95 protein-coding genes and 1 riboswitch are annotated in these 90,557 nt (G+C 43.1%); of the genes, 54 read left to right on the forward strand and 41 right to left on the reverse strand.

What is annotated here, in order from left to right:
- Positions 1-193 precede the first annotated feature (193 nt).
- Positions 194-718, reverse strand: coding sequence for a hypothetical protein (locus tag ACVA53_RS13325; protein ID WP_446505351.1), 525 nt, complete (start codon positions 716-718; stop codon positions 194-196).
- Positions 719-1,006: 288 nt separating this feature from the next.
- Between ACVA53_RS13325 and ACVA53_RS13330 the strand changes: the two genes are divergently transcribed.
- A complete protein-coding gene (locus ACVA53_RS13330; RefSeq protein WP_446505352.1) occupies positions 1,007-1,954 on the forward strand; it encodes a hypothetical protein in 948 nt (315 codons plus the stop codon).
- Positions 1,955-2,124: 170 nt separating this feature from the next.
- Here ACVA53_RS13330 and ACVA53_RS13335 read toward each other — a convergent pair whose 3' ends face one another.
- Both ACVA53_RS13335 and ACVA53_RS13340 read right to left on the reverse strand, forming a co-directional pair.
- The gene (locus ACVA53_RS13335; protein ID WP_446505353.1) at positions 2,125-2,814 is read right to left on the reverse strand and encodes an RraA family protein; all 690 of its coding nucleotides are present in this window, start codon (positions 2,812-2,814) and stop codon (positions 2,125-2,127) included.
- 214 nt (positions 2,815-3,028) lie between these two features.
- Positions 3,029-3,280: a hypothetical protein gene (locus tag ACVA53_RS13340; protein WP_446505354.1), complete on the reverse strand. Its 252-nt coding sequence runs from the start codon at positions 3,278-3,280 to the stop codon at positions 3,029-3,031.
- A gap of 937 nt (positions 3,281-4,217) precedes the next feature.
- Between ACVA53_RS13340 and ACVA53_RS13345 the strand changes: the two genes are divergently transcribed.
- Positions 4,218-5,681, forward strand: a complete 1,464-nt coding sequence (locus ACVA53_RS13345) for a cobyric acid synthase (RefSeq protein WP_255042929.1) — start codon at positions 4,218-4,220, stop codon at positions 5,679-5,681.
- 62 nt (positions 5,682-5,743) lie between these two features.
- A complete protein-coding gene (locus ACVA53_RS13350; protein ID WP_255042907.1) occupies positions 5,744-6,283 on the forward strand; it encodes a GNAT family N-acetyltransferase in 540 nt (179 codons plus the stop codon).
- 79 nt (positions 6,284-6,362) lie between these two features.
- Here the strand turns inward: ACVA53_RS13350 and ACVA53_RS13355 are convergent, their stop codons facing one another.
- From ACVA53_RS13355 to ACVA53_RS13370, 4 genes are all read right to left on the reverse strand, one after another.
- Positions 6,363-7,256, reverse strand: a complete 894-nt coding sequence (locus ACVA53_RS13355) for an amino acid ABC transporter permease (protein WP_255042928.1) — start codon at positions 7,254-7,256, stop codon at positions 6,363-6,365.
- A 27-nt stretch (positions 7,257-7,283) separates the two neighbouring features.
- Complete coding sequence (locus ACVA53_RS13360; RefSeq protein ID WP_373689562.1) at positions 7,284-8,060, reverse strand: transporter substrate-binding domain-containing protein; 777 nt, start codon at positions 8,058-8,060, stop codon at positions 7,284-7,286.
- A gap of 118 nt (positions 8,061-8,178) precedes the next feature.
- Positions 8,179-9,009, reverse strand: a complete 831-nt coding sequence (locus ACVA53_RS13365; RefSeq protein ID WP_446505355.1) for an amino acid ABC transporter permease — start codon at positions 9,007-9,009, stop codon at positions 8,179-8,181.
- Between the two features lie 10 nt (positions 9,010-9,019).
- Complete coding sequence (locus ACVA53_RS13370; RefSeq protein WP_255042904.1) at positions 9,020-9,757, reverse strand: amino acid ABC transporter ATP-binding protein; 738 nt, start codon at positions 9,755-9,757, stop codon at positions 9,020-9,022.
- A gap of 288 nt (positions 9,758-10,045) precedes the next feature.
- Between ACVA53_RS13370 and aroG the strand changes: the two genes are divergently transcribed.
- Complete coding sequence (aroG, locus tag ACVA53_RS13375) at positions 10,046-11,098, forward strand: 3-deoxy-7-phosphoheptulonate synthase AroG (protein ID WP_255042903.1); 1,053 nt, start codon at positions 10,046-10,048, stop codon at positions 11,096-11,098.
- A gap of 57 nt (positions 11,099-11,155) precedes the next feature.
- Here the strand turns inward: aroG and ACVA53_RS13380 are convergent, their stop codons facing one another.
- The 15 genes from ACVA53_RS13380 to ACVA53_RS13450 all read right to left on the reverse strand — a co-directional run bounded on the left by ACVA53_RS13380 (position 11,156) and on the right by ACVA53_RS13450 (position 24,582).
- Positions 11,156-12,247, reverse strand: a complete 1,092-nt coding sequence (locus ACVA53_RS13380; protein WP_255042902.1) for a tetratricopeptide repeat protein — start codon at positions 12,245-12,247, stop codon at positions 11,156-11,158.
- Between the two features lie 22 nt (positions 12,248-12,269).
- Positions 12,270-13,235, reverse strand: coding sequence for a type II secretion system F family protein (locus ACVA53_RS13385; protein WP_446505356.1), 966 nt, complete (start codon positions 13,233-13,235; stop codon positions 12,270-12,272).
- Position 13,236: 1 nt separating this feature from the next.
- Entirely contained in the window at positions 13,237-14,208 is a 972-nt protein-coding gene (locus ACVA53_RS13390) for a type II secretion system F family protein (protein ID WP_255042900.1), read from the reverse strand.
- Complete coding sequence (locus ACVA53_RS13395; protein WP_255042899.1) at positions 14,208-15,584, reverse strand: CpaF family protein; 1,377 nt, start codon at positions 15,582-15,584, stop codon at positions 14,208-14,210. Before ACVA53_RS13395 ends, ACVA53_RS13390 begins: the two co-directional genes overlap by 1 nt.
- Positions 15,585-15,586: 2 nt before the next feature.
- Positions 15,587-16,822 (reverse strand): AAA family ATPase, encoded by a 1,236-nt coding sequence (locus ACVA53_RS13400; RefSeq protein WP_446505357.1) that lies wholly within the window; start codon positions 16,820-16,822, stop codon positions 15,587-15,589.
- Positions 16,823-16,830: 8 nt separating this feature from the next.
- A complete protein-coding gene (locus ACVA53_RS13405) occupies positions 16,831-17,316 on the reverse strand; it encodes a TadE/TadG family type IV pilus assembly protein (protein WP_446505358.1) in 486 nt (161 codons plus the stop codon).
- Positions 17,316-17,762, reverse strand: a complete 447-nt coding sequence (locus ACVA53_RS13410; protein WP_255042896.1) for a TadE/TadG family type IV pilus assembly protein — start codon at positions 17,760-17,762, stop codon at positions 17,316-17,318. Before ACVA53_RS13410 ends, ACVA53_RS13405 begins: the two co-directional genes overlap by 1 nt.
- Positions 17,762-19,057: a pilus assembly protein TadG-related protein gene (locus ACVA53_RS13415; protein WP_446505359.1), complete on the reverse strand. Its 1,296-nt coding sequence runs from the start codon at positions 19,055-19,057 to the stop codon at positions 17,762-17,764. Before ACVA53_RS13415 ends, ACVA53_RS13410 begins: the two co-directional genes overlap by 1 nt.
- A 32-nt stretch (positions 19,058-19,089) precedes the next feature.
- Positions 19,090-19,344 carry a hypothetical protein gene (locus ACVA53_RS13420; protein WP_255042894.1) on the reverse strand — a complete coding sequence of 85 codons (255 nt, stop codon included), beginning with the start codon at positions 19,342-19,344 and terminating at the stop codon, positions 19,090-19,092.
- A gap of 9 nt (positions 19,345-19,353) precedes the next feature.
- Positions 19,354-20,823: a type II and III secretion system protein family protein gene (locus ACVA53_RS13425; RefSeq protein ID WP_446505360.1), complete on the reverse strand. Its 1,470-nt coding sequence runs from the start codon at positions 20,821-20,823 to the stop codon at positions 19,354-19,356.
- Positions 20,824-20,847: 24 nt separating this feature from the next.
- Positions 20,848-21,627, reverse strand: coding sequence for a Flp pilus assembly protein CpaB (gene cpaB / locus ACVA53_RS13430; protein WP_255042892.1), 780 nt, complete (start codon positions 21,625-21,627; stop codon positions 20,848-20,850).
- Positions 21,620-22,948 carry an AAA family ATPase gene (locus ACVA53_RS13435; protein WP_255042891.1) on the reverse strand — a complete coding sequence of 443 codons (1,329 nt, stop codon included), beginning with the start codon at positions 22,946-22,948 and terminating at the stop codon, positions 21,620-21,622. Before ACVA53_RS13435 ends, cpaB begins: the two co-directional genes overlap by 8 nt.
- An 18-nt stretch (positions 22,949-22,966) precedes the next feature.
- Complete coding sequence (locus ACVA53_RS13440) at positions 22,967-23,473, reverse strand: A24 family peptidase (protein ID WP_446505361.1); 507 nt, start codon at positions 23,471-23,473, stop codon at positions 22,967-22,969.
- Positions 23,474-23,533: 60 nt separating this feature from the next.
- Positions 23,534-23,773, reverse strand: a complete 240-nt coding sequence (locus ACVA53_RS13445) for a Flp family type IVb pilin (RefSeq protein ID WP_446505362.1) — start codon at positions 23,771-23,773, stop codon at positions 23,534-23,536.
- Positions 23,774-24,063: 290 nt separating this feature from the next.
- Complete coding sequence (locus tag ACVA53_RS13450) at positions 24,064-24,582, reverse strand: DUF4136 domain-containing protein (RefSeq protein ID WP_446505363.1); 519 nt, start codon at positions 24,580-24,582, stop codon at positions 24,064-24,066.
- Positions 24,583-25,096: 514 nt separating this feature from the next.
- Between ACVA53_RS13450 and ACVA53_RS13455 the strand changes: the two genes are divergently transcribed.
- The 4 genes from ACVA53_RS13455 to ACVA53_RS13470 all read left to right on the forward strand — a co-directional run bounded on the left by ACVA53_RS13455 (position 25,097) and on the right by ACVA53_RS13470 (position 27,426).
- Complete coding sequence (locus tag ACVA53_RS13455; RefSeq protein ID WP_255042887.1) at positions 25,097-25,600, forward strand: hypothetical protein; 504 nt, start codon at positions 25,097-25,099, stop codon at positions 25,598-25,600.
- A gap of 65 nt (positions 25,601-25,665) precedes the next feature.
- The gene (locus ACVA53_RS13460; RefSeq protein ID WP_255042886.1) at positions 25,666-26,472 is read left to right on the forward strand and encodes a crotonase/enoyl-CoA hydratase family protein; all 807 of its coding nucleotides are present in this window, start codon (positions 25,666-25,668) and stop codon (positions 26,470-26,472) included.
- 40 nt (positions 26,473-26,512) lie between these two features.
- Complete coding sequence (locus ACVA53_RS13465; RefSeq protein WP_446505364.1) at positions 26,513-27,088, forward strand: rhomboid family intramembrane serine protease; 576 nt, start codon at positions 26,513-26,515, stop codon at positions 27,086-27,088.
- Positions 27,082-27,426, forward strand: coding sequence for a DUF1840 domain-containing protein (locus ACVA53_RS13470; RefSeq protein WP_446505365.1), 345 nt, complete (start codon positions 27,082-27,084; stop codon positions 27,424-27,426). The genes ACVA53_RS13465 and ACVA53_RS13470 overlap by 7 nt, the downstream gene beginning before the upstream one ends.
- A 9-nt stretch (positions 27,427-27,435) precedes the next feature.
- Here ACVA53_RS13470 and ACVA53_RS13475 read toward each other — a convergent pair whose 3' ends face one another.
- The 3 genes from ACVA53_RS13475 to ACVA53_RS13485 form a co-directional block, all read right to left on the reverse strand.
- A complete protein-coding gene (locus ACVA53_RS13475; RefSeq protein WP_446505366.1) occupies positions 27,436-28,077 on the reverse strand; it encodes a DJ-1/PfpI family protein in 642 nt (213 codons plus the stop codon).
- 284 nt (positions 28,078-28,361) lie between these two features.
- Positions 28,362-29,486: an endonuclease/exonuclease/phosphatase family protein gene (locus ACVA53_RS13480; protein ID WP_255042882.1), complete on the reverse strand. Its 1,125-nt coding sequence runs from the start codon at positions 29,484-29,486 to the stop codon at positions 28,362-28,364.
- Positions 29,487-29,576: 90 nt separating this feature from the next.
- Positions 29,577-30,845 carry an O-acetylhomoserine aminocarboxypropyltransferase/cysteine synthase family protein gene (locus tag ACVA53_RS13485; protein ID WP_446505367.1) on the reverse strand — a complete coding sequence of 423 codons (1,269 nt, stop codon included), beginning with the start codon at positions 30,843-30,845 and terminating at the stop codon, positions 29,577-29,579.
- A gap of 256 nt (positions 30,846-31,101) precedes the next feature.
- Here ACVA53_RS13485 and ACVA53_RS13490 point away from each other — a divergent pair, with 256 nt between their 5' ends.
- Entirely contained in the window at positions 31,102-32,307 is a 1,206-nt protein-coding gene (locus ACVA53_RS13490; RefSeq protein WP_255042880.1) for an anaerobic sulfatase maturase, read from the forward strand.
- Between the two features lie 14 nt (positions 32,308-32,321).
- A complete protein-coding gene (locus ACVA53_RS13495; protein WP_255042879.1) occupies positions 32,322-33,818 on the forward strand; it encodes a sulfatase family protein in 1,497 nt (498 codons plus the stop codon).
- 58 nt (positions 33,819-33,876) lie between these two features.
- Here the strand turns inward: ACVA53_RS13495 and ACVA53_RS13500 are convergent, their stop codons facing one another.
- From ACVA53_RS13500 to ACVA53_RS13510, 3 genes are all read right to left on the reverse strand, one after another.
- Entirely contained in the window at positions 33,877-34,548 is a 672-nt protein-coding gene (locus ACVA53_RS13500) for a Crp/Fnr family transcriptional regulator (RefSeq protein WP_255042878.1), read from the reverse strand.
- Positions 34,549-34,858: 310 nt separating this feature from the next.
- Entirely contained in the window at positions 34,859-35,941 is a 1,083-nt protein-coding gene (gene rodA / locus ACVA53_RS13505) for a rod shape-determining protein RodA (RefSeq protein ID WP_255042877.1), read from the reverse strand.
- A gap of 82 nt (positions 35,942-36,023) precedes the next feature.
- Positions 36,024-36,488 (reverse strand): hypothetical protein, encoded by a 465-nt coding sequence (locus ACVA53_RS13510; RefSeq protein WP_446505368.1) that lies wholly within the window; start codon positions 36,486-36,488, stop codon positions 36,024-36,026.
- Positions 36,489-36,721: 233 nt separating this feature from the next.
- Between ACVA53_RS13510 and ACVA53_RS13515 the strand changes: the two genes are divergently transcribed.
- On the forward strand, positions 36,722-37,195 hold the full coding sequence (locus ACVA53_RS13515) for a glycine zipper 2TM domain-containing protein (protein ID WP_255042875.1): 474 nt from the start codon (positions 36,722-36,724) through the stop codon (positions 37,193-37,195).
- 94 nt (positions 37,196-37,289) lie between these two features.
- Complete coding sequence (locus ACVA53_RS13520; protein ID WP_255042874.1) at positions 37,290-37,952, forward strand: alpha/beta hydrolase; 663 nt, start codon at positions 37,290-37,292, stop codon at positions 37,950-37,952.
- Positions 37,953-38,035: 83 nt separating this feature from the next.
- On the opposite strand, the gene ACVA53_RS13525 is transcribed toward ACVA53_RS13520, so the two are convergent.
- The 4 genes from ACVA53_RS13525 to ACVA53_RS13540 all read right to left on the reverse strand — a co-directional run bounded on the left by ACVA53_RS13525 (position 38,036) and on the right by ACVA53_RS13540 (position 39,970).
- A complete protein-coding gene (locus ACVA53_RS13525) occupies positions 38,036-38,662 on the reverse strand; it encodes a 3'-5' exonuclease (protein ID WP_255042873.1) in 627 nt (208 codons plus the stop codon).
- A gap of 51 nt (positions 38,663-38,713) precedes the next feature.
- The gene (locus tag ACVA53_RS13530; protein ID WP_255042872.1) at positions 38,714-39,136 is read right to left on the reverse strand and encodes a DUF3859 domain-containing protein; all 423 of its coding nucleotides are present in this window, start codon (positions 39,134-39,136) and stop codon (positions 38,714-38,716) included.
- A 129-nt stretch (positions 39,137-39,265) separates the two neighbouring features.
- Positions 39,266-39,688: an Hsp20/alpha crystallin family protein gene (locus tag ACVA53_RS13535; RefSeq protein WP_255042871.1), complete on the reverse strand. Its 423-nt coding sequence runs from the start codon at positions 39,686-39,688 to the stop codon at positions 39,266-39,268.
- Between the two features lie 105 nt (positions 39,689-39,793).
- Positions 39,794-39,970 (reverse strand): hypothetical protein, encoded by a 177-nt coding sequence (locus tag ACVA53_RS13540; RefSeq protein ID WP_255042870.1) that lies wholly within the window; start codon positions 39,968-39,970, stop codon positions 39,794-39,796.
- Between the two features lie 76 nt (positions 39,971-40,046).
- Between ACVA53_RS13540 and ACVA53_RS13545 the strand changes: the two genes are divergently transcribed.
- Together ACVA53_RS13545 and ACVA53_RS13550 are read left to right on the forward strand one after the other, a co-directional pair.
- Positions 40,047-40,496 carry an AraC family transcriptional regulator gene (locus tag ACVA53_RS13545; RefSeq protein WP_255042869.1) on the forward strand — a complete coding sequence of 150 codons (450 nt, stop codon included), beginning with the start codon at positions 40,047-40,049 and terminating at the stop codon, positions 40,494-40,496.
- Positions 40,497-40,946: 450 nt separating this feature from the next.
- Complete coding sequence (locus tag ACVA53_RS13550) at positions 40,947-42,113, forward strand: sodium:proton antiporter (RefSeq protein WP_255042868.1); 1,167 nt, start codon at positions 40,947-40,949, stop codon at positions 42,111-42,113.
- Positions 42,114-42,246: 133 nt separating this feature from the next.
- On the opposite strand, the gene ACVA53_RS13555 is transcribed toward ACVA53_RS13550, so the two are convergent.
- Positions 42,247-43,632 carry an MATE family efflux transporter gene (locus ACVA53_RS13555; RefSeq protein WP_255042867.1) on the reverse strand — a complete coding sequence of 462 codons (1,386 nt, stop codon included), beginning with the start codon at positions 43,630-43,632 and terminating at the stop codon, positions 42,247-42,249.
- Positions 43,633-43,715: 83 nt separating this feature from the next.
- On the opposite strand from ACVA53_RS13555, the gene ACVA53_RS13560 reads away from it, so the two are divergent.
- Positions 43,716-44,618, forward strand: a complete 903-nt coding sequence (locus ACVA53_RS13560; protein WP_255042866.1) for an AraC family transcriptional regulator — start codon at positions 43,716-43,718, stop codon at positions 44,616-44,618.
- A 91-nt stretch (positions 44,619-44,709) separates the two neighbouring features.
- Here ACVA53_RS13560 and ACVA53_RS13565 read toward each other — a convergent pair whose 3' ends face one another.
- Positions 44,710-45,060, reverse strand: a complete 351-nt coding sequence (locus tag ACVA53_RS13565) for a hypothetical protein (RefSeq protein WP_255042865.1) — start codon at positions 45,058-45,060, stop codon at positions 44,710-44,712.
- A gap of 409 nt (positions 45,061-45,469) precedes the next feature.
- Here ACVA53_RS13565 and ACVA53_RS13570 point away from each other — a divergent pair, with 409 nt between their 5' ends.
- From ACVA53_RS13570 to ACVA53_RS13630, 13 genes are all read left to right on the forward strand, one after another.
- Positions 45,470-47,530 carry an alpha-amylase family glycosyl hydrolase gene (locus tag ACVA53_RS13570; protein WP_373689561.1) on the forward strand — a complete coding sequence of 687 codons (2,061 nt, stop codon included), beginning with the start codon at positions 45,470-45,472 and terminating at the stop codon, positions 47,528-47,530.
- Between the two features lie 107 nt (positions 47,531-47,637).
- Positions 47,638-47,958, forward strand: coding sequence for a divalent-cation tolerance protein CutA (gene cutA, locus ACVA53_RS13575; protein WP_255042863.1), 321 nt, complete (start codon positions 47,638-47,640; stop codon positions 47,956-47,958).
- A gap of 105 nt (positions 47,959-48,063) precedes the next feature.
- Entirely contained in the window at positions 48,064-49,011 is a 948-nt protein-coding gene (locus tag ACVA53_RS13580) for a YbgA family protein (protein WP_255042862.1), read from the forward strand.
- On the forward strand, positions 49,001-49,822 hold the full coding sequence (locus ACVA53_RS13585; protein WP_255042861.1) for a MerR family transcriptional regulator: 822 nt from the start codon (positions 49,001-49,003) through the stop codon (positions 49,820-49,822). Before ACVA53_RS13580 ends, ACVA53_RS13585 begins: the two co-directional genes overlap by 11 nt.
- Positions 49,809-51,251 (forward strand): deoxyribodipyrimidine photo-lyase, encoded by a 1,443-nt coding sequence (gene phrB / locus ACVA53_RS13590; protein ID WP_446505369.1) that lies wholly within the window; start codon positions 49,809-49,811, stop codon positions 51,249-51,251. Before ACVA53_RS13585 ends, phrB begins: the two co-directional genes overlap by 14 nt.
- 46 nt (positions 51,252-51,297) lie before the next feature.
- Positions 51,298-51,729: a nuclear transport factor 2 family protein gene (locus tag ACVA53_RS13595; protein ID WP_255044315.1), complete on the forward strand. Its 432-nt coding sequence runs from the start codon at positions 51,298-51,300 to the stop codon at positions 51,727-51,729.
- 8 nt (positions 51,730-51,737) lie between these two features.
- Positions 51,738-52,472: an SDR family NAD(P)-dependent oxidoreductase gene (locus tag ACVA53_RS13600; RefSeq protein ID WP_255044318.1), complete on the forward strand. Its 735-nt coding sequence runs from the start codon at positions 51,738-51,740 to the stop codon at positions 52,470-52,472.
- Positions 52,469-53,803: an NAD(P)/FAD-dependent oxidoreductase gene (locus ACVA53_RS13605; protein ID WP_255044314.1), complete on the forward strand. Its 1,335-nt coding sequence runs from the start codon at positions 52,469-52,471 to the stop codon at positions 53,801-53,803. The genes ACVA53_RS13600 and ACVA53_RS13605 overlap by 4 nt, the downstream gene beginning before the upstream one ends.
- 2 nt (positions 53,804-53,805) lie before the next feature.
- A complete protein-coding gene (locus ACVA53_RS13610) occupies positions 53,806-54,654 on the forward strand; it encodes a DUF1365 domain-containing protein (protein ID WP_255044317.1) in 849 nt (282 codons plus the stop codon).
- Between the two features lie 7 nt (positions 54,655-54,661).
- Positions 54,662-55,900, forward strand: coding sequence for a class I SAM-dependent methyltransferase (locus ACVA53_RS13615; protein ID WP_446505370.1), 1,239 nt, complete (start codon positions 54,662-54,664; stop codon positions 55,898-55,900).
- Positions 55,901-55,952: 52 nt separating this feature from the next.
- Positions 55,953-56,447, forward strand: a complete 495-nt coding sequence (locus ACVA53_RS13620; RefSeq protein WP_446505371.1) for a DUF2878 domain-containing protein — start codon at positions 55,953-55,955, stop codon at positions 56,445-56,447.
- An 89-nt stretch (positions 56,448-56,536) separates the two neighbouring features.
- The gene (locus ACVA53_RS13625; RefSeq protein ID WP_446505372.1) at positions 56,537-57,058 is read left to right on the forward strand and encodes a chalcone isomerase family protein; all 522 of its coding nucleotides are present in this window, start codon (positions 56,537-56,539) and stop codon (positions 57,056-57,058) included.
- Positions 57,059-57,070: 12 nt separating this feature from the next.
- Positions 57,071-57,613: a DUF3833 domain-containing protein gene (locus ACVA53_RS13630; protein WP_446505373.1), complete on the forward strand. Its 543-nt coding sequence runs from the start codon at positions 57,071-57,073 to the stop codon at positions 57,611-57,613.
- A gap of 51 nt (positions 57,614-57,664) precedes the next feature.
- Here ACVA53_RS13630 and ACVA53_RS13635 read toward each other — a convergent pair whose 3' ends face one another.
- Positions 57,665-59,344, reverse strand: coding sequence for an ATP-dependent endonuclease (locus ACVA53_RS13635; RefSeq protein ID WP_446505374.1), 1,680 nt, complete (start codon positions 59,342-59,344; stop codon positions 57,665-57,667).
- A 226-nt stretch (positions 59,345-59,570) separates the two neighbouring features.
- Here ACVA53_RS13635 and ACVA53_RS13640 point away from each other — a divergent pair, with 226 nt between their 5' ends.
- Entirely contained in the window at positions 59,571-59,963 is a 393-nt protein-coding gene (locus ACVA53_RS13640) for a VOC family protein (RefSeq protein ID WP_446505375.1), read from the forward strand.
- Positions 59,964-60,045: 82 nt separating this feature from the next.
- Here the strand turns inward: ACVA53_RS13640 and ACVA53_RS13645 are convergent, their stop codons facing one another.
- Positions 60,046-60,198 (reverse strand): hypothetical protein, encoded by a 153-nt coding sequence (locus ACVA53_RS13645; protein ID WP_255044307.1) that lies wholly within the window; start codon positions 60,196-60,198, stop codon positions 60,046-60,048.
- A 333-nt stretch (positions 60,199-60,531) separates the two neighbouring features.
- Here ACVA53_RS13645 and ACVA53_RS13650 point away from each other — a divergent pair, with 333 nt between their 5' ends.
- Positions 60,532-62,295: a bifunctional metallophosphatase/5'-nucleotidase gene (locus tag ACVA53_RS13650; protein WP_255044306.1), complete on the forward strand. Its 1,764-nt coding sequence runs from the start codon at positions 60,532-60,534 to the stop codon at positions 62,293-62,295.
- A gap of 160 nt (positions 62,296-62,455) precedes the next feature.
- Here the strand turns inward: ACVA53_RS13650 and ribB are convergent, their stop codons facing one another.
- Together ribB and ACVA53_RS13660 are read right to left on the reverse strand one after the other, a co-directional pair.
- Positions 62,456-63,133 (reverse strand): 3,4-dihydroxy-2-butanone-4-phosphate synthase, encoded by a 678-nt coding sequence (ribB, locus tag ACVA53_RS13655; protein WP_255044305.1) that lies wholly within the window; start codon positions 63,131-63,133, stop codon positions 62,456-62,458.
- 158 nt (positions 63,134-63,291) lie between these two features.
- Positions 63,292-63,464: riboswitch (FMN riboswitch) on the reverse strand.
- A gap of 93 nt (positions 63,465-63,557) precedes the next feature.
- Positions 63,558-64,502, reverse strand: a complete 945-nt coding sequence (locus tag ACVA53_RS13660) for a hypothetical protein (RefSeq protein WP_446505376.1) — start codon at positions 64,500-64,502, stop codon at positions 63,558-63,560.
- Between the two features lie 269 nt (positions 64,503-64,771).
- On the opposite strand from ACVA53_RS13660, the gene ACVA53_RS13665 reads away from it, so the two are divergent.
- The 10 genes from ACVA53_RS13665 (at position 64,772) to ACVA53_RS13710 (ending at position 74,411) form a co-directional block, all read left to right on the forward strand.
- A complete protein-coding gene (locus tag ACVA53_RS13665) occupies positions 64,772-64,963 on the forward strand; it encodes a hypothetical protein (RefSeq protein WP_255044303.1) in 192 nt (63 codons plus the stop codon).
- A 312-nt stretch (positions 64,964-65,275) separates the two neighbouring features.
- Positions 65,276-65,557, forward strand: coding sequence for an HlyU family transcriptional regulator (locus tag ACVA53_RS13670; protein WP_255044302.1), 282 nt, complete (start codon positions 65,276-65,278; stop codon positions 65,555-65,557).
- Between the two features lie 443 nt (positions 65,558-66,000).
- The gene (pntA, locus tag ACVA53_RS13675; protein ID WP_255044301.1) at positions 66,001-67,557 is read left to right on the forward strand and encodes a Re/Si-specific NAD(P)(+) transhydrogenase subunit alpha; all 1,557 of its coding nucleotides are present in this window, start codon (positions 66,001-66,003) and stop codon (positions 67,555-67,557) included.
- 10 nt (positions 67,558-67,567) lie between these two features.
- Positions 67,568-68,944 (forward strand): Re/Si-specific NAD(P)(+) transhydrogenase subunit beta, encoded by a 1,377-nt coding sequence (gene pntB, locus ACVA53_RS13680; RefSeq protein ID WP_255044300.1) that lies wholly within the window; start codon positions 67,568-67,570, stop codon positions 68,942-68,944.
- Positions 68,945-69,180: 236 nt separating this feature from the next.
- Positions 69,181-70,620, forward strand: a complete 1,440-nt coding sequence (gene vxrA / locus ACVA53_RS13685) for a sensor histidine kinase VxrA (protein ID WP_255044299.1) — start codon at positions 69,181-69,183, stop codon at positions 70,618-70,620.
- Positions 70,595-71,257, forward strand: coding sequence for a response regulator transcription factor (locus ACVA53_RS13690; RefSeq protein WP_255044298.1), 663 nt, complete (start codon positions 70,595-70,597; stop codon positions 71,255-71,257). Before vxrA ends, ACVA53_RS13690 begins: the two co-directional genes overlap by 26 nt.
- Before the next feature lie 5 nt (positions 71,258-71,262).
- Complete coding sequence (locus ACVA53_RS13695; protein WP_255044297.1) at positions 71,263-72,126, forward strand: DUF2861 family protein; 864 nt, start codon at positions 71,263-71,265, stop codon at positions 72,124-72,126.
- A gap of 102 nt (positions 72,127-72,228) precedes the next feature.
- Positions 72,229-73,458 carry an NnrS family protein gene (locus ACVA53_RS13700; RefSeq protein ID WP_255044296.1) on the forward strand — a complete coding sequence of 410 codons (1,230 nt, stop codon included), beginning with the start codon at positions 72,229-72,231 and terminating at the stop codon, positions 73,456-73,458.
- Positions 73,459-73,524: 66 nt separating this feature from the next.
- On the forward strand, positions 73,525-73,695 hold the full coding sequence (locus ACVA53_RS13705; RefSeq protein WP_255044295.1) for a YoaH family protein: 171 nt from the start codon (positions 73,525-73,527) through the stop codon (positions 73,693-73,695).
- 200 nt (positions 73,696-73,895) lie between these two features.
- The gene (locus ACVA53_RS13710; protein WP_255044294.1) at positions 73,896-74,411 is read left to right on the forward strand and encodes a phosphohydrolase; all 516 of its coding nucleotides are present in this window, start codon (positions 73,896-73,898) and stop codon (positions 74,409-74,411) included.
- A 61-nt stretch (positions 74,412-74,472) separates the two neighbouring features.
- Here the strand turns inward: ACVA53_RS13710 and nadE are convergent, their stop codons facing one another.
- Positions 74,473-75,309, reverse strand: a complete 837-nt coding sequence (gene nadE, locus ACVA53_RS13715; protein ID WP_255044293.1) for an ammonia-dependent NAD(+) synthetase — start codon at positions 75,307-75,309, stop codon at positions 74,473-74,475.
- Between the two features lie 182 nt (positions 75,310-75,491).
- Between nadE and ACVA53_RS13720 the strand changes: the two genes are divergently transcribed.
- Both ACVA53_RS13720 and ACVA53_RS13725 read left to right on the forward strand, forming a co-directional pair.
- Complete coding sequence (locus tag ACVA53_RS13720; RefSeq protein WP_255044292.1) at positions 75,492-76,013, forward strand: nicotinate-nicotinamide nucleotide adenylyltransferase; 522 nt, start codon at positions 75,492-75,494, stop codon at positions 76,011-76,013.
- Positions 76,014-76,062: 49 nt separating this feature from the next.
- Entirely contained in the window at positions 76,063-76,524 is a 462-nt protein-coding gene (locus tag ACVA53_RS13725; protein WP_446505377.1) for a hypothetical protein, read from the forward strand.
- A gap of 13 nt (positions 76,525-76,537) precedes the next feature.
- Here the strand turns inward: ACVA53_RS13725 and ACVA53_RS13730 are convergent, their stop codons facing one another.
- Positions 76,538-77,170: a hypothetical protein gene (locus ACVA53_RS13730; RefSeq protein ID WP_255044290.1), complete on the reverse strand. Its 633-nt coding sequence runs from the start codon at positions 77,168-77,170 to the stop codon at positions 76,538-76,540.
- Between the two features lie 296 nt (positions 77,171-77,466).
- On the opposite strand from ACVA53_RS13730, the gene ACVA53_RS13735 reads away from it, so the two are divergent.
- On the forward strand, positions 77,467-77,706 hold the full coding sequence (locus ACVA53_RS13735; protein ID WP_446505379.1) for a histidine kinase sensor domain-containing protein: 240 nt from the start codon (positions 77,467-77,469) through the stop codon (positions 77,704-77,706).
- On the opposite strand, the gene ACVA53_RS13740 is transcribed toward ACVA53_RS13735, so the two are convergent.
- Positions 77,678-78,118, reverse strand: a complete 441-nt coding sequence (locus tag ACVA53_RS13740; protein ID WP_255044415.1) for a hypothetical protein — start codon at positions 78,116-78,118, stop codon at positions 77,678-77,680. The two genes, ACVA53_RS13735 and ACVA53_RS13740, sit on opposite strands and share 29 nt — an antisense overlap.
- Before the next feature lie 593 nt (positions 78,119-78,711).
- Between ACVA53_RS13740 and ACVA53_RS13745 the strand changes: the two genes are divergently transcribed.
- The 11 genes from ACVA53_RS13745 to ACVA53_RS13795 all read left to right on the forward strand — a co-directional run bounded on the left by ACVA53_RS13745 (position 78,712) and on the right by ACVA53_RS13795 (position 90,426).
- Positions 78,712-79,473 carry a DUF3450 domain-containing protein gene (locus tag ACVA53_RS13745; protein ID WP_255044416.1) on the forward strand — a complete coding sequence of 254 codons (762 nt, stop codon included), beginning with the start codon at positions 78,712-78,714 and terminating at the stop codon, positions 79,471-79,473.
- Between the two features lies 1 nt (position 79,474).
- Positions 79,475-80,806 carry a MotA/TolQ/ExbB proton channel family protein gene (locus tag ACVA53_RS13750; protein WP_255044417.1) on the forward strand — a complete coding sequence of 444 codons (1,332 nt, stop codon included), beginning with the start codon at positions 79,475-79,477 and terminating at the stop codon, positions 80,804-80,806.
- Complete coding sequence (locus tag ACVA53_RS13755; protein ID WP_255044418.1) at positions 80,806-81,366, forward strand: MotA/TolQ/ExbB proton channel family protein; 561 nt, start codon at positions 80,806-80,808, stop codon at positions 81,364-81,366. Before ACVA53_RS13750 ends, ACVA53_RS13755 begins: the two co-directional genes overlap by 1 nt.
- The gene (locus ACVA53_RS13760; protein ID WP_107296501.1) at positions 81,366-81,770 is read left to right on the forward strand and encodes an ExbD/TolR family protein; all 405 of its coding nucleotides are present in this window, start codon (positions 81,366-81,368) and stop codon (positions 81,768-81,770) included. Before ACVA53_RS13755 ends, ACVA53_RS13760 begins: the two co-directional genes overlap by 1 nt.
- Positions 81,770-82,387 (forward strand): energy transducer TonB, encoded by a 618-nt coding sequence (locus ACVA53_RS13765; RefSeq protein WP_255044419.1) that lies wholly within the window; start codon positions 81,770-81,772, stop codon positions 82,385-82,387. Before ACVA53_RS13760 ends, ACVA53_RS13765 begins: the two co-directional genes overlap by 1 nt.
- Positions 82,384-83,562, forward strand: a complete 1,179-nt coding sequence (locus tag ACVA53_RS13770) for a tetratricopeptide repeat protein (RefSeq protein WP_255044420.1) — start codon at positions 82,384-82,386, stop codon at positions 83,560-83,562. The genes ACVA53_RS13765 and ACVA53_RS13770 overlap by 4 nt, the downstream gene beginning before the upstream one ends.
- A gap of 325 nt (positions 83,563-83,887) precedes the next feature.
- Positions 83,888-85,912 carry an elongation factor G gene (gene fusA, locus ACVA53_RS13775; protein ID WP_446505378.1) on the forward strand — a complete coding sequence of 675 codons (2,025 nt, stop codon included), beginning with the start codon at positions 83,888-83,890 and terminating at the stop codon, positions 85,910-85,912.
- A gap of 285 nt (positions 85,913-86,197) precedes the next feature.
- Positions 86,198-86,383 (forward strand): hypothetical protein, encoded by a 186-nt coding sequence (locus tag ACVA53_RS13780; protein ID WP_255044422.1) that lies wholly within the window; start codon positions 86,198-86,200, stop codon positions 86,381-86,383.
- A 293-nt stretch (positions 86,384-86,676) separates the two neighbouring features.
- Positions 86,677-86,892: a hypothetical protein gene (locus tag ACVA53_RS13785; protein WP_255044423.1), complete on the forward strand. Its 216-nt coding sequence runs from the start codon at positions 86,677-86,679 to the stop codon at positions 86,890-86,892.
- Entirely contained in the window at positions 86,885-88,648 is a 1,764-nt protein-coding gene (locus ACVA53_RS13790; protein ID WP_255044424.1) for an ABC transporter ATP-binding protein, read from the forward strand. Before ACVA53_RS13785 ends, ACVA53_RS13790 begins: the two co-directional genes overlap by 8 nt.
- Complete coding sequence (locus ACVA53_RS13795) at positions 88,642-90,426, forward strand: ABC transporter ATP-binding protein (RefSeq protein ID WP_255044425.1); 1,785 nt, start codon at positions 88,642-88,644, stop codon at positions 90,424-90,426. Before ACVA53_RS13790 ends, ACVA53_RS13795 begins: the two co-directional genes overlap by 7 nt.
- Positions 90,427-90,557 lie beyond the last annotated feature (131 nt).

Here is a 90,557-nt window from a genome sequence, read left to right on the forward strand (position 1 = left end):
TTGTTGGCTTGCTAACTTTTTGAAGTCGATATTATTGAGGCTATCCATAGCGATGTGACTGTCTGAAAGAGTAACCTCAATTAGATCATATTTTTACTTAGATTGGTATAACCTGTGCATAAAATTTGCTGAAGAAAACCTTGTCTTTTTCGCTGAACAGATTGAGCAAGATATCACTGAGACCTGTATTAACTTAGACTGCCATCTGCCGAGGGCCATAAACACGAGTCAAATTAAGTTGACCACTACAGTCTCCCTTGGTGTACGTTTTTACCTCCACTTCTTGGTCTGACTTATCCCGTTTCTTTGATAGTGCCTTGAGTACTTGAGCGGCATCATCCACAGTTAAAAAAAAGCCTCTTATTATTTTCTCAAAGATGGCGAACCGCGAGCCAACTTGAGCACCAGCACGAGCAGCAGCATTAAGTCCTACCAGACCGAATATGGCATCCATGTAGACAGATAACCATAGGGCAAAGATAATCAGCACAATATCCAATTTTAAATGCCACAGCACAGCACCAAACCTCTTTATCCCATAGTAGGAAGAGGATCTGCTAATTGATATCCATTCCAATAAACCATGCACGGCTACAACAATCACAAGCCAAAACATAGAGATGGTCATGCTCAAAACAATGGCAGAACTAACGTAGAGTAGCGTAAAGAGCCATTTATCATCATGGTCATTGACCCATTCTATAATGTTGTGTTTCAAAGAACTCTCCTTGTTATCTTTGAATATATGAAATGACGTTATCCGGAAACATCTTTGCAGGTCAAATATAGTGACATGGAAAGTGAGGTTAATCATTCCTGTCTGTCGAATTGAATAACCACCGACTTGATAGACACGCCAGAGTTGGATTCACTACTTCACGGTGAGTAGTCATCTTAACGCTCACAGAAAGAGTGCATTAACAGTGTGGTTATTCCCTTGAGTGCAACTAGTATTATATATGGTGTCTATTCGTTCTACTGCAACTGATCATGGAGGTCATTTAGTATGAAACACACAGATGAAATTGAATTCTTTGACTCAGATGACATTGAAGTACTCAATGCGAAACATATTAACGCGTTGTCACCTGACGAAAAATCTGCTTTGATTAGTGCCGAAGCAAGGCTGAAAAGCAGTCATATCGAAAAGCAACGTCTCATGAGTATGTATACTGATGAGATTAAGCAATCTGGAAAAACACTGGGCTTTAAGCATCAAAAAGCCTCAACGTCGAAAAAAGAGTTCATAGAGAAATCTCAGGATCCTAACTACTTCAAACACTTGGCTGGGATTAAAGAATATTTCGAGTCTAATGAGAACCTAATCGCTTTCAAAAACACTGGCGGTCTTTTTAACGCGGGTGTGTGCTGGTGGCATTCGCGCTTGCAGCGCGCTGCGTTATACCTTACCACATACAGGCCAAATGAACCGAAATGCTCCAAGAAAGAAGCAAAAAAGATCATCCGCAACCTAATAAAAGGCAAAGAGGTCTCAGAGATTAGCGGGTTCAATAACTTTGCTGAGTTTTCAATCGAATTCAAAGAGGAAATTCAGAAGTATTTAAATCTATGGCAGCTTTTTGATGGTGTCCTGCTTTGGCAGTGGATCAATGGACTTTCTGGTAGTTATGAGACAACACCTGAAAAGCTAAAAAAGTACATGGATGAGATCTATGAAGAGGTAGCGGTTAGAAAAAGAGTAGCTTACGTAAAATTGCAAATAAAAGGGATCGATTCTCATGCATTATTAATCACTGAAATTGAAAAAAACTCCAATGGTCAGGGGTACATCTTTAATTTCATTGATAGCAACAGTCCTGATTCAGCTTTTACTACTAACTATACCTACGGACAAACTTACCTACACCTATACAATAAATCCGTACCGTATCTGCAAAGAGAGGATGATATCGATAAGTTTCTAAGTGCAATCGATGAGTACAGCACTAGCTGATGATCCTGGCCAGCCACATATAGGATGGCTGGATTAGAAAGCGGGGAGCAGGTCATGACCTTGTGATCAATGCTGACCTAGAGCTGCTGATGGTTTGCTTAAAATCATCTCACTGATAAAAGGCAAACGCAAAATCGATAAGCACTGCGCTTGCCTCTTTACAATACTAATTACATAATCCCGAACTTTTGGAAAGCCTCGACAGTTGTCATACCTTGTTCCAGAGCTTGAAGCACTTCATTTTCACCCTCAGCCTTCTCAAATGCTCCCTGAAAGGCTTCGGTTGCCGCTTCTTGTGGGATAACCAGGACACCATCTCGGTCTCCAAAAATAATGTCGCCATTTTTGACTGATACACCATCAACTTCAATAGGTACTCGCCAGTCAATAACCTTTCCTCGCACGCCTTGATCTTGGGCATAACTCCCAAAGGAGGCAACAGGAAAATTAAGACGTTCAATCTCGTTGGTGTCCCGATGAAAGCCATGCACAACTGCGCCTGCAGCACCACATTGTAAAGCACGGGTTGACATTAGCCCTCCCCACAATGCATAACGGTGTGAGCTGCCTGAACAGATATACACCTCGTTCTCTTTCAGGTCATCGAGGGCTTCAAACATACGACCAAATGGTTGTTGAGTGATTTCAGAGTGACCGGGGTGATCGCCGTAAAAATCTGCTTCGAGTACCGGCATGGCACGGCCAATGATCACCATATCATTCCGTATCGGTTTCAATTGAGGTGATAGAAATTGATGGTGGTATCCCATTTTATCTAAAATATCACCGACCCAAGCGACAAATAACTTCTCTTTGGCCAACTTGAATAACTCAGTATCATTGTTCCATTTCATAGACATTTATTCTCCTTAAATTGTTCTTTCTTCTTTTAATTGCATCAAAACTTCTTCCGGGTCGAAATCCTCCCATCTGGTAGATAGGCTCACAATCACACCACAGAGAATTGCCATGACTAATGCCGGTACAGCAGGGTTCACTTAGATGCACAATAATAGTTCGAAGTTGCAGTCTTCAACCTGTTTTCAGTTGTCTATTGGTTAACGCTACTGATCACTAATATTGTTTAACATGCCTAACTGGTGCCACGTACCGACTCCCCTCGGGCAGTTTACAACCGTTGATGAAGACAACTACGTCATTAAGGCTATACCGCTTAAGGTTTCCGACCTGGTAAGTAGGGCAGAAGAACACCCCAGTGTTAACTAGTTTATCAAACATTTCTTCAGTTATATCGAGCATGCGAGCAATGGTTTCTCCTGAAACGAGCATGATTTCTTCTACTGTTTGGTACTTTGTATTCTCCATGTGTTTCGCCTCGCTGGTTGTGTTTACTTCACTATATCTCTTGCTCGATATGTTTGAAGGATGAGATGTCGGGGTAAATATGAATGGAGTATGAGCGGACAACTCATTAGTTAATTTAGGGGTGGATATATAGAACGCCGCACCATTTAACTGGATTATATAGCCTCCTTAGTTAGGAAAGTTCAAAGCGATTTTCAGTCTGAATTTCCTAAAATCTATCCGAATATTTTTGTCCTACTTCATAAGTGATTGATTTTAAAGTACTGGTACACGTCCGACCGGGCATCATCTAAAGTAAAAGCTTACAAGTTCACTTGTATTAAAAAATTTGTTTTAAGCAAAGCCAAGTTTTTCACTTAGTGTTATGTGTTGATATCTAATTTCGGATTGTTTGTGAGTGGCCCTAGGCTGTTTTCGCTTAGGCAGAAGGGCATGTTATTTTTACAAACAGATTCCTTTATTTGACTTCACCGTCATTGATATACGCTGCACATCAACAATGCGATAGTGATAGCGGTTAACAATTTTGTAGGCAGGTAAGTCAAAAGTATCACGCTGAATCCAAACATAAAGTGTGAGCATGTAAGAGGGGGGGAGTTAACGTTTGAATATTTCCATTGATGTTTGTTCCTGTTGCGTAGGAAATTATATGCCTATGAGTGCCTATGAGTGCCTATGAGTGCCTATGAGTGCCTATGAGTGCCTATGAGTGCCTATGAGTGCCTATGTGGGTGGTAAAGTTATAGTCTAATCCATTATGGTATGATGCAATTTCTAATAATGAGCAACAATTTGTACCAAATCTTCTGTGTACCAAAAAGTGTACCAAATAATCTACAGTCAGAAATTTTGGATTGAATTCAATGTGATTGATTAGATGCTCATATTTTTTTTCCTCTTATGGTCTGGAGTTAAATTGTTGAATAATAAGTGCTTAATGGTTCAGGGAACCACCTCTGACGCAGGTAAAAGTGTGCTGGTGGCAGGGCTGTGCCGTGTATTAGCACGTAAGAATATTAAAGTCGCCCCATTTAAGTCACAAAATATGGCACTAAACAGTGCGGTAACCAAAGATGGTGGAGAGATCGGCCGTGCACAAGCGGTACAGGCGCAGGCGGCAAAGATTGAGCCGACAGTACACATGAACCCGGTATTATTAAAACCGAATACCGATATTGGTGCGCAGGTTATCGTTCAGGGCAAGGCTTTGGCTGATATGGATGCAGTGGGCTATCACAACTATAAAAAAGTGGTGTTAGGCCCGATCATGGAGTCTTTCGGTATTCTTCAGCAAGAATACCAAACCGTTATTATCGAAGGGGCGGGCAGTCCAGCCGAGATTAACTTGCGTGAAAATGATGTTGCCAACATGGGATTTGCCGAAGAGGCTGATGTACCGGTGATCATTGTGGCAGATATCGACCGTGGCGGCGTGTTTGCGCATCTTTATGGCACACTAGCCTTACTGTCGGAAAGCGAGCAAGCACGGGTAAAAGGTTTTGTGATCAACCGGTTCCGCGGTGATATCAAATTGCTGGAGGGGGGACTGGAATGGCTGGAGCAAAAAACCGGTAAGCCAGTGTTGGGGGTTCTACCTTATCTGCATGGCCTGATGCTGGAGGCTGAGGATGCGATTGATGTTCAGCAGGTAGATGCAGACGGTGATCAATTAAGGGTGTCGGTACCAGTGCTAACCCGTGTCAGTAATCATACTGACTTTGACCCTTTGCGCATGCACCCGCAAGTAAATATGCAATTTATCGGTAAAGGTCAGCAAATTCCGCCATCTGATCTTATTATTATTCCAGGGACTAAAAGTGTTCGCAGTGATTTGGACTACCTTAGGGAGCAAGGTTGGGACCAACAAATTGCCCGTCATCTTCGCTTAGGCGGTAAGGTGATGGGTATTTGTGGTGGTTACCAGATGCTGGGTGAATCTATTGCGGACCTCGATGGTATTGAAGGTGAGCCGGGTACAAGCTGGGGTCTTGGATACTTATCAGTTTCGACAGTATTGGCCCCTCATAAACAGCTGAAGCAAGTAACAGGCAGCCTGACAATACCAGATCAGGATAGTGTTCCTGTCAGAGGCTATGAAATCCATGCTGGCGTGACAGAAGGTGTAGATCAAGATGCGCCAATTTGTCTAGCTGGCAACAAAGACGGCAAGTTTGGTATTGATAACCAGGTGTTTGGTACTTACTTGCACGGTATTTTTGAGCAACAAGAAGCCTGTGATGCTATTTTAAAATGGGCTGGTCTAACTTCAACGTGTTCGCCGGATTTTAATTTGATCCGTGAACAGGGCATCGACCGAGTTGCTGATATGCTCGAGGAGTATATGGATTTTGCAACGCTATGGCCGGGATGGTCAGAACAATTTGGCAAAAAGGAGAGCTAACCCCTCCTTTTGTTAATCACTGAGCCTAGGCCGAGATATGAGCTAGGCTCTGAGAAAGAGGGATGAATATGATTTTAGATGTGTCGCCGAGTATTAAAACTCAACGCCTTTATATCAGACCCTGGGATGAAGACGATATTGCTGGCTTATACCGGATAATGTCCAATCAATCAGTTCATACCTTTACGGAAGAAAAACCTTGGTCTGAAGAAAGGGCGAGGCATGAGTTACAGAAACTCCATGTTGATCTATCAATGGGTAATGGTCGCCGCGGTTACTTTAACTGCCCGCTAATTTTATCTGACTGCGATACCTTGATTGGCCGAGTGGGATTGCATCCCTATGGCGATAATGAATCCACCGCTGAAATTGAATGGGTGATTTGTGAGGATCATTGGCATCAAGGTTATGCAACTGAAATCGGTCGGGCGATATTAGAATACGGCTTTCGCGAGGCCGGCTTTCACAGCATTATCGGCTTTACCTGCATTCGCAATATGTCAGCACGTCAGGTAATGAAAAAAATAGGGATGGAACACATTGGAGACAGAGAGTTACATCACAGAAAGCTCAGTGTATTTCAAATAAAAAGGGAGCCATAAGTTGGCTCCCTTTTGTTTTTCAGTTATTCGCTTCAGTGCGTTTTTACACAACCCATGCTAACTGCTGCCTGATATGTATTTATCGTATCGGGTGATGCTTTTGAGAGTGTTTTTCAAGATAACTGAATAGTACTGAGAGACCAAAGCACAGGATGAGATAACCTGCACCAACCAACAGCCAAATTTCGAATATCAGACCCGATGAATTGGCAATTTCACTGCCAACAAAGGTTAGCTCCTGAATGGAAATCAGCGAGATAATGGATGAATCTTTAACTAAGGAAATGAACTGGCCTGCCAGTGGCGGTACGATACCACTTAAAGCCTGTGGAAAAATGATAAACCTGAATCTGTCTAATCGTGATAGGCCGAGCGAATCAGCGGCTTCCCACTGTCCCTTGGCAATAGCATCGATCCCAGAGCGAACGATTTCAGCGATATAAGCTGCTGCAATGAGCCCCACACATAGGATCCCTGAGAATAAGTTTTCCCACAGTTTGGCTGGACCAAATAAGAAGGACTGCCAAGAGCTGATATCAGTTGGGGTATTTCTCAATACGCTTTCTAAACCCAGGGCTGGAACCAACTGGCTAGAAATGAAAAAGTAGAAGATAAATACAAACACCAGTGGTGGGATATTTCTCACCAGCTGAATATAGGCCTGTGCTGGTAACCTCAAGAAGAACCATGATGAACGGCGGGCTAAACCTAACATTAAGCCGAGTAAACCAGCAAAAACCATACCCCATAGGCTAAGGCGTAATGTTGCCAATAGTCCTTGAAAGAAGTATGGAAGTTCACCGTTGCGACCAGGTGTCATTACGAGAGTAAAAGCTTTATCCCAGTTCCATTGATAATGTATTCCAGCGGATGAACGGTACCAAAGCCAACCAACAGCCGCGACAATTAGCAGGATTAGCACTGCATCCAATTTGCTTAGTTTTAGTCGTGCCGGGAAATTGATTCCCGGCATGACTTGGGTCTTTGTTTGCGACAACACTTATTGTCCTTGTGCGATCTGGTCTTCCCAATCTAAGGTAGTGAACCAGTAATCATGGCGCTCTTTCAACCAGCCGTCTTCGGTACGGAGTAAAATCCAGTTGTTGAAGAAATTAAGCAAGTCAAACTCACCGTGCCGGATAGCAAAAGCTTCAGAACCACGGCTCAAACGCTCATCAAAAGGGATATACAGCTTGTTACTGTACTGAATTGCCATGTGCTCAGGTTTCGGCGATGAGGCGAGGGCAGCGTGGGCATTGCCATTCAATACTTCTTGGAAGGCCTGTGCTTCATCATCAAACTGGCGTAGTTTTGCTTTTGGGAAGTACTTTTTCGCTGTTTGTACGGTAAAAGCACCGCGGCGTACGGCTAGGGTAACACTACGTTTGTTGTAGTCTTCAAAACTTGATTTATCTGCGGCAAGATCTTTGTGGGCGGCAAGCTGAACACCTGAGTGTGCGTATGGGCTGGTAAAAAGCACGCTCATGTTGCGTTCTGGTGTAATAGATAAGCCACCGATAATAACGTCGAATTTACCCGCTAGCAACGCAGGGATAATGCCATCCCAAGCTGTTGGGATAAACTCCAGTTTGAGTCCAGCATCTTTTGCCAAACGGCGGGCAACATCGACTTCAAAACCAACGAGTTCGCCTTGCTTGTCTCTCATCGCCCATGGGACGAATGTCGACAGCCCCACCCGAAGTGTTCCGCGTTCTTTAATTTCAATAAGCGCACTTTTATCAGCGGCTGTCGAGACGGTGGCCATTGTCAGCGCCATAACAGCAATAAATGCTGATAGTAATCGTTTCATGCTTCCTTTCTCCTTGTACGAATGTTTTGTTGATGATTGCTTTGTGAGTGTTGTTTTACTTGTATTTTATTGGTTAATCATTGGCTTAGTGTGATGGTGTGTTGAGCCGATGAGCAAGCCAAGCTGCTAGGCCCGATAGTGTCAGGGTGACCACAAGGTATATACCTGCAACAGTAAACCAAACTTCGAAAGGCATAGCGGTATCCGCGACAATATTTCGCCCTTCGGTTGTAAGGTCGAATATGGCCATCACACTGACTATCGACGAATTTTTGACAAGAGAAACCGCTTCATTGGTTAGCGGTGGCAATATGCGCTTAATCACTTGCGGTAAAATAACAAAACGATAGCTATCTATAGTGGATAAACCTAGGCTATTACTCGATTCGAACTGTCCTTTATCAATATTTGTTAATCCGGCTCGAAAAATCTCTGCTGTATAAGCGCCTTGGAAAAGAGATAGTGCCAATACCGCTGTTGTAAACCTCTCAAGCCCAAGGACTGGGCCGAAAACGAAATACAACAAGTAGATTTGAACCAATAAGGGAGTGTTTCGAATCAGTTCGATATAACATTTAGCAATGCCTCGGCCCACAATGGAATCAGATAGACGAAGTAATGCGACCACCAAACCAATGGCTAACGTAAAAAATAAACTAACAGCAGAGATGTTCAAAGTGACCTTTAGTCCTTCTAATAACTCTGCAGGGAACCATTGCCCGTCTTCAAAAAACCAGAGGTATTGCGGAATGCGATACCATTGCCAGCGGTAGTTCATCGCATCCGCCCCGGTATCGAGTAACCACATCAAGAAGAAAGCCACTAGGCCAACTTGCAATAACCCCGAAAAGAAAGGTTTGGAAATACGGCCCATAACGTGAAACCACCGTGATGAACCAACAACATTCTGAACCATAGTTAAGCCCTTAATAACTTAAGATCTGTTCAAGGAAAAGTTGAGTTCTCGGATGTTTAGGCGCATCAAATAATTGTGCTGGTGGGGCAACCTCTACAATTTCGCCTTCGTCCATGAAGACCACTCGATCAGCAACTTTTCGCGCAAAACCCATTTCGTGGGTCACACAGATCATGGTCATACCTTCCTCGGCCAGTTCGGTCATGACATCCAATACTTCGCGGATCATCTCTGGGTCGAGTGCAGATGTTGGTTCATCAAACAGAAGGATATCAGGTTTCATGCACAGTGAACGGGCGATAGCCACACGCTGTTGTTGGCCGCCGGAGAGCTGTGCAGGATATTTATCTGCCTGATGAGCAATGTGCACACGTTCCAGGTACTCCATCGCTAATTGATCAGCATCTTGCTTATTCATCTTCCGGGTACGTCGGGGGGCAAGGGTGAGGTTTTCGCGTACCGTCATATGGGGAAATAAATTGAAATGCTGAAAAACCATACCCACCTGGCCTCGAATACGCTTGAGATGTTGTGCATTGAGGCTGTGACCGGCGACCTCAAGTTGCCCTTCACTGAATTGCTCAAGACCGTTGATACACCTTATCAAAGTTGACTTCCCAGAGCCTGAAGGGCCACATATAACCAGCTTTTCCCCGCGGGTAATGGTCAAATTGATGTTCTTTAGTGCCTGGAAATCTCCATACCACTTATTGATGTTCTGAAACGAAATAACAGTTTCTTTGGTCATCCAGACCGCTCCAAAGAGAAGGTTTTATGAGCCTATGTTATTGCTTTGTAATGTGGAATTCAAAGAGATGAACCGATTATAGGCATATAATTGTGAAATCAAGCCTATTACGCATCATGTTGATTAAATAGCCACCGTTTTGAAAAAAAATCACCAAATTGGCTAATTAGCGTTTGCACTGCACATAAAAGACAGATAAGTTAAAGTCAATTGGATTTGGAATATACTGTCAACGAAACTTGTAATTTTAAGTTTACAGTTGATGGGTGCGTAAATTAGGAAGTAACAATGCATAAAACCGATGATGTTCGTATTCGCGAAATTAAAGAACTTCTCCCTCCAGTTGCAGTACTGGAACGTTTCCCTGCAACTGAAAATGCGTCTGAAACGGTATATCAAGCTCGCCAATCGATTCATAAAATCCTCAATGACGAAGATGACCGTCTGTTGGTCATTGTCGGCCCTTGTTCTATTCATGATACAAAAGCGGCATTGGAGTATGGCCAGAAGCTAAGAGCGCTTCGTGAAGAGCTGAAGGGTGAACTTGAAGTTGTTATGCGTGTTTACTTTGAAAAGCCACGTACAACGGTTGGCTGGAAAGGGCTTATTAATGACCCATACATGGATAACAGCTTCCAGCTAAATGATGGCCTACGTATTGGCCGTAAGTTGCTGTTAGACCTGACTGATATGGGTGTACCAACAGCAGGTGAATTTCTAGATATGATCACACCACAGTATATGGGTGATCTGATCAGCTGGGGGGCAATTGGCGCTCGTACCACTGAATCTCAGGTTCACCGTGAGCTGTCATCAGGCCTTTCATGTCCAGTAGGTTTCAAAAACGGTACTGATGGCAACATCAAGATTGCAACTGATGCAATTGGCTCGTCAAGCGCACCTCACCATTTCCTGTCAGTTACTAAATATGGCCATTCTGCGATTGTTTCGACTGCTGGTAACGAAGATTGCCACATCATTTTACGTGGTGGTAAAGAGCCAAACTACAGCCAGGAACACGTGAATGGCATTACAGAGCAGCTTGAAAAAGCCGGTCTGCGTCAAAAAGTGATGATTGACTTCAGTCACGCAAACAGCCTTAAACAGTACCAGCGCCAGTTATTGGTTTCTGAAGATGTTGGCAGCCAGATTGCAGCAGGCAATAAAGCTATCTTCGGTGTAATGATTGAAAGCCACCTTGTTGAAGGTCGTCAGGATATCGTTGAAGGACAAGAGCCGACCTATGGCCAGAGCATCACAGATGCGTGTATCGGTTTTGATGACACTGAGAAGGTACTTCGACAACTAGCTGGTGATGTGAAGAAGCGTCGCGAAAAGTAATTTTTGCAATATATCGAAAAATAAAAAGCCTGATTAAAATCAGGCTTTTTATTTTATCTAGTGGGTTGTATCGGTAATTGAATAAACGGTAGTTTGAGTTTGGTTGCTATCTCTATATTTAGACAATTTCACTGCCGGTGCTGATATTTGTAGCTTTTGGGCTCGCTTGAGGTTCTCTTGGGCTTTTGCATAGAATGTTGGGCTTGTATTAACTGCTCTTTCTAGATAGTTAATGGCAGACTCGTAATCCCCCTCTAACATGGCAAAGTATCCAATATCGTTCAAAGCCTTTTCTCTTGGCATTACATTTGATAAAGCATCAAGGGCATCTTCATATTGCTTTGACTTTATATAAGTAAGTCCAAGGTTAGACCATGCTCGTTTATTGTTAGGGTATAGCGTAGTCGTTCTTCTATTTATAATTTCTGATTGCTTTAAATTACCGTCTAAGTAATAAGAGTATCCAAGGTTAGTCAATGCTTTTTCAGAACGATTGTTAACACTTAAAGCGGTTAGATAAATTTGTTGAGCAGGTTTATGCTTGGCATCAAGATCGGATATTATACCAAGACCGATATATGCACTTAAGGGAGAATTACTATCAATCAATAAGCGTTGAGAGAATAGGTCTTTTTCTGAATCCCAATCAGATTTTCCTTGCCTTTGCTGATCCATCTTTATGGCTCTTAGAAGTTGTTTTTTTGCATTGTCTTGCTCGCCAAGCTTTAGCTCTACAATGCCAACAGAAGCCGCATATTGAATGTTATCTTCGGCAATGAGAGCCGCTCTTGTATAGGCAAGTTTTGCTAGTTCGAAATTCCCTCTTTGTTGGTGGATATAGCCAATCTTATAAAAGGCTTGATCAGCATATTCTTGGGAGGGAAAGCTTAAGGCTCGTATATATTCATATAAAGCGAGATCAGAGTCATTGGCTAAGTAAGCTTGATCACCTCTAAGTAATGCTTCTTTTGCATTCTCAGGAGGAAAGTCACCTGTTAGCCCTAACGTGGATTTTCCTTCATAAAGCTCATGGTTAAAATCTACGCTGTCATTGGTAGAGGCTGTATTATTACTTGAACAGCCGACGAGAAGAGATGATGCTATCGAAAAAATAATTATTTTATTATTGAACAATTTTTTAGCACTCATTATTAAACATCCTTTTACTTGGCTAACGGCCTGCAAACATATCCAATACCTTTACGATAGCAGGGCCTACAGCAACTGCAAAAAAACCTGGCCAAATGCAAGTTACTAATGGAAAAATCATTTTCGTTCCTATTTTGGCGGCTTCTTCTTCTGCTCTTTGCATACGCCGGTCCCGAAATTCATCAGCATAGTCTCTCAATGTATCACCCATGCTTGAGCCAAGTTTTACAGACTGGGTTATTATACTGATTAGACCTTGAAGTTCAGTTAATCCTGTCCTTTCAATAAATTGGTTGAGTGCCACCGGCATTGATATCCCAACCCGAGCCTTTTGACATACAATCTGTAGTTCTTGGCCAAGAGCCGGAGATATAGAGTCAATTTCTTTTGCCACCCTGTTTAATGCTGCTTGGAACCCTAAACCAGCTTCAGTTGAGACGACTAATAGGTCAAGGGCATCAGGGAAGGCGTTCCTCAGATCTTTAGTTCGCTTGTCAGCTAATTTTTTTAAGAACATATTAGGTAGGTAAGAGGTGACAGCGACTGAAAGCAAGATATAAAACACAACTTTCTGCGTAGTCAGCTCAGGTATAAATTTAGTTACAATGATTGAGGTAACTAATGCCAATAAAGATAAGATGATTTTAATTGCGTAGAAAGATGTTAATGCCGAGCTTTTTTCATAACCTGCATGCATCAATAACTGTTTTGTATTGAGCTGTTCAGCTTTTGATTTAGGGGTGACATATTTCTCTATCGATTCGAGGTTGTTTTTCTGCTCTGTTTGCAAACTGCCGGTAAACTGGGGCTTATTGATACTCGATATTGTATTTAAACGGCGTTTTAAGGGCGTTGTTGAATTATTTATGAGAATGCTAATACTGATTGTAAAAGCTACAGCACTCAAAAAAGCGAGGCCCAAAAAAAGCCACTTTGATATGTTTTCATCACCTATATAGGTATTTAATACACTGACCAGATACTCCATACTAAACCTCTATACGTAGTAATTTACGAATCCAGAAAAGGCCAAGCGTCATTAAGATAGCTGTTACCGTTAATACAGTGTGGCCTCTTTCCGACTCTAACAATGGAGCAATGTAGCCCGGGTTACTGACATATAGCATCAAAAATAGAACAAAAGGGACCATCATTAGTACCCACGCTGACATTCTTCCCTCTGCTGAAAGTGTTCGAACTTTCCTCATTAGCCTGAAACGGCTGCGGATAACCGCCGATATTTTATCTAGAGTTTCAGCTAAATTACCACCTGTTTCTTTTTGAATTACGACAGCGCTGTTAAAAGCAAGTACGCTTACAGAAGGGTTGCGCTGTGCTAGGTTAGCGAGTGCGACTTTAATATCGACACCATAATTGAGTTCAACGAAAGTTTTTCCAAATTCAACTGAGATAGGGGGAGGCATTTCTTCACTGACAGTTTTCATAACTTCAGTAAAAGGGTATCCAACAAGCAAAGCACGTTTCATTACATCCAATGCTTCTACAAATTGCTCTTCAAATAGATGGAGCCTTTTTTCTGTTTGTTGTTGAATAAAAACGATAAAAGCTACGATAATGATAGCTGGTGTAGCAACAGCCATTTTTAGGTTTTGTGTTATAAAAAGTACGCTGAACATGGCAAAGAATATTGTAATAGTAAGCCAGATGGCAACCTTGTATGCTTTCCAGTTGAGCCCTGCCAGTGAAAGCCTTTCACTGAGGTACTCACCAAATGCATTATTTTCTAACCAACGCTCTGTAGGTCCAAGATTATCAAGGTAACTCTTTCGTAATAAAGACTGTTGCTGTGGCTTACCAGATTCGGCGATGGCTTCAAGCTGTTTTTTCAGTAGTCGATTTCGATTTGCTCGAGTGCCAGATGCCGATATCAATATAGTTTGCGATATAACGACAACTGCAACAAACAATATAATCAAATATAGTTGTAAATTCAGATCCATTAGAAACTCCCACTGCTTGTTGAATTGAAGTAGGAATAGGGGATATCTATCCCCTTGTGTTTAAAATCATCCATAAAGGATGGAACATTCCCTGTAGCTTGATAATGACCCATGACATTACCATCTTCATCGAACCCTCTTCGGCTAAAATTGAATAATTCAGTTAAAGTGATAACATCGCCTTCCATCGCATTAACCTCGACAATACTGGTAATGCGTCGTTTACCATCTTCCATTCGGCGTAACTGAACCACTACATTAAGTGCAGATGCAATCTGAGATCGAACATTTTTAATCGGCATATTCCAACCTGCCATGGCGAACATATTTTCAATTCTGCCCAAGGCATCACGAGGTGTATTGGCGTGTATTGTTGTCATCGAGCCATCATGACCTGTGTTCATTGCTGCTAACATGTCAACAGCTTCTGCTCCACGAACTTCACCGACAACAATGCGGTCGGGACGCATTCGGAGTGAATTAATAACTAGTTCCCGCTGCCCAATTAATCCTCGGCCTTCAATGTTCGGTGGGCGGGTTTCTAATCTAACCACATGTGGTTGCTGAAGCTGTAATTCAGCGGAGTCTTCAATGGTGACAATACGCTCATTTTTTGGGATGAAAGAAGAGCAAATATTGAGAGTCGTAGTTTTCCCTGACCCTGTACCCCCTGAGATCAAAATGTTCAGTCTGCCTTTAACTATCGCTTGTAAAAAGTGAGCCATTTCTTCATTCAACGAACCGTAGTCAAGAAGCTGTTCAATTTGAAGCTTTTCAACGGCGAATTTTCGAATTGATAGCGACGGTCCATCGATTGCAAGTGGAGGTATTATCGCATTAACCCGCGAGCCGTCTTTTAATCTTGCATCAACCATAGGTGAACTTTCATCAATTCTTCGTCCAACCTGAGATACTATTTTATCGATAACATTTAATAAGTGCCTATCGTCTCGGAAAGTGGCATTGGTGGGTTCGAGCTTACCTTTACGCTCAATAAAAATTTGGCTACTAGAGTTAACCAAAATATCCGAAATCGTTTTGTCTTTTAGTAAAGGTTCTAACGGGCCTAACCCAAGAATTTCATTGCCGATTTCTTCTATAACTCGTTTACGACCATCTGCATTTAGGGGAACGTCTTTTTCCAAAAGTAGCATTGCTGACATTTCAGCAATTTGTTCATGGGCTTGGTCTAATGGCATATTTTCGAGCAAAGAGAGATCCAGTGTGTTAAACAGATCGTCAATAATGGCTTCTTTAATTAACTGCTCCTGAGGATTCACTGTATGGAATGGCGCAGCGTAATTTTCGTCTTTAGCCTCAATTTTATCTAATGGCGCTGTAATTTCTGCTGGTTTGCTTCCTTTCTTTAAGAACATATCTAACTCCTCAAGAATGTAAAGAAGCGTCTAACCCCTTTAGCTTCTATTTCTTGTTTTTCTGTAATTAGGTTAGTGACTTCTTTTAGGGATTTTACTATAGGCTTTTTCTCAAAATGTGTCGCGAGTAATTCCCCCAAGTTTGTTGAAGCACTAACAGATAGATAGTCATTGGGGACTAGCAAAACTGTTTCACAATGCAATGACTCTTTTATTTCATCAGGTGAGATTTCAAGATTTTTTGAATACCTATTTACAATGACACTAATCTGTTGACTGCTATATCCAAACAAGTGTTTCAATTTTTTTATGAGTATTGAGGCTTCTTTTATTGATGGGATGTTCTGTTGAATAACAATATAAATATTATCAGCACTTGATAGAGCTGGGTAAATGTTATTGTCCAACCCTCTAGATACATCAATGATTATATGTTGGAATCCATTTTTAATGTGTTCAAGAAACTCCCTGAATGATTCAGAGTCAAAATCAGGGACAGTATCTAATAAGTGTTCTGTACGGTTTGGAATGAATCTAAGTCCAGATTCATGTTTAGTCAATAGGCCTGATGTAGCATACTCATCTAAGGAATCAACCTGAGATAAAGCTTCACTTAATGTGTACTTTGGAGGGGTGGAAAGCAAGCTAGAGGTTGAGCCAAATTGCGCATCGGGATCGATCAACACAGTGGATTCATTTTGTAAGGCAATCATGTGAGCTACGGATGTTGATATAATTGATGATCCCATACCACCTTTAGCATTAATGAATATAGTGGTTTTACCTTGTTTTCTATTAACTGATTTCAAATTTGAACAATTGAAAATTATTTGATCTAATTCTAGTTCATCAAATGGTATCGATAAAACATCTTTTATTTCTAATTTTAAAGCTTTTTTCAAAATTTCAGCACTTGAGTCGTTTGATATTAAAATTATCGGCGTTTGATTTGATAGGTTTGATTTTATTTTTGTAGTAACAGATACCCAGTCAATATCGCCATCAATGATAATCAAGTCAGGTTTTTTAATTTCAGATTTGTTCTTTAATTGTGCACTTAAGCTAAATTGTGTAAATGTGTTGAATTTAACATTTGTCCATTGCAAGAAGTAATCAGCGAGCGGGTGTACGAAATTTTCATTCTCAGAGATTATCCAACCACTTAATGAAACAGGCAGTGGAGTCTTCTTGGTGGTAGATAAGTTATCATTTTTTGATAGGCTCGTTGTTGTATTCATAATTCACCTTAGCAATCAGTGTAACCAGTTCTAGTGACGCCGAGGCTTTCTCTCGGTAAGATAGTTTTAAAATCTGGAGCTGTGAAATTGACATCAAAAGTAGCTAAAGGGATAAGTAATGCTATTTTATAGTTGACAATTTTTGCTTCTACAAATTCAATTTGATTAAAGTTAACAGTTTCGGTTATATCGTCAGTGATTTCTAACCCGACACTATCCAAAAAAGTCAATTGTATGTTTTGAGCCGTAAAATCTGGTAAAGGAACATTATCAATAATACTGGCTAACTTGATGTCTTGTTGTTCCGATGTTGTTATCTGGCATACTGTAGCTAAGCGGGCTGTTCGACGTGAAGTTTCATTAAGTACATGCCAGGTGAAAAGCAATCTACCAAACTCAATGATTGCAAATATCAACATGAAAAATAACCCTGCAATAATAGAAAACTCTACCAGTGTGCTTCCTTTTTCCTTTTTTCTATTTAAGGATCTCATTACAGAACCCTCATTGAATAACTGGATACTAATGTGATATTCATATCAATATCATCAGTTACGAAGAAACCAGGGATAACAGCTAATACTGGCTGATAGGGGTAGCTTATTTCAACTTTTACATAATTCCCGTTTAATGAAACTTGCAGATGAGATGTGTCAAGACCGGGAAGAGAAGATGATGAACCGCCATCTACTGAACCATAGACAGCCAAATTCTTTGCTAAAATCTTATCTGAGTCAGAGATAGAGTATAAGCCTGTTGAGCCTTTTATAAGCTCCCCCGATAAGTATCTAGCACTTTCTCGGCTTAGCTTTTCTAGTTCTGCATAGGTATAAAAAGCACGGCCCATCTCAGCTATTGTAAATAGTAAGAATAAAAAGAAAGGAAGTAGAATGGTAAACTCTACAATAGCAACACCTCTGTGCCTGGAAATAAACCGCATCACGAATCTCCACTATCAGGATCAGCGAAAAGTACTATTTTATACGGACCGTCCTCATTGGGTTCTACGCTGGCATTACCGCTATTATTTCTACAATCTTGAATAAACTCACCAACAATCCACGATCCGTCGCCATTGCCGTTTTTGTTGTCTGTTGTTGTCGTTTCGCTGACTGGTTGCGATATAAAAAAGCATGCTAAACCCTGCATCTCAACTTCCATTCGCCCGCCTTTTTTTGAGGCCGTGCTGCAATCAAGAATGGGGACAGTTACGATTCTACGGAAAAAACCTTGGTTTTGGCAGGAGGATGAGTTTAGACAAGATTCATAATTTTCTGTTTGGTACTTGGCCATATACTCTGAGTAACTGTATATTTCGCTTGATGTTTTATCAGTGATATATTTACCTGCATCATCGCTGTACATGACCGCTGCAAGTTTGTCTTCGTGATAGTAGGAATTTACATCATGGATATAATCACTATCTTTAAGGCCCGGTATTTTAAAACCTTCAAATCGTGTATCCAGTGCGAGAGTAGGGCCTACCATGTTACCTGTTTCAGTCGTTATTGGTTCTCCTGCCTCTACAGTAAGGCAGCTCTCATACTTCCCAGCTAGCGCTTCTCGATAGGAATCAGCACCGGTTTGCGGGTTACCATCTGCATCTGTTAGCGTTACAGGCATAAAGTTTCCGGGCCCAAGTTCTGAAGGGTTTGATGATGAGGCTTTGAGAACATGCATTGTGCCGCTGGAATACCCAGCAATGTTGTCACTGCTTGAGTCATCTCCAGCGCAGATACTCAGTGGCACTATGTTGCAAGAACGACCAAGGCTAGAGCTTGGACCAGCCACTGCAGAAGCTCGTGTGCTCAAGTCAATATTCATTACGGAAACGAGAAAATCCGGAATATTTACATTTTCTATACGTACTCTTACGTAGGTTGAGTCTGTGGTTGCGGTACTGGTATCGAAAGGAAGTGTTTCTGAATATTCAAACGTGATAGTTGCGGACTCAAGGGAGATTGCACTAAAACCATCATATGAGAGGTTGTCGTTAATCGTCAGATTTCCTGCTGCTGTTGCTTCTGTCTGATCACCACCGAGGTCAATGGTTTTAGCTGCACTGAGTGCAGCTGCATCGGCCAGGTTCTGTAACTTACCTTTTGATAGTGTTAAGTTCCCTACATCCAGAGCCAATGCACCAGCACCAATGAGGACTGCCATAGCGAGTGTTGCAAATACCACTACAACCCCTTTTTGTTGGTTAGGTGATGTCTTTTGTCTGTTAGCTCGCATATGATGGTTCCCGCTTGAATTCATACAAGGAATTAGTCGCTTACTCCGCTGATAAGCTCTTTATTTTTTACCTTTTTTTGATCGCTGCCTTTTCGTTCACTGTTAAATGACTTACTGGCTTTTTTGCCACTGAAAGCAGGAGACCCTAAAGGAACTCTATTTTCAGCTAAAGGGTCAACGGTTTGTAATCGTTTTAATTGTTGGGTGCTTTTGCCCCACGTAGCATCACCCGCCCAAAGACTCGTGCTGGTAAATATCAGAACAAGAGTAAGTAATCGTAAGTCCATAATGTACACCTATAAGCTGTGGCCAAATTGACCTTCTGAACCCGCATTGGGTGAAAGAGTGACGGCTGATGCATTGGTTGTTGGGGCATAACCGGTTTGTTGCTTCTGCTCTTTCAGCTCACTCATACGGCCAAGCAAATAAAATTCCCAGTCATTTGGCTCTACAAATGAATCTGTCGGAAGAGTCAAATCTTGGCGTCGGACGGGCTTGGCAAGTCGAGGGGTAACTAGAATGACAAGCTCAGTTTCGCCTTTGCGAAATGACTGGCTACGGAACAATTGCCCGATTACTGGTAAGTCCCCAAGGCCAGGAAGCTTATCAACAACATCAGTGACGCTTTCATTGAGTAAGCCGGCAATACCAATCGTTTGTCCATTGCCGAGTTCTACCGTGGTTTTAGCACTACGTTTAGAAAGAGCAGGGACAAAGAATTGAGATGCTGTGCCACCTGGAGAAACAGTTACCGCATTGGTATTGGTGATTTCACTGACTTCAATATTCAATGCTAAGTTAATACTGTCAGGGGAGGATACTGTAGGAACAAACTGCAAACCGACACCAAATTCTTTGAATTCGATAGTAATGTTTTCGTCATTGGGAACGGGGATAGGAAATTCACCCCCTGATAAAAATTCTGCTGTTTCACCGCTTAATGCCGTTAATGTGGGTTCGGCCAAGATTTTTGCTAGGCCATTTGTTTTCGCAATACTGAATGCAGCACTGAATAAAGTACTACCACTGAGGTAACTGGCAAACAATCCGTTATCTTCAATATCCAAGCTTCCAGAAATAGCGTTACTTATAAAGTTTCCTGCATCATCAACTGGTGGTACGACTGGTATACTCGCACCGCCATTGACGCCACCCCAGGTCCAGTTACTATTATTTCTTGCGAAAACAAAGTTTGAGTCAAACTCCCTAATGAGCGAACGCTGAACTTCTGCAACGGTGACTTCCAGCATAATTTGATGTGAACCACCGACATTCATCAAGTTAATAATGCCAATGTCATCACCGGTAAAGGTATTGGCTATTTCTACTGCCATCGCAATTTTTTCAGCACTTGAAACATCACCACTGAGTACCAGTTTGTTTTGACTGGTATAGACTGAGATTTTCTCTTGTGGCATAAATTCGTATAGCTTGGCTTTTAGAGCATTTAGGTCATGAGTCACTTCTACATCAAGTACTGTTATCAGTCTGCCTCGGGAATCCCAAACGATGACATTAGTTGTACCAAGCTGCTTGCCAAGCACATAAATTTTATTGGAGCGTAATATGAGTATATCTGCGACATCAGGGTTACCGACTGATATCTTTTTGGCACTACCAGGTATTTCGACGAGACGTGATTTATTATGTGGGACAGATATGGATTGTGTTCGAGCAGCAAAGCTATAACTGCTAAATACAAATAAGCATATCAATATGGCTATGTATAGTATGGGGCTAGGTATCTGAAATTTATTAACTTCCATATTCATTTCTCCTAAGATTACCGGTTATATGCGAACATTGACACGGCTAGTATCTGTCCCTTTTATGATGGTGACACTATCTGTAGTCCTTCTATAAACCCGTGGTTTTTCTTCAGGATCATTTGGGTTACGCAGTGAAAGTTGTAACTCACCCTTAGATTTGGATGTAATTAAAGACTCTGCTTGCCTAGGCGTCAGTTCTAAAGTGACTGCTCTTACTATGATAGGTTTAGATTCGTCAGTTCTGGCGGTTTGGTCTACAGCCAAAATTTTGATTTTTTTCAGTACTGTTTGAGCTCGGCTAGTGGATTTTTGCGCTGAGATAACATCAACATAATCACCAGGGAGCAAAAATCCGGCAACACCAATCACGTCATTGACCCTAATGGTCACCGCTCGCATCTTAGGTGAAATAAGCGCAGCTAACGTTGTCCCTTCTCCTGGTGAAACTAATCGCTCGTTACGAAGAAGATCGCCGGCAAAAATTTCGTTGCGTGCGAGCTTACCGATAACTTCAGTTATTGATGAGAAGCCCGTGTTTATAACAAGATCCTCAGGATAATATTCTAACTTTACATGCTTAGCCTCTAGCGGCGTACCTAATGGTATATTATTCTGTGCTACGACTCTGGGTACCCGTGGCTCTTCTTTGATTACTTCGATACGCTCTGGCTCAACGGTAACGGGGGGATTTGTAGATATTGCTGCTTGCTTTTTCTCAATCCAATTATTAGCAAGGAATAACGCACCAAGCCCCATAAAAATAGAAATTGAGAGCATAAGAAGAATTTTAACTTTACTCATAAGAGCTAACCTCTGCCTCATTATTTACGAAGTAGCACTCCCAAACTGTTCTTATTAACTCAGGAGTAATAACTTCTTGTAATTGATAAAAGTTTATCTGATTGCTACACATGGCAACTAAGTCTCGTGGATAGCAGGGTAATAATGGTACGTTACAAGGTATATGGAGCTGTTCTATTACGTACTCAATAGCTCCTGAAGCATTAGACAGTGCATGTTTTTGACATTCTCTCAGCCAAAGTGTGGTGTAATCATCAATTGAAATTGGACCAAAATTAATTTTGTAACCAATACGTCTTAAAAAAGCATCATCTGCAAGTTTGGCAGGGTGAATATTAGATGAAAAGACTAATACTTGCTCAAATGGGATATCAAAGTGATCCCCAGAGCATAATGAAAGGTAATCAATACCTTCCTCCAGTGGTATGATCCACCGGTTCAAAATGGCATCGACGGACACTTTTTGTCGACCTAAGTCATCAATGAGTAGAATCCCGTTATTTGCTTTCATTTGCAAAGGAGCGCGATTAACCCTGTGCGCGTGATCCATAGTCACTTCTAGCATGTCAGCGGTAAGCTCTCCGCCGACTACGACTTCTGGACGATGGCACAGCACTAACCGGTTGTCATAACCATCATCAAGTAACAATGAATCAGACTGTTTAGGGGCCGGTGTATGAATGATAGGGTCGAATAACTGAACGATTTGATTACCAATACTTACAGCATAGGGGATATATACATGATTACTGAACAGGCGTACAAGTCTTCTTGAAATATACGTTTTACCTGTACCCGGTAAACCATAAATAAAAATTGCTCTACCTGAATTCAAAGCGGGACCAACAGTACCGACGATGTTTTCTGGTAGGATTAAATCATCAAGACCTGTTCTCAGTATTTCTGGAGAGATTCTTTCATTCTTGGTGGTTTGTTTTAGTACTAATTTTTTATAGTGCTCGAGTGAGATGGGGGCAGGGCCTAGGTAGCCATCTCGTTGTAATTCATGGTGTGCAAGGTTACGCCCTTTGTCTGTTAGGCCATAGCGTATGCTATTGGAGAAACGTCCGTCAGATCTTACTTCAACAAAGGCTTCAGCTTTTTGCTTCTGTAATAATTGCTCGACGATATTACCGCTTAATCCTAACTTTTTGGATAGATTAATAATATCTTCATCTGTTGTTTGTGACAAATGCTTTATTAATAGTATATCTAGTAGGCGAGAAGAAATTCCTGTTTGCTCAACATTTTTTGGCTTGAGAGTTAAAGATTCCTGAGTGCCCAGCAATCTTTTATTAAGCAAGGAAGTATTTATATTCATGTCAATTAACTCTCATTGTCAAAAAAGATAAAAATGGCAATATACGGTAGCTAAAAGAATAGCCCCCCCCATTGGTACAGCACTATGAGCGATGGTGTTTTTTTGAGGCTTAAAGTAATGATGGGATTTAACTGAGTCATACCAACGGGTGAGCATTGGTCTTAATTCCCCATAACAAGATAATCTGAGTAAGGCCAGTAACCCTGAGAAGGCAATTGAGGTTGCGATTAAAATTACAGCGTTGTAAGGTCCAATAAAAACACCAAGAGATGCTAATAATTTAGCATCTCCTGCGCCAAATAAACCAAAATGGTATAATAATATGCTAATGCTTAGTGCAACAAATAAACCAATTAATGCATTAGTCGTGATAACTAATACATTGGAATTAGTTTCAACTATGCCAAATAGTATTTGTATAAAACCAAGTGAAATCAAAATTAAAATAATTTCATTTGGAATCTTACAATGCTTCATGTCATATAAAGCAGCATAATATACGATTAAAATAATTGGCATACTCATAACGCATTCTACCTTGCTTGCGGATATATAATTATTTTTGCAAACAAAAAATATCTATTATCAACCAGCATCAGCACCAGCATCAGCACCAGCATCAGCATCAGCACCAGCACCAGCACCATTGGCGTTTTCTAGAGTCGATTCAAGGCCATCTATTGTGTTACCGACCTCTTCACCCAAATTGGTAAAAGCGGTAACAACAGCGGATGCCACAAGTGCACCAGCTACTGCATATTCAACCGTTGTTAATCCTTCTTCATCATGATAAAAATCAACGAGAAACTGCTTCAATGATTTCATGTTGTTACTCTCTTAATACAAAGTTATTGTTGAAATTTTGTCTTCCGACACTGTAAATTTAGTAACGAGAAACAAAAAATCAAAAACAAATTATTACTTTTTTGTGGTATTTATTATTTTTACTTCTTGTTTGTTTTTAAGTGTATGATTTGTAAGGTTTGGAGGGGTTATCATATTCTTTAAAGTGTCTCACTAATAAGAAAATATGAATTCGATTGATTGTTTCTGAGATTATCGATGATTTGTCTTAAGTATGAGAAATTATCGTTTTGTCTAAATTAATGAATATATTAATTAGGTGGGTATTCTTTAAACATTTCATTGATTTGGGTATCAATGAATGTTTTTCGAGATGATGGAGTCATGGTCTCGGTAAGTCGGCGCTGAGAGGCTGAGCGCCATACAACACTATTGGTTTTTGTATCAATAAGTTCGACAACTATTTTTCCATAACGGTATTCTCTAATCTGTGTCGGTGTTGAATAAGCAATGCCAGCACTACGATGCCTGTACCCAAAGCCGAATGACGTGCCGTAGGTTTGAAAGTCACTTTGCTCAACAATAGAGTGTCTAATTAATAAGTCACCATTTTCATTGACGCCAGTGAGGCCTTTAGTATAAAGCTGAGTGGTAATAGCATCCTCAATCCTACTGCCATCTAAGGTTGTCGCTTGGGTGGTTGAGAAGGGGGCAAACTCGTAGGTCTTGTAATTACTGTAATTAACAGCGGCATTATAATCGGTGACTACATCTTTGGTGCAGCCAATAGTAACGAGGATAAATAATATTATAATTAATGGCTTAAACATACAAAGACCTATACCAGCTTGTATACAGACGCGTTGAAAGCTAAAGTTTAGAATGTATTTTCACTAATGATGAATCCATCGTTAAACTCGACCGAAATAGGCGATGTATCCTTTAGCTTATTATGAATATGTAAGCTATGCGGAAATTGGCAATAGATCTCATACTCTTTGTGTAACCCATTGTCTAGAAAAGCATCCAGTACCTCTGTGGTATCTGCAATTAATAATCTTGAATGGGGCTCTAAGTACATATCTGACTCACATCACACTTTTGATTCAATATGTTTAAGCATAGCTTAGCGATGTGCAATTGCTTACAAGTAAGGTGAAAGGAGGGCTAATTGCTTAAGCAGGATAAATTGAATGATAGGAATGAGATAGAGGTAAGTAGAAATTCTCACTATGCTTAATGAATAAAATAAAAGCGTAACCCACTGACAATTAACGCTTCAACGTTGATTTAAAAGCATGATGTCTATTCAGTCGGTAATGTTAGGTAAGAGAAGGTGTGGATATGGGGAAAACAGGTGTGGTACTCATTAGTTGTTTGCTGGTGAGTGCCTGTAGTGGTCAGCGTTATTCAAAGCCCACCGTTAATGAAAGCAAAGATATTGCCAGTCTTTCGGCCCAATATGTTAACGCGACAAGAGGTGGAGGGTGGGACTTTACTTCACTGATCCCCGGAAAGGTTTATCATCCGCGTGATGGCTACATCCATTACCAGCGTTTATGGTGCTTGGATGAAAGTAAAGGATCAATTGAAGACTTCCATAGGTTTATTGCCGACGTTTGTGATAGTAAAGGCGGTGAGATGGCTGAAGACTGGTGTATCTCTGGCAGTCATACATACCCTTTATTCAAGGCAACGATAGAGACCACAGGGACTAAATGTTCTGGCGGGGATGTGGCTGCAAGTGTAGATACCATTGAGCCCATCTCATCCTCAACAACGTCCGAATGGCGGTTACTTGCGGAGAAAAAAGGATTTGTGCCAGCCACAAAGCTGAATACCCAATGAGGTGCTTTGTTGAATTTGTGTTAATGTTCATAATGTAACTGGACAGACCACACAAAGGAGTGCTTATGTCATGGACAAGATTGCTAGTTGAAGAAGAAAACGGCGTTGTCACTGTTGTGCTTAATCGGCCAGATAAGTGTAACGCGTTGGATATGCCGTTATTTCGAGAGCTTGATAAAGTGAGCCGTGATCTTCGCAAAAGAAAAGATGTTCGAGCTGTTATCGTCCGTGGGGCTGGTGGCAATTTCAGTAGTGGGCTTGACGTCAAAAGTGTCGTGACATCTCGCTCAAATGCGATCTCTTTGCTGGCAAAATGGTTACCTGGCAATGCCAACATGGCCCAGAGAGTATCGAGAAATTGGCGAAAAATACCTTGCCCTGTGATTGCAGTATTAGAAGGTAAATGCTGGGGTGGAGGAATGCAGATAGTTTTGGGCGCTGATTTTCGTATCGCTTCCCCGGGGGCAGAACTCTCGATCATGGAGATTCGCTGGGGACTGATGCCTGATATGGCCGGTTTGATGTCACTGCGTGAAGTGGTGCCGAAAGATGTGGCAATGCGCTTGACGATGACCGGTGAAATCTTGGAAGCTGAAGAGGCTAATGCGTTGAATCTGGTCAGCGAAGTGGTAGAAGAGCCTATGGTTCGTGCGAATGCTTTGTGCCAGTCAATTATTAATGGTTCGCCAGATGCCATCGCCGCAGTAAAATTGACAACAAATCGTTGCTGGCATAGTTCTGAACGTCGTTTGCTAGCTAGCGAGACCTTTAATCAAATTAGACTTCTATTTGGTAAAAACTTTCATATTGCGGGCAAGCGCCAACGTAAAAAGGTCGATATTGATTACAAATCAAGGCAGTCATTTTGGTAGTATGTCTTTTACGGTAGATCATATTTAATGGTTGTAAAACATGAAGCTGGATCAGAAAGATAGAGACTCAATAAAGTTTATTGTGACTGTTGTGGTGTTAATCACGATTATCCATATCTTCAACGTAATTACTGCGGGCTATCTTTCTGACTTTGGCTTGTTACCTCGTCACTTTAATGGGTTTACTGGAATTGTTGCCTATCCATTTCTCCATGGGTCATGGGGCCACCTGATCAGTAATATCCTCTCTTTCTCCGTATTAGCCTTCCTTGTTTCCCGAACGGGCATTGCGCGCTTGATCGCCATCTTTATGGTTAGTTGGGTGGGCAGTGGGTTAGGCGTCTGGTTCTTTGGTCGGATGCATTATCATATTGGCTTAAGCGGCATCATTTATGGTTTATGGGCATATTTATTGATGTACGCCATTATGTATCGCAGTGTGAAATCTATCGCGATTGCTATTTTGGTCATGTTTTTCTACGGCTCGATGATTTGGGGCTTTTTACCTACCCGTGAGTGGATCAGTTATGAGAGCCATTTATTCGGAGCGATATCTGGAGGGCTTGCAGGATATCTTTATGCCCGGCGAGATAAAAGGAGGAAGGAATCATGCTAGTGACTTTTAAGTGCAAGGTGCATGGTAATGTTGTGATGTTTGGTGACATTGCTAAGCAGCTACTGAGGCTCATGGGGTATTGTGAAAACATTCCCGGTGCGCTGGATCCGAAAGACATTGATGAGGCACTATCTAGGCTGACCACTGAGGTAAATCGCCTTCGGCAGTTAGAAGAACAAGCTTCTGATGCTGATGCTGATGCGGTTGATGTCGATGATGTGGCGGATCTAGATATGGAGCCAGTGGTAGGTCTTCATACAAGGGCTACACCGTTGATCGAAATGCTACAAGCAGCGAAAGACGCAAATTGCCATGTGATGTGGCAAGAGGGATGTTAAGAACACCTTCTATTCTACGATGTGAAGTGGTGCGAATGGGTCGTCCTCAGAATCATTGAGCCAAAGGTACTCCATCGTAATAGCCAGTTTTCTGGCTGTTTCTTCATTGATGTATGCTTTAATCACAGCAATGAACATATCAAAGCATGCAGTCTGGCCTGATGAGGTAAACACGCGCTGATCTTGAGTCCAACGTGCGACAGGTGCCCATTTAACTTGCTTTCCAAATTGAGTAACCCAGTGATAATGTTGCTTGTTAGTTGTTGCTACATGGCCTTTAAGTAGCCCAGCCTGTGCCAGCAGGGCTGAGCCAAGGCAAGATGAGCAAAGCAGGGTGTCGTGGCGATTTTGTTTTGTCAGCCAATCCACCATTTGTTCATCATTGATGGCTTTTTCGACACCGTTGCCGCCCGGTACATAGAGAATGTCATAAGCCAGCAATGCCTGATAGCTCAGGTCAACATTGAGTGGGATACCTTGTTGGCTCGTCATTATCTCACTATTATCAGAAACCAACAGAATATCGAACTTTTCTGGCAAAGCGTGGAATAGCGTAATTGCCGCCGATACCTGAAGCAGGTCAAAGCCTTCAAATAATAAAATCGCTAATGTGTCGCGAGAGGGTACGTCCGGTTGCTGATGCTCTGACATAGACATATCGTGTGTATTGGTTGCCTTAATTTAAGCGTAGCTTTGAGTTATGCCAGAGGCGTTCGCAAGATTGCGCATCTGGTATAATCATCTATACCAGCTTCCACTTCGCAGTGTGTTGCTAAGAGTACTTGGATTTAATCCTAGTTCATACTGTGGCATATGAGTAGTCTGTCAAATTTAGTGGTATTGGGGTTATATGTCTATAGGACGTTAAAGCCCTTCGCTGTGGAGGGCTTGGTATTTTCGGGGGCGGAAGCGTTAAACCGTTTTTTTATTCATAATTATTGGCGGATGCGAAGCGTGATCATCACAATGGCATGATCAGTACTGTGGCTATCGATATCATAAGACGAGTTGATAAGGTGACGGTCATAAAGGTGGTAGTCATAAACTTCCGCCATACTTTCACTGAAGCCAGGATCAAACTCCCCACTCAGTAAAATGTAATCGAGTACCATGCCTTTTGCGCCGTAATAGAAGGTATACGGAGCAGGGCGCTTTGTTGTGACTGGAGGGGGAAGATCCGCGATATTATCCACTGAACCATTCTGTTCGACGTCAATATTTTCACGGTGGCAGAGGCTTGATTGAAACAGCTGCCAACTATGTTGTAGACGATAGCGCTGTGAAATTGATCGTGAAAGATCATCTTTTATTTGCCGTGCACTATCAGACAACAAGTGGTGTAAAACACTTGTCTCTAATTCATCATTAAAGTCACCCATTAGCATAACTGGATACCCCGATTCGGTTTTACGTGACCAGATAGCATTGATTAGGTGTGCAGCCTCGGCGCTTCTTTGTTGGGTCGAAGCCCATTGACCAAGCATTTCTGATCGTAAAACCTCAACGGCTTTTTGATAAGCAGAAACGTCAGGCGTATTTTGCCGAGAGAAACTGTCGTCGGAAATAGATCTTTTTGACTTGAAATGAACCACATAGCAGTCGCATAGGCCAATTTGTGGTAGTTGAATTGTTGCTCTTAGTGGTTTGCGGCTAAATTCAAACTTGTTGCTGAGCCTAAGGGGTGTATTGAGGTGAGGCTCTTCTGTGACGGCTTGTAGATCTGTAATGGGGAAGCGTGATGCAATGGCAACCACTGGGCTGTCATAAATGTAGTCTCCTTCAATGTTCGGCGAATCGACAACGCCGAAGTAGGGATAACCGGCATTCTGGGTCAGCGCTTTTAATGATTCAGCGGAGAAAACTTCTTGAAAGCCGATAACATCAGGTTGCTGTTCCGTTAAGTAGGTTTTGATCCAAGCTTGTTTTTTGTCCCATTGTTGCTGCGAATAGATATTTTCGAAGTCATAAAAGGCATCGGGTGGGGCGAGGTAATTACATAAATTAAAAGTGGCTATCTTGATTGTGGTATTTGTGTCTTTGGCATCGACTGAATTCTGCAAGTTGCTTTCCACATGATCTACTGTCCTGTAGTTATGATACACCCAAGTCACTGAAAGGTGCAGTGACTTGGATATAAGCTTATAAACAGGTTATGTATTCAGTGCCTGCTCTAAATCTTCAATAATATCGTCGATATGTTCAATGCCCACAGAGAGACGGATCATCTCTGGGCTAACTCCTGCTTGTGCCTGCTCACTTTCACTTAGCTGTCGGTGAGTGGTTGATGCTGGGTGGCATGCTAGTGACTTAGCATCGCCGATATTTACTAGGCGTTTGAATATTTTCAGGGCGTCGTAGAAACGCACGCCGGCTTCATAGCCATCTTTCAGGCCGAATGACAGAATGGCAGAAGGTTTACCTTTCATGTATTTTTCTGCCAGTGGGTAGTATGGCGAATCCGATAATCCGGCATAACTAACCCAGCTCACTTTGTCGTGTTGTTTTAGGAACTCTGCGACTTTCAGCGCGTTCTCGGTATGGCGCTCCATGCGAAGAGGGAGGGTTTCTACCCCTTGCAGCAACATAAAGGCATTCATTGGTGATAAAGCCGAGCCGGTATTACGAAGAGGTACAGTTCGAGCGCGGCCAATAAAGGCTGCTTCACCAAAAGCTTCGGTATAGACAACACCGTGATAAGACGCTTCTGGCTGGTTAAATACGGGGAAGCGTTCCTTGAACTTGGCCCAAGGGAACTTACCGGAATCAACGATCATCCCACCTAATGTTGTGCCATGGCCGCCAACATATTTAGTCAGTGAGTGGACCACTATATCGGCACCGAACTCAATGGGTTTACATAAGGCCGGTGTCGCAACAGTATTATCGACGATCACAGGTACGCCTTGTTGGTGAGCAAGCTCTGCAATTTTTTCCAAATCGATAATATTCCCTGCTGGGTTACCAATGCTCTCGCAGTAAATCGCCTTGGTGTTCTCATCGATCAGAGCGGCTAAGCTCTCAGGCCTATCGTCAGGTGCGAACCGTACTTCAATCCCTTGTTTTGGCAACATATGGGCAAATAGCGTGTAAGTGCCACCGTAGAGTTGAGGTGTAGAAATGATGTTATCACCAGCTTCAGCAAGAGTTTGGACGGCATAATTGATCGCCGCACTACCAGCGCTGACGGCAAGGCCGGCAATCCCGCCTTCTAGGGCTGCCATGCGTTTTTCCAAGACATCATTGGTCGGGTTCATAATGCGGGTGTATATGTTACCCGGTACCGCTAAGTTAAAGAGGTCAGCACCATGTTGAGCATCATCAAACTCATAGGCAACGGTTTGATATATGGGCGTAGCGACTGATTTAGTTGTTGGGCAGGTTTCGTAACCACAGTGTATCGAGAGTGTTTCATCTTTCATATTGTAAGTCCTGTTTCTTCCATGATAAACGACGGAGCAATTAAAAATTATGACGAATGTTTAAATGTATTACAGCGAAGCCGCATTTTAAAACTAAAAAAGTTGCTGAAAATCACATAAAAAGAAGAGTGCAGCCATTTTGGACAAATGTCCTATTTCTACCGTTGTAACTTGCCTAACATCCGCACGCAAACGATTAAATACACTGTGGCTGCGGATGAATATACAAACTTGGAACCCTTCAGGCTGCCATGTCATGGCAAAACCGACAGGATCAAAATGCAATATCGATTGTTCGTATTGCTTCTATTTAGAAAAAGAAAATCTGTACCCTGATCGTGGGCAAGACTGGATGATGGGTGATGAAACCTTAGTCACATATATCCAGCAGCAGATTGAGGCTCAAAGCGGCAACGAAGTCGTATTTGCCTGGCAAGGTGGGGAACCAACGTTACGCGGTCTGGCGTTTTTTGAGCAGGCAGTGTTGCTACAGCAGAAGTATGCCAACGGCAAGAAGGTCGTTAATACTTTTCAAACAAACGGTATTTTAATTGATGAAAAGTGGTGTACGTTTTTTAAGCAACACAATTTTTTGATTGGTATTTCGATTGATGGCCCATCAGAGATTCATGATATTTACCGCAAAACCCGCGCCGGAAAACCTACTCACGCGAGGGTTGAAGCTGCAATTGCCTTGTTAAAGCAATATAGGATTGAATTTAATACGTTAACCGTGGTGAGCAAGGCAAATGTTCACCAAGCAATCACGGTTTATCGTTACCTAAAACAATTAGGTAGCCAACACATGCAATTTATTCCATTGGTCGAAAGAAAAGCGACTGAGAATACAGCCAGTGGGTTAACCCTTATCAATCCCGAGAGCAATATTGCAGGGGAGCTTTGTGAGTGGTCTGTTGAACCGACAGCTTTCGGTGAGTTTCTGACGCGAATATTTCATGAGTGGGTCAGGTTAGATATCGGCAATGTGTTCATCCAAATGTTCGAAAATACCTTTGCCTTAACGTGTGAACAGCCAGCTCAAATTTGTGTATTTGCCCCGCAGTGTGGCAGTGCATTTGCTCTTGAAGCCAATGGTGACTTGTATAATTGCGATCACTACGTGTATCCAGAATATAAGCTTGGGAATATCCGCCAAACAAGCATCATTGAAATGAATCGAAGTGATCGTAACCGACTGTTTAGTATGGCTAAATATGACACTCTTTCCGAGGATTGTCGTCGTTGTGAATTTCTTTCACTTTGCCACGGTGGATGCCCCAAGCATCGTTTTGCCATTTCTTCATCAGGCAAGCCAAACCAAAACTACCTCTGTGCAGGCTATAAAGCGTTTTTTCAATATTCGTCGCCTTACATGGCTTTGATGAAAAAGCTATATCAGAACAATTACCCGCCTGCAGCAATTATGCAAATTATCCAAAAGAAAGAATCTCAACAGCAGTAAATGGAGTATGTGCCATGTTTAAATTAAGTGCTATTGCCAAAGGGTGTGCATTGGCGGCCTTGTCATGCTCGCCGTTTGTACAAGCAGCAGAAAATGTGAGTACAAATGATCAGCCTAATATTATTGTGATCATGGCTGATGATCTAGGGCAGTGGGCAACAAGCTTTCGCAATCAAGATATCATTGAAACCCCTAATCTGGATTACTTGGCAGAGAATGGGGTTCGCTTTGAAAATGGTATGACACCGGCCCCGGTGAGTTCGGCTGCTCGAGCCTCCTTCCATACCGGGAAAATGCCTTCGCAACACGGGGTCTATGATTTCTTGGCAGAAGATCCTAAATTCGATGCCAACTGGCTGGATGGCGAGAAGCTTCTTTCTGAGCGAATGAAAGATGAAGGTTATCGCACCGCCTTGATGGGTAAGTGGCATGCGACGACTGACAGTAAAGATCCGATTCGGGGCTTTGACCGCTGGCTGAGTTATGATGCACTCGAAGCGGGTTGGAAGAACCAATACTTACACTCGGGTACGGTACTGTTCTCAAGTGATGGTGAGAATATGGAGTACACCGGTATCCAAGCGCAATTCTTGACAGATGAGACGCTTAAATTTATTGATCAGGACAATGACCAGCCTTTCTTTGTTAGCCTTAACTATGTTGAGCCTCACTTCCCATTCGAAGGTCTCCCTGAACGCTTGGTAACCAAGTATCGCGGTATTGCGCACAAGGTGGTGGCGTTTGGTGGAAATTCTGTGCTCGATCATATGAGCGACTTTACTTTGGTTCCAGATGACCATGAAGAGCAATTAGCTCAATACTTAGCCGCAGTTACATTACTCGATGATCAACTAGGTAAGCTGATTGATGGCCTTGAAGGGCGTGACTTACTTGAGAACACGGTTATTGCATTTGTTTCTGACCATGGCCTATTAATGGGGCAGCATGGTTTATACGGTAAGGTCAATGCGTCGTTCCCATATAACTATTACGAAGAGACAGTACGTATTCCGTTTGTGGTTTCAGGCCCTGAAAAGTACGTAAGGCAGAAACAAGTGCGTGGTGAATTCGTCGACCTTCTTGATCTACATGCTACTGTGCTGGATCTCGCCGCTGGTGATAAGCAATCCTATGACACAAGTTATGGCCCAGGTAAGACACTGCTACCAATGCTTAAAGGTGAGCGAGTTAGAGAGTGGCGTGAGTATCAGTTTGCAGAACGTGGTAATTCCAGAATGATTTCGAATGGTCATTGGAAACTTATTCGCTACTACCCGAACCCAGAAGTGAACAAAGAACCTGAAGATCACTGGTACGATCTAAGCAACCCGATGGGCGAGCGGTATTTGTCTGAGCCACCACGCGAAGAACTACGAGTGAAGATGATTGCTGATCTCGATGCTTTCTTTGAGCAGTACTCAAGCGATAAATTTGACGGACTGAAGATGTGGGAGTTGGCTTACCCTAACTTCACAACGGAAGATATGTTGAAGCACGAACGCTGGAACTAATTCTTTAGCAATTACTCGTTAGCTGGCCGTCAGTACTGTACATAAGTAGTGAGGCCAGCTACTTATCAATTTCTCTCTCCAAAATCTCTGTTAACAGTGAACGATTTCTGACTCGAATAAAGTTTCTACCTACATCAATGGCATCTTCAACTTGTAGTTGCTTGATAACGCGGTTATAAACGCGGATGCTGGTACCAATCCGTTCTGATTCCAGAGTCTTATTGATATAGAGCTTTTCGCCAGGGTTTTGTTCATCAAAAGAGAGCAGTTCGTCAATCACGCAGTATTTGATGGTGTGAAGGATATTTCGGGTCATCTTTTCAACAGACAAATACCATTTCGATGTGATGTGTTTAAAGACAAACTTGGCCAATTCAGGCGTTTGATAAATGAGCTGGGTAAACTGTTTGGTATCAAGGTGGTAGCCAGTACATTCAGTATTTGCGTAAACAGTATAGAAGCAGGGCTTTTCAGAAAAGAGCTCCATTAAGCCAATGAAGCCATTATGCTTATAGGTACCTAATTGGAAGCGTCGGCCGTGCACGGTTTGACGGTTTAAGCTGATTTCACCTTCTAAAATAAACAGTAGCTGCTCGACTTGCTGCCCTTGGCTGAGAAGTATCTGGCCTTTCTCGAAGCGAGCAGGTTTTACCGTTATCTTGTCTTGATGCTGATTCAGGTAGTTAATTAAGGTTTTCGTGTCGTAGATATCTTCTGAAGTAACGAGCATAGTAATCATTGTTCGATGAGTAATAGAGCAGTATGTTGCTCAATGTGTTGTGCACGAAAGGCGGGTTTGATGAATGCTATGAAAGTATACTGCAAATCTATCGTTTTCCAGTGCTGTTTCTTGTCTTATACCAATCTGGATAAGTCGTTGATCAAGTATTTGCACTGGAAAAATCGTTGTTATCAAGGCAGATATAGCAGTAACTAGTCGCTCTAATTACAAAATATCTAACGCAGAGAACAGCGATTTAAACCAGCAAGACTGATCAAATATTTATGTTGGTCGCGCTTTTTAACCTCAGTAATAGCCTCTATTTACTCTTGTAAGGCTGATACAGACACAACGACATGATAATGCCAAAGCACACACCTTGTGTGATCATCGCGGTGCCGCCATAACTAAAGAAGGGCAGAGGGCTACCCATAACAGGCAGCACGCCGCTTACCATGCCCATATTGATAAAGGCATACAAGAAGAAGCTCAATGACAACGCACCGCTGACCAGTCGGTTAAAGGGCGATTCACATTGACAAGCCAGCCAGATAACTCGACCGGTAATAAACAGGTATAAGCCTAACAAAATCATTGTGCCGAGGAATCCCCATTCTTCCGCATAGGTAGAAAAAATAAAGTCAGTATGGCTTTCAGGGATAAAGCCGAGGTGGCCTTGAGTGGCATTCATCCATCCCTTCCCCTTAATACCTCCAGAGCCAATCGCTATCAGCGATTGGATGATCTGATAGCCCGCCCCAAGAGGGTCCGATTCAGGGTCAAGAAATTGGGTGACACGCTTTTTCTGATACGCTTCCATAACGAAGAACCATAACAGAGGAAGGGCAGTGGCAATGCCGCCAAGAAAAGAGCCGATGATCTTCCAACTCATTCCTGCAAAATAGAGGACAAATAGGGCGTAGATAATCGTAAAGATTGCGCCGTCAAGATCAGGCTGAATAAAAATGAGTCCAGCCGGTACGCCTGTAATCAGCAAGCATAGACCGATTTTTTTTAGATCTGGTCGTCCAGCATCAACAACCAATAGCCAAGCAACCATCATTGGTATTGCGACTTTGACTAACTCTGACGGTTGGAAGCGGATAGGGCCAATTGCCAGCCAACGTTGAGAGCCGTTGGTGCTGTCGCCCATAACTATAACGCCAAGTAGTAAGATCACAGCTAAACCATACAGGTATGGTGCGGCATGCTGATATTTAATCGGTGGAATGGCGGACATAACCACCAAACAAGCCAATGCGATTAAGGCGCGGGTAAGATGTCGTTCGAGCATTGGTTCACTGAAGCCGCTAGCACTCCATACGGTGAGAGAGCCGAGTAATATCAGCGAGATGATGGCGATTAACAAGGGATAATCAATTCTTGGTCTGTAATTAAGCATATTCTTATGTTTCGCAAGCAATAACAATAAGCGCATTGCATAAGCAGATGCGCGTAGCGGTTGTATTTATAGTCAGATGTCGTTAAGGCTTGAATCGTTGATGCTCAACGATGGTTCGGTATTGAATATTGGCTTCTTTCCAGCCTCCTAGGCGGTGGTTGACTTTCAACACCATATAGGCGGACAGCGGCAAGGCGGTGGCTGTCATCGCAACCATGACCCACTGCCTGACAAGTTGACGACGATGCGAAGTTTGAACCGCATATTCGACAGACTGTGCACGTTGTTGGAGCTCTAAGTGCCGCTGCGAAGAAGGTGGAGAACTGAGGGTTATCCAGCCAATGGGTTCATGTTTATGGAGCGACGAGAAATACCATTCCTCTTCATCGCCCGATCTTTGCTCTGATGACTCGACTGCAAGCGCTAAGTGATAGCGACTGTGTTCTAGGCCGGGTTGGAAAAGAAAGCTGATGTAGGTTGAGAGAGAGACAAGCGATAGCCCGAAGAGCAACGTAATGAACTTGGAGAGTGAAAGGGTCGTTTTCATTGCCTGTGTCTAAGCTAAAGCGGTTGATAGCTTTATAATCTCTGAGTGCTGGTAAATTATAGTGTTAGTGAAAAAATGCAATGATTTTTGATAGCGCAAGGATTTAAACACAGTTGGCTGCTGGATATTTATCCATTTTACTGCTCATTAAACTCATGTGTCTTGAAGTCGTTTGGGTATAAAGTGTTGCCGCTATACTTAAGTCAGGTTCCTACGAGACATAAGGTGTCAGCATGAAAAAATTGTTTTATCCGCTTGTATTGTTGGTCGGTTTATTGGGATTAGGGATGGCGGGGTGTTCAAGCAATCCGTATGGCGATTCCTATGGCGTAGCTGACACGCGAACAATCCAGCAGGTTCGAACTGGCGTGATCGTAAGAACGGAGCCTGTGACTATTGAAGGGGAAGGTCAAGCGGTTGGGGCCATCGCCGGTGCGGCAGTGGGGGGGATTCTTGGTTCAAAGATAGGGGGTGGTTCTGGTTCTGATATTGCAGCCATTGGTGGTGGTGTCTTAGGTGGTTATGCGGGTAGTAAAGCCGCAGAGGGGGTGACAAAGAGAAATGGTGTGAACCTGACCATCAAAATGGATGATACCGGTGAGACTATCGCGATTGTTCAAGAAGCTAACCCAAACATGATGTTCACTGTCGGGCAGCGGGTGCGAGTGAATGTTGATGGCCGTACGGCACGCGTCGTTCCTGAATAAACAGACCCCCTGAAATAAGCCATTTAAGTGAATAGCTGCTTAAGTGGCTTTACTATAAACTCATGAATTCACTTCATTGCAGGATGCAGACTCAATGACACAACATTTATCTTCCGTAATTGTCGAACCCACAGAAACACCAAGCGCTTCCGTTATTTGGCTTCATGGCCTTGGTGCTAATGGCCATGACTTTGAAGCGATTCTTCCCGAACTAAACCTACCGCCGGAAGTGGCTATTCGTTTTATCTTTCCTCATTCGCCATCAATTCCTGTCACGATTAATGGCGGCATGGTGATGCCTGCTTGGTACGACATCCTTGAGATGGGCGCTGGGCGCAAATTGAATACTGAGCAACTGCTGGATTCTGCTCAAGCCATTTCCAAACTAGTGGATCATGAAATTGCTAGTGGAATAAGGAGCGACCGGATAATTTTGGCAGGCTTTTCACAGGGGGGAGCTGTGGCTTATCACGTTGCATTGACTTACCCTGAACCGTTGGCTGGGTTATTAGCGTTATCCACTTATTTTCCGACAGCGGATGATATTGAAGTTAGCACCGCCAATAAGCAACTCGACATTGAAGTCATGCATGGCAGTTATGATCCTGTTGTCTTACCTGCTATGGGTAAAGAGGCTGTTGAGGCTTTGAAACAGAAAGGCTTTATGCCTAATTGGCGTGAATATCCCATGGAGCATCAGGTTTGTTATCCACAAATCAAGGATATATCAAAATGGCTGCAGGCTAAATTGCTGTAATTAGCTGTTTTAAAAACAGAATGGATACCCAGATAATAATACTTGGGTATCCAATAAAGCAGGGTGGTAGCTATCTATGTGAGTTAGGCTGCAATCTTTTTAAATAATGCCGGAATCGCTGCTTTGCTGGTTTTACTCAATTTTCGCATTGTATCAAACGACACTTTTTGTAGGTTAGTCTGTGTTTTTACTTCACTGACTAAACGTTGCCAGAGTCTTGCCGTCATTTCAGCATCAGCCAAAGCTCGGTGGAATGTACCATCGTTTTCAATGTTAAGTTCGTTAACTAAAGTGCCGAGCTTATGGTTTGGTATATCTTGATAAATGCGTCGCGCCAATAGCATTGAGCAGACAAAACTACCGCTGTACTGGCGGTTTAGCATCTCAAGCTCTGCATCAAGGAATCGCTGGTCGAAAGAGGCGTTGTGTGCAATAAGATTATACCCTTGAATAAAATCAGCAAATTCGTCCATGACTGCATTACAGCTTGGCGCTGACTCTAACATTTCGTTGGTGATGCCGGTGTAGCCTTCGATAAAACTGCTGACACGAAAGCCTGGATTCATCAGTTGCTGGAACTGGTCGATCACGATGCCATTTTGAATCTTTACTGCACCAATTTCGATGGCGCGGTCGCCCATATTTGGCGAAAGGCCAGTTGTCTCAAAGTCGAGTACGATAACAGTATCTGCTGAGTGTTGTGTATACATTAGAAACCTAAGAAATTAGTGTGTGTTACGTGTACTGCTTTTACTTGGATATCAGTATCCACGTTTCTTCCAAAAGTCAGCTTCGTCTTTGGCGTAAAGGTTAAACGTCTTCTCAGCCACTACCTTACTGCCAAGTTCGATTGTCATGCGCCATTTACCGATTTTATTCGCGATCGGGGCCCAAATAGTATCACCTAGGTAAAAATCCCAGTCATTGGTTCTAACATGTAATTCACCATCGAACGGTTCCAATTCATCACCGTCCTCATCAGTAATACCTGGGTGGTAAATACAATAGCGGATCTTCTCACCACGGGCTTTCTTAATATTGACAGTAAAGCCGAACTCGATGTCTATTTCTGCAGGCACATCGGTGGTAAAGGTCTTGATTTTAGGCAAGTGCTTGGATTCGGCATCCCAGGTCGTATGGATACCATACGTCTCGATACTGACAACAGGTTTTGATTTGGCCATGAGGTAAAGAACAGAGTTGCTAAAGGAAAGTGCATTATAAGGCTTAGAGAGAGATGTTTCATTCCAAATTGTGTTAAGAAAAAAAGAGGCTAGCAAACTAGCCTCTTGTTTGGTTCTCGAAGAGCACGATTAATTGATTTCAATATTAGTGCTATCGGGTGACGCGCCTTCTATTTTGGGAACTATAACCGTGAGGACACCATCACTAAAGCGCGCTTGTACGTCTTCCTGCTGGATATTATGGCCTAGATAGAAGCTGCGCATTAATCTTCCTTCATAGCGCTCCTTGCGAATGACTTTGCCATCTTTCTCTTCTTGGTCGTCTTTTTTGGTCACCGCTTCAATAGTCAGCGATCCATTGGATAACTGTACAGAGATATCACTTTTATTGACTCCCGGTAAGTCAGCGGTAATTTCAAAGCTCTTCTCTTGTTCTACGATGTTGATTCGCGGTGAGTAGACATCGGCATCGTGTCTATGCCTCAAAGTAGGGAAGTTGTGATCAAACATATGTGAGAAGTCGAACCATGAATCTCGAGGTACCAAGCTCATAACTGCCTCCGACTGATTGTCTAACTATCTTTAATAGTGTAGTTAGAGGCAGTTGAGCGTGGTGGGGTATGTCACTTGGGGTTGATATATATCAACTACAGAGGACTAATCCCCTCCGTCACCATCGCCATCATGGCTACCGTCAGACGGAGAATCGTCACCAGGGCTACCTTTGGCGTACCGATCAAGCTCTTCAGTTTCCTCATCAGGCATCTGTTGATCAACGATATTGTCCTGGTTGGGCTGGGTAGGGTTAAAGATATTCTTGAGCCATTCAAACATAGGCTAACCTTATTGAGAACCAGTGTGGTTTAATGAAATTACATTGTTAATACTAGTTCGTTGTGTAGGTAATGAGATGAAAAGTGAACAAATTGCCGAAACCCATTTAGCGTATCTCAGGGTCACTGGGCCCTATGGCGAAAACTATGAGCCCGCTGTTGAGCTTTTATACCGTTGGGCAGGAGAGAACCATTTACAAGGTGGGCAGTGCTTGTTTATCTATCACGATGATCCTGAAACAACTGAATTGTCAAAATGCCGGACTGATATTTGTCTTACGGTTCCTGCTGGTACGACTGCGAGTGGTAATGTAGGTATACAGGTTTTATCGGCGGGAAGATATTGTATGTTTCGTGAAATAGTTAGAAGTAAGTCAGAATACCCCAGGTATTGGAAAAAGCTATTGGATCAGGTGAAAATCGCAGGTTTGGAGGTTGATGAGCGGCCATGTTTCGAACTGTATCATAGTTATGATATTGAAACACATGTTGCAGACGTCGGTTTTTACGTAGCGGTGAAAGGCTGAATGTACAGTATTGTTATGGCGTTCCTGCCTTGTGCTGTAGAGTGTGTTTTTTGAATTTAATCAGCAAAGGTTGTATATTTCTGGCTGGAAGTGTAAAAAGTTGCTTCAGTTGATGATGAAATATTATTTCACATCGGTTAGACAGAAAAGACTTGAAGAAAAACCCGAGTTAAGGTTATTATTCGCACTTACAAAAAACATCTCATTTTTTCTCATCTTCGCTAATAAATTAATTTATCTCCTTTTAATATATTTCATAATGTAAACAGCAGAAACAACCGCTTAAGCTTTGTTGATGTTATAAATACTTGCCATGTTTTCATTACAGAAAAATACTTTTATACACGTTAAATAAAACACTGAAATAAGTTTAATCAATATATTCATACTCAAGAATAAAAATATAAAAGACGTTTGTAGAATGAAGGTTACTCTTAATAAGGTGTCAATGTGAAAAAAGTCATACTCTATTCAATTTTACTTTTGGTTGGCTTGTTCCTATCACAATTACTACCCCTGTACATCGATGGCTATAGCGCCTTGCAACCTATACTGATGGTTGTAACGATGTCGGCATTGGCTTACATCATGATTAATGTAGGGCGTGAGTTTGAGATAGATAAAAACAACCTGAAGCAGTACAGCTGGGATTACATAGTCGCGATGACCACGGCAACATTCCCTTGGATCGCGGTTGTGCTGTATTTTATTTTTGTGTTGATGCCAAGTGACTTATGGTTCAATGCCGGTGCATGGAAAGAAACCCTTGTGATTGGTCGCTTTGCAGCGCCTACATCCGCAGGTGTTCTATTTGCAATGCTTGCAGCTGCTGGGCTTGGTGCAACGTGGATGTTCAAGAAGGCGCGTGTATTAGCCATTTTTGATGACCTTGATACAGTGTTGCTGATGGTTCCATTGACCATTTTGGTTGTCGGCTGGCGTCCTGCACTAGGCTTAACTTTGCTTCTAATGCTTGCGCTGCTCATTATAGGCTACAAGTATCTACATAAGTGGAACATTCCCTCTTCTGCAGGCGTAATTGTTGGCTATTCAGTGTTGATCGCTGGCCTCTGCGAGATATTCTACATCTCAACTGATATTCATTTTGAGGTATTGCTACCAGCCTTTGTGTTGGGCTGTATGATGAAATCTCAGCATGAATCAGCAAAAGATGTAAAACTGTCAACAGCCGTAGCTTGTCTTTTTATGGTGTTGGTCGGTTTGAGCTTACCCCAAATTTTCGGTGCTGTGACGCCAGCAGATAACTCAAGTATTACAACTTCGATGCCAGCAATGGAAATGAGTGAAATTGCTTTTCACGTCATTATGATTTCTATTGTGTCGAATATCGGCAAAATGTTCCCGCTGTTTTGCTATCGAAAAGAAGCAACATTAAAAGAGCGATTGGCACTATCTATTGGTATGTGGCCGCGTGGTGAAGTCGGTGCTGGTGTATTGATGATCAGTATCGGATATGGATTTGGTGGACCTATTGTGACGATCAGTATGCTGTCGTTGGCATTGAACTTAGTGCTGACAGGCTTCTTCATCATGATGGTACGTAGTTTGATTCTAGGCCCAGTTAAAGGAGGCGCATATGAAAAAACGCGAGCTTAAATTACTTGCAGCTGTAATATCTATCTTTTTGTTTTCACTTGTAGTAGGTAGAGCAGCAGCCTAAAAATAAGGTTTATTACGGGCTACGTCTTCCAATAGACGTAGCCCGTTTTTTATTTTGATGAATAGGCAACTATACCGCAGCTGGTTGAGGTTGAACGGTGAGGTTGTTTAACCAACGACGTTTTAAGTACCGGTTAAAGCACAACGACAGTTTGACAACTTCTTCAGTCAGCAGAGCTAAATAAACCCAACCATATGACCACTCACCAATAAATGCACCGTAGGCTGTAAATGGAATACCAATCATCCACATCGCGATGAAGTCCATTCTCAAACAAAATAGGTTTTCCCCGCCAGTCCGAAGAATTCCATTAATGATGATCATGTTTAGCATTCTTAACGTGATACCTATACTAATAACGTACATTGCAGGTTGTGCTAGTGGTATTAAGTCGTCTTGGTCGAGGTTTAACCAAGACAGAACGAACTGGTGGTTTAGATAAAGAAATAGCCCCATACCTAAACCGATAATCAGAACAAACTTCAGGAAAAAGGCAGTCATCGCTTGTGCCTTTTCAAACTCATCCCGGCCCAAAGACTGACCTATCAATACCGAACAAGCTACTGAAATCCCCATGAACACTGAATATAACAATGACTCAAAAGGACCGATCATGCTAAATACTGCCAGCTCTGTCGTGCCCATATGACCAAAAATGATTTGATAGGTTAGGGTACCCAGAGCCCACAGAAGCGCGTTTAACGAATGAGGGATCGCAAGTTTACGGTAAGTCATCCACAATGTTTGGTGATTACGAATCGCACGGCTGACAATGAGCCAATGCTGGCGGTAAACCAGTACGGCACACATCATTAAAACCTGTGCGAATCGAGCAATCGTTGTTGCCAGAGCTGCACCAGCGACGCCCATTGCAGGTATTCCTAATCCGCCTTTGATTAGCAGGAAATTTAGGGCAATATTCAGCGCAATAGTAATAGCACCTAAAATTAAAGGTAGTATGGCATCATCGCTAGCACGCAAGCTAGATTCCAGTGTAATAATCACATGTGTCAGAATCAGAACGGGAAAGCTATACCATAGATACTGGCTGCCTTGCATGATCACTGCCATGTCATTGGTCTGAAGCTGCATAATCTGCGGGGCAAACACGGTGATAACAAAAGTAACGGGTACCATGATGATGGCGCCTAACTTCATTGCTTGAATTGTTACCGTTTTCGCATGAACACTGTCTTTTTTCCCCCAATATTGGGAAACTAGGATGCCATTGGCAGAAGCTAGGCCCGCCATGATCATAATGGCGACAAAATGCCATTTCGATGCAATACCGACAGCCGCAGTGGCTGATTGGCCGAAATCGCTAACCATTAACACATCGGCAAGGGCAAGAATTGCTACCAAGGCACTTTGAATGGCAACGGGAAAAGCTAGCTTTGCAATACGAGTAAAGAGGTCATTTGGCAGTGCTGTTTGTGTTTTTTTAATTGTTGTCATCGTAAGTCTCCGAATCATACCAATTAGAAATAGGTCGGCTTGGTAATGGACGGCAACTATAGCGAAACAGAAAATGGAGTGACATGTTAGAAAGTACAGAAAACCTGTGTGAATCTGTCACCGTGGGTTTTGCCATGGTACAACCGAAAACAGATTGGAATGAAGAAGCTTATCTAGCGCAAGCCTGTAAAGAGCGCTTTCTTACTCAGTCTGATCTTCCTGAGCTGACAGACAGCGGCTTTTTTATGGCCGGACTGGCAGAGTTGGAGGAAGGGTATGAGATCGAACGAGTTGTCACAAGTAATCACACTATATTGCTAACACAAGAAGGTATGGGGCTGCTAACCCTTACGGACAGGCAATATTATTTACTGCCTAATACGCTAACTATTTTGCCGGCTGGTTTGCCATTTCGGTTTGAATTGGCAGATAAAAAGAAAGGTTGGAAAATGGCTTGGGTACTGCTTAAGCCTGTAGAAAAATGGTTGCCATTGGTGGCAAATGGCCAGCGAGTCGAGCATACCCCGATCTGTGAGCAAGTGTGGTCAGTTATGAATTTATTACACAGCGAAATTGGCGGTAGGGCGAGCTACAGAAAGCTGTTTGCGAGTGAATTATCACGTTTGATGCTGGGTAGTGCGAACCTTGCACCATCAAACTCGGTTTTGCGTGTTCAAAGTGTAATTAATGATATTGAATCACAGCTTCACCTAAACTGGACCGTAAAAGGCATTGCTAAGCAGTGTTATCTTAGCACCGAGCAGCTAAATAGGATCATAAAGCAGCTTTATAACTGTTCAACACAGCAACGTTTGATTCAGCTTCGCATGGAAAAAGCAGTAGACTTACTTCATTATCAAGAATGGACGATTGGTATGGTCGCACAACGGTTAGGTTATCAAGACCCATTCAACTTCACTCATCGTTTTCGTCAATATCACGGCTGTTCACCAAGGGAATACCGTAAGCGGTTGTTTGCGGGATAATGGCCCTTTCAGAGGCGTAGAGCTTCATTGGCATAACAGGTCTTATCGGCGTGAGTGATTATCCGGCCGATAAGACTCAGATGTACGTTGATTAACTGCGTTTAGGCTGCTGGTAAGTACGACCTGCGGCTTGATAAACGTCTTTTGTTTTTACATCGAACATGTCGAGGAAGAACCAAGCAACAAACTTGATGACATCATCACCTACATTCATGATCCACTCAACATACTCTTCTTGCTCGCCTTCATCATTTTCTTGTAGTGAAACATGGTAAATGCGTTGTTCACCGTCGATTTCAGCCAGATTAAATTGACCGGTTAGTGATGCTGCAGCTTCAGCAATCTCTGTATCCTCATTGGCTTTAAGTGCCTCAAGAACTTGTGGAACAGAGTCCAATTCGCAAAGGGCTTTAACCAGCGTTTCAAATTGGTCATGTTGCATGAGTTGGTACCTATCATTAAGCAAAAATTAATTACGCGTATTGTATCAGTGTAAATCAGATGGGAGACAAGTTTATGATTACACATTGAATGAGTGCTGTTTTTTTATACGTTTTGGGATGGGGTTGCATTTATTTTTATATTTGAGCGCTTATTCACGAACATTGCACTCCATACAAAAAGTGACATGAAAACTAGCCCTTGCTAACAGTATGTGGTTTGGAAAGTTGCTAGGGGTGCTGCGTGATTTTGCTTTGTATCTCATTTTGTAGGAGATCCCTTCCTTTTAATCCTAATGTGATGTTGGTTTCCACCGCTTATTCCTTCATATGGCTTCTACGCCCCCTCGTCTACGCCTTTCTCTACGGTTAGAGGGGAGGGTATAGGTCATCTAAAGATATGAATAATAGATAAAACAAAAACAAACTTGGAGACTCGATGTGAAAAGGAATCTACGCTCTTTCCTTGCAGTGGCTATCGCTGCATCTTTAACTGCCTGTAATAGCGCAAATAATGCAGTGGATGTGGCTAGCGTAAGCTCAAATGCCTATATGTGCGATAGCACTTTGATGACCAAGGCGGATGACCTGCGTATCTATCAAATCATGGTTGAGAGCTTCGTTAATGGCGATGATGCGATAGGACACGGTACTGGCTATGGAACGAGCCACCATAAGGGTGATTTACAAGGCATCATAGATTCACTGGATTACATTGAGTCATTGGGTGTAAATGCGATATGGCTGACGCCAATCTTTGACTCTATTCCTGTTGATGGGCAAGACCATTGGGCAGATAGATTGGATGCAACGGGTTACTTTACCAGTAACTATTTTGCTGTCGATCCGCGTTTTGGCACCATGGAACAGGCAAAAGAGCTGGTTCAAAAGGCCCATGAAAAGGGGCTTTATGTCTTTTTTGATGGTGTATTTGGTCACCATAAAGACAATGTTGTTCCTTCGCCGCAAGGACGCCTACCTGTCGGTGATAGTAACCCAGTTAGCTATCCTGAGAGCTTGGCTTTCTATCAAGAAGTCGCTACCTACTGGATTGAAGAGCTAAAAATTGATGGCTGGCGCTTAGACCAAGCTTACCAGGTGCCAACCGAAGCTTGGACTGCTATTCGAGCCAGTGTTGATGATGCATCGAAGTCTGTCACTTACGTTAATGCTGAGGGTGAGACCGTTAACCCGCTTGGCTACATGGTCGCCGAGATCTGGAATAACGAGAATTACATTAAGGAAACCGGTTATGGCGCGGAAGGGGACCCTGCGTTGTGTTCAGCCTTCGATTTCCCTGTCCGCTACCGGGTCGTTGAGACGTTTGCTGCTAATGAAAATGGTGTTGGTAACAAAGGTGGCAAATGGTTAAACGAAGGTATGAACTTACACAGTCTATATCCTTCACACGCTCAGCCGAATTTGATGTTGGGTAACCATGATTTGGTTCGATTTGGTGACTTGCTGCAACGAGGCAATATAGCCTCACCGGAACAAGCTGAATATTGGGAGAGACATAAAGCGGCATTGTCTTTCCAAGCCGCCTATTCTGGTCCAATAACCCTTTACTACGGTGAAGAAATCGGTGATGAGCTTGAGGGGTATGCGCATAAAGTGGAACAAGACTGCGCTGTTCGAGGGCTTTGTGATGACCACGTTGCCCGCACCAGTGCCAATATTGATGGTATAACGGTTGATCTCAATGCGAAGCAAAGTGATTTAAAACATTACGTTTCTCAATTAATGGCTTTAAGAGCCGCTCACCCTGCACTTAGCCGTGGTGAACGCATCAATATCGTTGCCAACGAAACGGTATATGTCGACCATAAACAAGCTGATGACGACGTTTTAGTTTATATGGTCAGCACATCTTCACATCAAGATACTGTGGTATTGAAAGCCAGCGAGATTGCATCAGAAGGTCAGCTGGTGGATTTGATGACGGGCAAAGTGTACAGCACTCTCAATGGTGAATATCAAATCAGCCTTGCACCTTTTGAGGCCAAGTTTTTGTCGATAGAACAGCCATCAGCGGCCGGATTGACAAAAGTAGTCACTGCTGCGGCGGCTTCTTCACTGATGGGGGAGGGCTTCATGGCTCAATGTGATAATCCTGTTGTGGAAGGTACTGGTCCAGTTGGCAAAACCTTGTATGTTGTCGGGGACTTTGTTGATGCTGGTTGGAAGCACAAATCTAATCGCGCCTACAGCTATGTTGGTGACAACACGTATCAAGTTGTTGTTGATGAGCAAGCCGGTGCATTTAGGATGCAATATGCGAGTAAGGATTGGTCGCCACAATTCACTGCGGATGGACTTGAGCTATCTCCTGGGAAGGTCGCCAACCTCAAACGTGGTGGCTATGGCAAAGACACTGCAGTGACTCTGCCTGAAACAGGAAAGTACGTCTGGAGTCTCAAGTTTTCGGACAGTGGCGATCCTGAACAGTTAATGGTTTCTAAATGCCCGTAATGTCGAGTTATTAAAATTTCTTAGACGGTATTTAAAAGAGGGAGCTTCGTGTTCCCTCTTTTGTTATTGTTTACAAACAATGTTTGTAGCTGTGGAGGCAGGTAGAAATGAATGAAAAGTGTGTGGTGATGACAACGTTTTCTGATGGTGCGATTGGTGAAAAAATCATTCACTCATTGATAGAAAAACGTTTGGCGGCATGCGTGCAAGTACAGTCAATTGAAAGCTACTATCACTGGCAAGGGAAAGTAGCTAAAGACCAAGAAAAGCTAGTCATCATCAAAACGACGTCGGCACTGTATGCACAGGTAGAAGCCGATATTCTTGCTAATCACGATTACGAAACGCCAGAAATCATTCAACTGCCTATAACCGCTGGGTATCGCGACTACTTGCAATGGATAGAGAGTGAGTGCCGAAATACTTAATTATGCATATGGATGCTCTTATACGAAAAAAATATTTGTATAACTGATCCATTCTACTACTCTTCGTTGTACAAGATATTAGTTTTGTACAAGGTAGGGATAGTCATGCAAATACCAGTTGGAATTAGCGCCTGTGTGTTGGGTGAGAAAGTAAGATTTGATGGTGGGCACAAGCTCAACCGTTTTATGGTTGATGAGCTGTCTAAGTATCTTACCTTTAAGCCCGTTTGCCCTGAAGTGGGTATTGGAATGCAGGTACCACGTCCTGCTATTCGCTTGCTGCAACTGCCTTCAGAAGAAGTTCGTCTAGTTGATAGCAAAAATCAAGATGTCGATTACACCGACAAAATGGTTGCCTTTGCCCAGCAGAAAGTGTCGCAGTTTGATGATCTCTGTGGCTATGTGGTCTGTGCTAAATCACCAACCTGTGGCATGGAACGGGTAAAGCTTCACATTCCTAACAACAATACCATCCCTGGTGGTTCAGTTGGTATCTACACCCGCGAACTTATGGCCCAAATGCCATGGCTACCTGTTGAAGAAGACGGTCGATTGAACGACCCTGTCCTTAGAGAGAACTTTGTTTTTCGTATCTTTGCTTTGAATGATTTTTATCATTCAGTGCGTGACCAACTTTCTGCAAATGCCGTTGTCAAATTTCATTCTCGCTATAAGTTGGTGCTTATGGCCCATAACCCAGTCGCATACAAAGCGTTGGGCAGCATGGTGGCTCATATCAGCGAATGGGATATTAATGAATTTTACCTCGAATACCGTTTGCAGTTTATGGCGGCGATAAAAGAACGCGCATCAAGAAAAAATAAGACCAATGTATTAATGCATCTGCAAGGCTATTTCAAACGCTCACTGACTAAAGAGCAAAAGCAGGAACTTTCTGATTTGATCATGAGTTATAAAGATGGACATCAGCCTATTCTCGTACCAATGGCATTGATTAAACATTACTTGCGGGAGTATCCGGATCCATATCTACAATTACAAACTTTTATTGACCCCTATCCGGAAGATTTGAAATTACGCTATGGACTCTGAAAAAAAATATTACGCAATAAAAGACGTTTCTGAAATCACCGGTGTTAACTCGGTAACCCTTAGAGCCTGGCAGAGGCGTTATGGGCTACTGAAGCCAATAAGAACAGATAAAGGACACCGTCTGTATTCTGAACAAGACCTCAGCACAGTAAAAGAAATTGTTGAGTGGCTCAACAAAGGTGTCGCCATCGGGAAAGTTAAGCCCATGCTTGGCAAACTTTCCCCAAGTTTTGGTGATGATCAAAATGAAAGTCAGAAAGCGATACGTAATATTCTGTCTGCTTTGGCGCAATTAGATGCGGTGTCATTAGATAGGCAACTGATACAGTTGATGAAAGAGTACCCAGTTAAGGTGCTGGAAAACAAAATTGTACGTGCTGTTATTCATGAAATACAGCAAGCTAATAACCCCTTACTCGATATACAAAGTGTGATTTGGGCAAGTGTGCTTCAAGAGCGGTGTTTGTCATTGGTTGCGGCATCACGAAAGCGCAATAAAAAAACATGCATTCTGATGAGTTTTGATGAACAACCAAGTTCTCAGTTCTGGCTAAAGTCGGTTGAGCTATCAGAGCTGGGTTACAACGTCACCATACTGCCGAAGTTAAAAGGCAGGCTAACGCCATTGGTGCCTCTTTTAAATTCATGGAGTGATAAGAAAGTAGTTATAGATGGTGATAACAAACTGCCTCAAGATATTTTAAGTCAAATACAGCAGTTACTGAGTGCGACCGATTCAGATCTATTAACGACAGGAAGTATAAACGCTATTCATCCTGAATTACTGGAGTGGCAACATGAGTCAGCATAAACAGGTAGGGTTAGTTTGGTTTCGCTCTGACTTACGTATTGTTGATAATACGGCTTTATCTGAAGCGGCAAAGCGATGCGATCAGCTTATTGGTCTATATATTTCCACGCCGATGCAATGGCATGAGCACCATATTGCACCGATGCAAGTGGATCTAATCCGCCGCCGTTTACCGGTACTGCGTGATCAACTCGCTAGCATTGGAATCCCTTTTGTTTTCAAAGAAGTTTCAGATTTCGAACAGATCCCACAGGTCATCTTGGATACTGTACAAGATCACGGTATATCGCATGTTTTTTGTAATAAGCAATATGAGTGGAATGAACTGCAACGTGATGACAAAACGGGTCATCGACTTGCAGAACAACAGATAAAGTTCAGTGCATTTGATGATTGTTGTGTCATTACACCAGGCAAGGTTCTTACCAAAAAAGGTGAAGCCTTCAAGGTATTCACGCCGTTTAGAAAAGAGTGGCTAAACCTGTTCCGAGCGCTATCACCATCTCCATTGCCAATACCTGAACCTTTAGCTAGCCCAATTAAAAAATTCAAGCAGAATGATATATCGGTTACTTACCCACTAGCTGACAGTATGGGATGGCCTGTCGAGGAAGAAACTATCCGTCAGCGATTGGTAACATTCTGCTATGAGAAAGTCGAAGATTATCATCAGCATCGCGATATACCGTCAATAGATGGTACAAGCTGTTTGTCTCCGTATTTGGCATTAGGCATGCTGTCTCCACGACAGTGTATCGCTGCACTGTTGGCGGTAAGTCCAATGTGCATGGATGAGCCTGAGGGTGGTGCATTTAGCTGGTTAAACGAGATCATTTGGCGTGAATTTTACCGCCATTTATTAGTGGCGTACCCTAGTTTGTGCCGGGGACAACCATTCCAGCAGTGGACCCAAAATGTGAAATGGCAGCCATCAAGCGAGTTGTTGTCGGCATGGCAGCATGGTATGACGGGTTACCCAATTGTTGATGCTGCAATGCGCCAACTTAAACAAACAGGCTGGATGCATAATCGATTAAGAATGATTACTGCGAGCTTTCTTACCAAAGATTTATTGATCCATTGGCAAGCCGGTGAACAGTGGTTTATGTCTCAGCTAGTGGATGGCGATTTTGCGTCTAATAACGGAGGTTGGCAGTGGGCGGCATCGACAGGCACCGATGCACAACCGTATTTTAGAGTGTTTAATCCAACAACTCAGGGCGAACGTTTTGATCCAAAAGGGGAATTTATTCGTACTTGGTTGTATGAATTAAAAGACGTACCGGATAAATATATCCATCAACCACACCTTTGGCCTGAAAGTGGAAAAATAAATTATCCCAAACCGATTGTTGATCATAAGCAGGCAAGGTTGTTGGCGATATCGTCATTTAAAGTAGCGAAAGATGAATATAACCCACTAATTTAATAAATTCAGAATGAACTGAGACTGGATGTTGAATACGGGAGTAAATATGGATGAGCACACCGTTGAGTTAACCGATAAGTTCGTTGCTATATATCAAGAGCTTGATAAGCAAGATTTGTCAGTTCTTCAAGACATCTACCATAAAGACATTATTTTTGAAGATCCAGCTCATCGGGTGGAAGGTTGGTCTCAGCTTTCTGATTACTTTACTCGGCTATTTGATGCTGTTGAATATTGTCGGTTTGATATTTCAGAGCAAATCTGTCACGACGATATTGCTTATGTGCAATGGGTAATGACATTTAAACACCCAAAACTACAGTCGGGAAAGAGCCGGATGGTTAATGGTTGTTCACGGTTGAAATTTGCTGATGGGAAAGTCATACACCATAGAGATTATTTTGATATGGGTGAGATGCTCTATGAAGGGATCCCTGTGCTAGGGCCTATCGTTCGTTATTTCAAAGCGAGGCTGTAATGATGACTATGAATAAACATGTCCTAATCACAGGGGCGAGCTCAGGTATCGGGAAGCAACTAGCTATCGATTACGCCAACGATGGCTGGCAGGTTGTTGGCTGCGGACAAAGCGCTGAGCGATTGCAAGCGTTGACCGATATAAATGCCAATATATCTGCAATTAGTTTTGATGTGACAAATAATGACGATGTTCATAAAAAACTATCGTCACTCGCTGAGGCTCCACAGCTGATTATTCTTAACGCGGGGACGTGTGAGTATATTGAGCACGGTCAGATAGATGTTGAGTTATTTCGTCGAGTTTATGATGTTAACATTTTTGGCTTACTCAACTGTATCGAAGCTCTTCAGTCATCATTCAATGAAAATACGCACCTTGTCATTATTGGCTCAACGGCATCGTATATTCCACTGCCAAGAGCAGAAGCGTATGGCTCGTCAAAGGCTGCTGTAGCATATATTGCCAATACCTTGGCTGTTGATTTGGCGAAAAAAGGAGTGACGGTCAGTCTAGTGAGTCCTGGTTTTGTAAAAACACCATTGACCGATAAAAATGATTTTGCCATGCCAATGTTAATGACGCCGGAGTTTGCCTCAAAAAAAATTCGGCAGGGTATTGCCGCAAGAAAAAAGGAAATTCACTTTCCGCTTAAATTCAGTTTTTTCTTGAAGTTTATTGCTTTGTTACCTATTAGGTTGCAGTTGGCTACCGTGAAACGTATGACAGGGAAAACCGCATGAAAATAGCAATTGTTGGCAGTGGGATATCAGGCTTAACGTGTGCACATTACTTAGACAAGCAACACAATATCACTGTTTTTGAAGCCAATGACTACATTGGTGGCCATACTGCGACCGTCGATGTTGACGTTGCTAGTGGTCAATATGCCATTGATACGGGTTTTATTGTTTTTAACGACAGAACATATCCGAATTTTGAGCGACTACTGGCGGAAATCGGGGTTTGTGGTAAACCGACCGAGATGAGTTTCAGCGTTCATAATGCGTTAAATGGGTTGGAATATAATGGCAATCATTTAATGTCGATGTTTGCACAAAAGCGAAATACCTTAAACCCAATTTTCTATCGGTTCATTTTTGATATTCTTCGTTTTAATAAGTTAGCTAAAAACGTTGATTTGGCCACAGAAATGAGCCAAACCCTTGGCGATTTTCTAAAGGCTAATAAGTTTAATCGATATTTTTGTGAAAACTATATTCTACCTATGGGTGCTGCAATATGGTCGTCAACGCTGTCAGACATGCGCCAATTTCCATTCACCTTCTTTGTGAGGTTTTTTCGAAATCACGGTTTGTTGGAAGTCAGCAATCGTCCGCAATGGTATGTGATTCCCGGTGGATCACGTGAATACGTAAAACACCTCATTGCCCCCTTCGAAGATAAGATACGACTGGCTTGCCCGGTTACATCCATCAAACGGGCTCATGGGAAGGTTGCTGTAACGGCCAATGGCATAAGTGAAATCTTCGATCATGTCATATTCGCTTGTCATAGTGATCAAGCCCTGAACATGCTTGCTGATTCCACTGAGGCTGAAAGCCAGATACTGGGCGCGCTCAAGTACCAAAAAAATGATGTTGTGCTTCACACCGATGAGTCGTTATTACCTAAGCGCAAGGCGGCATGGGCATCTTGGAATTATCACTTGGGTCATAATGAAAATGGTCAATGGGAAGATAAGCAGACCACGCTTACTTACAACATGAATATTTTGCAAGGTATTGAAGCGCCAGAAACCTTCTGTGTCACATTAAACCAAACAGACCAAATAGCACCTGAGAAAATCTTGCGTAAGTTCGTTTATTCACACCCAGTATTTTCCACCGACAGTATTCAAGCCCAACAGTGCCGAGACCAAATAAATGGTGTAGATAACACATGGTACTGCGGAGCATATTGGTACAACGGTTTCCATGAAGACGGTGTACGCAGTGCTTTAGATGTCGTTGAATCAATCGCAAAACAGACTTTTGGTCAAAACAGCCGATTAACCGGACACGCAAGTGATGCGAATAGAAAATCTGAACCTGCGGCGAGGATCGGGGGGTAATGATGCGTAGCGGTATATTTTCTGGTGTTGTTAGACATCGTCGGTTCACGCCGGTGTCACATCAGTTCCAATATCCAATGTTTATGCCTCTTATTAATATTGATGAGCTGGGGCAGCTTGAAAAGTGTGTGTTTGGTTTTGGCCGGCATTGGTATCATTTCGCAAGATTTAAGGTTTCTGATTATTTGAGGGAGTCTGGCCAAGTCAAGGCATCTTTGGGGGCAGACATGGCAGAACAAGCAGATGCGTTGAAATCGGCGGTGTTTGAAAAGCTGCATGAGCTTACCCACGAATCAATTAGTGGTGATGTTTTCATGCTCTGTCAGCTGCGTTATGCCGGGCTCTATTTCAGTCCATTGAACATGTATTACGTGTTTGACGAGGAAGGTCAATGGCGCTGGGTATTAGCCGAAGTGAGCAATACTCCTTGGAACGAAAAGCATTACTACGCCTTACCCGCTGTTGGCCAGTGGGATAAGCAAAAATGGCTTGAGAAAAAAACCTTTCATGTTTCTCCGTTCAATCCGATGTCACAGCATTACTATTGGAAATTGAAGGCACCATCTTCAAAAGTTTTTCTTCATTTAGATATTCATGACAGTGAAAGCCAGATCAAGGTGCTGGATGCAACGATGTCGCTGAAGAGGTTCCCTATGACGTCATCAAGCCTTTGGCGGCATATCGCACAAACGCCAATTCAAGCAGTGAAAGTCGTCTTTGGTATTTATTGGCAGGCATTGCGTTTGTGGTTTAAAAAAGTGCCATTTCATTCTCACCCGGTAAACACCCAGTCGCAATCTGCGGTAAATGAAAATAAGCATTTTCCTCCATCATCAAATAATAAGGAGTAGAGGCATCATGTTGAATAGTGAAGTTAGCCGAGGAGCCTTGGCTCTAACAGGTACAGATCGCGTTGCGAGGAAAATAATTTTTAGCTTTTTGGAGCAACTGCGCGGTTGCGGTTTGATGGTATCAGAAGTTAATGGCGAGACTCATCAATTTGGTGATAGGGCCGGTGAGTTGCAAGCGCAATTGATCGTTAAGCACCAAGGGTTTTATAAGCGGATTTTAGATGGCGGTAGTATAGCCGCAGGTGAAGCTTATATGGACGGTTGGTGGGACTCTCCTGATTTAACACAGGTTGTTCGGGTGTTGGCGAGGAACATGCCGATCCTTGACAATATTGAGTCAAAGGTCGGTTGGATAACAGCGGTGAAAGACAAATGGCTTCACTACACAAGGCGGAATAGCAAGCAGTCTTCGAAGAAAAATATTCTTGCACACTATGATCTTGGTAATGATTTCTACCGTACCTTTTTAGACGAGAACATGCTTTATTCGGCTGCGATATACGAGGACGATGAAACAAGCCTTTATCAAGCCCAGTTCAACAAGATGGATCGTTTGTGTAAGCAGCTAGATCTTAAGCCTGAAGATCATCTATTAGAAATCGGTACTGGCTGGGGTGCATTAGCTGTACATGCCGCCAAATATTATGGCTGTAAGGTAACGACTACCACTATTTCTGATGCACAGCATCAATGGGCTAAGCAGCTGATTGAACAGGAAGGTCTTAGTGATAAAGTAACCTTGCTGCTTGATGACTACAGGGATTTAACGGGTAAGTACGATAAAATCGTATCGGTTGAAATGGTAGAAGCTGTTGGTAAAGAGTATCTGACTACTTACATTAAGAAGTGTCAGTCACTACTTAAAGATGATGGCTTACTTGCTATACAAGCAATCACAATCACTGACCAACGATATGATGGTTACAGTAAAGGTGTGGATTTTATACAGAAATATATATTCCCTGGTGGCTTTTTACCCTCTGTTACTGTGCTATCACAACACCTAACGCAACATACGGATTTTGTTATTCGTGATTTGAAAGATATGGGAATGGACTACGCGAGAACCTTGTCAGATTGGCATAAAGGTTTCAATGACAACATTGATTTATATATGCAGCAAGGTTTCGATGAAAGGTTTATTCGAATGTGGCGTTACTACCTTTGTTACTGTGAAGGTGGTTTCCTAGAGAGAAGTATCAGCACTGTTCAGTTGGTTGCGAGCCGTAGCGGATGGCGAGTCTAACAAAAGCCTTCGTCGGTCAACAGCGCAATATTGGACAGTAAAGGTGGTTAGAATGTCTGGTAAAAAGCTTATAGTCGTGGGCCTTCTTTTTAATGTTTATTGGTTAATAGCGGTGTTAGGGCAACAGGCTTACGTGTGGGTACTTGTGCTTCTTTTTGCTGCCTGCTGGTGGAAATTCCCATCAGTTTGGCGGTACGCCTTTTCTATCGCTGTCGCTGGAGTATTGATGGATGGGGTTCTGAGTATCTCTAACGTGCTAGATTTCCAAGTATTGTTGATACCCAATTGGTTAATCATGTTATGGCTGGGCTTCGGTACCTTCGTCTGGTTCATAAAAGAGACCATTGCCAATTATTCAGCTGCTTTAATCAGTTTGCTTGGAGGCGTTGGCGGTGCCATGAGCTACTTTGCTGGTTATCGTCTACAAGCTGTGCAATGGCCACTAGGTGTTGAACTAACACTAATGGTTCTATTTTTGAGTTGGTTTGTTCTTTCTACGGCGATCGTTCTGATGATAAAACGAAAACTACTTTGTGAAGTCTCATAACTATGTGTACCTAAATCTAACGCACCTAAACCTAACGCATCTAAACTAACGTCTTGTTTGATAATCTGATGCCCTTATTAGGGGGATGTATGAAACAGATATACTCCAAATTCATCCGTACTGTTATTGCTACCGGTTCACTTTGTTTATTTTCATTAAGCGTTAACGCATCGACACCTTGGCAGGTATGGCCTGCGGTTGGTGATGCTCGATTAACGTGGGGGCCGTGGGTGATTTATGATTCAGAACTACGTTCTCCTGATGGCATTTATCAGGGGGAAGGAGACAACCTCGCGCTCGTTATTCGGTATCACCGCAATATTGATAGTGAAGATCTGATTGAGGCGACTGACGATCAGTGGCGTCATCTTGGGATCAGTTCATCGAAACGTAGTCGTTGGACAAACCAATTAGAACAGATATGGCCCGATGTGAAGAAAGGAGACCGATTGATATTTGTTATGAATGGCAACCAGGGGGCCTTCTTCCAAGGGAATCGTCAAATTGGTGTTCTACAGGACTTCGAAATGTCGCAGTCTTTTCTTCATATTTGGTTATCTCCCAATACAGCATACCCAGAAATTCGTCATCAATTAATTGGTAAACGTTAGGGCTCAATGACAATGAAATTGATTAAAAAAATTCGGCTATTTGGGTGGGTCGTGATGTGTTTGTTTGGGCTTATTGGCTGCAGTACTTCTATCAATGACTATCAGAATACAAAGCCGGTGTTCAACATGTTCAGTTATTTTGAAGGCGATATCACCGCTTGGGGAATGTTGCAGGACCGAAGTGGAAAACAAACAAGGCGATTTACTGTTGATATCAAAGGAACGGTAGTGAATGACACATTGACTCTTGAAGAAGACTTCGTTTTTGATGATGGAGAAAAACAGCGTCGGGTATGGGTGATAACTCAGCAACCTGACGGTACATATTCAGGTCGGGCTGATGATGTGGTTGGTGAGGCGAGGGGAGTAGCCTTGGGTAATACACTACACTGGCATTATGTATTACGTGTTCCAGTTGATGATACTACCTATGACATTACCTTTAGCGATTGGATGCATTTACAAGATGAAAAGCATTTGTTCAATACCGCAAAAATGACGAAATGGGGATTCTTGGTCGGAACCGTGACACTTTTCTTTGAAAAGCATAACTAATCCTTACCGATTAATGTCGTCATGAGTTCTAACATTCTAGAACAGGTATGTTTAGTTTTGTCCCCGTGACATAGCAACTATGCGTTTAAGGATCCAACGAAGTAACAAAGGGATATTGTCGACATTCTCTTGTTCAATAAATTTAATCATTGCCAAGGCAACATCAGGTTTAGCTTGTCGTTTCAGTGCTCGTTGAATGATTTTTTTCGGAGCAACGGGGGATTCGATTGGAATGTTCGCCAACTCTCTAAACAGCGGTTCAAAACCGTTGAAAAATAGGAAATGCTCAATATCCTTCTTGGGTAATACGGTTAGCCGATGACGTTCCGCTTCATTACCCAAAATATTCCTAACAGTATCTGCATATTTTTTCCCTGCCATATCCCCATCGGCGACCAAGTGCCATTCGATACCAAAATGACGAGCAACTTTAATGAGCGGTTTTAATCCGCTTTGCGCAAACTCGATGATTTGCACACCTTCCGCTGCAAGGTTATAACCACAAATCCTTGCCAGCTCATTAAATAACCAAACCTCTGTTTCTCCTTCGACCAAGAGCCACGAGCGTGCAAAGAGGGCGCTGGGCCGATGAACGCGCAGGTGGAAAGTGACACGCCGTTCTTCGTCACGACTCAGTCGGTGTTCAATAATGGAATAAACTTTGGTTTTGTTTGGTTTCCTAATAAGTTTGTTGACGCTTTCTAACGGCACAACGGAGCAGAGATCAGGACTGTTTGTGGTCAGTATTTTCTGCATCGGCATTTTACTGATAAATGTCCATGCCTGGTGAAGAATCGTCGGATGTAGTCGACCCTCTGGATCTTCAAAGATCATAATAGGTCTTGAAATACGCTTCAGCTCAACGGGACCTCTTGCTCGAATAAATGCGTTAAGTAACCCCATCAAGACTAAGCGACTTTGCTTGGTGGTTTCAGGTTCCGTGAGTTGTTCGAGCGGGTTAATTGCGTATTGAGCCCGCTCAGGGAAGTGAGCCCGGTCGAAACTTGGACTGCGATAATGTGGCGTGAAAGCAAAGTAGTGATCAACCAGAGTATGCAGTGCATTTATGCTGCTTTTAATTTCAGCCTGGCTGACATGGCCGGGTTTTGTCATTAAGCGCCTGCATGTATTATCGAGCCTTCGCTGGATCCGTGCATTATCATCGTTTCGTCGGTCTGTGTAGCCGTTGCCATTACCGTTACTAACGGTTGAATAACTGTTGGGTCGGTACTCTCTTAGCCGACGAGCATCACGTATTCTTACGATCGGGTGTAATACCATTAATTGTTTTGCGAGTTTTTCATTATCGTCACAATCAATGGGTTCTCCGTCTTTATTGAGGAATCGGCGCTGTGTCGTGATCTTGTCATCTTTGACGCTACTGGTGATTTGGTAGAACAGCTCCTTGCATTGTTCTTTGCTCGTTTTCACCCAAACGGGAGAAAAAGCTTTATAGCGTCTTGCCTTGTGTTCACCGGGGTAATCCTCCTGCCAATGAAGGATGATATTAAGGTGACTCATTTTCGCATGGCCAGCACTGTAATCGACGTGAAAGTCGTCAAATTGAAATATATGAAATGTTGCATCTGGTGAAAGAGCAATGTCGAGAGCATCTAATAAAGAGGACTTACCCCAAGCATTTTCACCGATGAGCACAGTGAGCTCATCGAATGGCAGTGATAATCGCTTGATGCCGCGAAAGCCAGAAATCTCAATGCGTTTTAACTGCATAGCCACCTCAATAGATGAACAGGAACAAACCCAGACGATCTTTCGTTTGTTAACCTTATGCTTTAAGCCTATCTCATCAGGCGCTGATCTGGAGATGTATTTGTCACATTATTGAAAATTTAACTACTTGAAAGGGAAAGGGAAACTACTTGTTGTCTGATTATCTTGTTGTTATAGTCAGCTACCAATAAAAACACTAACTTATTGATTATCATGGAGATGTCAGATGGCTAAAATTATTCACTCAATGGTACGTGTCAGTGATTTAGATAAATCATTGAAATTCTACAAGGAAGCATTGGATCTGGATGTTGCAGAGCGTCTTGACTTTGAAGGCTTTAGTTTGGTTTACCTGCGTAATGACGAAAACGATATGGAACTTGAGCTGACGTGGAATGAAGGTACTGAAAGCTACACTCATGGTAGTGGTTATGGTCACATTGCCGTTGCGGTTGATGAGCTGGAATCTGAGCACCAAAAATTAACTCATCTAGGGTATGAGCCTGCGGACATTAAAAAGTTTTTCCGTGATGGCCAACTGTTAGCAAAGTTTTTCTTTGTGCAGGATCCTGATGGTTACAAAATTGAATTCTTGCAACGTCATGGACGCTATCAATAATGGATTGATTGCGTATTCAGTACGCATCATAGTCAAGATAAACCACGCTACTCTGGTGTGGTTTTGTTTTTCTCATTGTGGCTTATTCGTTTATAAACTTTCGAATCGCAAACCCTGTTTCTATACCTTTGATGATAAATAAAATGGCAACAGCACCTGATGGAGAAAATGCGAGTAAGGCAATAAGCAGCTGTGAATCATTACCACCTAGGGCCAGTGATGCGCCAAGCCCCATGATGGTACCTGCGCCAATACCAAACGCAATACAGGGTTGCAAATAGGAAAGCAGGGCGGCGGGCAATTAATTCATACACACCACGTACCAGGCATAGACCAGTCCTCTGGGCGAGAAAGCCGACTAAGGCGGCAAGCAAGATTACGACTATCGACAGCATCATCATCCGCCTGTCATTGATTAGATGTAGCTTTAAATATAATACGGAACTCCTAATGTGATCTGGTTGACGATATTCCATGTAAACATTCAATATGCACTCATAAAAATCTGAGAACGAACGGGTTTTGAGATAAGATAGGGTTCCCTATCAGTGGAGGCCAATAACGCTTTATGACACAACATCATCGCTCGGCAAAGATAACCATTGCCCATATTAATGATACCCACTCACACTTTGAGCCATCGACCATCGCTTTGCAGATCCCTTTGGATACAGCTGAGCCACCAATGTCGGTGTATGCAAGTTGTGGTGGTTTCTCTCGGGTATCTTCTGCGGTGAGAGAGGTAAAGAAGCAGGCGCTATTACAAGGCCGTGAGTTTATGTTTGTTCACGGGGGGGACTGCTTTCAAGGCACACTGTTCTTTTCGCTGTACAAAGGGGTTGCTAACGCAGCACTTCTTAATGCGATACAGGTAGAAGCTATGGTGCTTGGCAACCATGAGCTCGATATGGGTAACCAGATGGTTGCTGATTTCATGGATCTGACACATTTCCCATTATTGGCAGGGAACTGGGATTTATCTAAAGAACATCAATGTAAGCCTAATCCATTGTCACCTAAATCTAACGTATTGGCTTATGACAACGAAAACGAGCATGCTAAATATCTCGTTAAAGATGTTGATGGAGAGCCCGTAGCCATGTTTGGGCTATCGATTGAAAACATGGCGGGTATTGCCAATCCAGATCCAGATACCCAGTTCCTCAGTGTTACCTTGGTAGCACTGAGCACAGTTGAAGCTATTCGTCGCGCGGGGATCAATAAAATTGTTGTGCTAAGTCACCTCGGCTATGAACGTGACTTGGAATTGGCAGAGCAGATTGACGGTATCGGTGCGATCATCGGCGGGCATACCCATACCATGCAAGGTGACTTTAGTAATATTGGCTTCGGTGTTTCTGATGATTACGCGGTACAGATTAATGGAACCTGTGTCGTTCAGGCGGGCTGTAACGCGTTAGCGCTGGGTCAACTAGAACTAGACTTCAACCCCGATGGCTCGGTTGCGAAAGTTACAGGTAAAAATCAGTTGTTGCTGGGTCGACAATTCACTGTAGATGCCAGCCGCAGTGAGCATTTAGATGACTCTACTCACCAGATGGTGAAAGATTTTCTTTATGCGCAAGATAATATTCGCTTCTGTGTTAAAGATCCGCATGTCGAAAACCTACTAAACCAAAATTACCGACCCGCGGTTAGGCAACTTCAGACCCAAAAAGTCGCTGTGCTGACAGAGCCTCTGCGTCATATTCGGGTACCAGATCAAAAAGGATCGAGTCAAATTGCACCGCTTGTGGTTGACAGCTTCGTGTGGTCTTCGCGACAGCGTGGACATGCCGTTGACTTCGGCATTCATAATGCGGGGGGAGTGAGAGCTTCATTGCATGCAGGACCGATTACTGCCGCAGATATATCAGGTCGTTTGTTGCCATTTGCAATAGGGTTAATGGTATATGAGGTTAGCGGTAATCAATTACGTGCGGCGCTTGAAGGGGCTATTAATAACGCCATTGATAATGGCGTTGAAGGCACAGGGACCGGTAGTTTTCCCTATACTTCTCGATTGAAGTATACCTATCGTTGCTGTGCTCCAGAAGGGAAGAGGATTGAGGCGTTAAGGTTGTATAAAAACGGTGCCTGGGAAGATGTTCAAGATGAGGTGGTATACTTGTCGGTGTCTTCTGGATATACCGCAACAGGAAAAGAAGGCTATGGTGCGCTGGTAAACACCAAGGTTGAACCTATTCCCTTGAATATTACGATGGCTGATGCTTTTGAAGAGTACGCCAGAAACCGCAAATCGTTCGGTGCTTTTGAACAGATAATGGTTAACTTCATACCGTGCGGCTGTGAACAAGAACATGTTGCCTAGATAGCGATCGACAACTCAGCATAGACACTCTATAAATCCGGTCAGTCACTTACCGGATTTTTTTATTTTATGCCATCAGCAGGGATGTAATTATTGAATGATGTTGCCGAGCATCATCAATACTCGGCAATTATAAAACGCACTAAAGTGTGTTTATTGGTTAAGCGCTCAGTGTCTCAACGGACTCAGAGTTGGCCACTTCTTTCGCCAAACGGTAAGCCGCGAGATCTTCAATAGTTAGCACTGGCATGTTGTGTAGTTTGCTGAACTCAATGACTTCTGGAAGACGCGCCATTGTACCGTCAGGGTTTGTCAGTTCGCAAAGAACACCGAAAGGCTTCATTCCTGATAGGCGCATCAGATCGACAGTTGCTTCGGTATGGCCACGACGAGCTAATACGCCTTCTGGGTTCGCTTTCAATGGGAAAATGTGTCCAGGGCGACTGAGGTCAGAAGGCACAGCATTGTCAGCAATAGCTGCTTGGATTGTTGTTACACGATCAGCAGCAGAAACACCCGTTGTAACACCTTTGGCCGCTTCGATTGTTACCGTAAAACCTGTTTGGTTTGCACTGGTGTTGTTTTCAACCATCATCGGTAGTTCAAGTTGTTTAACGCGCTCGTCAGTTAAGCACAAGCAGACAATGCCAGAGCATTCACGGATCATTAGCGCCATCTGCTCGCTGGTTAATGTTTCCGCTGCAAAAATGATATCGCCTTCGTTTTCACGATCTTCATCGTCAACAACCAACACACCGCGACCTTGACGGATAGCTTCGAGACCAGCTTCAACACGTTCAAACGCTGAGCCAAATGGGGTAAGTAGAGACTGATTCATGGTAAGGAACTCCTAAAATAAAAATTACCAGAATCAGGGCATGGAAAGTCAGCAAGCACAGTCATACAAGTAACTGGCAAGATAAGATACACAGTATCACTAGAAAGTGATAATGCTGCATATAAGATCCTTGTCCATTTGATAGACAAGTACTGTACTGAAATCCTCTTTCATCCGGACTATAACCGTCGGCTCTGGAGTGGAAGGCGTTGCCTGTCTGGACCAGATCTGCTGACCTTATCCCATCGAAATACTTGGAATAAGCGCTCGCGGGCTTTCCTATTTTAGGACTACCGCCGGTGGGGAATTGCGCCCCGCCCTGAGAATTCTTTTTCACTATAAGGAAAAGAAAAAATACGTGCAAGGTGAAGAGAGTTATTTATTTGATATTTTTGACATCAGACATTCAACCGAGCACCAAGTGCTACTTTGTGTTGTTGGTTTGAGGTGAAAGATGGCGAGTTGTAATGTAGTTGTTTATCAACCTTACAAATAGAGGTAACGCGTAAGTCGGAATCTGTAGCGCACCTAATAAAATAAGAAAGTCTGGACCTAAAGACGTACCGGCAACGGTAAACGTTAAAAGTACATTTCGATTTGATGAAGTAATAGCGGCTAGTAGTGCAATATCTTTACCTTGACGTAGATAAAATACAATGCTGGAAAGAAAAAATATGAAACACACACAAAAAGAGATAAAAACGTAATTTATCGCGATAGAAGGATTGCTATTAAATGCTTCTCTCAATGGGCCAACAAGGCCAAATGGAAAAGCAAAAACCAAAAGAATGGTGACTTGAGATAATTTGCTGTGAACCCGAGTTAAGGTAGGCCGCGGGACAAAATGGTAGACCACTGCGGAAAATACCATTGGGCAAACAATGAAAATAATCAGGCGTATGAGATAGCTGGCAATGTCCAATGAAAACTCATTGTTTTGAAATAAATGCAGGTTTATGTAAAGAACGAGTGGCATTAACAGTGTGGTCGCAATTGTCATTGCCATTGCCGTCAACGCATTGAGTCCAATTGAGCGCGCTATTGCAGGAGTGGCGAATAAAGAACCGGTGGCTGAAACGGCAGCAATGGCGACTAGCAATGAATCGGAAGCGCCGATTAAAATGGCGAGCGAGCATGAAATCACCGTCATCACAACACTATGCAGAAATGTGTAAATCCAACAGTTACTCTCTTTCAATATTTTTAGTAAGGCTTTTTGCTCGATGCCAAGCAGTGTAAATAGCATAAGAAAGAACAATACATAAGGTAAAACAGGAAAGACAGTCAGTGAAGCCTCTGGCCAAATAAAGCCAGCAAAGGTCGCCACTATCAGTAATACCGATGAATGTTTGGAGATAAAGTACAGCATCGCAAAATTCCATTAAACTGCGTGTTGATTTATTGTTACGGAAAAAGCGATTGATGTGCAAGAGAATAGGTCAATAAGCAAAAATTATTCAATTAATGTTTGTCTATTCATAAATTCAACATGATTTTTCAGAGGTGAAAGTGCGGATTTATCATTTATTTAACACATTATAAAAACTAATCCTTTTGTGGAAATTTTGTCATTTTTGCTTGCAATCTGTTCAGCATAAAATAAACACAGTTGATTAATAACACTCACGAGAGGCAATCATGGCACAGGCAATGAATTTTGACACCATCGCAACCCCAACCGCAATGGACAAAAAAGCCTATGCGGTTACTTTCAAAGGATTGATTGCACACGCATTTGACATTGTGTTTGGTCGTAAAGAAACACCAAAACAATACAACGTTTCAGACCTACCGGTACACATTCAAAAAGATATCGGTATGTACCGTTAAGCCAACGGTCAAAAGCTAGAAAAAAATATTTAAGCGCTGGTTATCCGGCGCTTTTTTTGTTTCTACGGCTATACATCTCGGTGCATTTGTGTTTAAGGCGAAACGAGATGCGATTCAATGGTTAGGGGGATTATCAAAGCTTATCTGAATGTCGTGCAAAATAAAATGTTGCAATGCTTAAACTAGCAGCACTAGCCAACAGAACGTGAGTTAAAGGCAGTGAACTTCAAGAATTTAATCTTGCTTTCATTTTTTTTTATTAGTTTGTGGCATTATGTCACTGTATTAGAGCGATTTTTGGAGATAATTAAAGTGGGATTTTTCTCAAAGTTATTTGGATTTAGTAAGCAAGATACAACAGAAGCCGATGTGGAGCCCATTGAATACAACGGCTATCTGATTTATCCAGAGCCAAAGGCTGAAGGAGGCCAGTTTCGTATTGCTGGGCGAATTTGCAAACAGTTCGACGACGAAGTGAAAACACACGTGTTTGTTCGGTCTGATCTGTTATCTTCCAAAGCAGATGCAGAGTCTTTTATGATTAATAAAGCGCAAATGTTTATTGATCAAACTGGCGACAAAATGTTCGGTTAACTTTGTTCTATCTGGCCTGCTAGTTATCTCTCCCTCTAGCAGGCTAATCAAAAGGTAGGGAGAGCTGCAACGAATGTATGTAGTGCAACACTCATCAGGGAAAGATGTTTGTTTTTATACTCTTCAACGGACTAACCTCATTTCTCTGATTTTTTAAACGATAAAACACTATTCAGGATGCTGATAATGGACTTTTATAAAGTCAAACCAAGAAAAGTTAGTGATTTATGCATGATTGAGTGCGTGCATTATTAACTTTATTTGTGGTTTGACCTCTGTCCAGGTGTTGCAAACGTTATTTTCTTACTGTTGGAAGGTGACATTTGTTATGTTTAACAACGCTTATGTAACTTAATTTTGTACTTCAACTACAAATTACTTGATATTATGTTCGTGGTTGGATAAAAAATTGTTACTTATTTGCCGTGATTTAGGGATTAATAATGCAAATTGGTGTACCTAAGGAAATACTCGCCAATGAAACGCGAGTAGCTGCGACGCCGAAAACGGTTGAACAGCTGTTAAAAATGGGGTTCAGCGTTGCTGTTGAGACAAATGCGGGTATTCTTGCAAGTTTCGATGACGCTGCTTTTGAGGCTGCAGGGGCGACAATCGTATCAACAGAAGATGTATGGTCTTCTGATTTGATTTTCAAGGTGAATGCTCCCCAAGTTAACGAGAAGACTGGTGTCGATGAGTTCGAGCTGATGAAAGAAGGGGCTAGTATCGTTAGCTTCATTTGGCCAGCTCAAAACGCTGAGTTGCTCGAAAAACTGTCGAGTAAAAATATTAATGTTATGGCGATGGACTCGGTTCCTCGTATCTCTCGTGCTCAGGCATTGGATGCGTTGAGTTCGATGGCTAACATCGCGGGTTATCGTGCTGTTGTTGAATCTGCGCATGAGTTTGGCCGCTTCTTTACGGGCCAGATCACTGCCGCGGGTAAAGTTCCACCTGCGAAAGTACTAGTGGCTGGCGCTGGTGTTGCAGGCCTTGCTGCTATCGGTGCTGCTGGTAGCTTAGGAGCGATTGTTCGTGCCTTTGATGTTCGACCTGAAGTCAAAGAACAAGTTGAATCAATGGGCGCTGAGTTCTTAGAAGTTGACTATAAAGAAGATACTTCAACGGGCGATGGCTATGCCAAAGAGATGTCGGATGAGTTCAACAAAGCTGCTGAACGTTTATATGCAGAGCAAGCAAAAGATGTCGATATTATAATAACTACCGCGCTTATCCCTGGCCGTCCTGCTCCTAAGCTGATCACCAAAGAAATGGTCGATTCAATGAAGGCGGGGAGTGTGATTGTTGACCTTGCTGCGGCAAATGGTGGTAACTGTGCGTATACCGAAGCTGATAAAGTAATCACCACAGACAATGGCGTGAAGATTATTGGTTATACTGACATGGTTGGCCGTCTTCCGACTCAATCTTCTCAACTGTATGGTACAAACCTAGTTAACCTTGTAAAGCTTCTGTGTAAAGAAAAAGACGGTAACATTGATATCGACTTTGATGATGAAGTACTACGTGGTTTAACCGTCATCAAAGAAGGCGAGATTACTTGGCCTGCACCACCGATAAAAGTGTCTGCTGCACCCCAGCAGCAAGCCCAACCTGTTACGGCTCCAGCTGAAAAAGTAGTAAAACCGACTTCTCCTGTTAAAAAGTACGGTTTTATGGCTGCAGGTATTGCCGCGTTTGGTTGGTTAGCTAATTATGCACCCGCAGAATTCCTTTCCCACTTTACGGTATTCGTTTTAGCCTGTGTTGTTGGCTATTACGTGGTATGGAATGTTACCCATGCACTTCATACACCGTTGATGTCAGTTACTAATGCTATTTCAGGCATTATTATTGTTGGTGCATTGCTGCAGATTGGTCAAGGGATAGGAGTGGTTACTTTCCTTTCGTTTATTGCCGTCTTAATAGCGAGTATTAATATTTTCGGTGGTTTCACCGTTACCAAGCGCATGCTTGAAATGTTCCGTAAAGATAAATAAGGAGTAACACATGTCTGCAGGAGTCGTACAAGCGGCATACATTGTTGCTGCGGTACTATTTATCATGTCGTTGGCGGGTCTTTCTAAGCAAGAAACTGCACGTTCTGGTAACTATTACGGTATTGCCGGTATGGCAATCGCTTTAATTGCAACGATCTTCGGCCCTGATGCTCAAGGAACTGTCTGGGTTATCCTCGCCATGATCATTGGTGGCGTAATTGGTATCTATTACGCTAAAAAAGTTGAAATGACCCAGATGCCAGAACTGGTGGCTATCCTACACAGTTTTGTAGGTATGGCTGCGGTATTGGTTGGCTTCAATACTTATCTGGATCACGGTGAATTAACAGGTGCATTGCTCAACATCCATCTGGTTGAAGTTTTCCTTGGTGTGTTCATCGGCGCGGTAACATTTACTGGTTCCGTTGTTGCATTCGGTAAACTAAGCGGATCAATGTCATCTAAAGCACTTATGCTGCCACATCGTCACAAGTTAAACCTCGCGGCAATTGTTGTGTCGTTCTTACTAATGATGATGTTTGTTAAAGCAGAAGGTTCAATGTTCGCACTGATCGTTGTGACATTGATTGCTTTTGCTTTTGGTTACCATTTGGTTGCTTCTATCGGTGGCGCCGATATGCCAGTTGTTGTTTCAATGCTTAACTCTTACTCGGGTTGGGCAGCAGCAGCGGCAGGTTTCATGCTTGCGAATGACTTATTGATAGTAACGGGTGCATTGGTTGGTTCTTCTGGTGCAATTCTGTCTTACATTATGTGTAAAGCAATGAACCGTTCATTCATCAGTGTAATTGCTGGTGGGTTTGGTAACGATGGTGCAGCACCGACTGAAGATGTTGAACACGGTGAACACCAAGAAGCATCTGCTGAAGAAGTTGCTGAAATGCTGAAAGATGCACGTTCTGTTATTATTACTCCAGGATACGGAATGGCCGTTGCCCAAGCTCAGTACCCTGTACATGAGATCACGGATAAGCTGCGTAAAAAAGGTGTGGATGTACGTTTTGGTATTCACCCCGTTGCAGGCCGTTTGCCGGGTCATATGAACGTTCTTCTTGCTGAAGCGAAAGTGCCGTATGACATTGTGTTGGAAATGGACGAAATCAACGATGACTTCAGTGAAACGGACGTTGTTTTGGTCATTGGTGCCAACGACACGGTAAACCCAGCGGCAATGGACGATCCGAACAGTCCGATTGCTGGTATGCCTGTATTGGAAGTATGGAATGCCAAGCATGTTATCGTATTCAAGCGTTCGATGAATACGGGCTATGCGGGTGTTCAGAACCCACTGTTCTTCAAAGAAAACTCACAGATGCTATTCGGTGATGCGAAAGAGTCTTGTAATAAGATCCTTGAGCATATTTAAGCACAAAGTTGTTCAACGCTGTTGACAGTATAAAGGGAGCCTAGTGCTCCCTTTCTTATTTTTAGCAATAGCTATAATTGTATGTTAGTTCGAATAAAATAGAGATAAAATTAAGCTTTTACATGTAGCTGTCGCTTTTCTATGGGTAATGTTTACATGAATCGAATGCGCATTTATCCATCAGGCTAATGACAAAGCCCTGACAAATCGGGAAAACGGGGTGATAGACTTCACTTATGAAAAAATTCGTCTTACTGTTCTCACTGCTGTTTGTCGGCACCAATACTGCGTCAGCAGAAAACTTACCCGAGCGCTTAAACGGCGTTCGAGCAGAGCTATTATCCAGTGATTCAGTTGCGACTTATGATTTCAGAAAGCTACAGGGTCAATTTCCTACGCAGTTGTTGTTGCCGTCTTCGTTGTTACCGCAGTCAGCAACGTATCCGCTGAAATCATTACAGCGTTTATATAATAGTTCGTTGTCCTGTAAAGGACCTTGGCCTGTGACCCCGCTGTTGACTCAACCGCTGGTTTTTACTCGTGCGATTTGTAATAACACAATCTTGCCTATTGGCTGGTTTGCAAGGGCTGGGTATATTCACCCTGGTGGTGGAAGCTATGCGTCAAGGTATTTGATTAAGCATCCTGATCTTAAAGAAAAATTGGGGGATTTCCTCCATATTCAAGAACGAGATTTAGCGCCGACAAATACTGTTTTGGGGCGTTTACAGCGAATGAGCCGAGATGAAATACAGGTTTATATTGCTGGTGCGGAAGTTTTTATCTCAAATGGTGAGCTGTGGATCCGTAATGGCAATGAGTATCATGTGTATGACCAACCGAGATGGTCCCCGATCCTTAGCCAGTTTGATGTGAACTTTACTCGATTGAATACAACTAGCTTTTGTATACTTAAAAGCGGGAATATTTGTTGGGAAGAAGAAGATAAATCGCATCTGACTTTCTACCTATTGGTAGGTCTGTTGGTGATCAACATCAGCTTGTTGTTTGGTTGGGTTTTTTACCGTTGGCGTATACGCCGTAGGGCGATGCAGGAGCGTATGCTCGTCCTTCAAATACTCACACATGAACTGCGAACTCCCATTGCAAGCTTGGCGATGACTGTAGAAGGATTTCGTAGACATTTTGATGCGCTACCAGAAACCCTATATGATGAGTTTAGGCGTTTGACCGAGGATTCTAGGCGTCTAAGGCAGCTTGCAGAGGCAAGTAAAGATTACTTACAAGCGAATCAGCAAGAGTTAAGTGTACAACATGTTGATTCGTTTAATGAATGGGTTGAGTACCTGAGTGAGCCGTATGAAGTCACACTGGAGCTTGCTGAGGATCGCCCTGTAGACGTAAATATATATTGGTTGGGCACTTGTATCGACAACCTGTTGTCTAATGCCCACAAGTATGGCGTTAAGCCTGTAAAATTAACATCATCGTATTCGAACGGAAAACTTATTGTTAGCGTTTCAGATAACGGCCAGCTCGGTGCTAAAGACTGGGCTAGATTAAGAAAGCCATTCGTCAGCGAGCGCGGACTAGGGCTTGGGCTGACAATCGTAGAATCGATGATCCGAAGAATGGGTGGGCGAATGAAGTTAGTTGGCCCTCCGACAACTTTTATATTGGAGATACCGTGTGAATCAAACTCTGCTTCTGGTTGAAGATGACCGCAACCTTGCTGATGGTTTACTCGAGAGCTTAAGAGGGGCAGGTTACCACTGCTTGTATGCTGATTGTGCGTCTAATGTTGCTGAGCACTGGGCTCAAGCAGATCTTGTCGTACTTGACCGTCAGTTGCCTGAAGGGGACTCCCTCAGCTACCTGAGTGATTGGTTGAAAATAAAACAGCTTCCCGTGATCTTGCTTACTGCAATGGTCTCTGTTAATGATAAAGTCATTGGGCTCGATTCGGGTGCCAAAGATTACCTCACTAAGCCGTTTGCCGAAGAAGAGCTGTTGGCGAGAATTCGCCTACATCTTCGTTCTGGTGCCCCTGAAGCGGCACCAAGTAATACGGTGACCGTTGGGGACATTAAAATCGACTTGGATAGCCGTGAAGTTAACCAGTCGGGTGACGCTGTCACTTTGACGCGTACCGAATTTGAGCTGTTGGTATTCTTGGCGAAAAACGCTGGTCGCGTATTTACACGCGATGAGTTACTTGATCAGGTCTGGGGATACAATCATTACCCGACAACGCGAACGGTTGACACGCATATCCTTCAGCTGCGGCAAAAGCTGCCAGGCATTGAGATCGAGACATTGCGCGGTGTCGGTTACCGAATGAAGTCTGTGTAAGCAGGATGTCCAACTTTTCTGTAACCTGTTCATTATTGATTTTGCATTCGGCGCTTTGGGCGCCGAATGCCTTAGCTAACTGGTTTGTGTCGCAGGACGTGATTACCATGGCGCACCAAAAGCTGCTCGAAGGTAAAACTAATGAGAGCTTTGGGGCAATGGTGCAAGCTTGGCAGCAATCGCCCAATATTGAATATCAAAATAACCTCAATGATTTGTTACAGCTTGCAATCACTGAAGATTGTGGGCGTAGCCTCGATGCTACTGCTTTGCCGCCTTGGCTATCGCGTTTAGTTATCCAGCGCGAAATGGTGCAGAACCAAAATCAGGTATTACCACGTTTGGCTATTACTGGTACATCAGACCAGCGGATCACCAACATAGATTTTATTCGTTGGCCTGAACAGTCAGTGCTTTCTGCAACGCCTAACACGGGAAATGGTGGCTACTTTGCTATTGAAACCAAAAGGTTAGAAAAGGCGAGCAGTGAGGGATTGTATCAGATGATCATCAGCGCCGATGGCGAAGAAAGCTATAAAACCTGGGTACTGCTAACTCGACCTTTGGGTATACAGCGCATTGGGTGGGTTGATAGCCAAAACTGGCGAATTGAACAAAATGGCCTTCCTGACAAAGCGTGCCCGTCACCGGTACTTTCAATGAATATCTACGATCTCAATGATACATCCTGGACCCCATTGTGGACGGAGAATGTTGATGGAAAGCTCCCAACGACACTGCCTGATGTTGATCTGCCTGATGGACGGTACTGGTTGAGTGTCGGTATTGTTCAAAGTCGCTGGCAGGGGGAAATAACCATCCGCGATATTCAAAGTATTACTAGACCTGTAGAACATTCAGAAATGTAACTTGCATGCCAAGTGTATGAATATATTGATAATTAAATGCATCTAAAAATTTATATTTAAAGGTGTATTTTCATTGCAACTTCAAAGGTGTATTATTTATACATGTTTAAAGTGGGTAATGAAACCATGATGCAAATTCTAGATAGCGAAAAAGAGCAAAAAATACTGCCGTTGTTTCGCTTAGCATTCCGTCCTTTTTTCTTAGCTGCCAGTATGCTGTCTGTTATATCGATGCTACTGTGGGGGCTTTTCTGGGCAGGAAATGTTTCTTTGGCAAGCTATATGTATAGCAATCCTGTTTGGTGGCATAGCCATGAAATGCTGTTTGGTTTCACTGGCGCAATTATTATCGGCTTCTTGTTGACTGCCGTGCAAAACTGGACCGGTAACCCCGGTGTCAGAGGTTGGAAACTTGCGGCTATCTTTGCATTTTGGCTCGTAGCCCGGTTAGGTATGTTTACAAGTACGCCAAACGTCATTTGGATGGTTGTTGATTTGATCTGGATGCCTTTGGCGGCAGGGCTTCTTGCTCATCCAATTATCATCCGTCGGCAGTGGAACAATTTGTTTTTTGCGCCTTTGATATTGGTGATGACGGTACTTAACGCACTATTCCATCTTATTGCTTTGGGAATGAGCGACATGCCATTGAGTACTGTCTCGTTTGCTACGGTTATGGTTATTAGTGTCATCGTCCTTGTTGTCGGCGGCAGGGTGATCCCATTTTTCACTTGGCGTGGCACTCAGACAGAGCAAATTACACGAATAACGTGGTTAGAGCTTGGAGCATTGGTTCCAAGCTGGTTATTGTTGATTAACGTACTACTGCCAATACCCAATACTATTTCAGAAGTGACATTACCAGCATTACTCGCGGTCACTGGGGGGATGCATCTCATTCGCTTTATGCGCTGGCGTAGCCTATCAACGCTTCGTGTACCATTGCTTTGGTCGCTACACTTCGCGTATTTAGCAATGGTTATCGGGTTATTGTTGTTTGCCATTCACTATTCGTTCGGGAGTGTGAATTATAGCATTGCGCTTCATACGCTTACCGTTGGTGGTATCGGGTGCATGATCTTAGCCATGATAGCCCGTGTATCTTTGGGCCATACTGGTCGCCCATTGCAAATTAAACCTATCATAGTGGTTGCCTTCATTGCTTTGATGTTAGCGACACTTGCTCGTACATTGCTTATTGCCTTGCAACCAGCGCTGACTATTCAGGCATATGTTATTTCGGCTGGGTTATGGGCGTTGGCCTTTGCGATTTTCACGGCTGTATATTTCCCGATCTTATCTAAAGCTCGTGTCGATGGCCGTCCAGGTTAAATAGCAGGTGACAATATCGGCGCAAGTCAATAAACTGTGCGCTCATTAATTTCGGGTATATGAATTATGCTTAACAACGGTCCTACACTGACTCACGCACAGCAACAAGAAGCAGCCGATAAGATCCATGAGCTGATGGCTCAAGGGATCAGCAGTGGTGAAGCGATCATGATGGTCGCCAATGCAATCCGTGAAGCTGAGGCGAAAAAAGCCGAGTCGGAAAGCGATCAGGAATAATTTGTCTTATCCCTGAAACGATTATTTGGAACGGGTGCCATTTGGTGCCCGTTTTTTCATCAAATCGTGCAATAAATCTCATTTGTTTATTACAAATTGAGTAAAATCTAACATTGAAAGAGTGAACACACCCTTGCTTTCACTTTGGCCTTTTTTTATTGGGTGTGGTCGTTGTCAGGTTTTATTTGAAGGAGGGAAGGATGAATAACCGTTACCTCAAGGCGCGTACCTTGGCCCGGGCCAAACACAGAGATCAAATGTATGGTGACGTTCCTTATTATATCCATCTCGATGCAGTTTCTCGTTTAGCCAGTCCGTTTGGCACCGATGCGATGATTGTTGCACAGCTGCATGATGTACTTGAAGACACTGAAACATCAATAGATGAGCTTGCTGCTGACTTTGGTTTTCTGGTTGCTGATTCGGTCTGCTACATGACTGATGATAAGTTGGATAGCCGGCAAGAAAGAAAGCATCACGTTAACCAGCGCTTGGCTGCATTGGATACTGTGGAAGAAGCGGCAAGAATTGCTTTAATCGTTAAAGCCTGTGATCGCTTAGCAAATGTCAGGGCGAGTCTGTATAGCAATCACCATTTGTACCAGATCTATCAAGAAGAGCACCATGCATTCAAGCAATCGGTATACCGTAAGGGGCTCTGTGAGGCGATTTGGTGGGAGCTCGATAATCTATTACGCTTTTCCGAGGCGTCATAAAAAAGGGCTCTTTTTTGAGCCCTTTTCCATTATTCTTTTATAAGAGATGGAAATACGTCTCTTACTCTTCGTCGTAAATTGTTGGGATAGGTTGACGTTTATGTTGCGTCGCTTTGTATATCCCAACCAAACGATCGGCAACAGATTGCTCAATCGCTTTGCCTTCAAGGAAGTCATCGATTTGCTCGTAGCTGATGTTGAGCGCCTCTTCATCAGCTTTTTGCGGCGCAAGCTCTTCAAGATCCGCTGTTGGTACCTTCACCACAAGTTGCTCTGGTGCGCCGAGCTTTGCCGCCACTTGGCGAACTTGACGTTTGCTTAGGCCAAATAGCGGGGCAAGATCACAAGCGCCATCACCAAATTTGGTGTAAAACCCGGTGATATTCTCTGCTGAGTGGTCAGTACCTAATACTAAGCCGCCGACTAAACCAGCAATTTCGTATTGTGCAATCATGCGGGTACGAGCTTTTACGTTGCCTTTTACGAAGTCGATAGCCCCTTGGCTCTCAGGAACAAGGCCGGTGCCATCTAGCGCTAATAGAGTACTCGCATGGGTACCGTCTACACCGTCTTTGATGTTTACGCTGACAGAATGGCTAGGCTTGATAAATGACAACGCGAGTTGCGCCTCATCTTCATCTTTTTGCTCGCCGTAAGGTAAACGTACGGCAATGAATTGATAGTCATTGGTTTGATCGGCGGTATTCAAACCTTCAACTGCGAGCTGTGCAAGGCGGCCAAGAGTGGTTGAATCAACCCCGCCGCTAATACCCAAAACCAAAGATTTACATCCTGATTGTTTGAGTTTCTTCTGAATAAACGCAATTCGACGTTCAATTTCAAAGTCCGTATTAATTTCCGGTAATACGCGCATTTCATCGCGGATTAACTGTTCCATAATGAATCAATCCTCAGGGGCCTGCCCAGTTTGTAACCATATAGCGTTATTTAATGCAAAAAAGAGATGAAATGCATTAAACCTTTTGCAAAATATGCGATAACTCTATGTCAGGATCAATCCTCTTACGTTAAATAAGTAAAATAATCAGTAAAACGGAACAAAAAAAGGACATTTCAGCCATGACAGCATCAATTGCCATTTTCGGTAGTGCGTTTAACCCACCGAGCCTTGGTCATAAGTCAGTCATCGAACGCTTAACGCATTTTGATAAAGTTATTCTACTCCCTAGCTACAGTCATGCCTGGGGAAAGCAAATGTTAGACTACGATGCCCGATGCAACCTGGTAGAAGCCTTCATTGAAGATTTGTCACAGGATAACCTCGAACTATCAACACTAGAACGCGATATGGCGATAGGGGATGAGGCGATAACAACGTTTGCGGTGCTTGAAGCTTTAGAAGGTCTTTATCCAAGAACACATTTAACGTTTGTCATTGGCCCGGATAATTTTCTCAATTTTGGTAAGTTTTACAAAGCTGATGAGATCACTCAGCGCTGGCAAGTACTTGCGTGTCCTGAAACCGTGAAAGTGCGCAGTACGCAAATTCGTGAGTGTATTGTTAATAGTCGCGAAATATCACATTTAACGACCAGTAGTGTTGCTAAAATGCTGTGTGAAAATGATTGGTATTCCAAGTAGGTAAGTATGTTTTTGGTTTAAATATGGTGAGTGCGGTTCAGTAGTAATCATGGTTGTATTGGCTTTATCTTCAGGTTTGTTGTTATCAACAGTGTACTTTAATACTTCAGCGTGCGTTTCTGCCGTTGAATGTTCTTCAATAGATATTTATGAGACATACCAACAGGCTGAGAGTGACCCTTTACCTGTTATTGCAGAGTGGAAAGCCACCGAGCAGCCACAAGATAGCTTTTGGGATAACTGGGCTCGGGAGCTCGACTCACCTTTTTTAACGTCTAATATATCGTCTAGTTTTTATGGGCTGGGTGTTTGGATACCTGAGAAGTTTGCCGGAGATGATTTTCTGGATGTGGAAGACGTCAGCGAGTTAATAAAAAAATACGGTTTGCAAATGAGCTTTGGTTTTGGCGGGGAAAATGGTCAGTCACCGAGGCTAAGGTTTGACTACCGTTGGCATGAAGACCGTAACTTGGAAGATGTGTTTATCCAAGTTGAAATTCCTTTTCAATAACACATTAGTAAACTTACTTCTCGATGACCTTAGAGGCGAGCTTATTCTCTTCATAACCTTCTAGATTTGCTTCATCAAAAGTGAGTGTTGCGATTGCAGGGAAGCGCTCTGTTATCAACGGCTGATCCCTTTCTGCGGCATAGCTATGATGTACGATTGCTAAACCACTGGGGTACAGGGTATTCCAAAGCTGGCTGTTTGCCACCAAACTTGAGGTTATGAATTGCCCAATATAGGTCACTTTATCCGCTGATACGTTGAAGAAAATTCCGAGGTTGTTATTCGATTTTGAACGAACCGTTTTGCGTCCGTTAGTCCCTCTGAATATTACTTGGTTGATTTCATATCGACCTTCCGGCAAAGCGGTAACGAAGATCTGGCCTCTGTCTGTGCCTGAATGGAAATCCGATTTCTTCGTGTTGGGAGTGGATAAGACTATTTGGTCCGATTGGCCGTCAGGGCGGATAAACAGGGTAGTGATAATCCCTTCACCTGTTGATGGCCACTCTGTTGTGACGCCTAGACTACCCGCAAGATACCCTTTTGCAGCGGTCGTATTAGCGATACTGTCAGGGACCGTCAGGTTAATTCCTGAGCTGCAACCCCAAATGTATAAACAACACATCAAAACAGTAAAGCGTTTCATCTCTTGCGTCCTTGCAAAGGTCATCATCTATTATCTTCCGATATATCATAATTAAACATCATACATAGTTAATAAGACAGTTGTGTAAACTAAATTTGTTAATTTGGTTCCTGAATTCTGTTAGAAAGAATTCTATGTAGCCTTATTTGTCACATTAATGGGGTTGCCATCGAAACAGCTGAATAATGCTTGTTTGCTTCTGTAACTCAAAAAATGTTGCTATTTGTAATGAGTCGTATTGATATTCATAATATAAAGTCTGCTTTTTATCTCGGTGATCGACATGGATTAGCTGACTGGGAGCGGGGGGACAAAAGTATTACCTATTTGTCTTAGACGATGATCAGTATGCGATTTGTGGGTGCAACATGCATCCACATTTTGTGTTTAAGCTGCAATATGCCAGGGGTATTGATACTGCTTTTGATAATGAGATTAATCAGCCCACTGAAGGGGTCAGTTGCCAAAGATGTAAGAAAAGCCCGATGGTAAACATCGGGCTTCGGGTTATTTCTTTAGACGTTCTGTATCGATAACGTTCTTGAATTTACCGGCTTTGCTAAAGATGTAATTCACATCAGGCGGAAAATCTTTATTGCTCTTGGCATGCTTCATCATGTCGAAGACCGTGAATTCAGTCATGATAGCGTATTGATATTCTTTGAAATCGCCTTCAGCTTGTAGTGTTGGATCATAGTACTTATCGCCTTTACGGATGATAGCATGATCAATGACTTCTTCATCACAGCGATAGCCAAGCACGTAGCGATCACCTTTACCGTAGATGACATTCATATAGCTGTTGTAAAAACATTCACCCTCAGCAGATGTACATGATTCAAGTACATCCTCATCCATAGCAGAAACGGTGACAATACGCATTTTGTCTGCTTTTAGGTTAAGAGCTGTCAGTTGCTGACGAACGTTATCTAGGTTTACTTCTGTCACTTCAAATGTACCGATAATTTTAAAAAAACGTCACATTATACCTGCCTGCTATGAAAATGACACATTTGCTCATCGATATCTCACTACTGCCCCCGCTTGACGTATTCATTGCGAGGCTTTGAGATGCAAAGCGGGAGTGGATTCCTCCGTGGCGGAAAGCAACACTGGTCTCATTACAGTCAACCAATTGAATGGCTATAACGCGTAGAGGTTGTTAAGGGTGCTGCACGTTAAATTGGCAGCGGGACACTGAACGAAGCGCAAACACTGCGTGCGCGAGCGTTGTATCGAAGCATACGCTGCATACTCTGAAAGCTTTGAGCCGCAAGGTGAAGTATCATGCAAACGTAACCCTAGCTCAAGGCCGTAACCACATGATGACGTTACAAGTGTGTTGCTAATTGATTAATAAAGGGGGAGGGGTGTGCCTCCTCCTTTACTGTTTTATTAATTAATGTAAATTCAAATGATATCGATTTTCATTTGATGTATATTGATTTCACTCGTCGACTAGCGCTCGGTGAGTTTCTTTGTTTTTGGTATAGCCTTCATTATTTGAAGATTTTTAATTTTATTAGTGCATTGAATTTTAAATGAATATTAAGAAAACTAGCCTAGCACTACTGGTGCTGGGCCTTACAACTGGAGCACAAGCCAGTACTTTGGGTGAAGCGCGACATCTTGAAAGCTCGATGAATAAAGCGTCGGCAAACAGCCAGACAATCATTGATCGTAGCGCGGAATCGACGTTATCGATGAAAGCTGAGATTGAGCAACTGCAAGAAGAAGTACAGAACTTGCAGGTTTATCGTGATCACCTTGCTAATTTGGTTGATAGTCAGAACCAAGAGAAAGCCAGCCTTAATCAGCAAATTGAAGGGATTAAAGATACCCGCCAAGGTGTTGTCCCTTTGATGTACAGCATGCTAAACGGTTTGAAAGCCAATGTTGAAGCGGATAAACCCATTCGTCGAGAACAGCGTTTAACGCGTATTGCTAAGCTTGAAAAAATGATGGTTCAGGCTGATATCAGTGATGCAGAAAAATACCGTCGTATCTTAGAAGCCTACCAAATCGAACTTGATTACGGCACCAAGATGGGCATCTATCAAGGGCAAGTAGCGCTAGAAACAGGTTCAATTGAAGCGGACATGTTGTACTTGGGCCGAATATCTCTTGTTGCCCGTAGTCTCGACGGAACCAAGTACTGGTCTTGGAATGAAAAAGACTCAGTTTGGCAGTCACTTGATGGCTCTTTCGCTTCAGGTATCAACAAAGCATTTGCCATTGCTTCCAATCAGGCTGCTCCAAGCCTAATCGCCCTGCCAGTTTCAGTTAACGTGGAGACGAAGTAATATGAAGATCAAAGCGTTAGTGGCAGCGTTGTGCCTAATTTCAGCTCCTGTTGTTTCGGCTAACACGGAATTGGTTAAAGATACCCGCCAAGAAGTGAAGGTTCAGCAGCAACATAATGCTGAGCGTGAGCAGGGTTTCAAAATGACAGAGCAAGAGTTCAAAGCTCAGCGTGATGCTCTTCTCAAGCAACGTCAGCAACTTCAGAGCGAAACTGATCAATTCAGCGCTACTTTCAGCAAAAATGAAAACGATCTGGCAAAGCTTGAAGAACAGTTGCGTCTAGAAACCGGTAGCTTGGGGGAATTGTTTGGCGTTGTACGTCAGGCGGCAAAAGATCTTGACTCAGAAATGGGCTTCTCGGTTACCGGTGTTGACCGTAACGAATATCGTCAAGTTATCGATAGTATCGTTGAAGCCAGAACACTACCTTCACTAGAAGAACTTAACGGTCTGTGGAAAGGGCTTGAAGAGCAGATTTCAGCAAGCCGTGAATTGCGTGCTGTATCTGTACCATTCATTGATGGTCAGGGACAAACGACCAATGTCGATGCTTACCGTTTAGGTAGCCTTGGCTTGATCGGTGAGCAGGGATACCTAGCATGGGATGGTAAGCGTGAAACGGCTAAACCATACCTAAAACAGCCACAAAACGGCCCTGTCAGCCAACAATTGTCACCGCTTGAGCAGAATGGTATGCAAGCAATGGTGGTTGATCCATCCCGAGGCATCATGCTTGAACAACTTGCCAATGCCCCGGAGCTGAAAGACCGTATCGAACATGGTGGCGTGGTCGGTAAAATTATCCTTGGCCTACTGGCGATAGGTCTGAGCATCGGTCTTTTCCGCGGTGCTAAATTGTTCGCAATTCGCCAGCAGATCAAAAAGCAGCTTAAAACACCTGAAACTCCGGGTAATAACCCACTCGGTCGAGTGCTTGGCGTATACAACAAAGAGCAAAACCGCAGTGTGGAAGCGCTTGAACTTCGCCTTCTAGAAACCATTGTTGACGAGCAGCAAGGTCTGGAAAAAGGGCTTTCTATGCTTAAGCTGTTGGCAGCACTTGCGCCAATGCTGGGTCTGCTGGGTACGGTAACCGGTATGATTGAAACCTTCCAGGTGATCACACAGTTTGGTAATGGTGATCCAACCGTGATGGCTGGTGGTATTTCCATGGCACTGGTAACAACGGTTCTGGGTTTGGTAGCGGCGATGCCACTGCTTCTTGCACATAACATGTTGACAACCCAGGCTGAAACTATCCGCACTATTCTTGAAAAACAAGGTATCAGCCTCGTCGCTGAGCAAGCTGAAAAAGCAGGAATTACCGCATAATGGAAAGCAATCTGTATGAAGTTCCGCTAGTGCAAGCTTCATTCTTTGATGCTTGGAAATTCTCGCTAGAGACCTTCATGAACCAAGGTGGTCAGGTGCTCTGGTGGTTAGCTGCGGTAGTGATGTTTTGTTGGATTTTAGTGATTGAGCGGGTGCTATATCTGCTCATTACCTACCCAAAACAGCGCCAGCTTTGGCTGGAAAAGTGGCAATCAAGGGATGACCATTCATCTTGGTATGCACGCTCAATGCGCGATGGTTGGTTAAGCCAAGCACATATTGCTCTTAACCAGAACCTTAATTTGATCAAGGTTCTTGTGGCAATTTGTCCAATGCTTGGTCTGCTAGGTACCGTTACCGGTATGATTTCGGTATTTGATGTGATGGCCACTCAAGGCAGTAGCCAACCAAGGTTGATGGCGTCAGGGATCTCCCTAGCTACATTACCGACAATGGCGGGTATGGTCGCAGCACTATCGGGAATGTTTGTACATTCTCGCTTAGCGAAGTCCTGCCACAAGCGCGAAATTAAGTTAGAAAAATTATTGAGGAGTCAGTAATGAGACTGAGTCGTCCTTCTTCAGCTCGTGAAGATGCTCAGGTAGACCTGACATCTATGCTGGATATTGTATTTATCATGTTGATTTTCTTCATTGTGACCAGTTCATTTGTTCGTGAATCCGGGGTTGAAGTCAATCGTCCACAAGCCAGTAATGTCGTTAGCCAAAAAGATGCGGGTATATTTATTGCCATCACGTCAGCCAATGACGTGTACATAGATAAACGTGTTGTTGATGTCGAGCGTGTTCAGGCAACGTTAGAACATTTGTTGCTTGAACAACCTGAAGCATCCTTGGTGATCCAAGCGGATGAGCATGCTTACAACGGTACGGTTGTTAGAGTAATGGATGCAGCTAAAGGCGCGGGTGTGCAGAAAATAGCGTTGGCAGCGGAGAAGCGCTAATGCTGCGTGTACTTATTGCAATTCCCACGGCTTTCTTGATGGCGTTAGGCTTATTCACCTTCATGGCCTGGATGGTGGATAACGGTAATCATCGCCCTGAAGCTGAAAAGCAACTGTTAGCGTTTGATATGGTGATGGTGGAACAGGAGCGTGAAGCTCAGCGCCGTCAACGTGCTGTGCCCGAGAAGCCAGAAACACCGGAACCGCCACCAAAGGCAATGCCTCAAGCCTCTAATCAGGCTGCGACAAATACGGTGAGCCCGTCGATGCCAAACCTTAATCTAGATGCTTCTGTATCCGGCTTAGCAATCAATGTCCCGACGTTTTCTGATTTTGGCGCTAACCAACAAGCGATGCCGCTGTATCGTGTTGAGCCCAAGTATCCTACTCGCGCGATGAATCAGGGTGCTCAAGGTTATGTTGTATTGTCATTTACCATTGATCCGCAGGGCCGACCAGCGGATATCAGTGTACTGGATGCCAAGCCTCGCCGTTTATTTGAACGTGAAGCTATTCAAGCACTGAGAAAATGGAAGTATCAGCCTAAAGTTGTTGATGGCAAGTCGATAGCACAGGTTGGTCAAACGGTCAGATTGGAGTTTAAGATAGAGAAATGATCAAAAAATTGACATTAATTGCTGCTTTATCGCTTCCTCTTGGCCTGATTGCTGAACCTGCGGTATGTGCTGAACTGTCGCAGTACACGGCGGGCCGAGTACAGCGTGCTCATAACCTTCAGCAAGACGAGAAGGTCGCTGATGCGATTACCTTGTTGGAAGGACTAAACCCATCCCGTGATTACGATAAAGCTTACGTTCAACGCATGTTGGGTGTGTTTTATTGGCAGCAGGATAATACGGCTAAAGCGATCTCAAATTTGACTGATGCGGTCAATTCAGGGTTGTTACAAGATGAGCAGGCTTGGATCACCCAGCGAATGCTCGCGGATATTTTGCTATCGAGTGAAAACTTTAAGCAGGCACTGCCGCATTACTATGCACTAAGCAAAAATATCCCGGAAAATCAGAAAGCCGATGAATTGTGGCTTCGTATCGCTCAATCTCATTATCAAATTTCTGAGTGGAAACAGACGATATCGGCTATCAATACTTACGCCAAGCACGCTGGCAAAATGGACGTTCAGCCACTAACCATCAAGTTAGGTGCTCAGCTTCAGCAGCAACAATGGAAGGCGGCATTGCCAACACTGGAAGCGCTGATTGTACTAGAGCCAAATAAATTGGTTTGGTGGCAACAGACAGCCGGTATTCAATTGCGTTTGGGTCAGTCTCAGTCTGCGTTGGATACATTGGCATTGGCGCGCAGGCAAGGTGTTGAGCTTTCCCAGCAAGATTTGAAAACCCTCGCTCAGCTTTACGCCCAGCGCGGTATTCCGGAAAGAGCCGCGATCCTGTATTCGCAGCTTGATGGGGCTACGTCTGATGTTGAGCTTGTTGTTGCGCAGGCGCAATATTGGCAAATAGCCAAAGAGTGGGATAAATCTATCGCCATTTGGCAGCAAGCCGCAAAAATGGACAACCAATACCGATGGCAGCTTGCACAGCTATTACTGCAGCAAGGTTATTACCAGCAGGCGATTGCTGAACTGGATAAGGTGTCAGATAAAAAGCACGATGCCGATGTGGCCTTGGCTAAGGTACGTGCCTATTACAAGCTGAACAACTTTGAGAAAGCGATAATTTTCGCCAAGCAAGCGGATAATATCGAGTCGAGCTCTGCTTCAAAGAGTTGGATCAAGTATCTTTCTCAAAAACGACAAATGGCCAGTTAAATCAGCCACTGCTTTTGCCTAAGGCTACGATTGTGACATCAGCAAGATGTTTGTTGAATGTCACAAAAGTGGCCTTTTTTTGTAACGTAAAGCAGGCGGTTCCCGCTGATATGAAATAACTCACATTAAAATAACGCCAATGAGCGCAAGCTAAACGAGACATTGAATAATCATTCTTTGGTTATTCTTAATATTATTCTTGTGGCGATTTGGGCCTGTGCTTATGGACGTACCCATCCGAAAATTGACCTGGAAGACGACAAGGCGGGAAACCGCCACGCATGCAGATAAATAGCGTTTGTCTTTCAGAACTTCGGAGGTTGATATGTCCATGAATGAAATCCGCAATATCGCAATAGTAGGCCAAAGTGGGGTAGGTAAAACCACCCTTATAGAGCGTCTATTGTATGAGTCGGAATGCTCCACGCATCTAGGTAGCGTTAAGGGTGGTGACACGGTCACTGACTTTGATGACCAATCTATCCATTATCAACACAGCATTGAAGCAACACCAGCCGCACTCTGTTGGAAAAAACACCGAATGAATGTTGTTGATACTCCCGGTTTACCAGAGCTATTGGGACGTACTTTGAGCATTTATCCAGCGGTTGAAACCACCGCTTTAGTCTTTGATGCCAATACGCCACTAAATCAAGTATCTGATAAACTTTATTCTTTTGCCAAATTGCAGAAGAAATGTCAGATGATCATTATTAATAAGGTTGATCTTAATCCGGATAAAATTCCACAGGTTATCAATGAGATCCAATCGCATTTTGGTCAAGAATGTCTGCCCATAAACTTGCCTTCTGATGATGGTAAATCGATAGTTGATTGTTACTTTTCGCCTGACTATGAGGCTTCTACACTTTGGGATAGCGTGGAATCAGCACATGAGCAGCTTATTGATCAGGTTATCGAAGTCGATGAGAAACTCATGGAGTTGTATTTAGAACAGGGTTCATCGTTAACACCTAAGCAACTACACGACCCATTTGAAGAAGCCTTACGTACAGGGCATGTGATCCCGATTTGTTTTGTCTCCGCTGAGACAGGGCAAGGCATTCCATTACTCCTCCAAACGCTTGCTGAAATTATGCCCATGCCATCGGAAGGTAACCCACCGATGCTGGAGAAAAATAATCAGAAAATTCGGGTTGATTGTGAGAAGCTCGATCATACTGTTGCCCATGTTTACAAAGTCAGTGTTGACCCTTATCTAGGGAAATTGGCCTATATAAGAGTGTTCCAAGGAGAAATCAATGCGGGCTCTCAGCTTTATATTGGCGAGAACAGTAAGGCGTTCAAAGTGGGGCATTTATACCAGTTGCAAGGCAAGAAACGGATAGAGATCGGTAATGCCAGAGCTGGTGATTTATGTGTACTGGCCAAGGTTGATGATTTGAATTTTGATTCAGTGGTTCACGATTCACATGATGAAGATGATGTCATCATGAAAACACTCGATTTCCCCGCGCCTATGTACAGTTTGGCCATTCAAACAACCAAAAGGGGGGATGAACAGAAACTATCGGAAGTCCTTCATAAAATAGCCGCAGAAGACCCTTCCTTGCGACTTGAGCATCGAACTCGCACTAATGAAACTGTATTGAGCGGACAAGGTGAATTCCATTTAAAAATTGCCCTCGAGAAAATGGCCTCAGTTTATAAACTCAATGTAAATACTGAGCAGCCGAGTATTGAATACTTTGAGACCATCACTCAGCAGGCGGAAGGGCATTACCGCCATAAAAAACAAAGTGGTGGTGCCGGACAGTTTGGTGAAGTCCAGTTAAAAGTAAGGCCGTTAGATCGCGGGGAAGGGGTTGTTTTCATCAATAAAGTGGTGGGTGGAGCCATACCAACGTCGTTAATTCCAGCTGTTGAAAAAGGTATCCGTCAAGCGGTTGAAGAAGGCGCAATTTCACGGAATCCAATCCATGACATTGAAGTTACCGTTTATGACGGTAAGTATCATTCTGTTGACTCGAAAGAAATTGCTTTTGTCATTGCAGGCAAGAAAGCCTTCTTAGATGCAGTCAATAATGCCAACCCTATTATCCTTGAACCTATCGTTGAGCTAAAACTGCAGATCCCAACCGATTCGGTGGGGGATATTAGCGGTGATTTAGCGGCTAATCGTGGTGTGATTTTAGGTACGCAATCGGAGGAGAATAACTTCACTTCGTTGCAGGCGAGAATTCCACAAAATGAGCTTCTGGATTATTCACAGCGACTAAGAGCAATGACCGGAGGTGAGGGAAGCTTTAGCATGGTACTGAGTCATTACGACCCAGCACCAAACACGGTGCAGAAGAAAGTTTGTAGCGATGCGGACGCATCATGCTAGCCGTTAGTTAACTCTTAATCACTTTTATGAATTTTGATTGAATGTAGGCTCCTGACATCGGGAGCCTATTTTTTTGGCGATCTTAACCAGCAAGACTGATCAAATATTTATGTAGGTTGGTATGGCAGCTTGTTGAAAAAGGGTGGCGTTTTCCTAACGGTGAGCTCTGTCATACTGTGACTTATAGCAAAATACCCGGCTAGCGCTAAATTGTAAGTAATCCAATTAAGTTACTTTCTATTCGGTCGTTTATATCTAAGAGAATTAATGATGTTAGGGGGTTGCATGTCTCTTGGAATAAACCTGTCTGGTGACGATAAACAAAAGCTGGTATCAGAGCTTAAAGCCGTTGTGCTGAACCGTTTTCCAAACCGAGAAGTGAAAATAATTAAGCAAACTCAGCAGCATGGTACAGTCTCGCTGCACTTTGAAGTGAACGATGGCGATCTTATCAAGATCGACCTGCCTTAGACGTCTCTTGTTGAAGTCTTCAAGTAACCGCATATTTTTTTGAGTAGTTGAGCCGCAGGCAATGAGTTTGTTACTGCGGCCTGAATGAGTTGCAAGAAATCGTTACGCTGCCAGTTCCAGCTCTGCAGGCTCTGTATTCCCGCGCTTGACACAGGCACAGAGAGCATTGCCTGATATCAATTTCTAGTGTCATGTTGAAGGCTACCCGTATTTTATCTTTAATTAACGTGCCGGATGTAATTTTGATTTGATAAGTGTACACTTATCAAAGTCACTGAAAATCTGGACTTACCTTGAAAGAGAACACTAACAAACACCATTGCGGAAGCAGAGGCGGCTCAAGGCCGGGCTGTGGTCGCAAACCAGGTGTTAAAACCCGTCCGGTTCGCTTACCGGAATGGTTACTGGATGCGTTAGAAGATATCGACGACCCTCGCCACTGTATTGTCAAAGCTTGCATTGAACATTACGGCATTGAACCTCCCCGACAAAAAGACTCACATGACTAAAAAACAGTTTTTCGCGCATTTTCTACGAATGAATCGTAAGTCATATCTACTGGCGATCGTGTTTATTTTCCTTGTTAATTGGCTTCAAGTAGAAATACCGCGTTATATCCAGCTAGCGATTGATTTGATTGATGGCGCAACGTTAGCCGACCAGCAACAGCTTAAAACGTACGTTGGGATCGTGGTGATCATGGCGGCGTCTATGATCGTGGTGCGTATCTTATCGCGTATCTATGCTCTTAACCCTGGCCGAATTACCGAGGCAGCGCTAAAAAACATTCTCCTACAAAAGCTTAACCGCTTACCAAATAGCTTTCATGACCGATTTGCCTCGGGAAAGCTCATTTCAATCATGAATAATGATCTAGGTGGTGTCAGGCTACTGTTTGGTTTGGGTTTTCTGCAGTTTTTCAACGCCTTGCTTGCATTGTCGTTAACACCGCTATGGATGTGGCGCATTTCGCCAGAGTTGACCTTGTATTCGGTTATACCGATTGCGATTGCGTTTGTTATTTTTCGTATCGGTTTTAAGCGTATGAAAGCCCTTCACATGGAACATATGCACAGGTTGCAAACTCTGTCAGCTCAATTAATGAGTTACCTAACCGGCATCGATTTGATTAAAAGCCAGCAGATGTCACCTTGGGTGAAAACGGAAATAGAAAAGCTCAATCAGCAATTGCTGCAATGTCGAATGAAGATCACGCGTATTCAGGTGTATTTTATGCCTGTTCTAGACTACGCCAATGACCTGATGAAAATTCTTATTTTAGGGTGGGGGGGCTACATGCTGATGAATCAGCAACTCACTCTCGGTGAAATTACCGCTTTTCTTACTTATTCGGTATTGCTTGCAATGCCATTAATGCAGCTCGGTCGTATTGCTACTATCTATCAGCGCGGTATGGTCGGGATAACCAGCGTGCAGACTATTTTGAATGCAGACATTCCAGAGCAGGATACGATGCAACTGTCTCCGTCAGGTGTTGAAACATTGAAAGGTAAAACATTCTCGGTACAAAACCTGAGTTTCAGTTACCCAGGAGAAGATCGTTTAATTCTTGATAACATTAGCTTCGAAATACCACCAGGCAAAAAAGTCGGTGTATTGGGCAGTATTGGAGCAGGTAAAACAACACTGGTAAATTGCCTAAACCATCACCTAGATGTTCCTTCGCGTTCTGTTTTTCTTGGTGAAAAGGACGTGACGACTTTTGCTCGTAGTGATTTACGCCGCTTCATAAAAACAGTGACACAGGATCCTTACCTATTTTCGGCAACGGTGGAAGAGAATATTCGCTTTGGTAGCCGTGGTATAGATATTGCCAAAGAGCAGGTCGATGAAGTACTAGCGCTGAGCCAACTAGCCAACGATGTGTCACGGTTTGAAGACGGTGACCAAACACTGGTCGGTGAGAAAGGGATCATGCTCTCAGGTGGACAGAAACAGCGTTTAAGTATTGCCCGTGCGTTGCTTCAACCTTGCGACCTGATTATCATGGATAACGTGCTTTCAGCTGTTGATTACGAAACCGAACGGAAGATCCTTGAAGGGGTGTTTGGCCAGTTGAGCACACAATCTGTGCTTGTGGTATCACACCGTGTTAACGCACTTGAATATATGGATGAAATTATCGTACTCCATGAAGGGAAAGTCATAGCCAAAGGTAGCCATGACATGTTATTGAAAACTTGCCCTTACTATTACGAAACATGGCAATTGCAGCAAAATGAAGCGGAGACAGAAGCATGTTAAAAGGTGTTGATGTTAAATACCTAAAGCACTTTTTCAAATTTGCTAAAAAGTACAAAAGGTCTGCGCTGATTGGTATAGCTATGCTGCCACTTACCGTAATCACTAGTTTGTTGTTTCCTTGGCTAATTATTAAGGTGATTGATACCCACCTTACTCAGGGAAACATGGACGGATTAATACTGCATGTTGCCTATCTGTTTGCCGTTCTTGTGGCAAGCTATGTGGTTGATACCACCTATTCGTATCAACTGCGTAAAACCGGTCAGCATACGATTACGGATATGCGAACGGTGTTATTTGAGCGTGTGCTGAAATTACCTCGAAGCTATTTTGATAATACGCCTACAGGGGTAACTCTTTCACGCTTAACCAGTGATTTGGAAACCATTGGTGAATCATTTGTTCAATCCATTGTTGGACTGGTGAAAGACTCGATTAACACCATTGCGCTGCTGATCATGATGCTATTCATCGACTGGGAGCTGACACTGATTGTATTAGTCGTTATGCCGCCGGTTATTTACCTCACAAGGTATGTTCGAAATCGTCTTCGGGCAACGTATTTGGTGACTCGTTCGGCGCTGGCGCGTGGAATTGGCTTCTTGCAAGAAGTGTTAATTGGCGTAAAAACGGTTCAATTTTATCGTGCGGAAGAGGAAGTTGAAGCTAAGTACCAAGGCTATACTGACGAGTTTTTAAAAGCTCAAATGAAAGCAAATAAATATGATGCCATTTTGTTTGCCTTTATTTCCGGCGTTACCTCAATCACTATTGCGTTGATGATCTGGTATGGCTCCGGCCAGGTGATGCAAAACGCTTTAACCTTGGGGGTATTGATCGCGTTTATTAATACGCTGGAAAAAGTCTTTGTGCCTATCCGGGACTTTACCTCGCAGATTGCGTCTATTCAAAGTTCCTTTGCTGCTTTCGACCATATTGAAGAACTCTTTGTTGAGCCTATGGAAGAAGAAGGGCGTCAACTACATCCTAGTCATAAGGTGAAAGAGCAGCTTAGTGAATTTGTCAGCCTTGAGTTTAAGAACGTCAGCTTCCGCTATAAAGAGGATTCCCCCTACGTATTGAAAGATGTGTCATTTGTATTAGACAAAGGCCATCAGATTGCGCTGGTGGGCTCAACCGGATCAGGTAAGTCGACTATTTTACGCTTGCTTTCTAAAACGTATCAGGGATACGAAGGTAGCATCATATTAAACGGATTAGAGCTTTCTGAAATTTCGATTGAGGATACCGCCCACTTATTTTCCTTGATGATGCAGGATGTGTATCTGTTTGAGGAGAGTATAGAGTTCAATATAGCTCTGGGTAAGGAGGCGATTTCACGTGAACAGGTAGAGCAGGCGTCACGCTATGTTTTTGCTGATAAGTTCATTGAGCAATTACCTCAAAGTTATGATTTCCGTTTGGATAAAAATGGCTCGAACCTTTCTGTCGGTCAGACTCAGTTGATTTCGTTTGCTCGTGCGGTTGCGCAGGGTGGTCAGGTAATGATGCTGGATGAAGCGACCAGTTCAGTTGACTCCATAACTGAGGATCTGATCCAAAAAGCGATGCAGCGATTGTTTAAAGAGAAAACCGTTATCGCCATTGCCCACCGCCTGAGTACGGTGCGTCACTCTGATATGATATTGGTGCTTGAAAGAGGTGAAATTGTTGAACGGGGTAACCACCGAGAACTGCTCGCTCATGACGGTATTTATGCGGGTTTACTCAACGAGTCTATCTCGCCAGTTCCCGAACAAGATGTTAAAAGTGCTTAAGCGACAGTTTTTATAAGAATATTCCGGTTATTAAAAAGGCACTCCAAATCGGAGTAATGCCGATCGTTTAAGCTAACTTGAACGATCCTGCAGTTAGGCGATAATCCCAACTAGTTGATTTCTAGTTGGGA

The sequence above is a fragment of the Photobacterium sp. DNB23_23_1 genome, from assembly GCF_052873815.1.

Coding starts and splice junctions, on each gene's coding strand:
- ACVA53_RS13330 (WP_446505352.1), top strand. CDS start 1,007: ATGAAACACACAGATGAAATTGAATTCTTTGACTCAGATGACATTGAA.
- ACVA53_RS13335 (WP_446505353.1), bottom strand. CDS start 2,814: ATGTCTATGAAATGGAACAATGATACTGAGTTATTCAAGTTGGCCAAA.
- ACVA53_RS13340 (WP_446505354.1), bottom strand. CDS start 3,280: ATGGAGAATACAAAGTACCAAACAGTAGAAGAAATCATGCTCGTTTCA.
- ACVA53_RS13345 (WP_255042929.1), top strand. CDS start 4,218: ATGGTTCAGGGAACCACCTCTGACGCAGGTAAAAGTGTGCTGGTGGCA.
- ACVA53_RS13350 (WP_255042907.1), top strand. CDS start 5,744: ATGAATATGATTTTAGATGTGTCGCCGAGTATTAAAACTCAACGCCTT.
- ACVA53_RS13355 (WP_255042928.1), bottom strand. CDS start 7,256: ATGCCGGGAATCAATTTCCCGGCACGACTAAAACTAAGCAAATTGGAT.
- ACVA53_RS13360 (WP_373689562.1), bottom strand. CDS start 8,060: ATGGCGCTGACAATGGCCACCGTCTCGACAGCCGCTGATAAAAGTGCG.
- ACVA53_RS13365 (WP_446505355.1), bottom strand. CDS start 9,009: ATGGTTCAGAATGTTGTTGGTTCATCACGGTGGTTTCACGTTATGGGC.
- ACVA53_RS13370 (WP_255042904.1), bottom strand. CDS start 9,757: ATGACCAAAGAAACTGTTATTTCGTTTCAGAACATCAATAAGTGGTAT.
- aroG (WP_255042903.1), top strand. CDS start 10,046: ATGCATAAAACCGATGATGTTCGTATTCGCGAAATTAAAGAACTTCTC.
- ACVA53_RS13380 (WP_255042902.1), bottom strand. CDS start 12,247: ATGAGTGCTAAAAAATTGTTCAATAATAAAATAATTATTTTTTCGATA.
- ACVA53_RS13385 (WP_446505356.1), bottom strand. CDS start 13,235: ATGGAGTATCTGGTCAGTGTATTAAATACCTATATAGGTGATGAAAAC.
- ACVA53_RS13390 (WP_255042900.1), bottom strand. CDS start 14,208: ATGGATCTGAATTTACAACTATATTTGATTATATTGTTTGTTGCAGTT.
- ACVA53_RS13395 (WP_255042899.1), bottom strand. CDS start 15,584: ATGTTCTTAAAGAAAGGAAGCAAACCAGCAGAAATTACAGCGCCATTA.
- ACVA53_RS13400 (WP_446505357.1), bottom strand. CDS start 16,822: ATGAATACAACAACGAGCCTATCAAAAAATGATAACTTATCTACCACC.
- ACVA53_RS13405 (WP_446505358.1), bottom strand. CDS start 17,316: ATGAGATCCTTAAATAGAAAAAAGGAAAAAGGAAGCACACTGGTAGAG.
- ACVA53_RS13410 (WP_255042896.1), bottom strand. CDS start 17,762: ATGCGGTTTATTTCCAGGCACAGAGGTGTTGCTATTGTAGAGTTTACC.
- ACVA53_RS13415 (WP_446505359.1), bottom strand. CDS start 19,057: ATGCGAGCTAACAGACAAAAGACATCACCTAACCAACAAAAAGGGGTT.
- ACVA53_RS13420 (WP_255042894.1), bottom strand. CDS start 19,344: ATGGACTTACGATTACTTACTCTTGTTCTGATATTTACCAGCACGAGT.
- ACVA53_RS13425 (WP_446505360.1), bottom strand. CDS start 20,823: ATGGAAGTTAATAAATTTCAGATACCTAGCCCCATACTATACATAGCC.
- cpaB (WP_255042892.1), bottom strand. CDS start 21,627: ATGAGTAAAGTTAAAATTCTTCTTATGCTCTCAATTTCTATTTTTATG.
- ACVA53_RS13435 (WP_255042891.1), bottom strand. CDS start 22,948: ATGAATATAAATACTTCCTTGCTTAATAAAAGATTGCTGGGCACTCAG.
- ACVA53_RS13440 (WP_446505361.1), bottom strand. CDS start 23,473: ATGAGTATGCCAATTATTTTAATCGTATATTATGCTGCTTTATATGAC.
- ACVA53_RS13445 (WP_446505362.1), bottom strand. CDS start 23,773: ATGAAATCATTGAAGCAGTTTCTCGTTGATTTTTATCATGATGAAGAA.
- ACVA53_RS13450 (WP_446505363.1), bottom strand. CDS start 24,582: ATGTTTAAGCCATTAATTATAATATTATTTATCCTCGTTACTATTGGC.
- ACVA53_RS13455 (WP_255042887.1), top strand. CDS start 25,097: ATGGGGAAAACAGGTGTGGTACTCATTAGTTGTTTGCTGGTGAGTGCC.
- ACVA53_RS13460 (WP_255042886.1), top strand. CDS start 25,666: ATGTCATGGACAAGATTGCTAGTTGAAGAAGAAAACGGCGTTGTCACT.
- ACVA53_RS13465 (WP_446505364.1), top strand. CDS start 26,513: ATGAAGCTGGATCAGAAAGATAGAGACTCAATAAAGTTTATTGTGACT.
- ACVA53_RS13470 (WP_446505365.1), top strand. CDS start 27,082: ATGCTAGTGACTTTTAAGTGCAAGGTGCATGGTAATGTTGTGATGTTT.
- ACVA53_RS13475 (WP_446505366.1), bottom strand. CDS start 28,077: ATGTCAGAGCATCAGCAACCGGACGTACCCTCTCGCGACACATTAGCG.
- ACVA53_RS13485 (WP_446505367.1), bottom strand. CDS start 30,845: ATGAAAGATGAAACACTCTCGATACACTGTGGTTACGAAACCTGCCCA.
- ACVA53_RS13490 (WP_255042880.1), top strand. CDS start 31,102: ATGGCAAAACCGACAGGATCAAAATGCAATATCGATTGTTCGTATTGC.
- ACVA53_RS13495 (WP_255042879.1), top strand. CDS start 32,322: ATGTTTAAATTAAGTGCTATTGCCAAAGGGTGTGCATTGGCGGCCTTG.
- ACVA53_RS13500 (WP_255042878.1), bottom strand. CDS start 34,548: ATGCTCGTTACTTCAGAAGATATCTACGACACGAAAACCTTAATTAAC.
- rodA (WP_255042877.1), bottom strand. CDS start 35,941: ATGCTTAATTACAGACCAAGAATTGATTATCCCTTGTTAATCGCCATC.
- ACVA53_RS13510 (WP_446505368.1), bottom strand. CDS start 36,488: ATGAAAACGACCCTTTCACTCTCCAAGTTCATTACGTTGCTCTTCGGG.
- ACVA53_RS13515 (WP_255042875.1), top strand. CDS start 36,722: ATGAAAAAATTGTTTTATCCGCTTGTATTGTTGGTCGGTTTATTGGGA.
- ACVA53_RS13520 (WP_255042874.1), top strand. CDS start 37,290: ATGACACAACATTTATCTTCCGTAATTGTCGAACCCACAGAAACACCA.
- ACVA53_RS13525 (WP_255042873.1), bottom strand. CDS start 38,662: ATGTATACACAACACTCAGCAGATACTGTTATCGTACTCGACTTTGAG.
- ACVA53_RS13530 (WP_255042872.1), bottom strand. CDS start 39,136: ATGGCCAAATCAAAACCTGTTGTCAGTATCGAGACGTATGGTATCCAT.
- ACVA53_RS13535 (WP_255042871.1), bottom strand. CDS start 39,688: ATGAGCTTGGTACCTCGAGATTCATGGTTCGACTTCTCACATATGTTT.
- ACVA53_RS13540 (WP_255042870.1), bottom strand. CDS start 39,970: ATGTTTGAATGGCTCAAGAATATCTTTAACCCTACCCAGCCCAACCAG.
- ACVA53_RS13545 (WP_255042869.1), top strand. CDS start 40,047: ATGAAAAGTGAACAAATTGCCGAAACCCATTTAGCGTATCTCAGGGTC.
- ACVA53_RS13555 (WP_255042867.1), bottom strand. CDS start 43,632: ATGACAACAATTAAAAAAACACAAACAGCACTGCCAAATGACCTCTTT.
- ACVA53_RS13560 (WP_255042866.1), top strand. CDS start 43,716: ATGTTAGAAAGTACAGAAAACCTGTGTGAATCTGTCACCGTGGGTTTT.
- ACVA53_RS13565 (WP_255042865.1), bottom strand. CDS start 45,060: ATGCAACATGACCAATTTGAAACGCTGGTTAAAGCCCTTTGCGAATTG.
- cutA (WP_255042863.1), top strand. CDS start 47,638: ATGAATGAAAAGTGTGTGGTGATGACAACGTTTTCTGATGGTGCGATT.
- ACVA53_RS13580 (WP_255042862.1), top strand. CDS start 48,064: ATGCAAATACCAGTTGGAATTAGCGCCTGTGTGTTGGGTGAGAAAGTA.
- ACVA53_RS13585 (WP_255042861.1), top strand. CDS start 49,001: ATGGACTCTGAAAAAAAATATTACGCAATAAAAGACGTTTCTGAAATC.
- phrB (WP_446505369.1), top strand. CDS start 49,809: ATGAGTCAGCATAAACAGGTAGGGTTAGTTTGGTTTCGCTCTGACTTA.
- ACVA53_RS13595 (WP_255044315.1), top strand. CDS start 51,298: ATGGATGAGCACACCGTTGAGTTAACCGATAAGTTCGTTGCTATATAT.
- ACVA53_RS13600 (WP_255044318.1), top strand. CDS start 51,738: ATGAATAAACATGTCCTAATCACAGGGGCGAGCTCAGGTATCGGGAAG.
- ACVA53_RS13605 (WP_255044314.1), top strand. CDS start 52,469: ATGAAAATAGCAATTGTTGGCAGTGGGATATCAGGCTTAACGTGTGCA.
- ACVA53_RS13610 (WP_255044317.1), top strand. CDS start 53,806: ATGCGTAGCGGTATATTTTCTGGTGTTGTTAGACATCGTCGGTTCACG.
- ACVA53_RS13615 (WP_446505370.1), top strand. CDS start 54,662: ATGTTGAATAGTGAAGTTAGCCGAGGAGCCTTGGCTCTAACAGGTACA.
- ACVA53_RS13620 (WP_446505371.1), top strand. CDS start 55,953: ATGTCTGGTAAAAAGCTTATAGTCGTGGGCCTTCTTTTTAATGTTTAT.
- ACVA53_RS13625 (WP_446505372.1), top strand. CDS start 56,537: ATGAAACAGATATACTCCAAATTCATCCGTACTGTTATTGCTACCGGT.
- ACVA53_RS13630 (WP_446505373.1), top strand. CDS start 57,071: ATGAAATTGATTAAAAAAATTCGGCTATTTGGGTGGGTCGTGATGTGT.
- ACVA53_RS13635 (WP_446505374.1), bottom strand. CDS start 59,344: ATGCAGTTAAAACGCATTGAGATTTCTGGCTTTCGCGGCATCAAGCGA.
- ACVA53_RS13640 (WP_446505375.1), top strand. CDS start 59,571: ATGGCTAAAATTATTCACTCAATGGTACGTGTCAGTGATTTAGATAAA.
- ACVA53_RS13645 (WP_255044307.1), bottom strand. CDS start 60,198: ATGGGGCTTGGCGCATCACTGGCCCTAGGTGGTAATGATTCACAGCTG.
- ACVA53_RS13650 (WP_255044306.1), top strand. CDS start 60,532: ATGACACAACATCATCGCTCGGCAAAGATAACCATTGCCCATATTAAT.
- ribB (WP_255044305.1), bottom strand. CDS start 63,133: ATGAATCAGTCTCTACTTACCCCATTTGGCTCAGCGTTTGAACGTGTT.
- ACVA53_RS13660 (WP_446505376.1), bottom strand. CDS start 64,502: ATGCTGTACTTTATCTCCAAACATTCATCGGTATTACTGATAGTGGCG.
- ACVA53_RS13665 (WP_255044303.1), top strand. CDS start 64,772: ATGGCACAGGCAATGAATTTTGACACCATCGCAACCCCAACCGCAATG.
- pntA (WP_255044301.1), top strand. CDS start 66,001: ATGCAAATTGGTGTACCTAAGGAAATACTCGCCAATGAAACGCGAGTA.
- pntB (WP_255044300.1), top strand. CDS start 67,568: ATGTCTGCAGGAGTCGTACAAGCGGCATACATTGTTGCTGCGGTACTA.
- vxrA (WP_255044299.1), top strand. CDS start 69,181: ATGAAAAAATTCGTCTTACTGTTCTCACTGCTGTTTGTCGGCACCAAT.
- ACVA53_RS13695 (WP_255044297.1), top strand. CDS start 71,263: ATGTCCAACTTTTCTGTAACCTGTTCATTATTGATTTTGCATTCGGCG.
- ACVA53_RS13700 (WP_255044296.1), top strand. CDS start 72,229: ATGTTTAAAGTGGGTAATGAAACCATGATGCAAATTCTAGATAGCGAA.
- ACVA53_RS13705 (WP_255044295.1), top strand. CDS start 73,525: ATGCTTAACAACGGTCCTACACTGACTCACGCACAGCAACAAGAAGCA.
- ACVA53_RS13710 (WP_255044294.1), top strand. CDS start 73,896: ATGAATAACCGTTACCTCAAGGCGCGTACCTTGGCCCGGGCCAAACAC.
- nadE (WP_255044293.1), bottom strand. CDS start 75,309: ATGGAACAGTTAATCCGCGATGAAATGCGCGTATTACCGGAAATTAAT.
- ACVA53_RS13720 (WP_255044292.1), top strand. CDS start 75,492: ATGACAGCATCAATTGCCATTTTCGGTAGTGCGTTTAACCCACCGAGC.
- ACVA53_RS13725 (WP_446505377.1), top strand. CDS start 76,063: ATGGTTGTATTGGCTTTATCTTCAGGTTTGTTGTTATCAACAGTGTAC.
- ACVA53_RS13730 (WP_255044290.1), bottom strand. CDS start 77,170: ATGAAACGCTTTACTGTTTTGATGTGTTGTTTATACATTTGGGGTTGC.
- ACVA53_RS13745 (WP_255044416.1), top strand. CDS start 78,712: ATGAATATTAAGAAAACTAGCCTAGCACTACTGGTGCTGGGCCTTACA.
- ACVA53_RS13750 (WP_255044417.1), top strand. CDS start 79,475: ATGAAGATCAAAGCGTTAGTGGCAGCGTTGTGCCTAATTTCAGCTCCT.
- ACVA53_RS13755 (WP_255044418.1), top strand. CDS start 80,806: ATGGAAAGCAATCTGTATGAAGTTCCGCTAGTGCAAGCTTCATTCTTT.
- ACVA53_RS13760 (WP_107296501.1), top strand. CDS start 81,366: ATGAGACTGAGTCGTCCTTCTTCAGCTCGTGAAGATGCTCAGGTAGAC.
- ACVA53_RS13765 (WP_255044419.1), top strand. CDS start 81,770: ATGCTGCGTGTACTTATTGCAATTCCCACGGCTTTCTTGATGGCGTTA.
- ACVA53_RS13770 (WP_255044420.1), top strand. CDS start 82,384: ATGATCAAAAAATTGACATTAATTGCTGCTTTATCGCTTCCTCTTGGC.
- fusA (WP_446505378.1), top strand. CDS start 83,888: ATGTCCATGAATGAAATCCGCAATATCGCAATAGTAGGCCAAAGTGGG.
- ACVA53_RS13780 (WP_255044422.1), top strand. CDS start 86,198: ATGTCTCTTGGAATAAACCTGTCTGGTGACGATAAACAAAAGCTGGTA.
- ACVA53_RS13790 (WP_255044424.1), top strand. CDS start 86,885: ATGACTAAAAAACAGTTTTTCGCGCATTTTCTACGAATGAATCGTAAG.
- ACVA53_RS13795 (WP_255044425.1), top strand. CDS start 88,642: ATGTTAAAAGGTGTTGATGTTAAATACCTAAAGCACTTTTTCAAATTT.